This is a genomic window from Cupriavidus sp. UME77 (genome assembly GCF_014170355.1).
Taxonomy (GTDB): Bacteria; Pseudomonadota; Gammaproteobacteria; order Burkholderiales; family Burkholderiaceae; genus Cupriavidus; species Cupriavidus basilensis.
This window is the reverse complement of the sequence record NZ_LZZU01000047.1, coordinates 54635-167433: the sequence shown is the minus strand read 5'-3', so window position 1 is coordinate 167433 and position 112799 is coordinate 54635. Positions and strand designations below refer to the sequence as shown.

The 112799-nt window shown below is 63.9% G+C and carries 118 protein-coding genes and 1 tRNA gene (2 of these 119 running past the window's edge); 99 read left to right on the top strand and 20 right to left on the bottom strand.

The window, feature by feature from the left end:
* From rpoC to rpsJ, 7 genes are all read left to right on the top strand, one after another.
* Positions 1–4071 carry the 3' portion of a DNA-directed RNA polymerase subunit beta' gene (gene rpoC / locus A9975_RS19605; RefSeq protein ID WP_150985751.1) on the top strand. Its footprint begins 174 nt before the window's first position, so 4071 of the gene's 4245 nt are visible here — the last part of the coding sequence; the start codon falls outside the window, past its left edge; its stop codon occupies positions 4069–4071.
* A 283-nt stretch (positions 4072–4354) separates the two neighbouring features.
* Positions 4355–6220 carry a DNA helicase RecQ gene (gene recQ, locus A9975_RS19600; protein ID WP_183034211.1) on the top strand — a complete coding sequence of 622 codons (1866 nt, stop codon included), beginning with the start codon at positions 4355–4357 and terminating at the stop codon, positions 6218–6220.
* A 355-nt stretch (positions 6221–6575) separates the two neighbouring features.
* Positions 6576–6953, top strand: a complete 378-nt coding sequence (gene rpsL / locus A9975_RS19595; protein ID WP_006162330.1) for a 30S ribosomal protein S12 — start codon at positions 6576–6578, stop codon at positions 6951–6953.
* Positions 6954–7179: 226 nt separating this feature from the next.
* On the top strand, positions 7180–7650 hold the full coding sequence (gene rpsG, locus A9975_RS19590; protein WP_035876146.1) for a 30S ribosomal protein S7: 471 nt from the start codon (positions 7180–7182) through the stop codon (positions 7648–7650).
* Positions 7651–7769: 119 nt separating this feature from the next.
* Positions 7770–9872 (top strand): elongation factor G, encoded by a 2103-nt coding sequence (gene fusA, locus A9975_RS19585; RefSeq protein ID WP_150985749.1) that lies wholly within the window; start codon positions 7770–7772, stop codon positions 9870–9872.
* 77 nt (positions 9873–9949) lie between these two features.
* A complete protein-coding gene (gene tuf, locus A9975_RS19580) occupies positions 9950–11140 on the top strand; it encodes an elongation factor Tu (RefSeq protein WP_006164373.1) in 1191 nt (396 codons plus the stop codon).
* Positions 11141–11234: 94 nt separating this feature from the next.
* Positions 11235–11543 (top strand): 30S ribosomal protein S10, encoded by a 309-nt coding sequence (gene rpsJ, locus A9975_RS19575; RefSeq protein ID WP_006160488.1) that lies wholly within the window; start codon positions 11235–11237, stop codon positions 11541–11543.
* Positions 11544–11645: 102 nt separating this feature from the next.
* On the opposite strand, the gene A9975_RS19570 is transcribed toward rpsJ, so the two are convergent.
* Positions 11646–12659 (bottom strand): AraC family transcriptional regulator, encoded by a 1014-nt coding sequence (locus A9975_RS19570; protein ID WP_183034210.1) that lies wholly within the window; start codon positions 12657–12659, stop codon positions 11646–11648.
* A 239-nt stretch (positions 12660–12898) separates the two neighbouring features.
* Between A9975_RS19570 and A9975_RS19565 the strand changes: the two genes are divergently transcribed.
* The 34 genes from A9975_RS19565 to dsbD all read left to right on the top strand — a co-directional run bounded on the left by A9975_RS19565 (position 12899) and on the right by dsbD (position 34040).
* Positions 12899–14128 (top strand): dienelactone hydrolase family protein, encoded by a 1230-nt coding sequence (locus A9975_RS19565; RefSeq protein ID WP_183034209.1) that lies wholly within the window; start codon positions 12899–12901, stop codon positions 14126–14128.
* A 117-nt stretch (positions 14129–14245) separates the two neighbouring features.
* A complete protein-coding gene (locus tag A9975_RS19560; protein WP_183034208.1) occupies positions 14246–15034 on the top strand; it encodes an SDR family oxidoreductase in 789 nt (262 codons plus the stop codon).
* 68 nt (positions 15035–15102) lie between these two features.
* Complete coding sequence (locus A9975_RS19555; protein ID WP_183034207.1) at positions 15103–16344, top strand: styrene monooxygenase/indole monooxygenase family protein; 1242 nt, start codon at positions 15103–15105, stop codon at positions 16342–16344.
* Position 16345: 1 nt separating this feature from the next.
* Positions 16346–16837 (top strand): flavin reductase family protein, encoded by a 492-nt coding sequence (locus A9975_RS19550; RefSeq protein ID WP_183034206.1) that lies wholly within the window; start codon positions 16346–16348, stop codon positions 16835–16837.
* A gap of 236 nt (positions 16838–17073) precedes the next feature.
* The gene (gene rplC / locus A9975_RS19545; RefSeq protein ID WP_035870770.1) at positions 17074–17724 is read left to right on the top strand and encodes a 50S ribosomal protein L3; all 651 of its coding nucleotides are present in this window, start codon (positions 17074–17076) and stop codon (positions 17722–17724) included.
* An 11-nt stretch (positions 17725–17735) separates the two neighbouring features.
* Positions 17736–18356 (top strand): 50S ribosomal protein L4, encoded by a 621-nt coding sequence (gene rplD / locus A9975_RS19540; RefSeq protein ID WP_006160474.1) that lies wholly within the window; start codon positions 17736–17738, stop codon positions 18354–18356.
* On the top strand, positions 18353–18667 hold the full coding sequence (rplW, locus tag A9975_RS19535; RefSeq protein ID WP_006160473.1) for a 50S ribosomal protein L23: 315 nt from the start codon (positions 18353–18355) through the stop codon (positions 18665–18667). The genes rplD and rplW overlap by 4 nt, the downstream gene beginning before the upstream one ends.
* 2 nt (positions 18668–18669) lie before the next feature.
* Positions 18670–19500: a 50S ribosomal protein L2 gene (gene rplB, locus A9975_RS19530; RefSeq protein WP_043350353.1), complete on the top strand. Its 831-nt coding sequence runs from the start codon at positions 18670–18672 to the stop codon at positions 19498–19500.
* 21 nt (positions 19501–19521) lie between these two features.
* A complete protein-coding gene (rpsS, locus tag A9975_RS19525; RefSeq protein ID WP_006160471.1) occupies positions 19522–19797 on the top strand; it encodes a 30S ribosomal protein S19 in 276 nt (91 codons plus the stop codon).
* 9 nt (positions 19798–19806) lie between these two features.
* Positions 19807–20136 carry a 50S ribosomal protein L22 gene (rplV, locus tag A9975_RS19520; protein WP_006160469.1) on the top strand — a complete coding sequence of 110 codons (330 nt, stop codon included), beginning with the start codon at positions 19807–19809 and terminating at the stop codon, positions 20134–20136.
* 9 nt (positions 20137–20145) lie between these two features.
* Complete coding sequence (gene rpsC, locus A9975_RS19515) at positions 20146–20955, top strand: 30S ribosomal protein S3 (RefSeq protein WP_150985744.1); 810 nt, start codon at positions 20146–20148, stop codon at positions 20953–20955.
* A gap of 2 nt (positions 20956–20957) precedes the next feature.
* Entirely contained in the window at positions 20958–21374 is a 417-nt protein-coding gene (gene rplP / locus A9975_RS19510; RefSeq protein ID WP_006160465.1) for a 50S ribosomal protein L16, read from the top strand.
* An 11-nt stretch (positions 21375–21385) separates the two neighbouring features.
* Positions 21386–21580: a 50S ribosomal protein L29 gene (gene rpmC / locus A9975_RS19505; protein WP_006160464.1), complete on the top strand. Its 195-nt coding sequence runs from the start codon at positions 21386–21388 to the stop codon at positions 21578–21580.
* Positions 21577–21855: a 30S ribosomal protein S17 gene (gene rpsQ, locus A9975_RS19500; RefSeq protein WP_006160462.1), complete on the top strand. Its 279-nt coding sequence runs from the start codon at positions 21577–21579 to the stop codon at positions 21853–21855. The genes rpmC and rpsQ overlap by 4 nt, the downstream gene beginning before the upstream one ends.
* A 276-nt stretch (positions 21856–22131) precedes the next feature.
* On the top strand, positions 22132–22500 hold the full coding sequence (gene rplN, locus A9975_RS19495; RefSeq protein WP_017225233.1) for a 50S ribosomal protein L14: 369 nt from the start codon (positions 22132–22134) through the stop codon (positions 22498–22500).
* 9 nt (positions 22501–22509) lie between these two features.
* Positions 22510–22818, top strand: coding sequence for a 50S ribosomal protein L24 (gene rplX, locus A9975_RS19490; RefSeq protein WP_043350346.1), 309 nt, complete (start codon positions 22510–22512; stop codon positions 22816–22818).
* Between the two features lie 25 nt (positions 22819–22843).
* Entirely contained in the window at positions 22844–23386 is a 543-nt protein-coding gene (gene rplE / locus A9975_RS19485; protein ID WP_006160458.1) for a 50S ribosomal protein L5, read from the top strand.
* 9 nt (positions 23387–23395) lie between these two features.
* Entirely contained in the window at positions 23396–23701 is a 306-nt protein-coding gene (rpsN, locus tag A9975_RS19480) for a 30S ribosomal protein S14 (protein ID WP_006160456.1), read from the top strand.
* A gap of 27 nt (positions 23702–23728) precedes the next feature.
* A complete protein-coding gene (rpsH, locus tag A9975_RS19475) occupies positions 23729–24124 on the top strand; it encodes a 30S ribosomal protein S8 (RefSeq protein ID WP_006160454.1) in 396 nt (131 codons plus the stop codon).
* Positions 24125–24134: 10 nt separating this feature from the next.
* Positions 24135–24668 carry a 50S ribosomal protein L6 gene (rplF, locus tag A9975_RS19470; protein ID WP_035870753.1) on the top strand — a complete coding sequence of 178 codons (534 nt, stop codon included), beginning with the start codon at positions 24135–24137 and terminating at the stop codon, positions 24666–24668.
* 11 nt (positions 24669–24679) lie between these two features.
* Positions 24680–25036, top strand: coding sequence for a 50S ribosomal protein L18 (rplR, locus tag A9975_RS19465; RefSeq protein ID WP_043350338.1), 357 nt, complete (start codon positions 24680–24682; stop codon positions 25034–25036).
* 21 nt (positions 25037–25057) lie between these two features.
* Positions 25058–25576: a 30S ribosomal protein S5 gene (gene rpsE, locus A9975_RS19460; protein ID WP_006160449.1), complete on the top strand. Its 519-nt coding sequence runs from the start codon at positions 25058–25060 to the stop codon at positions 25574–25576.
* A gap of 13 nt (positions 25577–25589) precedes the next feature.
* Positions 25590–25772, top strand: a complete 183-nt coding sequence (gene rpmD / locus A9975_RS19455; protein WP_006160440.1) for a 50S ribosomal protein L30 — start codon at positions 25590–25592, stop codon at positions 25770–25772.
* Positions 25773–25794: 22 nt separating this feature from the next.
* Positions 25795–26229, top strand: coding sequence for a 50S ribosomal protein L15 (gene rplO / locus A9975_RS19450; RefSeq protein ID WP_006160439.1), 435 nt, complete (start codon positions 25795–25797; stop codon positions 26227–26229).
* Positions 26230–26277: 48 nt separating this feature from the next.
* A complete protein-coding gene (secY, locus tag A9975_RS19445; RefSeq protein WP_150985743.1) occupies positions 26278–27621 on the top strand; it encodes a preprotein translocase subunit SecY in 1344 nt (447 codons plus the stop codon).
* Between the two features lie 23 nt (positions 27622–27644).
* Positions 27645–27863 carry a translation initiation factor IF-1 gene (gene infA / locus A9975_RS19440; protein WP_006160436.1) on the top strand — a complete coding sequence of 73 codons (219 nt, stop codon included), beginning with the start codon at positions 27645–27647 and terminating at the stop codon, positions 27861–27863.
* 31 nt (positions 27864–27894) lie between these two features.
* Positions 27895–28011: a 50S ribosomal protein L36 gene (gene rpmJ, locus A9975_RS19435; protein WP_006160433.1), complete on the top strand. Its 117-nt coding sequence runs from the start codon at positions 27895–27897 to the stop codon at positions 28009–28011.
* A 19-nt stretch (positions 28012–28030) separates the two neighbouring features.
* Complete coding sequence (rpsM, locus tag A9975_RS19430) at positions 28031–28396, top strand: 30S ribosomal protein S13 (protein ID WP_006160431.1); 366 nt, start codon at positions 28031–28033, stop codon at positions 28394–28396.
* A 24-nt stretch (positions 28397–28420) separates the two neighbouring features.
* A complete protein-coding gene (gene rpsK / locus A9975_RS19425; RefSeq protein ID WP_006160430.1) occupies positions 28421–28822 on the top strand; it encodes a 30S ribosomal protein S11 in 402 nt (133 codons plus the stop codon).
* Positions 28823–29130: 308 nt separating this feature from the next.
* Positions 29131–29754 (top strand): 30S ribosomal protein S4, encoded by a 624-nt coding sequence (rpsD, locus tag A9975_RS19420; RefSeq protein WP_006160429.1) that lies wholly within the window; start codon positions 29131–29133, stop codon positions 29752–29754.
* A gap of 182 nt (positions 29755–29936) precedes the next feature.
* Positions 29937–30917, top strand: coding sequence for a DNA-directed RNA polymerase subunit alpha (gene rpoA, locus A9975_RS19415; protein WP_006160428.1), 981 nt, complete (start codon positions 29937–29939; stop codon positions 30915–30917).
* 161 nt (positions 30918–31078) lie between these two features.
* The gene (gene rplQ, locus A9975_RS19410; protein WP_006160427.1) at positions 31079–31474 is read left to right on the top strand and encodes a 50S ribosomal protein L17; all 396 of its coding nucleotides are present in this window, start codon (positions 31079–31081) and stop codon (positions 31472–31474) included.
* A gap of 160 nt (positions 31475–31634) precedes the next feature.
* Positions 31635–31979 carry a divalent-cation tolerance protein CutA gene (cutA, locus tag A9975_RS19405; RefSeq protein WP_183034205.1) on the top strand — a complete coding sequence of 115 codons (345 nt, stop codon included), beginning with the start codon at positions 31635–31637 and terminating at the stop codon, positions 31977–31979.
* Between the two features lie 117 nt (positions 31980–32096).
* Positions 32097–34040, top strand: coding sequence for a protein-disulfide reductase DsbD (gene dsbD / locus A9975_RS19400; RefSeq protein ID WP_183034221.1), 1944 nt, complete (start codon positions 32097–32099; stop codon positions 34038–34040).
* 63 nt (positions 34041–34103) lie between these two features.
* Here dsbD and A9975_RS19395 read toward each other — a convergent pair whose 3' ends face one another.
* The 3 genes from A9975_RS19395 to yihA form a co-directional block, all read right to left on the bottom strand.
* Positions 34104–35453: a magnesium transporter CorA family protein gene (locus tag A9975_RS19395; RefSeq protein ID WP_183034204.1), complete on the bottom strand. Its 1350-nt coding sequence runs from the start codon at positions 35451–35453 to the stop codon at positions 34104–34106.
* 10 nt (positions 35454–35463) lie between these two features.
* Complete coding sequence (gene hemB, locus A9975_RS19390; RefSeq protein WP_150985740.1) at positions 35464–36456, bottom strand: porphobilinogen synthase; 993 nt, start codon at positions 36454–36456, stop codon at positions 35464–35466.
* 330 nt (positions 36457–36786) lie between these two features.
* Complete coding sequence (yihA, locus tag A9975_RS19385; RefSeq protein WP_183034203.1) at positions 36787–37533, bottom strand: ribosome biogenesis GTP-binding protein YihA/YsxC; 747 nt, start codon at positions 37531–37533, stop codon at positions 36787–36789.
* A 570-nt stretch (positions 37534–38103) separates the two neighbouring features.
* Here yihA and A9975_RS19380 point away from each other — a divergent pair.
* The 8 genes from A9975_RS19380 (at position 38104) to msrQ (ending at position 46232) form a co-directional block, all read left to right on the top strand.
* Entirely contained in the window at positions 38104–38763 is a 660-nt protein-coding gene (locus A9975_RS19380; RefSeq protein ID WP_043350320.1) for a cytochrome c, read from the top strand.
* 158 nt (positions 38764–38921) lie between these two features.
* Positions 38922–41099 (top strand): cytochrome c biogenesis protein ResB, encoded by a 2178-nt coding sequence (locus A9975_RS19375; RefSeq protein ID WP_183034202.1) that lies wholly within the window; start codon positions 38922–38924, stop codon positions 41097–41099.
* Between the two features lie 45 nt (positions 41100–41144).
* A complete protein-coding gene (ccsB, locus tag A9975_RS19370; RefSeq protein WP_183034220.1) occupies positions 41145–42317 on the top strand; it encodes a c-type cytochrome biogenesis protein CcsB in 1173 nt (390 codons plus the stop codon).
* Between the two features lie 149 nt (positions 42318–42466).
* Positions 42467–42907, top strand: coding sequence for a hypothetical protein (locus A9975_RS19365; protein ID WP_183034201.1), 441 nt, complete (start codon positions 42467–42469; stop codon positions 42905–42907).
* A 24-nt stretch (positions 42908–42931) separates the two neighbouring features.
* Positions 42932–43489, top strand: a complete 558-nt coding sequence (locus A9975_RS19360; protein ID WP_183034200.1) for an RNA polymerase sigma factor — start codon at positions 42932–42934, stop codon at positions 43487–43489.
* Positions 43486–44310, top strand: coding sequence for an anti-sigma factor (locus A9975_RS19355; protein ID WP_183034199.1), 825 nt, complete (start codon positions 43486–43488; stop codon positions 44308–44310). The genes A9975_RS19360 and A9975_RS19355 overlap by 4 nt, the downstream gene beginning before the upstream one ends.
* Before the next feature lie 222 nt (positions 44311–44532).
* The gene (gene msrP, locus A9975_RS19350) at positions 44533–45534 is read left to right on the top strand and encodes a protein-methionine-sulfoxide reductase catalytic subunit MsrP (RefSeq protein WP_183034198.1); all 1002 of its coding nucleotides are present in this window, start codon (positions 44533–44535) and stop codon (positions 45532–45534) included.
* Between the two features lie 14 nt (positions 45535–45548).
* Positions 45549–46232 (top strand): protein-methionine-sulfoxide reductase heme-binding subunit MsrQ, encoded by a 684-nt coding sequence (msrQ, locus tag A9975_RS19345; RefSeq protein WP_370564997.1) that lies wholly within the window; start codon positions 45549–45551, stop codon positions 46230–46232.
* Positions 46233–46235: 3 nt separating this feature from the next.
* On the opposite strand, the gene A9975_RS19340 is transcribed toward msrQ, so the two are convergent.
* Genes A9975_RS19340 through A9975_RS19330 form a run of 3 tightly spaced genes read right to left on the bottom strand, consistent with a single transcriptional unit; the run spans position 46236 to position 47967 of the window.
* Entirely contained in the window at positions 46236–46397 is a 162-nt protein-coding gene (locus tag A9975_RS19340) for a hypothetical protein (RefSeq protein ID WP_183034196.1), read from the bottom strand.
* A 47-nt stretch (positions 46398–46444) separates the two neighbouring features.
* Complete coding sequence (gene lysA / locus A9975_RS19335; protein WP_183034195.1) at positions 46445–47713, bottom strand: diaminopimelate decarboxylase; 1269 nt, start codon at positions 47711–47713, stop codon at positions 46445–46447.
* A gap of 2 nt (positions 47714–47715) precedes the next feature.
* Complete coding sequence (locus A9975_RS19330; RefSeq protein WP_183034194.1) at positions 47716–47967, bottom strand: hypothetical protein; 252 nt, start codon at positions 47965–47967, stop codon at positions 47716–47718.
* A gap of 165 nt (positions 47968–48132) precedes the next feature.
* Between A9975_RS19330 and cyaY the strand changes: the two genes are divergently transcribed.
* Entirely contained in the window at positions 48133–48468 is a 336-nt protein-coding gene (cyaY, locus tag A9975_RS19325; protein WP_043350301.1) for an iron donor protein CyaY, read from the top strand.
* A gap of 78 nt (positions 48469–48546) precedes the next feature.
* Here cyaY and A9975_RS19320 read toward each other — a convergent pair whose 3' ends face one another.
* On the bottom strand, positions 48547–50919 hold the full coding sequence (locus tag A9975_RS19320; RefSeq protein WP_150985728.1) for a penicillin-binding protein 1A: 2373 nt from the start codon (positions 50917–50919) through the stop codon (positions 48547–48549).
* 371 nt (positions 50920–51290) lie between these two features.
* Here A9975_RS19320 and pilM point away from each other — a divergent pair, with 371 nt between their 5' ends.
* The 11 genes from pilM (at position 51291) to A9975_RS19265 (ending at position 67177) form a co-directional block, all read left to right on the top strand.
* A complete protein-coding gene (gene pilM, locus A9975_RS19315) occupies positions 51291–52361 on the top strand; it encodes a type IV pilus assembly protein PilM (RefSeq protein ID WP_183034193.1) in 1071 nt (356 codons plus the stop codon).
* A gap of 18 nt (positions 52362–52379) precedes the next feature.
* Complete coding sequence (locus A9975_RS19310) at positions 52380–53024, top strand: PilN domain-containing protein (RefSeq protein ID WP_183034192.1); 645 nt, start codon at positions 52380–52382, stop codon at positions 53022–53024.
* 2 nt (positions 53025–53026) lie between these two features.
* Positions 53027–53707 (top strand): type 4a pilus biogenesis protein PilO, encoded by a 681-nt coding sequence (locus tag A9975_RS19305; RefSeq protein ID WP_183034191.1) that lies wholly within the window; start codon positions 53027–53029, stop codon positions 53705–53707.
* The gene (locus A9975_RS19300; RefSeq protein ID WP_236702062.1) at positions 53707–54237 is read left to right on the top strand and encodes a pilus assembly protein PilP; all 531 of its coding nucleotides are present in this window, start codon (positions 53707–53709) and stop codon (positions 54235–54237) included. Before A9975_RS19305 ends, A9975_RS19300 begins: the two co-directional genes overlap by 1 nt.
* Positions 54234–56408, top strand: a complete 2175-nt coding sequence (pilQ, locus tag A9975_RS19295; protein ID WP_183034190.1) for a type IV pilus secretin PilQ — start codon at positions 54234–54236, stop codon at positions 56406–56408. The genes A9975_RS19300 and pilQ overlap by 4 nt, the downstream gene beginning before the upstream one ends.
* 247 nt (positions 56409–56655) lie before the next feature.
* On the top strand, positions 56656–57270 hold the full coding sequence (locus A9975_RS19290) for a shikimate kinase (protein WP_043350282.1): 615 nt from the start codon (positions 56656–56658) through the stop codon (positions 57268–57270).
* Positions 57257–58363 (top strand): 3-dehydroquinate synthase, encoded by a 1107-nt coding sequence (gene aroB / locus A9975_RS19285; RefSeq protein WP_150985724.1) that lies wholly within the window; start codon positions 57257–57259, stop codon positions 58361–58363. Before A9975_RS19290 ends, aroB begins: the two co-directional genes overlap by 14 nt.
* A gap of 75 nt (positions 58364–58438) precedes the next feature.
* Positions 58439–59575: a deoxyguanosinetriphosphate triphosphohydrolase gene (locus A9975_RS19280; RefSeq protein WP_150985723.1), complete on the top strand. Its 1137-nt coding sequence runs from the start codon at positions 58439–58441 to the stop codon at positions 59573–59575.
* Between the two features lie 121 nt (positions 59576–59696).
* Positions 59697–60419: a transposase gene (locus A9975_RS19275; protein WP_183034189.1), complete on the top strand. Its 723-nt coding sequence runs from the start codon at positions 59697–59699 to the stop codon at positions 60417–60419.
* Between the two features lie 379 nt (positions 60420–60798).
* Complete coding sequence (locus A9975_RS19270; protein ID WP_183034188.1) at positions 60799–65580, top strand: glutamate synthase-related protein; 4782 nt, start codon at positions 60799–60801, stop codon at positions 65578–65580.
* A gap of 133 nt (positions 65581–65713) precedes the next feature.
* A complete protein-coding gene (locus tag A9975_RS19265; RefSeq protein ID WP_183034187.1) occupies positions 65714–67177 on the top strand; it encodes a glutamate synthase subunit beta in 1464 nt (487 codons plus the stop codon).
* A 93-nt stretch (positions 67178–67270) separates the two neighbouring features.
* Here A9975_RS19265 and A9975_RS19260 read toward each other — a convergent pair whose 3' ends face one another.
* Entirely contained in the window at positions 67271–67807 is a 537-nt protein-coding gene (locus A9975_RS19260; RefSeq protein ID WP_183034186.1) for a GNAT family N-acetyltransferase, read from the bottom strand.
* A 229-nt stretch (positions 67808–68036) separates the two neighbouring features.
* Between A9975_RS19260 and A9975_RS19255 the strand changes: the two genes are divergently transcribed.
* From A9975_RS19255 to A9975_RS19125, 27 genes are all read left to right on the top strand, one after another.
* Positions 68037–69140: a tripartite tricarboxylate transporter substrate binding protein gene (locus tag A9975_RS19255; protein WP_183034185.1), complete on the top strand. Its 1104-nt coding sequence runs from the start codon at positions 68037–68039 to the stop codon at positions 69138–69140.
* Between the two features lie 151 nt (positions 69141–69291).
* Positions 69292–70113, top strand: a complete 822-nt coding sequence (locus tag A9975_RS19250; protein ID WP_183034184.1) for an ABC transporter ATP-binding protein — start codon at positions 69292–69294, stop codon at positions 70111–70113.
* The gene (gene mlaE / locus A9975_RS19245; RefSeq protein WP_043350253.1) at positions 70110–70886 is read left to right on the top strand and encodes a lipid asymmetry maintenance ABC transporter permease subunit MlaE; all 777 of its coding nucleotides are present in this window, start codon (positions 70110–70112) and stop codon (positions 70884–70886) included. Before A9975_RS19250 ends, mlaE begins: the two co-directional genes overlap by 4 nt.
* Before the next feature lie 49 nt (positions 70887–70935).
* Positions 70936–71463, top strand: coding sequence for an outer membrane lipid asymmetry maintenance protein MlaD (gene mlaD, locus A9975_RS19240; protein ID WP_043352390.1), 528 nt, complete (start codon positions 70936–70938; stop codon positions 71461–71463).
* Complete coding sequence (locus A9975_RS19235) at positions 71460–72290, top strand: VacJ family lipoprotein (RefSeq protein ID WP_255503310.1); 831 nt, start codon at positions 71460–71462, stop codon at positions 72288–72290. Before mlaD ends, A9975_RS19235 begins: the two co-directional genes overlap by 4 nt.
* A gap of 203 nt (positions 72291–72493) precedes the next feature.
* A complete protein-coding gene (locus tag A9975_RS19230; RefSeq protein ID WP_150985713.1) occupies positions 72494–73117 on the top strand; it encodes a phospholipid-binding protein MlaC in 624 nt (207 codons plus the stop codon).
* A 124-nt stretch (positions 73118–73241) separates the two neighbouring features.
* Complete coding sequence (locus tag A9975_RS19225) at positions 73242–73550, top strand: lipid asymmetry maintenance protein MlaB (RefSeq protein ID WP_150985712.1); 309 nt, start codon at positions 73242–73244, stop codon at positions 73548–73550.
* 247 nt (positions 73551–73797) lie between these two features.
* Positions 73798–74751: an ABC transporter ATP-binding protein gene (locus tag A9975_RS19220; RefSeq protein WP_183034183.1), complete on the top strand. Its 954-nt coding sequence runs from the start codon at positions 73798–73800 to the stop codon at positions 74749–74751.
* A 56-nt stretch (positions 74752–74807) separates the two neighbouring features.
* Positions 74808–75578, top strand: coding sequence for an ABC transporter permease (locus A9975_RS19215; RefSeq protein WP_150985763.1), 771 nt, complete (start codon positions 74808–74810; stop codon positions 75576–75578).
* An 81-nt stretch (positions 75579–75659) separates the two neighbouring features.
* Positions 75660–75917: a BolA family protein gene (locus A9975_RS19210; RefSeq protein WP_183034182.1), complete on the top strand. Its 258-nt coding sequence runs from the start codon at positions 75660–75662 to the stop codon at positions 75915–75917.
* A gap of 210 nt (positions 75918–76127) precedes the next feature.
* Positions 76128–77378 carry a UDP-N-acetylglucosamine 1-carboxyvinyltransferase gene (gene murA, locus A9975_RS19205; RefSeq protein WP_183034181.1) on the top strand — a complete coding sequence of 417 codons (1251 nt, stop codon included), beginning with the start codon at positions 76128–76130 and terminating at the stop codon, positions 77376–77378.
* Between the two features lie 26 nt (positions 77379–77404).
* Positions 77405–78067, top strand: coding sequence for an ATP phosphoribosyltransferase (hisG, locus tag A9975_RS19200; protein WP_150985708.1), 663 nt, complete (start codon positions 77405–77407; stop codon positions 78065–78067).
* Positions 78068–78098: 31 nt separating this feature from the next.
* Entirely contained in the window at positions 78099–79436 is a 1338-nt protein-coding gene (gene hisD / locus A9975_RS19195; RefSeq protein WP_183034180.1) for a histidinol dehydrogenase, read from the top strand.
* Between the two features lie 87 nt (positions 79437–79523).
* Positions 79524–80624 (top strand): histidinol-phosphate transaminase, encoded by a 1101-nt coding sequence (gene hisC, locus A9975_RS19190; RefSeq protein ID WP_183034179.1) that lies wholly within the window; start codon positions 79524–79526, stop codon positions 80622–80624.
* A gap of 4 nt (positions 80625–80628) precedes the next feature.
* Positions 80629–81222, top strand: coding sequence for an imidazoleglycerol-phosphate dehydratase HisB (gene hisB / locus A9975_RS19185; protein ID WP_006159655.1), 594 nt, complete (start codon positions 80629–80631; stop codon positions 81220–81222).
* A 122-nt stretch (positions 81223–81344) separates the two neighbouring features.
* Positions 81345–81968 (top strand): YchE family NAAT transporter, encoded by a 624-nt coding sequence (locus tag A9975_RS19180; protein WP_183034178.1) that lies wholly within the window; start codon positions 81345–81347, stop codon positions 81966–81968.
* Positions 81965–82618, top strand: coding sequence for an imidazole glycerol phosphate synthase subunit HisH (hisH, locus tag A9975_RS19175; RefSeq protein ID WP_174424914.1), 654 nt, complete (start codon positions 81965–81967; stop codon positions 82616–82618). The genes A9975_RS19180 and hisH overlap by 4 nt, the downstream gene beginning before the upstream one ends.
* 89 nt (positions 82619–82707) lie before the next feature.
* Positions 82708–83454 (top strand): 1-(5-phosphoribosyl)-5-[(5-phosphoribosylamino)methylideneamino]imidazole-4-carboxamide isomerase, encoded by a 747-nt coding sequence (gene hisA / locus A9975_RS19170; RefSeq protein WP_035870672.1) that lies wholly within the window; start codon positions 82708–82710, stop codon positions 83452–83454.
* 78 nt (positions 83455–83532) lie between these two features.
* Complete coding sequence (gene hisF, locus A9975_RS19165) at positions 83533–84303, top strand: imidazole glycerol phosphate synthase subunit HisF (RefSeq protein WP_174424913.1); 771 nt, start codon at positions 83533–83535, stop codon at positions 84301–84303.
* Positions 84304–84318: 15 nt separating this feature from the next.
* Positions 84319–84726 (top strand): phosphoribosyl-AMP cyclohydrolase, encoded by a 408-nt coding sequence (hisI, locus tag A9975_RS19160; protein WP_043350207.1) that lies wholly within the window; start codon positions 84319–84321, stop codon positions 84724–84726.
* Complete coding sequence (locus tag A9975_RS19155) at positions 84723–85103, top strand: phosphoribosyl-ATP diphosphatase (RefSeq protein ID WP_150985703.1); 381 nt, start codon at positions 84723–84725, stop codon at positions 85101–85103. The genes hisI and A9975_RS19155 overlap by 4 nt, the downstream gene beginning before the upstream one ends.
* Before the next feature lie 60 nt (positions 85104–85163).
* The gene (locus A9975_RS19150) at positions 85164–85538 is read left to right on the top strand and encodes a hypothetical protein (RefSeq protein WP_174424912.1); all 375 of its coding nucleotides are present in this window, start codon (positions 85164–85166) and stop codon (positions 85536–85538) included.
* A gap of 71 nt (positions 85539–85609) precedes the next feature.
* Positions 85610–85966, top strand: coding sequence for a histidine triad nucleotide-binding protein (locus A9975_RS19145; protein WP_174424911.1), 357 nt, complete (start codon positions 85610–85612; stop codon positions 85964–85966).
* Positions 85967–86130: 164 nt separating this feature from the next.
* Entirely contained in the window at positions 86131–86367 is a 237-nt protein-coding gene (gene tatA, locus A9975_RS19140) for a Sec-independent protein translocase subunit TatA (RefSeq protein ID WP_043350196.1), read from the top strand.
* 151 nt (positions 86368–86518) lie between these two features.
* Positions 86519–87028, top strand: coding sequence for a Sec-independent protein translocase protein TatB (tatB, locus tag A9975_RS19135; RefSeq protein ID WP_183034177.1), 510 nt, complete (start codon positions 86519–86521; stop codon positions 87026–87028).
* Between the two features lie 130 nt (positions 87029–87158).
* Positions 87159–87956 (top strand): twin-arginine translocase subunit TatC, encoded by a 798-nt coding sequence (gene tatC, locus A9975_RS19130; protein WP_183034176.1) that lies wholly within the window; start codon positions 87159–87161, stop codon positions 87954–87956.
* Between the two features lie 246 nt (positions 87957–88202).
* A complete protein-coding gene (locus A9975_RS19125; protein ID WP_183034175.1) occupies positions 88203–89279 on the top strand; it encodes a porin in 1077 nt (358 codons plus the stop codon).
* A 504-nt stretch (positions 89280–89783) separates the two neighbouring features.
* On the opposite strand, the gene A9975_RS19120 is transcribed toward A9975_RS19125, so the two are convergent.
* Positions 89784–90977 (bottom strand): Do family serine endopeptidase, encoded by a 1194-nt coding sequence (locus A9975_RS19120; protein ID WP_183034174.1) that lies wholly within the window; start codon positions 90975–90977, stop codon positions 89784–89786.
* Positions 90978–90996: 19 nt separating this feature from the next.
* Between A9975_RS19120 and A9975_RS19115 the strand changes: the two genes are divergently transcribed.
* Positions 90997–91743, top strand: a complete 747-nt coding sequence (locus tag A9975_RS19115) for a Nif3-like dinuclear metal center hexameric protein (RefSeq protein ID WP_043352388.1) — start codon at positions 90997–90999, stop codon at positions 91741–91743.
* A gap of 54 nt (positions 91744–91797) precedes the next feature.
* Here the strand turns inward: A9975_RS19115 and mscL are convergent, their stop codons facing one another.
* Positions 91798–92229, bottom strand: coding sequence for a large conductance mechanosensitive channel protein MscL (gene mscL, locus A9975_RS19110; RefSeq protein ID WP_183034173.1), 432 nt, complete (start codon positions 92227–92229; stop codon positions 91798–91800).
* Between the two features lie 211 nt (positions 92230–92440).
* Between mscL and petA the strand changes: the two genes are divergently transcribed.
* The 8 genes from petA to A9975_RS19070 all read left to right on the top strand — a co-directional run bounded on the left by petA (position 92441) and on the right by A9975_RS19070 (position 99523).
* Positions 92441–93058 carry a ubiquinol-cytochrome c reductase iron-sulfur subunit gene (gene petA / locus A9975_RS19105; RefSeq protein ID WP_150985695.1) on the top strand — a complete coding sequence of 206 codons (618 nt, stop codon included), beginning with the start codon at positions 92441–92443 and terminating at the stop codon, positions 93056–93058.
* A gap of 2 nt (positions 93059–93060) precedes the next feature.
* Positions 93061–94464, top strand: a complete 1404-nt coding sequence (locus A9975_RS19100; RefSeq protein WP_150985694.1) for a cytochrome bc complex cytochrome b subunit — start codon at positions 93061–93063, stop codon at positions 94462–94464.
* A 37-nt stretch (positions 94465–94501) separates the two neighbouring features.
* Positions 94502–95245: a cytochrome c1 gene (locus A9975_RS19095; protein ID WP_043350170.1), complete on the top strand. Its 744-nt coding sequence runs from the start codon at positions 94502–94504 to the stop codon at positions 95243–95245.
* 257 nt (positions 95246–95502) lie between these two features.
* Positions 95503–96114, top strand: coding sequence for a glutathione S-transferase N-terminal domain-containing protein (locus tag A9975_RS19090; protein WP_035870642.1), 612 nt, complete (start codon positions 95503–95505; stop codon positions 96112–96114).
* Between the two features lie 63 nt (positions 96115–96177).
* Positions 96178–96675 (top strand): ClpXP protease specificity-enhancing factor, encoded by a 498-nt coding sequence (locus A9975_RS19085; protein WP_150985693.1) that lies wholly within the window; start codon positions 96178–96180, stop codon positions 96673–96675.
* A 61-nt stretch (positions 96676–96736) separates the two neighbouring features.
* Positions 96737–96812, top strand: a tRNA-Thr gene (locus tag A9975_RS19080).
* 260 nt (positions 96813–97072) lie between these two features.
* Positions 97073–97939 (top strand): endo alpha-1,4 polygalactosaminidase, encoded by an 867-nt coding sequence (locus tag A9975_RS19075; RefSeq protein WP_220810820.1) that lies wholly within the window; start codon positions 97073–97075, stop codon positions 97937–97939.
* 252 nt (positions 97940–98191) lie between these two features.
* Positions 98192–99523, top strand: a complete 1332-nt coding sequence (locus A9975_RS19070; protein WP_183034172.1) for a sorbosone dehydrogenase family protein — start codon at positions 98192–98194, stop codon at positions 99521–99523.
* On the opposite strand, the gene A9975_RS19065 is transcribed toward A9975_RS19070, so the two are convergent.
* The 8 genes from A9975_RS19065 to A9975_RS19030 all read right to left on the bottom strand — a co-directional run bounded on the left by A9975_RS19065 (position 99516) and on the right by A9975_RS19030 (position 108725).
* On the bottom strand, positions 99516–101348 hold the full coding sequence (locus tag A9975_RS19065) for a DEAD/DEAH box helicase (RefSeq protein ID WP_183034171.1): 1833 nt from the start codon (positions 101346–101348) through the stop codon (positions 99516–99518). The genes A9975_RS19070 and A9975_RS19065 overlap by 8 nt on opposite strands.
* A gap of 302 nt (positions 101349–101650) precedes the next feature.
* Positions 101651–102145 (bottom strand): M48 family metallopeptidase, encoded by a 495-nt coding sequence (locus tag A9975_RS19060; RefSeq protein WP_183034217.1) that lies wholly within the window; start codon positions 102143–102145, stop codon positions 101651–101653.
* A gap of 59 nt (positions 102146–102204) precedes the next feature.
* Complete coding sequence (locus tag A9975_RS19055) at positions 102205–102429, bottom strand: hypothetical protein (protein WP_043350086.1); 225 nt, start codon at positions 102427–102429, stop codon at positions 102205–102207.
* A 121-nt stretch (positions 102430–102550) separates the two neighbouring features.
* Positions 102551–103438, bottom strand: coding sequence for a carbohydrate ABC transporter permease (locus A9975_RS19050; RefSeq protein ID WP_183034170.1), 888 nt, complete (start codon positions 103436–103438; stop codon positions 102551–102553).
* On the bottom strand, positions 103435–104334 hold the full coding sequence (locus tag A9975_RS19045; RefSeq protein ID WP_183034169.1) for a carbohydrate ABC transporter permease: 900 nt from the start codon (positions 104332–104334) through the stop codon (positions 103435–103437). The genes A9975_RS19050 and A9975_RS19045 overlap by 4 nt, the downstream gene beginning before the upstream one ends.
* Positions 104335–104411: 77 nt before the next feature.
* Positions 104412–105734: an ABC transporter substrate-binding protein gene (locus tag A9975_RS19040; protein ID WP_183034168.1), complete on the bottom strand. Its 1323-nt coding sequence runs from the start codon at positions 105732–105734 to the stop codon at positions 104412–104414.
* On the bottom strand, positions 105731–106900 hold the full coding sequence (locus A9975_RS19035) for an ABC transporter ATP-binding protein (protein ID WP_183034167.1): 1170 nt from the start codon (positions 106898–106900) through the stop codon (positions 105731–105733). Before A9975_RS19035 ends, A9975_RS19040 begins: the two co-directional genes overlap by 4 nt.
* Positions 106901–107018: 118 nt before the next feature.
* Positions 107019–108725, bottom strand: a complete 1707-nt coding sequence (locus A9975_RS19030) for an IlvD/Edd family dehydratase (RefSeq protein ID WP_183034216.1) — start codon at positions 108723–108725, stop codon at positions 107019–107021.
* 351 nt (positions 108726–109076) lie between these two features.
* On the opposite strand from A9975_RS19030, the gene A9975_RS19025 reads away from it, so the two are divergent.
* Together A9975_RS19025 and ettA are read left to right on the top strand one after the other, a co-directional pair.
* Complete coding sequence (locus tag A9975_RS19025) at positions 109077–109832, top strand: FadR/GntR family transcriptional regulator (protein WP_183034166.1); 756 nt, start codon at positions 109077–109079, stop codon at positions 109830–109832.
* A 65-nt stretch (positions 109833–109897) separates the two neighbouring features.
* Entirely contained in the window at positions 109898–111565 is a 1668-nt protein-coding gene (ettA, locus tag A9975_RS19020) for an energy-dependent translational throttle protein EttA (RefSeq protein ID WP_043350072.1), read from the top strand.
* Positions 111566–112217: 652 nt separating this feature from the next.
* Here ettA and A9975_RS19015 read toward each other — a convergent pair.
* Positions 112218–112799, bottom strand: the 3' portion of a protein-coding gene (locus A9975_RS19015; protein ID WP_183034165.1) for a metallophosphoesterase. 552 nt of this gene lie beyond the right edge of the window; the window shows 582 of its 1134 coding nt (coding positions 553–1134); the start codon falls outside the window, past its right edge; it ends in the stop codon at positions 112218–112220.

Here is a 112799-nt window from a genome sequence, read left to right as displayed (position 1 = left end):
GCCAAGATCTTTGGCCCGATCAAGGACTACGAGTGCCTCTGCGGCAAGTACAAGCGCCTGAAGCATCGTGGCGTGATCTGCGAGAAGTGCGGCGTTGAAGTGACGCTGGCCAAGGTGCGCCGCGAGCGCATGGGCCACATCGAACTGGCTGCGCCGACCGCGCACATCTGGTTCCTGAAGTCGCTGCCGTCGCGTCTGGGCATGGTGCTCGACATGACGCTGCGCGATATCGAACGCGTCCTGTACTTCGAAGCATTCGTGGTGCTCGAACCCGGCATGACCCCGCTCAAGAAGAGCCAGATCATGTCCGAGGACGACTACATCGCCAAGTGCGAAGAGTATGGCGAAGGCGAGTTCGTGGCCATGATGGGTGCCGAAGGCATCCGTGAACTGCTGCGCGGCATCGACATCGAAAAGCAGATCGAAACGATCCGCGCCGAGCTGCAGACCACCGGCTCCGAAGCCAAGATCAAGAAGTTCGCCAAGCGCCTGAAGGTGCTCGAGGCGTTCCAGCGTTCGGGCATCAAGCCGGAATGGATGATCCTGGAAGTGCTGCCGGTGCTGCCGCCTGAACTGCGTCCGCTGGTTCCGCTGGATGGTGGCCGTTTCGCCACCTCGGACCTGAACGACCTGTATCGCCGCGTCATCAACCGTAACAACCGCCTGAAGCGCCTGCTCGAACTGAAGGCGCCTGAAATCATCGTGCGCAACGAAAAGCGCATGCTGCAGGAAGCGGTTGACTCGCTGCTGGACAACGGTCGTCGCGGCAAGGCCATGACGGGCGCCAACAAGCGTCCGCTGAAGTCGCTGGCCGAAATGATCAAGGGCAAGGGCGGCCGTTTCCGTCAGAACTTGCTGGGCAAGCGCGTCGACTACTCCGGCCGTTCGGTCATCGTGGTGGGCCCGACCCTGAAGCTGCATCAGTGCGGTCTGCCCAAGCTGATGGCGCTCGAGCTGTTCAAGCCTTTCATTTTCCACAAGCTGGAAACGATGGGCATCGCCACCACCATCAAGGCGGCGAAGAAGGAAGTGGAAAGCCAGACCGCGGTGGTGTGGGACATCCTCGAAGAGGTGATCCGCGAGCATCCGGTCATGCTGAACCGCGCGCCGACGCTGCACCGCCTGGGCATCCAGGCATTCGAGCCGGTGCTGATCGAAGGCAAGGCCATCCAGCTGCACCCGCTGGTTTGCGCGGCGTTCAACGCCGACTTCGACGGTGACCAGATGGCTGTTCACGTCCCGCTGTCGCTGGAAGCGCAGATGGAAGCCCGCACGCTGATGCTGGCCTCCAACAACGTGCTGTTCCCGGCCAACGGCGATCCGTCGATCGTCCCGTCGCAAGACGTGGTGCTGGGTCTGTACTACACGACCCGCGACAAGATCAACGGCAAGGGCGAAGGCCTGACGTTCGCCGACATCAGCGAAGTGATCCGCGCCTACGAGAACAAGGAAGTCGAACTGGCTTCGCGCGTGAACGTGCGTATCACCGAGTATGAACTGGTCGACAAGGACGCAGTGGGCGACGCCCGCTTTGCGCCCAAGATCACGCTGCAAGCCACCACGGTCGGCCGCGCGATCATGTCCGAGATCCTGCCGAAGGGCCTGCCTTTCTCGGTGCTGAACAAGCCGCTGAAGAAGAAGGAAATCTCGCGCCTGATCAACACCGCGTTCCGTAAGTGCGGCCTGCGCGAGACCGTGATCTTCGCTGACAAGCTGCTGCAGTCGGGCTTCCGCCTGGCAACGCGCGCTGGTATTTCGATCGCCATCGACGACATGCTGGTGCCGCCGCAAAAGGAAAAGATCATTTCCGACGCGGCTGCCAAGGTGAAGGAATACGACAAGCAGTACATGTCGGGTCTGGTGACCGACCAGGAACGCTACAACAACGTCGTGGACATCTGGGGCGCCGCCGGCGACCAGGTGGGCAAGGCGATGATGGAGCAGCTCCAGCACGAAGACGTGGTCGACCGTCACGGCAACACCGTGAAGCAAGACTCCTTCAACTCGATTTACATGATGGCCGACTCGGGCGCGCGCGGTTCCGCTGCGCAGATCCGTCAGCTGGCCGGCATGCGTGGCCTGATGGCCAAGCCGGATGGCTCGATCATTGAAACGCCGATTACGGCGAACTTCCGTGAAGGCCTGAACGTTCTGCAGTACTTCATCTCCACCCACGGCGCACGTAAGGGCCTGGCGGATACGGCACTGAAGACCGCGAACTCGGGTTACCTGACCCGTCGTCTGGTCGACGTGACGCAGGATCTGGTGGTGGTGGAAGACGATTGCGGCACGACCAACGGCGTGGCCATGAAGGCCCTGGTCGAAGGCGGTGAAGTGATCGAAGCCCTGCGCGACCGGATTCTCGGCCGTGTGACGGTGTCCGACGTGGTGAACCCTGAAACCCAGGAAACCGCGATCGAGGCCGGCACCCTGCTGGACGAAGACCTGGTCGACATGATCGACGCCATCGGCGTGGACGAAGTGAAGGTGCGCACGCCGCTGTCGTGCGACACGCGCTACGGCCTGTGCGGCATGTGCTATGGCCGCGACCTCGGCCGCGGCGTGCTGGTGAACTCCGGCGAAGCGGTTGGCGTGATCGCCGCTCAGTCGATTGGCGAGCCGGGCACCCAGCTGACCATGCGTACGTTCCACATCGGCGGCGCGGCATCGCGTTCGGCCGTGGCATCGAGCGTGGAAGCGAAGGCAACCGGTACCGTGCGTTTCACGGCGACCATGCGTTACGTCACCAATGCGAAGGGCGAGCTGATCGTCATCTCGCGTTCGGGTGAAGCGCTGATCACCGACGACCACGGCCGCGAGCGCGAGCGCCACAAGATCCCGTACGGCGCCACGCTGCTGGTGCAGGACGGCCAGGCCATCAAGGCTGGCACGCAGCTGGCCACGTGGGATGCGCTGACGCGCCCGATCGTGTCGGAGTACACCGGCACGACCAAGTTCGAGAACGTCGAAGAAGGCGTGACCGTCGCCAAGCAGATGGACGAGGTCACCGGCCTGTCGACCCTCGTGGTGATTGATGCAAAGCGCCGTACGGCTGCCACCAAGGGCTTGCGCCCGCAGGTGAAGCTGCTCGACGCCAACGGCCAGGAAGTGAAGATCCCGGGCACGGACCACTCCGTGACCATCGGCTTCCAGGTCGGCGCGCTGATCACCGTGAAGGACGGCCAGCAGGTGCACGTGGGCGAAGTGCTTGCACGTATTCCGACCGAATCGCAAAAGACCCGCGACATTACCGGGGGTCTGCCGCGCGTGGCCGAGCTGTTCGAAGCGCGTTCGCCGAAGGATGCCGCCGTGCTGGCGGAAGTCACCGGCACCACGTCGTTCGGCAAGGACACCAAGGGCAAGCAACGCCTGGTGATTACGGACCTGGACGGCAACGCCCATGAGTTCCTGATCACCAAGGAAAAGCAAGTCCTGGTGCACGATGGCCAGGTGGTGAACAAGGGCGAAATGATCGTGGAAGGCCCGGCGGACCCGCACGACATCCTGCGCCTGAAGGGCATCGAGGAGCTGGCGCACTACATCGTCGACGAAGTGCAGGACGTGTACCGTCTGCAGGGCGTGAAGATCAACGACAAGCACATCGAAGTGATCGTGCGCCAGATGCTGCGCCGCGTGCAGATCGCGGATGTGGGCGACACCAAGTTCATCCCGGGTGAACAGGTGGAGCGTTCGGAACTGCTCGACGAGAACGATCGCGTGATCGCCGAAGGCAAGCGTCCGGCCACGTACGAGAACCTGCTGCTCGGTATCACCAAGGCGTCGCTGTCCACCGACAGCTTCATCTCGGCGGCATCGTTCCAGGAAACCACCCGCGTGCTGACGGAAGCCGCGATCATGGGCAAGACCGACGACCTGCGTGGTCTGAAGGAAAACGTGATCGTTGGTCGACTGATCCCCGCTGGTACGGGTCTGGCCTACCATCGTGCCCGCAAGGCGCGCGAGGCGGCCGAGCGCGAACGTGCCCAGGCGATCTCCGACGAAGAGCAGTCGCTCTTCATCGAGCCGCCTGTGGTGCAGGCGACGACCGAAGGCGAGGGCGACGCGGTCTAAGACTGCCAGCCTGAGCCTGCAAGCAAGCAGCATGAGGAAGCCCGGCCCTGGTGGCCGGGTTTTTTTTGCCTGTAGTTATATCGTCGGTTTTATTTCTTTCGGTGTTTATCGGTCGTTTTTATTCGTTGTGTTTATGTGCTGCCGCAGGGGTACGGACCCGTGCTCCATGCGCGGCCAGACGAAAGAAATCCGGGAACATTCGTTACAGGCCGAAGTAGTTAGCCGCGCCCTTGGTGGTATGGTTACGCCTTTCGCGGTCCCACCCCTTTTTTAAGCTGTTGCTATGTCGCGCGCCCTGGCGATTCTCAAGGATGTTTTTGGCTACCACGCCTTCCGCGGCCGGCAGGGGGAGATCATCGACCATGTGGCCGATGGCGGTGATTGCCTGGTCCTGATGCCGACTGGCGGCGGCAAGTCGTTGTGCTACCAGATTCCCGCGCTGCTGCGGCAGCGGGCCGGGCAAGGCACCGGCATCGTGGTGTCGCCCCTGATCGCGCTGATGCAGGACCAGGTCGCGGCGCTGTCCGAGGCGGGCGTGCGCGCGGCAGTGCTGAACTCGACGCTCAGCGGCGCCGAGGCCTCCGCGGTGGAGCGCGATCTGCTCGCCGGCCGGCTGGAAATCCTCTATGTGGCGCCCGAGCGGCTGATGACGCCGCGCTTCCAGGACCTGCTCCAGCGTACCCGTATCGGCGTGTTCGCCATCGACGAGGCGCATTGTGTCTCGCAGTGGGGCCATGACTTCCGACCCGAGTACATCCAGCTTTCGGTGCTGCACGAGCGCTTCCCGGAAGTGCCGCGCATTGCCCTGACGGCCACCGCGGATTCCGTCACGCGCGAGGAAATCGTGGAGCGCCTCGCGCTGCACGACGCTCGCGTCTTCGTCTCCAGCTTCGATCGCCCCAATATCCGCTATCGCATCGTCGAGAAGGACAATGCGCGCCAGCAGTTGCTGGCCTTTATCAAGGCCGAGCACCTGGCCGCGGACGGCACGCACGACAGCGGCATCGTCTATTGCTTGTCGCGCAAGAAGGTTGAGGACACCGCCAGCTACCTCAGCGCCCAGGGCCTCAACGCGCTGGCGTACCACGCCGGTATGGATGCGGGCGTGCGCCAGCACCACCAGGCGCGTTTCCGCGAGGAAGAGGGCGTGATCATGGTGGCCACCATCGCTTTTGGCATGGGCATCGACAAGCCGGATGTGCGCTTTGTGGCGCACCTGGACTTGCCCAAGAGCATGGAGGGCTACTATCAGGAAACCGGCCGTGCCGGCCGCGACGGGCTGCCGGCCAACGCCTGGATGGCCTACGGCCTCGGCGACGTGGTTCAGCAAAAGCGCATGATCGACGAGTCCGAGGCGGACGATGCGCACAAGCGAGTCTCGTCCGCCAAGCTCGATGCACTGCTCGGGCTGTGCGAGACGGCCGGCTGCCGCCGCGTGCGCATCCTTGGCTATTTCGACGAAGCCAGCGAACCCTGCGGCAACTGCGACACCTGCCTGGAGCCGCCCGCTACCTGGGATGGCACGCGTGAAGCGCAGATGGCGCTGTCATGCGTCTACCGTACGGCGCAGGCCAGCCGCGTTCATTTCGGCGCGACCCATATGGTCGACGTGCTGCGCGGCAACGCGTCGGAAAAAATCCGTCAATGGGGCCACGACAAGGTCTCCACGTTTGGCATCGGCGCGGACCGTTCGGTCTCCGAGTGGCACGCGATCTTCCGCCAGTTGATCGCCCACGGCCTGCTGGTGATCGACCATGGCGGCCACGGCGCCTTGCTGCTGGGCGACGCTGCCCGCGCGGTGCTCAAGGGCGAGATGCCGATCACCCTGCGCCGCCAGGCCAGCAAGCCAGCCAAGAGCGGCGAGCGTGGCGCGCGCGGCTCCGCCGGCACACGCACCGACCATACCGCCGGCATGGACGCCGAGGCACTGGCCAACTGGGAAGCGCTGCGCAAGTGGCGCACCGAGACGGCACGAGAGCACGGTGTGCCGGCCTATGTGATCTTCCATGACGCCACGCTGGCCGAACTGGCACGCAGCGCGCCGGATTCGTTGACGGCAATGGCTGAAGTCCCCGGCATCGGCGCCGCCAAGCTGGAGCGCTACGGCGATGCCATCCTGGAAGCGCTGGGCGCCGTGGAGGACTTTTGAGGCACTGCCTGGACCTAAGTCGAGCAACACGCTTCTGTCAGAAGCTGCTTGACGGTTTACGTAGTCGCTGCTAGCATGACAGATTCGAGTTTTTGGCTTTGGATTTCGCTCGCCTGTCGTAATTGTGGCCCTCGGTTCGCAATCGGCAAGCCTGCCAGGGGATCGTGTGATGCTCTGGTGGTGTGGTCGCAGCGGGATCCCAGGCGAGCTCGCGCTCTTTGGCCAGTCTGTTCCTCCACAGGTCCGTCTCAAGAGCGCTCGCTCACTTTTCCCGCCCAAAACCCGTCGTTGCCTCTTCGGCCCATTGCTTGTGGCCCCAGGGGTGTTTTTCCGTAAAACCAAGCTGGATTGAACAATGCCAACTATCAACCAACTGGTTCGCAAGCCGCGTGTCTCTGAAGTCGTCAAGAGCAAGAGCCCGGCGCTTGAGAACTGCCCCCAGCGTCGCGGCGTGTGCACCCGTGTGTACACCACGACGCCGAAGAAGCCGAACTCGGCACTGCGTAAGGTCGCCAAGGTGCGCCTGACCAACGGTTTCGAGGTCATCTCGTACATCGGCGGTGAAGGCCACAACCTGCAAGAACACTCGGTCGTGCTGATCCGCGGCGGCCGTGTGAAGGACTTGCCGGGTGTGCGTTACCACATCGTCCGTGGCTCGCTGGACTTGCAAGGCGTGAAGGATCGTCGCCAGGCACGTTCGAAGTACGGCGCGAAGCGTCCGAAGGCTGCTTAAGGCTAACGCCAGGCAAGCTGGGCACAAAGCCCGAAGCAACAAACGATGGCCTGTGGCGGTTGCGTCATGGTGCTGTCACCAGGCGGCGGTACAACGGAGCGTTTATGCGCCGTGCCGTCGAGTAAGTGGTCACCCGGCGAATTTGCCTCGATGGAAGGCAAGCTAGTTGGTGGCCGGAGAGCGGGAAATCATTGCCGCGCTCTCAACTGAATCTAAAGGAAAGAAGATGCCACGTCGTCGTGAAGTCCCCAAGCGGGATATCCTGCCCGATCCGAAGTTCGGTAACGTTGAAGTTGCCAAGTTCATGAACGTCCTAATGCTGGACGGCAAGAAGTCGGTTGCCGAACGTATCGTTTATGGCGCGTTCGACCAGATCGAAAAGAAGGCAGGCAAGGCCCCCGTTGAAGTGTTTTCCGTTGCGATCAACAACGTGAAGCCGGTGGTCGAAGTGAAGAGCCGTCGCGTGGGCGGCGCCAACTATCAGGTTCCGGTCGAAGTCCGTCCGTCGCGTCGTTTGGCATTGGCGATGCGTTGGTTGCGCGAGGCCGCGAAAAAACGCAGCGAGAAGTCGATGGCGCTGCGCCTGGCAGGTGAGTTGCTGGAAGCTGCGGAAGGCCGCGGCGGCGCGATGAAGAAGCGCGACGAAGTGCACCGCATGGCCGAAGCCAACAAGGCGTTCTCGCACTTCCGCTTCTAAAGCGCGCGAGTTATACGCGGTTGGTTGCCGGGCGGGCTGTGTTTTCACACGCTCGCCCGTTTGTGTTACGGGCGTTGGCAATGAGATGCCGGCGTCTCACGGACGAATAGAGGATTAAAGTGGCTCGTAAGACTCCCATTGAGCGCTACCGCAATATCGGTATCTCGGCTCACATTGACGCGGGTAAAACCACCACGACCGAGCGCATCCTGTTCTACACCGGTGTGAACCACAAGATCGGTGAAGTGCATGATGGCGCTGCCACGATGGACTGGATGGAGCAGGAACAGGAGCGTGGCATCACGATCACCTCCGCTGCGACCACCGCCTTCTGGAAGGGCATGGCCGGCAATTACCCGGAACACCGCATCAACATCATCGACACCCCGGGCCACGTGGACTTCACCATCGAGGTGGAGCGCTCCATGCGCGTGCTGGACGGCGCATGCATGGTCTACTGCGCAGTGGGTGGCGTGCAGCCCCAGTCGGAAACCGTCTGGCGCCAGGCTAACAAGTACGGCGTGCCGCGCTTGGCCTTCGTCAACAAGATGGACCGTACCGGTGCGAATTTCTTCAAGGTCTACGACCAGCTGAAGACCCGCCTGAAGGCTAGCCCGGTTCCCGTCGTTGTGCCCATCGGCGCCGAAGACACCTTCAAGGGTGTGGTCGACCTCATCAAGATGAAAGCGATCATCTGGGACGAGGCCAGCCAAGGCACCAAGTTCGACTACGTGGACATCCCGGCTGAACTGGCCGACTCGTGCAACGAATGGCGCGAGAAGATGGTCGAGGCAGCTGCCGAGTCGAACGAAGAGCTGATGAACAAGTATCTGGAAGAGGGCGAACTGTCCGAAGCCGAGATCATCAAGGGCCTGCGCGACCGTACCATCGCCTGCGAAATCCAGCCGATGCTGTGCGGCACCGCGTTCAAGAACAAGGGCGTGCAGCGTATGCTGGACGCCGTGATCGACTTCCTGCCGTCGCCGGTCGACATCCCGCCGGTCACCGGCGTGGACGATGACGACAAGGAAGTGTCGCGCCGTGCCGCGGACGACGAAAAGTTCTCCGCTCTGGCGTTCAAGATCATGACCGACCCGTTCGTCGGCCAGCTGATCTTCTTCCGCGTCTATTCGGGCAAGGTCAATTCGGGCGACACCATCTACAACCCGGTCAAGAGCAAGAAGGAACGCCTGGGCCGGATTCTGCAGATGCACGCCAACCAGCGCGAAGAAATCAAGGAAGTGCTGGCAGGCGACATCGCCGCCGCGGTTGGCCTGAAAGAAGCCACCACGGGCGACACGCTGTGCGATCCGGACCACATCATCATCCTGGAACGCATGGTGTTCCCGGAGCCGGTGATTTCGCAGGCTGTCGAGCCGAAGACCAAGGCTGACCAGGAAAAGATGGGCATCGCCCTGAACCGCCTGGCACAGGAAGATCCGTCGTTCCGCGTGAAGACCGACGAAGAATCCGGCCAGACCATCATTTCGGGCATGGGCGAGCTCCACCTCGAAATTCTGGTTGACCGCATGAAGCGCGAATTCGGCGTGGAAGCCACCGTGGGCAAGCCCCAGGTTGCGTACCGCGAAACCATCCGCAAGACCTGCGACGAAGTGGAAGGCAAGTTCGTCAAGCAGTCGGGCGGTCGTGGCCAGTACGGTCACGTGGTACTGAAGCTCGAGCCGCAAGAACCGGGCAAGGGCTACGAATTCGTCGACGCCATCAAGGGCGGCGTGGTTCCGCGCGAGTACATCCCCGCGGTGGACAAGGGCATTCAGGACACCCTGAACGCCGGCGTTCTGGCAGGCTTCCCCGTGGTCGACGTCAAGGTCACGCTGTTCTTCGGTTCGTACCACGATGTGGACTCGAACGAAAACGCGTTCAAGATGGCCGGCTCCATGGGCTTCAAGGAAGGCATGCGCCGCGCAAGCCCCGTGCTGCTCGAGCCGATGATGGCCGTGGAAGTGGAAACGCCCGAAGACTTCATGGGTAACGTGATGGGCGATCTGTCGTCGCGTCGCGGCATTATCCAGGGCATGGACGACATGGTCGGCGGTGGCAAGATCCTGCGCGCGGAAGTTCCGCTGGCAGAGATGTTCGGCTACTCGACCTCGCTGCGTTCGGCCACGCAAGGCCGTGCTACGTACACGATGGAGTTCAAGCACTACGCTGAAGCTCCGAAGAACGTAGCCGACGCCGTGATCACGGCACGTGGCAAGTAAGTAAAAAATCCGCCGCCGCGCGTTGTGCGCGGCGGCACTATGAACACGACATACTGGTTTCGATTAGGAGCTGAAAAATGGCAAAGGAAAAGTTCTCGCGGACTAAGCCGCACGTGAACGTTGGCACGATCGGTCACGTTGACCATGGCAAGACCACCCTGACGGCAGCAATTGCCACGGTGCTGGCAGCCAAGTTTGGCGGTTCGGCCAAGAAGTACGACGAAATCGACGCAGCGCCGGAAGAAAAGGCACGCGGTATTACCATCAACACCGCACACGTCGAGTACGAAACGGCTAATCGCCACTACGCACACGTTGACTGCCCGGGCCACGCTGACTATGTGAAGAACATGATCACGGGCGCCGCACAGATGGACGGCGCGATCCTGGTGTGCTCGGCCGCTGACGGCCCCATGCCCCAGACCCGCGAACACATCCTGCTGGCCCGCCAGGTTGGCGTGCCTTACATCATCGTGTTCCTGAACAAGTGCGACATGGTCGACGACGCCGAGCTGCTCGAGCTGGTCGAAATGGAAGTGCGCGAGCTCCTGTCCAAGTACGAATTCCCCGGCGACGACACCCCGATCATCAAGGGTTCGGCCAAGCTGGCACTGGAAGGCGACAAGGGCGAACTGGGCGAGCAAGCCATTCTGGCCCTGGCCGAACAGCTGGACAGCTACATCCCGACGCCGGAACGTGCCATCGACGGTACCTTCCTGATGCCGGTGGAAGACGTGTTCTCGATCTCGGGCCGTGGCACGGTTGTGACCGGTCGTATCGAGCGCGGCATCATCAAGGTCGGTGAAGAAATCGAAATCGTTGGTATCAAGCCGACGGTCAAGACCATCTGCACCGGCGTGGAAATGTTCCGCAAGCTGCTGGACCAAGGTCAAGCAGGCGACAACGTGGGTCTGCTGCTGCGCGGCACGAAGCGCGAAGACGTCGAGCGCGGCCAAGTGCTGTGCAAGCCGGGTTCGATCAAGCCGCACACGCACTTCACCGGCGAGGTCTACATCTTGTCGAAGGACGAAGGCGGCCGCCACACCCCGTTCTTCAACAACTACCGCCCGCAGTTCTACTTCCGTACGACCGACGTGACTGGCTCGATCGAGCTGCCGAAGGACAAGGAAATGGTAATGCCGGGTGACAACGTGTCGATCACGGTCAAGCTGATTGCCCCGATCGCCATGGAAGAAGGCCTGCGTTTCGCTATCCGTGAAGGCGGTCGTACCGTCGGCGCCGGCGTCGTGGCAAAGATCCTCGACTAAGCAAACTTCCTGGAGCAGGCTGGCGGTACAATACCGTCGGCTTGTTCCCATGTTCCAGGGCGCACGCCGCCCATCGCTCTTTTAAGGAAATATCATGCAGAACCAGAAGATCCGTATCCGCCTGAAGGCTTTCGACTATCGCCTGATCGACCAGTCGGCAGCTGAAATCGTGGATACCGCCAAGCGTACTGGCGCGATCGTCAAGGGCCCGGTGCCCCTGCCGACCCGTATCCAGCGCTTCGACATCCTGCGTTCGCCGCACGTCAACAAGACGAGCCGTGATCAGTTCGAGATCCGTACTCACCAGCGCCTGATGGACATCGTCGATCCTACCGACAAGACCGTTGACGCACTGATGAAGCTCGACCTGCCGGCCGGCGTCGACGTCGAAATCAAGGTGTAAGGTATTCCGCACAAGACCGCTTCGAGCGGTTTTGCGCAAACAAGAACGGCGAACTTCGGTTCGCCGTTCTTGTTTTTGCGCTCCCACCCCGGCGAATGCGGCCTAGGCGGGCCCGCGCCGGCGCAGCGTCTGCCCCGGCGGTTCGCCGAAACTCTTGCGGTATTCCACGCTAAAGCGCCCTAGATGGCTGAAGCCCCAGCGCAGGGCCGCAGCCGTGACCGAGTCGATCGCCGGGTCGTTCAGCAGGTCATGGCGAACACGCTCCAGCCGCACCGCGCGCAGGTAGGCCATCGGGCTGATGCCGCGGTGCTCTCGAAAGCCCGCATAGAGCCCGCGCAGGCTCACACCAGCGATTTCCGCCAGCAGGGCGGGGGTCAGTGGCGCCTGCGCGTGGGCATGGATGTACTCCTCGACCTGCTTCACGTGGCGCGGCGCCAGCGGTTTGCCCCGCGCCCGCATCGCCTCCGCCAGGCTGTGGGGCTGCACTGTCAACAACGTGCCGATCACCAGCTGCTCCAGCTGGCAGGCAGTCAACGGATGCCGCGCCGCGTCCGGCGCCAGCGCCAGCAGGTCCGCCAGGTAGTGCATCAACTGATACCAGGCTGCCAGGCGGCGCCAACCCATCCCAAGCTCAAAGCGCAGCGGCGCCTGTGACCGATGGCCGAGGTGCGCCGCGCATACCCTCTCCAGCGCACCGCGCTCCACGCGCACGATCAACTGGTCGCTGTCGTGGCTCCAGCGCATCCGCACGGGGTCGCTCGGCGTGAGCACCGAGGCCATGTCGCGGTCGGAGAGGATCTGCTGCTGGCCACAATGGATCTGGGCATGGCCTGCCAGTGGCATCTGTACAAGCAGGAAATCATCGAGCGGCCCCGGCTCGATCTGGACCTCGGCGCCATAGGCTAGCCGGTTGAACGACACCGCGCCAAGCGGCGCATGATGCATGCGGGCGGCGAGCGTCGTGCCGCCGATGGTCAGCTTGTGCGGCTTGAAAACCGTACCCACCGCTGCGCGCGTCTGGGCCTGGTCGGTCGAGGCGAAGACCAGCCGGGTGGGGTCGGATAGCAGGGCGCGTGCCAGCGGCTCGGTGGCCGTGGCCGCGGGGGGCTGAGGCATTGTCTCGCTCCTCGGCGTCATTGGCGCGCCGCTTGGTACATTGGGCCCGGCCAGCCTGCGGGCGGATTCCTTCACACCACTATAGTGGATCGCTTCCCGGCGCCCCTTGTCCGCGCCGGCATTTTCCTGCACTAATCGGATAGCCGCTGCAGCCCGCGGCTAGTTTGCTGCGGTGCGGATCGCCCATGATGGAATCCAGCACGGCAGCCACAACCCCCAAAAACAGAGGAGCGCAGCCCATGGGCCAGACTATCCAGATCCACGCCGCCGACGGCGCATTCAACGCCTACCTTGCCACACCCGCATCGGGCAAGGGACCCGGCATCGTGTTGTGCCAGGAAATCTTCGGCGTCAATGCCACCATGCGCGCCGTGGCGGACTACTACGCCGAGGAGGGCTACACGGTGCTGGTGCCGGACCTGTTCTGGCGCATCGCCCCCGGCATCGAACTGGGCGATCGCGGCGAGGACTTTCAGCGCGCCTTGGGCTTGTATCAGCGCTTCGATGAGGCCCTCGGCGTCAAGGATGTCGGTGCGGCGCTGGACGCGCTGCGGGCCCGTCCTGAATGCGTGGGCCAGACCGGGGTGCTCGGTTTTTGCCTGGGCGGGAAGCTCGCCTATCTGGCTGCCTGCCGCCTGGGTGGCGTGGCCTGTGCCGTGGCCTACTACGGCGTCGGCATCGAGCGTGCGCTGGACGAGGCGGCCAATATCCAGGGGCGGCTGGTGCTGCATGTGGCCGAGCGTGACGGCTTCTGCCCACCTGAGGCGCAGGCGAAGATCCGCGCAGCCTTGGGCGGCAAGGACGGCATCGAGTTGTACGTTTATCCAGGCGTGGACCACGCGTTCGCGCGCACCGGCGGCGAGCATTACGACCACCCGTCGGCGCTGATGGCGCATCAGCGCTCGATAGCCGCGCTGCGCGCAGAGATGGGGCCGCACTACGATTTCTCGGCCCTCTGGGACAAGCACTGCGAATACGAGTTCGCCACCCGCGATGTCGACGCCACGATGGCGACGATGGTGTCGGAACCCTACGTGAACCATATCCCGACCATGACTGGCGGCGTCGGCCACCGGCAGCTCAAGCGCTTCTACCAGAACCATTTCGTCAACAGCAATCCGCCCGATACCAGCCTGATCCCGCTTTCGCGCACCGTGGGCGCCAGCCAGATCGTCGACGAGATGCTGTTCTGCTTCACGCATACCTGCGAGGTCGACTGGATGCTGCCTGGCGTGGCGCCCACTGGCAAGCGCGTGGAAATCCCCCTCATCGCCATCGTCAAGTTCCGCGGCGACAAGCTTTACCACGAGCACATCTACTGGGACCAGGCGAGCGTGCTGGTGCAGATCGGCAAGCTCGATCCGGCCGGCCTGCCAGTGGCTGGCGTGGAGACCGCGCGCAAGCTGCTCGACGAAACGTTGCCCTCCAACACGCTGATGGCGCGCTGGCAGGAGAGCGAAGGCAAGTAAGGGCCCCTAGGGCAAGTGCAAGTAGCACGCTTCACGGAAGAGCAAAAGGCCGCACCCGGCAAGTGCTGTCGCAAGGCGGCAGGCGGGCAGCGGCCAAGACAACCAGGAGACAGCGTCATGAAAGGACTGCGGGACAAAGTGGCCATCATCAGCGGTGGCGCTACGCTGATCGGCGCGGGCGTGGCCACCGCCTTCGTCGAGGCCGGCACGCGAGTGGCCATTCTCGACATCGATGCCAGCGGCGGCGAGCGCGCGGCTGCCGCGTTGGGCGAGCGGGCGCTGTTCGTTCACACGGACATCACCGACGATGCCCAGGTGGCCGCCGCGGTAGCCCGGGTGAGCCAGCACTTCGGTGGCGTCGACTACCTGGTCAATCTGGCGTGCACCTATCTGGACGACGGCTTCAATTCAGGACGGCGCGACTGGCTTGCGGCGCTGGACGTCAATGTGGTGTCCGGGGTGATGCTGGCGCGGGCCGTGCACCCGGCCATGCGGGCTCGCGGCGGTGGCGCCATCGTCAACTTCACCAGTATTTCCGCCAATGTGGGGCAGACGGGCCGCTGGCTCTATCCGGCCTCCAAGGCCGCCATCCGGCAACTTACCCGCAGCATGGCGATGGATCTCGCGCCCGATGGCATCCGGGTCAACGCTGTTTCTCCCGGCTGGACCTGGTGCCGGCTGATGGACGAGGTCAGCGGTGGCAACCGCGAGCGCACCGATCGCGTGGCGGCGGACTTCCACCTCCTTGGCCGCGTTGGCGAGCCCGACGAAGTGGCCCAGGTCGTGTTGTTTCTCTGTTCCGACCACGCCAGCTTTGTCACTGGCGCGGACTATGCGGTGGACGGCGGCTACTCGGCGATGGGGCCGGAGCAGAACGTGCCCGCCATTCCCAGGCTGGCCGATTGACGCTGGCATCGAGCATCCCCCAAGCCGGGGCTTCGATTTTCATCCTGAGTATCCAGTAGGAGATTGCCATGAGCCAACGCATTGCCATCGTCGGGGCGGGCCAGTCTGGCCTGCAGATGGCCCTCGGGCTGCAAGCCAAGGGCTATCAGGTCACACTGCTGACCAATCGAACGCCGGACCAGGTCAGGGCGGGCAAGGTCATGTCCAGCCAATGCATGTTCGATCGCGCGTTGCAGGCCGAGCGCGAGCTTGGGCTGAACTGGTGGGACGATAGCTGCCCCCCCGTAGAAGGCATTGGCCTGGCGATTCCGCATCCGGAGCAGGCTGGTGCCAGGCTGATCGACTGGGCCGCCCGGCTCGAACGCCCTGCGCAGGCCGTGGACCAACGCGTCAAGATGCCAGCCTGGATGGAGGCCTTCGCCGAGCGTGGCGGCGACCTGCGCATTGCCGATGCCGGCATCGATGAGCTCGAAGCGCTGACGCTTGAGCACGATCTGGTCCTGCTCGCCGCCGGCAAGGGCGAAATCGTCAGCCGCTTCGAGCGTGACGCCACGCGCAGTCCCTTTAGCGCACCGCAACGTGCCCTGGCTTTGACCTATGTGAACGGCATGACGCCGCGCACGCCGTATTCGCGGGTTTGCTTCAACCTGATTCCCGGCATCGGCGAGTACTTTGTGTTCCCCGCGCTGACCTTGAGCGGACCTTGCGAGATCATGGTGTTCGAGGGCATACCGGGCGGACCCATGGACCAATGGGCCGAGGCGCGTACGCCCGAGCAGCACCTGGCCGAAAGCCTGCGCATCCTTCGCACCTGGCTGCCATGGGAAGCGCAACGCTGTGAAAATGTCACGCTGACCGATGAGCAGGGCATCCTCGCCGGCCGGTTCACGCCAACCGTGCGCCATCCGGTCATGACGCTGCCGTCCGGCCGGCTGGTGTTCGGCATGGCGGACGCAGTGGTAGTGAACGACCCCATTACCGGACAAGGCTCGAACAACGCCGCCAAGTGCTGCAAGGTGTATCTGGAGGCGATCGTCGCGCGCGGCGATCGTGCCTTCGACGCCGCCTGGATGACGCAGACCTTCGCCAGCTACTGGCAATACGCCGGCGACGTCGTGAACTGGACCAACTCGCTGCTCACGCCGCCGCCGCCGCACATCCTGGCATTGCTGGGCGCGGCCGGGCAGGTGCCGGCGCTGGCCGCACGCATTGCCAACGGCTTCGACAACCCGCCGGACTTCTTCCCCTGGTGGGCCGATCCCGCCGCCTGCCAGCAACTGATCGACCGGCATCTGCCGCAGGCAGCCTGAGATGGACGCCACTTGTGCCGTGCTCGACCCCAAGGCACTGCGCCACGCTTGCGGCCGTTACGCCACCGGCGTGGCGGTCATCGGGGCCTGTGGTGCTGATGACCGCCCGATCGGCCTGACCATCAACTCCTTTGCCTCGCTGTCGCTGGCGCCGCCACTGATCCTGTGGAGTCTCGCCTTGCGTTCGCCAAACGCGGCGCGTTTCACGCCGGGGAACCCCTTCGGCGTCAGCATCCTGCGGGCGGGGCATGGCGAGCTCGCCCGGCGCTTTGCCAAGCCCGCAGACGACAAGTTTGCCGGAGTCGCCCATCGGCGATGCCAGCGCGGCGTGCCCTATCTCGATGATGCCCTGGCCACCCTGGCGTGCCGGGTCGAGCGCGCCGATGCTGTCGGGGATCACTTGCTGATCGTGGGCCAGGTGGAGGGGTTTGAAGTAGGGGAGGGGGAACCGCTGGTGTTCTTTGGCGGGGAATTTGTGCAGCTGGGACGATAGGATCACGCGAAAACATCACAAAACAACACCGCCCCGTACGCCCCCGCATACTTGTCAATCCACGCTTGCTCTTTCCAAATCTACGCGATATAGTGTAAGGCTACCCGTTTGTCTATGGGTAGTGGGCTGGCCAGCTTGGCCGCGCGCAGTCTTCTTCAGCGCAAGCCCCGCACTGCAAACACTGTTTTCGTGTATCAATCAGCCCCGGCCAATCGCAGCTGGGAATGGAGCAAACCATGAGCCTTGGCCTTGTAGGTCGCAAGGTTGGCATGACCCGTATTTTCACGGACGACGGCGATTCAATTCCCGTTACCGTGGTCGAGGTCGGCGACAACCGCGTGACACAAATCAAGACGGACGAGACCGACGGTTATACCTCGGTTCAAGTCACTTTCGGCGCACGCCGCGCTAGCCGCGTCACCAAGCCCCTGGCAGGTCACCTTGCCAAAGCTGGTGTTGAAGCTGGTGAAATCATCCGTGAATTCCGCATCGATGCCGCTAAGGCTGGCGAACTGCAACCCGGCGGCACGCTGTCGGTTGACCTGTTCGAAGTCGGTCAAAAGATCGACGTCCAGGGCGTGACCATCGGTAAGGGCTACGCCGGTACCATCAAGCGCCACCATTTCGCATCGGGTCGTGCCACCCACGGTAACTCGCGTTCGCACAACGTGCCGGGTTCCATCGGTATGGCGCAGGATCCGGGCCGTGTGTTCCCCGGCAAGCGCATGACTGGCCATCTGGGTGACGTCACCCGCACCGTCCAGAACCTGGAAATCGCCAAGATCGACGCAGAGCGCAAGCTGCTGCTGGTCAAGGGCGCCATTCCCGGCTCCAAGGGCGGCAAGGTTATCGTTACCCCGGCCGTCAAGGCCAAAGCCAAAGCTTAAGGAGCGAATCAATGGAACTCAAGCTCCTCCAGGACAATGGCCAGATCGGTGCAGGCGTTGACGCCTCGCCCGAAGTCTTCGGCCGTGACTACAACGAAGCCCTCGTTCACCAGGTCGTCGTCGCTTACCAGGCTAACGCTCGCAGCGGTAACCGTAAGCAGAAGGACCGTGAAGAGGTCAAGCACACGACCAAGAAGCCTTGGCGCCAGAAGGGTACGGGTCGCGCCCGTGCCGGTATGTCTTCCTCGCCGCTGTGGCGCGGGGGCGGCCGTATCTTCCCGAATTCGCCGGAAGAGAACTTCACGCAGAAGGTCAACAAGAAGATGTTCCGTGCCGGCATGCGCTCGATTTACTCGCAGCTCGCACGTGAAGGTCGTATCAACGTGGTGGACGGTTTCACCGTCGATGCGCCCAAGACCAAGCTCTTGGCCGACAAGTTCAAGGCCATGGGCCTGGACTCGGTGCTGATCATCACCGACAGCCTCGACGAAAACCTCTACCTGGCTTCGCGCAATCTGCCGCACGTGGCGGTTGTCGAGCCGCGCCAGGCTGACCCGCTGTCGCTCGTGCACTACAAGAAGGTGCTGGTGACCAAGGCAGCCGTCGCGCAGATCGAGGAGTTGCTGAAATGACGCAAGTAGCCAAGAACGATCATCGTTTGATGCAGGTGCTGCTCGCGCCGGTGGTTTCCGAAAAGGCAACCCTGGTCGCCGACAAGAACGAACAAGTCGTGTTCGAAGTTGCTCGCGATGCCAACAAGGCAGACGTGAAGGCGGCGGTCGAACTGCTGTTCAAGGTCGAGGTGCAGTCCGTTCAGATCCTGAACCAAAAGGGCAAGCAAAAGCGTTTTGGCCGTTTCATGGGGCGTCGCAACCACGTGAAGAAGGCTTACGTTTCGCTCAAGCCGGGTCAGGAAATCAATTTTGAAGCGGAGGCCAAGTAATCATGGCACTCGTCAAGACCAAGCCGACGTCCCCGGGCCGTCGCTCCATGGTAAAGGTTGTTAACCACAACCTGCACAAGGGCGCGCCCCACGCTCCGCTGCTGGAAAAGCAATTCCAGAAGTCGGGTCGTAACAATAACGGTCACATCACCACCCGCCACAAGGGCGGTGGTCATAAGCACCATTACCGCGTGGTCGACTTCAAGCGCAACGACAAGGACGGCATCGCCGCCAAGGTCGAGCGCCTGGAATACGATCCGAACCGCAGCGCCAATATCGCGCTGGTGCTGTTCGCCGACGGCGAGCGCCGCTACATCATTGCCACCAAGGGCATGGTAGTTGGCCAAGCGTTGATGAACGGCTCGGAAGCTGCGATCAAGTCGGGTAACAACCTGCCGATCCGCAACATTCCGGTTGGTACCACCATCCACTGCGTGGAAATGCTGCCGGGCAAGGGCGCTCAGATCGCTCGCGCCGCTGGCGGTTCCGCTGTGCTGCTGGCTCGTGAAGGCATCTACGCTCAGGTTCGCCTGCGCTCCGGTGAAGTGCGTCGCGTTCACATCGAATGCCGCGCCACCATCGGTGAAGTCGGTAACGAAGAGCATAGCCTGCGCGTCATCGGCAAGGCCGGTGCAAATCGTTGGCGCGGTATCCGCCCGACGGTTCGCGGCGTTGTGATGAACCCGGTGGACCACCCGCACGGTGGTGGTGAAGGCAAGACCGCTGCTGGTCGTGACCCCGTTTCGCCGTGGGGTACCCCGGCTAAGGGTTACCGTACCCGCAGCAACAAGCGCACTGCCAGCATGATCGTGCAGCGCCGCCACAAGCGTTAATCGGTAGGTAGGAGCCTAGACATGACACGTTCCGCAAAAAAGGGTCCGTTCTGTGACGCCCACCTGCTGAAAAAGGTGGAAGCGGCCTCAGCCGGCAAGGACAAGAAGCCCATCAAGACTTGGTCGCGTCGCTCGACCATTCTGCCGGACTTCATCGGCCTGACGATCGCCGTACATAACGGCCGTCAACACGTGCCGGTGTATGTTTCGGAAAACATGGTTGGCCACAAGCTCGGTGAATTTGCGCTCACGCGTACGTTCAAGGGCCACGCGGCTGACAAGAAAGCGAAGAGGTAAGGTGCCATCATGGAAGTGAAAGCGATTCATCGCGGTGCCCGCATCTCCGCCCAGAAAACGCGCCTGGTCGCTGACCAGATCCGCGGTCTGCCGATCGAACGCGCGCTCAACGTCCTGACGTTCAGCCCGAAAAAGGCGGCCGTCATCGTGAAGAAGGTGGTCGAATCGGCCATCGCCAACGCCGAGCACAACGAAGGCGCCGACATCGACGAACTGAAGGTCAAGACCATCTTCGTCGACAAGGCAACCTCGCTCAAGCGTTTCACGGCACGAGCAAAGGGCCGCGGCAACCGCATCGAGAAACAAACTTGTCACATCACTGTGACGCTCGGCAACTAAGGAGTCACGATGGGACAGAAGATTCATCCGACTGGCTTCCGTCTGGCCGTCAGCCGTAACTGGGCTTCGCGTTGGTACGCCAACAACACGAAGTTCGCCGGCATGCTGAAGGAAGACATCGAAGTTCGCGAGTTTCTGAAGAAGAAGCTCAAGAACGCTTCGGTTGGCCGCGTCGTGATCGAGCGCCCCGCCCGCAATGCACGTCTCACCATTTATAGCTCGCGTCCGGGCGTGGTGATCGGCAAGAAGGGTGAGGACATCGAACTGCTCAAGGCCGAGCTGCAACGCCGCATGGGTGTGCCCGTGCACGTGAACATCGAGGAAATCCGCAAGCCGGAAACCGATGCGCAGCTGATCGCCGACTCGATCACCCAGCAGCTCGAGCGCCGTATCATGTTCCGCCGCGCAATGAAGCGCGCGATGCAGAACGCGATGCGCCTCGGTGCCCAGGGCATCAAGATCATGAGCGCCGGTCGTCTGAACGGCATCGAAATCGCTCGTACCGAGTGGTATCGCGAAGGTCGTGTGCCCCTGCACACCCTGCGCGCCGACATCGACTACGGCTTCTCCGAAGCAGAAACCACCTACGGCATCATTGGTGTCAAGGTGTGGGTCTACAAGGGTGATCACCTCGGCCGCAACGATGCGCCGGTGGTGGAAGAGCCGCAAGACGATCGTCGTCGTCGTCCGGGTGGTGGTCGTCCTGATGGTCGTCGCCGTGAAGGCGAAGGCGGCCGTCCGGGTGGCAACCGCCGCGGTGGCGCGGGCGCCGGTGCAGGTCGCCGCGCTCCTGGCGCAGATGCGAAGAGTGGAGAATAACGATGCTGCAACCTAAGCGCAGAAAATACCGCAAGGAGCAGAAAGGCCGCAACACGGGTAAGGCTACCCGTGGCAACGCCGTGTCTTTCGGCGAATTCGGCCTGAAGGCGATGGGCCGTGGTCGTCTGACGGCTCGTCAGATCGAGTCGGCACGTCGTGCGATGACCCGCCACATCAAGCGTGGCGGCCGCATCTGGATCCGGATTTTCCCGGACAAGCCGATCTCGAAGAAGCCCGCCGAAGTCCGTATGGGTAACGGTAAGGGTAATCCGGAATACTACGTGGCAGAAATCCAGCCGGGCAAGATGCTGTACGAAATGGATGGCGTGACGGAAGAGCTGGCTCGTGAGGCGTTCCGCCTTGCCGCCGCCAAGCTGCCGATCGCTACCAATTTCGTGGTGCGCCAGGTCGGGACGTAAGGAGAGCAGGGATGAAAGCATCCGAACTTCGCGGCAAAGATGCCGCAGGGCTGAACCAGGAGCTCTCCGAGCTGCTGAAGGCCCAATTTAGCCTGCGCATGCAAAAGGCCACCCAACAGCTGCAGAACACCAGCCAGCTGAAGAAGGTGCGCAAGGACATCGCGCGGGTGCAAACCGTGCTGAACGAAAAGGCGACCTCGAAATGACTGAAACTGCACAAACGGAATCGTCGCTTCGCCGCACGCTGGTCGGTCGGGTAGTTAGCGACAAGATGGACAAGACCGTCACGGTCTTGATCGAAAACCGCGTCAAGCATCCTCTGTACGGCAAGTACGTGCTGCGTTCCAAGAAGTACCACGCACACGACGAAGCCAACCAGTACAAGGAAGGCGACAAGGTCGAGATCCAGGAAACGCGTCCGCTGTCGCGGACCAAGTCCTGGGTGGTTTCCCGTCTGGTCGAAGCTGCGCGCGTCATCTAAAAAACCACACGGTTTTCGGTTGACTTGCGAGTCCAGGGTTATGTGCTATAATCCTGGACTTCCGCTTTGTTGCATTCGCCTTAGTTGTATCACCCCGGCGAATCGGTGAAGCGAACCTAGCCGAGCGGCTCCTGATTAACCATGTTCAGGCCGCCTGGTAACTACCGACTTCAAAGTTGATCAACCCAAACGGTTGCTGGCGCAAAGCCAGGGGCTGACGGGACCAAGACTGACCGGCGGGCGTTGCCCGGTGGATTAAGTTGGGAAGATAACACCATGATTCAGACAGAAAGCCGGCTCGAAGTAGCCGATAACACTGGTGCGCGCGAAGTTCTGTGCATCAAAGTGCTGGGTGGGTCCAAGCGCCGCTATGCGAGCGTGGGCGACATCATCAAGGTGACCGTTAAGGACGCAGCGCCGCGCGGTCGCGTGAAGAAGGGCGATATTTACAACGCCGTCGTCGTGCGCACCGCCAAGGGCGTGCGTCGCGCTGATGGTTCGCTCGTCAAGTTCGACAGCAATGCCGCTGTCTTGCTGAACACCAAGCTCGAGCCGATCGGCACCCGTATTTTCGGGCCGGTGACTCGTGAACTCCGTACCGAGCGCTTCATGAAGATTGTGTCGCTCGCGCCGGAAGTGCTGTAAGGAGCCGCCATGAACAAGATTCGTAAAGGCGACGAAGTCATCGTCCTGACCGGAAAAGACAAGGGCAAGCGCGGCACCGTGCAAGCCATGCTCGGCGAGAAGGTTGTGGTGGAAGGCGTCAACGTTGCCAAGAAGCACGCACGTCCGAACCCCATGCTGGGCACCACCGGTGGTGTGGTCGACAAGGTCATGCCGCTGCATATTTCTAACGTTGCGCTCGTGGATGCCAATGGCAAGCCGTCGCGCGTCGGCATCAAGGTGGAAGACGGCAAGCGTGTACGCGTGCTGAAGACCACCGGTGCCGTCGTGGCAGCTTGATTCTGGGCACAGATAGGAGTTGAGCATGACTGCACGTCTGCAAGAGTTTTACAAAGAACAAGTAGTACCGAAGCTGATCGAACAATTCGGCTTCAAGTCGGTCATGGAAGTGCCGCGTATCACCAAGATCACCCTGAACATGGGCCTTGGCGAAGCCATCAATGACAAGAAGGTCATTGAGCTGGCCGTGGGCGACCTGACCAAGATCGCCGGCCAAAAGCCGGTGGTGACCAAGGCCAAGAAGGCAATCGCCGGCTTCAAGATCCGCCAGGGTTATCCCATCGGCGCGATGGTGACGCTGCGCGGCGAACGCATGTTCGAATTCCTGGATCGTCTCGTGACCGTGGCCCTGCCGCGCGTGCGTGACTTCCGTGGTGTTTCGGGCCGCTCGTTCGATGGTCGTGGCAACTACAACATCGGTGTGAAAGAGCAGATCATTTTCCCCGAAATTGAGTACGACAAGATCGACGCACTGCGTGGTCTGAACATCAGCATCACGACGACGGCGAAGAATGACGAGGAAGCCAAGGCACTCCTCGCAGCATTCAAGTTCCCGTTCCGTAATTAAGGGGTAACCGTGGCTAAATTGGCTCTGATTGAACGTGAGAAGAAGCGCGCTAGGCTCGTGGCAAAGTATGCCGACAAGCGTGCGACCCTCAAGGCCATTATCGACGACCAAGAGAAGTCGGAAGAAGAGCGTTATAGCGCGCGTCTCGAGCTGCAGCAGCTCCCGCGCAACGCGAATCCGACCCGCCAGCGTAACCGCTGCGCGATCACCGGTCGTCCCCGCGGTACCTTCCGCAAGTTTGGCCTGGCGCGTAATAAGATCCGTGAAATCGCCTTCCGTGGCGAAATCCCGGGTCTGACGAAAGCCAGCTGGTAATTACGCACAGGCTACAGGAGAAACAGTATGAGCATGAGCGATCCTATCGCCGATATGCTGACGCGCATCCGCAACGCCCAAGGCGTGCAGAAAGTGTCGGTTGTCATGCCGTCGTCGAAGCTGAAAGTGGCAATCGCCAAGGTCCTCAAGGACGAAGGCTACATCGACGACTACGCCGTGAAAGAAGAAGGCGGCAAGGCACAACTGAGCATCGGTCTGAAGTACTACGCTGGCCGTCCGGTCATCGAGCGCATTGAACGCGTCTCGAAGCCTGGTCTGCGCGTGTACAAGGGCCGCAGCGACATCCCCCAAGTGATGAACGGCCTCGGCGTCGCAATCATCTCGACCCCCCAGGGTCTGATGACCGATCGCAAGGCACGTGCCACTGGCGTGGGCGGCGAAGTTCTTTGCTACGTCGCGTAAGGAGTAGACCATGTCCCGTGTAGGTAAGGCTCCCATCGCGCTGCCCAAAGGCGCAGAAGTCAATGTGGCGGCTGGCGTGCTCTCCGTTAAGGGCCCGCTCGGCACGCTGACGCAGCCGATTCACAGCCTGGTCAAGGTCAATGTCGAAAACGACACGCTGACCTTTGCCCCGGTCGACGAATCGCGCGAAGCAAACGCACTGCAGGGCACCATGCGCGCCCTGGTGGCCAATATGGTCAAGGGTGTAACCGCCGGTTTCGAGCGCAAGCTTAACCTGGTCGGCGTGGGCTATCGTGCCCAGCTGCAAGGTACTGCGCTGAAGCTCCAGCTTGGTTTCTCGCACGACGTGATCCATGCGATGCCGGAAGGCGTGACGGCGACAACGCCCACGCAGACCGAGATCATCATCAAGGGTGCGGACAAGCAGAAAGTCGGTCAGGTGGCTGCGGAAGTCCGCGCGTACCGTCCGCCTGAGCCCTATAAGGGCAAGGGCGTTCGCTACTCGGACGAGCGCGTCATCCTGAAGGAAACCAAGAAGAAGTAAGGGGTGCAATCATGAACAAGAAAGACGCTCGTTTGCGCCGTGCACGTCAGACCCGCGCCAAAATCGCGGAGTTGAAGATCAACCGTCTGACCGTGTTCCGTACGAATTCGCATATTTACGCCCAGGTCTACTCGCCGTGCGGCACGCAAGTGCTGGCATCGGCTTCGACCGCCGAGGCAGAAGTGCGCAAGGAACTGACCGGCAGCGGTGCTACCGCAGCCGCCGCGACCCTGATTGGCAAGCGCATCGCCGAAAAGGCGAAGGCAGCTGGCGTGGAAACCGTTGCGTTCGATCGCGGCGGCTTCCGCTTCCATGGTCGCGTGAAGGCACTGGCTGACGCAGCACGCGAAGCCGGCCTTAAGTTCTAAGCGCACATAGAGAGATACGTCATGGCAAAAATGCAAGCAAAAGTCCAGCAGGACGAACGCGACGACGGCCTCCGCGAGAAGATGATCTCGGTCAACCGCGTCACCAAGGTGGTGAAGGGTGGCCGGATTCTCGGTTTCGCTGCGCTGACCGTGGTTGGTGACGGCGATGGCCGCATCGGCATGGGCAAGGGCAAGGCTAAGGAAGTGCCGGTTGCGGTTCAGAAGGCAATGGACGAAGCCCGTCGCAAGATGGTCAAGGTCTCGCTGAAGAACGGCACGCTGCAACACGAAGTCGTTGGCAAGCACGGCGCCGCCAAGGTGCTGATGATGCCCGCCAAGGAAGGTACCGGCGTGATCGCTGGTGGCCCGATGCGCGCGATTTTCGAAGTGATGGGCGTGACCAACGTCGTGACCAAGTCGCACGGCTCCACCAATCCGTACAACATGGTTCGCGCCACGCTGGACGGTCTTCAAAAGATGAGCACGCCGGGCGAGATCGCCGCAAAGCGTGGCAAGTCTGTTGAAGACATCCTCGGTTAAGGAGTCGGACGAAATGTCGCAACAAACCGTAAAAGTGCAACTCGTGCGCAGCCTGATCGGCACGCGCGAGGATCATCGCGCCACCGTCCGTGGCCTGGGCCTGCGCCGTATCAATTCGGTGTCGGAGCTGCAGGACACGCCCGCCGTGCGCGGCATGATCAACAAGGTCTCGTACCTGGTCAAGGTTCTGGCCTGAGTCCCGGGACACGGAGAGCAAGATGCAACTCAACAACCTGAAACCGGCTGACGGTTCGAAGCACGCCAAGCGTCGCGTCGGCCGCGGTATCGGCTCCGGCCTGGGCAAGACTGCCGGCCGTGGTCACAAGGGTCAGAAGTCGCGTTCGGGCGGCTTCCACAAGGTCGGCTTCGAAGGCGGTCAGATGCCGCTGTATCGTCGCCTGCCGAAGCGTGGCTTCACGTCGCTGACGAAGGCCTTCAACGCCGAAGTCACCCTGCGTGATATCGAGCGCCTGGAAGCCACCGAGGTGGACCTGCTGGTTCTGAAGCAAGCTGGCCTGGTGGCTGAGCTGGCAAAGAGCGCCAAGGTCATCAAGGCTGGTGAGCTGACCCGCAAGGTTACGATCAAGGGTCTGGGCGCCACCGCTGGTGCCAAGGCTGCGATCGAAGCCGCCGGCGGTCAGATCGCGGCGTAATTTAGCAGCAGATTTCGCAGCATAGGCGAGTCACAGTCGGAGCATCGTTTGGCCACGGCGAAACCCAATGCAAGCACGCAAGCCAAGAACACGGCGAAGTACGGCGACCTGAAGCGCCGGCTGATGTTCCTGGTGCTGGCCCTGATCGTGTACCGCATCGGAGCGCATATTCCGGTGCCGGGAATTGATCCGGAACAGCTTGCGAAGCTTTTCCAGAGTCAGTCAGGTGGCATCCTCGGGATGTTCAACCTGTTCTCGGGCGGTGCGCTGTCGCGCTTTACCGTCTTCGCGCTCGGCATCATGCCGTACATCTCGGCGTCGATCATCATGCAATTGCTGACGATCGTGCTGCCGCAGCTGGAGTCGTTGAAGAAGGAAGGGCAGGCGGGTCAACGCAAGATCACGCAGTACACGCGCTACGGCACGGTGGTTCTGGCCACCTTCCAGGCGCTGTCGATTGCAGTCGCGCTGGAATCTCAGCCTGGTCTGGTGATCGATCCGGGCCTGTTGTTCCGGGCTACGGCAGTGATCACGCTGGTGACCGGTACGATGTTCCTGATGTGGCTGGGTGAGCAGATCACCGAGCGGGGTCTGGGCAACGGTATCTCGATCATCATCTTCGGCGGTATCGCAGCGGGCTTGCCCAACGCGATCGGCGGGCTCTTCGAACTGGTTCGCACTGGTTCCATGAGCATCATTGCTTCGATCCTGATCGTGGCAATCATCGCCGGTGTTACCTTCGCCGTGGTGTTTGTCGAGCGTGGCCAGCGCAAGATCCTGGTGAACTATGCCAAGCGTCAGGTCGGCAACAAGGTGTATGGCGGTCAATCGTCGCACCTGCCGCTGAAGCTGAACATGGCAGGGGTGATTCCGCCGATCTTCGCATCGTCGATCATCCTGTTCCCGGCGACCATCGCGGGCTGGTTCACGTCTGACTCGACGAGCGCTGCCGGCCGGTTCATCAAGGACCTGGCTGCGACGCTTTCGCCGGGACAGCCGGTCTACATCCTGCTGTACGCTGCTGCAATTATATTTTTCTGCTTCTTCTATACGGCTCTTGTGTACAACAGCCGGGAAGTCGCGGATAACCTGAAGAAAAGCGGTGCCTTCATTCCGGGCATTCGTCCGGGCGAGCAGACGACGCGCTACATCGACAAGATTCTTGTCCGTCTGACGCTGGCTGGTGCGATCTACATCACACTGGTCTGCCTGTTGCCGGAATTCCTGGTACTGCGCTGGAACGTTCCGTTCTATTTTGGCGGAACCTCGTTGCTGATCATCGTGGTCGTCACGATGGACTTCATGGCCCAGGTCCAGTCCTATGTCATGTCGCAGCAATATGAGTCCCTGCTGAAGAAAGCGAATTTCAAGGGTAATCTGACCTTGCGCTGAAGCCGGGTCGGTACAGGCTAGGTATGGCAAAAGACGACGTCATCCAGATGCAGGGGGAGGTCCTGGAAAACCTCCCCAACGCGACGTTCCGCGTCAAACTGGAAAACGGCCATGTAGTGCTGGGCCATATCTCCGGCAAGATGCGAATGAACTACATCCGGATTCTTCCGGGTGATCGGGTGACGGTTGAACTGACCCCATATGATCTGTCACGCGCGCGCATCGTCTTTCGGACGAAGTGAAGCGAACAGGAATTGAAGGAAGAGGAAAATCATGAAAGTGCTGGCTTCTGTTAAGCGCATTTGCCGCAACTGCAAAGTTATCAAGCGCAACGGTGTCGTGCGCGTGATCTGCTCGTCGGATCCCCGCCACAAGCAACGCCAAGGCTAATCGGAAAGAGGATTGACGAATGGCACGTATCGCAGGGGTTAACATCCCGAACCATAAGCATACCGAGATCGGCCTGACGGCTATTTACGGTATCGGCCGCTCGCGCGCCCGCAAGATTTGCGTGGCCACCGGCGTTCCCTTTGACAAGAAGGTCAAGGACCTGACCGACGGCGACCTGGAAAAGCTTCGTGACGAAGTAGCCAAGGCCACGGTTGAGGGTGACCTGCGTCGTGAAACCACGATGAACATCAAGCGTCTCATGGACCTTGGTTGCTATCGTGGCGTCCGTCACCGCAGGGGTCTCCCGATGCGCGGTCAGCGCACCCGCACCAACGCCCGTACCCGCAAGGGTCCGCGTAAGGCCGGCGTGGCTCTGAAGAAGTAAAGCCGAAGGCAGAGGAAGAAACTAATGGCAAAAGGTCCGAATAACGCCGCCCAGCGCGCGCGTAAGAAGGTCAAGAAGAACGTTGCCGACGGCATTGCGCACGTCCACGCTTCGTTCAACAACACCATCATCACGATCACCGACCGTCAGGGCAATGCCCTGGCATGGGCAACCTCGGGTGGCCAGGGCTTCAAGGGTTCGCGTAAGTCGACGCCCTTCGCAGCTCAGGTTGCTGCAGAGAACGCCGGCCGCGTGGCGCAAGACCAGGGTATCAAGAACCTGGACGTGCGCATCAAGGGCCCCGGCCCTGGCCGTGAATCGGCTGTGCGCGCGTTGAACGCGCTCGGCATCAAGATCTCGATTATCGAAGACGTGACGCCAGTGCCGCACAACGGCTGCCGTCCGCCCAAGCGTCGTCGGATCTAAGCGCCGGTGTGATACCCGGGCCGCGGGTGAGGTCTTCCTCGCCCTCTGCCCGGTGTGGTAACATCGCACGTTGACCTGCTGCATATGCTTTGCGGCAGGTTTTCGTTTTGCGTTTTTGTGTCTGGTGATTGGCTTGATGGCCCGTCGCCCGATGCTAGTAGTCAGTCATATGCTTTTGCGCATGCCCTTTTGGGGAATGCGCTGGATAAGCCCACCGTCTGCCACTCACGCGTCCCTCGAACGGACGGAGAAGGCGGACTCGCGGCGCGTCAAACAAGGCGCCGCGATCGATCAGGAAGGAAGATAAAGTGGCACGTTATATCGGCCCGAAGGCCAAACTCTCCCGTCGTGAAGGTACCGACCTGTTCCTGAAGAGCGCACGCCGCTCGCTTGCAGACAAGTGCAAGCTGGACAGCAAGCCGGGCCAGCACGGCCGCACCTCGGGTGCTCGCACCTCCGACTACGGCAACCAACTGCGCGAAAAGCAGAAGGTCAAGCGTATCTATGGCGTGCTCGAGCGTCAGTTCCGCCGCTACTTCGCTGAAGCCGATCGCCGCAAGGGCAACACCGGCGAGAAGCTGCTGCAACTGCTGGAATCGCGCCTGGACAACGTCGTGTACCGCATGGGCTTTGGCTCGACCCGCGCTGAAGCGCGCCAGCTGGTGTCGCACAAGGCGATCCTGCTGAACGGTCAAGCCCTGAACGTGCCGTCGGCGCAAGTCAAGGCTGGTGACGTCATCACCATCCGCGAGCAGTCGAAGAAGCAAGTCCGTATCGCCGAAGCGCTGTCGCTGGCTGAGCAATCGGGTTTCCCGGCATGGGTTGCCGTGGACGCGAAGAAGTTCGAAGGCACCTTCAAGCAAGTGCCGGATCGCGCCGATATCTCGGGTGACATCAACGAAAGCCTGATCGTCGAGTTGTATTCGCGTTAATCACTCGAATTCTGACCGACACCATCGAACGGCCAGAGGCTTGCGTTTCCCGCCAAGCTTCACATTCAGCCCGACGCGCTGCCGCGCGTCGGGCTTATTGCCCATCGTGCGATGGGATTTTCAGGTTCCAAACGTCAGCCTTATCGGTGTAACGAGCCGAGGGTATTGAAAAGGACAACCTAATGCAAACAGCACTACTCAAGCCTAAAATTATTGCCGTGGAGCCGCTCGGCGACCATCACGCGAAGGTCGTGATGGAGCCGTTCGAGCGTGGCTATGGCCATACGCTCGGTAACGCCCTGCGTCGCGTGCTGCTGTCGTCGATGGTCGGTTATGCGCCGACCGAAGTCACGATCGCTGGGGTGGTCCATGAGTACTCCACCATCGATGGCGTGCAGGAAGACGTAGTCAACCTGCTGCTGAATCTGAAGGGTGTGGTCTTCAAGCTGCACAACCGCGACGAAGTCACGGTCTCGCTGCGCAAGGAAGGCGAAGGCGTTGTGACGGCTGCCGATATCGAGCTGCCCCACGATGTCGAGATCATCAACCCCGGCCACGTGATCGCTCACCTGTCGGCCGGCGGCAAGCTCGATATGCAGATCAAGGTCGAACAAGGCCGTGGTTATGTGCCGGGCAACGTGCGCAAGTTCGGCGACGAAGCGGGCAAGGTCATTGGCCGCATCGTGCTGGACGCTTCGTTCTCGCCGGTGCGCCGCGTTTCGTACGCAGTCGAATCGGCTCGTGTGGAACAGCGTACCGACCTCGACAAGCTGGTGATGAACATCGAAACCGACGGCGTGATTTCGCCCGAAGAAGCGATTCGTCAATCGGCGCGCATCCTGGTCGACCAGTTGTCGGTGTTCGCCGCGCTGGAAGGCACCGAGTCGTCGGCGGAAGCCGCTTCGAGCCGTACGCCGCAGATCGATCCGATCCTGCTGCGCCCGGTCGACGACCTGGAGCTGACCGTGCGTTCGGCCAACTGCCTGAAGGCCGAAAACATCTACTACATCGGCGACCTGATCCAGCGTACCGAGAATGAGCTGCTCAAGACCCCGAATCTGGGTCGCAAGTCGCTCAACGAAATCAAGGAAGTGCTGGCTTCGCGCGGCCTGACCCTCGGCATGAAGCTCGAGAACTGGCCGCCCGCAGGGCTGGAGAAGTAATAGCCAGGCGCGGTGGCGGGCTTGTCCAGCCGCCGCGCCAGGTCATCGCGGCGACCGGCATGTGCCGGCTGCCTTAATAGACTACCGGCCCGCGCCGAACCGGAGATTGCTCCGGCCAAGCGATAGAAGAGCTGGTCAAACATTGCAATAAAGGAATCATCATGCGTCACCGTCATGGTTTGCGGAAACTGAACCGCACCTCGTCGCACCGCCTCGCGATGCTGCGCAACATGTCCAACTCGCTGTTCCAGCACGAGCTGATCAAGACCACCCTGCCCAAGGCCAAGGAACTGCGCAAGGTTGTCGAGCCCCTGATCACGCTGGCCAAGAAGGACACCGTTGCCAACCGCCGCCTGGCTTTCGCCCGTCTGCGCGACCGCGACATGGTCACCAAGCTGTTCAACGAACTCGGCCCGCGTTACAACGCGCGTCCGGGTGGCTACACCCGTATCCTGAAGTTCGGTTTCCGCCAGGGCGACAATGCGCCGATGGCGCTGGTCGAACTGGTTGACCGCCCGGAAATCACCGAAGCGCCGGCTGAAGAAGCAGGCGAATAAGGAAGATTCCGTCCCGGCACGCTTGCGACCGTTGGTCGCGGCGAGCCGCGCGGACACCGCTTACAATCGAGCCAGGCTACATGCCTGGCTCTTTTGTTTTCCGGGGCCGGTGCGCCGGAGTCTGGCCGCGGGGCAGCCTGTGGCCTGGGAGGACGATCTGATGAGCGAAGCAATCTTGGTGATGACATCGCTGCCGGACGCGGAGTCCGCGGGGCGTGTGGCAAGGGCCGTGCTGGAGTCGAGGCTGGCGGCATGTGTGAACCGGCTGGCGCCGTGCGAGTCCGAGTACTGGTGGCAAGGTGAGATCGAAAGCGCACGCGAGTGGCCACTGCTGATCAAAACCACCCAGGAGCGTTATGCCGCGCTGGAGGCAGCGATTCGGCTAGCGCACCCCTACGAGGTGCCTGAGATCGTGGCGATGCCGCTGGTCGCGGGATTCGCGCCGTATCTGGCCTGGGTGGCGCACGAAACCCGAACGACCACGGACGAAGGCGACAGTGCGTAAGGATAGTGGTTGCTGCGCCGACTCAAACTGATGCTGGCAATAGGCACCGCGGCCGGGGACCGGCACGATGATGCGAGCGCAATGCGGATACAACGAATGACATTTCAAAGGCAGGGCATGAGTTTCGGTGTGAGCGCGAACGCCTCGGATGGCTGGGGGGACGGGCAAGCCGTGCGGCATAGTGCCGCAGTGCAGCTACTGATCATGCTGCTGGCCTCGCTCTGGCTGTGCCTCGCTGGCGTGGCGCATGCCGCCGATGACGACTTCCTACCACCGGAACAGGCCTTCCGGTTTGCTGCCCATCAGGCCGATGCGAAGACGATCGAAGTTCGCTTCGACGTGGCGGATGGCTATTACCTCTACCGCGATCGTTTTGCCTTTGCGGCGCAGCCTGCGTCCGTCAAGCTGGGTGCGCCGGTGTTCCCGCCCGGCAAGGTCAAGTTCGACGAGACGTTCGGCAAGGAGATGGAAACCTATCACGGCGGGCTGACCATCCGCGTGCCGGTGGAGTCTGCACCGGCCGACGGTAAATGGTCGCTGGTGGTGACTTCCCAGGGCTGTGCCGACAAAGGCCTGTGCTATCCGCCGCAGGAAAGTGTGTTCAAGGTCGGCGGTGGTGTGCTTGACGGACTGTTCGGCAAGCGGGCACCGGCGGACTCCAGCAGCATCGGCAATAGCCCGCCCGCCGCAAGCGGCGACGCGGCCGGCCCCTCCTCCGCCCTGCTGGCCGCCACGGCCGACGAGAACGACCGCATCGCTGGCGCCCTGGCCAGCCGCAACCTCGGCGTGATCGCCGCGCTGTTCTTCGGCCTGGGCCTGCTGCTGACCTTCACGCCATGCGTGTTGCCGATGGTGCCCATCCTGTCGTCGATCGTGGTGGGCGAGCACGTCACGCGCAAGCGCGCCTTGCTGGTCTCGCTGTCCTATGTGCTCGGCATGGCAGTGGTCTACACGGGGATCGGCGTGGCGGCGGGCCTGCTCGGTGAGGGCCTCTCGGCGGCGCTGCAGGCGCCCTGGGTGCTGGTTGCCTTTGCGCTGCTGATGGTGGCGCTGTCGCTGTCCATGTTCGGTCTCTATGAGTTGCAGCTGCCGCAGCACTGGCAGACCCGGCTGACGGCATCGTCCAACCGCCGCCAGGGCGGGCAGCTTGCTGGTGCCGCAGCCATGGGCGCGATCTCCGCGCTGATCGTCGGGCCGTGCGTGACGGCGCCACTGGCCGGCGCGCTGGCCTATATCGCGCGCACTGGTGATGCCGTGGTCGGCGGCGGTGCGTTGTTTGCCATGGCGCTCGGCATGGGCGTGCCGCTGGTGCTGGTGGGCGTGGGGGCGGGCAACCTGCTGCCGCGCGCCGGGCGCTGGATGGAGACGACCAAGCGCTTCTTTGGCTTCCTGCTGCTGGGCGTGGCGCTCTGGATGGTGAGCCCGGTGCTGCCCGCGTGGGCACTGATGGCGGGCTGGGCTGCGCTGCTGCTGGTTGGTGCTGTCTTCCTGAGCGCCTTCGATTCACTCGGCCCAGATGCGCATGGCTTGGCCAGGGTAAGCAAGGGCCTGGGCCTGCTGGCGGCGCTGGCAGGCGCCATCCTCCTGGTCGGGCTGGCATCCGGCGGCCGGGACCCCCTGCAGCCGCTGGCGCACCTGAGCGCCGCGCGCTCGGCGCCGGAAGCGGCGACCGGCGGCGCGTCCGAGCTACGGTTCGAGCGGGTCCGCTCGGTTGCGGAGCTCGACGCGCGCGTGGCGCAGGCCGCCGCCGCCGGCAAGCCGGTGCTGCTCGATTTTTATGCGGACTGGTGCGTGAGCTGCAAGGAGATGGAGCGCTTCACTTTTACCGATGAGCGCGTACGGGCGCGGCTGTCCGAGGTCGTGATGCTGCAGGCGGATGTCACCCGGAACAACGCCGATGACCGCGCGCTGCTAAAGCGCTTCGGCCTGTTCGGCCCCCCGGGCATCATCCTGTACGGCGCCGACGGGCGCGAGCGGCCGGTCCGCGCGATCGGCTATCAGCCGGCCACGCGGTTTCTCGACACGCTGTCGCGCGCACTCGATACCAAAGCGAATACCTGAGACACGCCTGAGACATACCTGAAATACCCGATGCTCCGAAGCGGTAGCTTCGGCTGGCGCCGGCTAGCCTTTCTCCAGCCGGCGCCCCAGCGCCCATACCGCGGCCAGCACCACCACCACAGCTCCCATCAGCCCCAGCGACCACCAGAAGCCCTGGGGCTCGCGCAGCCATGGCATGCGGTCGAAGTTCATGCCGAAGATGCCGGTGATCAGCGTGAGCGGCATGAACAGCGCGGTGATCAGTGTCAGCGTGCGCATGGTGCGATTGGTGCGGTGCGCTACCGAAGAGAAGTGAATCTGCACCGCGGACTCGATCGAGTCCTCCAGCCGGCGCGCATGCGCGAGCACGCGCGAGATGTGCTCCATCACGTCGTTGATCCGCACCAGCAGCGCATCGTCGCGGCCCGCCGTGCTTGGCGCACCTGGCGTGCCTGCGGCGGGTCCTTCACTCGCGATGCTATAGCTGTTGTCGAGCAGGCTGTCGCGGAACTCTTGCAGCGCGTCGTGCTGCTCCTCGCACAGGTGCTCCAGCCGCCGCAACTCGATGCGGGCATCGAGCAAGCCCTCCCAGCTGGAAAAGCTGCGCCGCGCGTTAAGCAGCGCGCGCTGCCACCGGTCGAGCTGGCGCGTCAGCGGCGCTCGCAGGTCCAGATAGCGGTCGACCATGGCGTTGAGCAGCCGCAGCATCAGGTCTTCCGGGCGCGTTGGCGGGCGGATGCCATGCACCAGCGCGGCGTGGCCGTTGGCTCGTGTCTTTGACGCCGCTTGCGGCCGCGGCGCCTGGCACAGCTCAAGCAGGCGCTGGCGCACCTGGTCCAGCGTGCGCGATTGCGCGGGCCGTACCGTCAGCAGGACGTTGTCAAAGACAAAGAACGTGACCGGCTGGGTATCTATCTTGGCCAGCGCGGGCAGGAAGCCCGGCGGGTAGCGGCGCGGCTTGGCTGGCGTACTGGGTTTTGCCGCGGACTGCGGGCCGGCTGTCGCGCATGCCGTGGCCGAAGCCACGGGCTGGCCCGGCATCGTCGGCATGTCCACCGCGGCGGTGGCCGAGGCTGCCGCCGTTGCAGTCGCGCTCGTCCCGGATGCCGCGGCCCCCTCTGCGCCAGCCTCGGCGATCAGCCGGCTGGTCTCGAAGGTGAGCTTGCGGAAGATCACCATGTCGTAGACATGGGTCGTATCGAAATACGACGGATGCGACGGGTTGGTGGCATCGATGAGATGCAGGTCCAGCACCGGGGCGCCCGTCAGCGCCTGGACGCTGTCGCGCCAGGCCGTCGGCGCGGCGCTGATTTCCTCGATCGGCGTGTCGACCCAGACGAAACGGGCCGCTGCATTGCCGGCGAGGAAGTCGCGCGCCGCGTCGAGCGAGGCGAGCGGATGGACCTGGCTGGCGGAAAAGCCTAGCAGCTGCATCCGGGCCGGTTCAGCGCGTGAGCAGGCGAGCGGCGTCGCGTGCGAAATAGGTCAGGATGCCATCGGCGCCGGCGCGGCGGAAGGCCAGCAGCGATTCCATCATGACCTTGTCGTGATCCAGCCAGCCATTCTGGGCTGCGGCCTTGAGCATCGCGTACTCGCCGCTGACCTGGTAGACGTAGGTGGGGAAACGGAACTCGTCCTTCACGCGCCGCAGGATGTCGAGGTAAGGCATGCCGGGCTTGACCATCACCATGTCAGCGCCTTCCATGATGTCCTGCGCCACTTCGCGCAAGGCTTCGTCGGAGTTGGCCGGGTCCATCTGGTAGGTCATCTTGTTGCCCTTGCCCAGGTTGGCCGCCGAGCCCACTGCATCGCGGAACGGGCCGTAGAAGGCCGAGGCGAACTTGGCCGAATAAGCCATGATCCGGGTATGGATATAGCCGCCGTCTTCCAGCGCCGCGCGCACGGCGCCGATGCGCCCGTCCATCATGTCCGAGGGCGCCACGATATCCACGCCGGCCGCAGCCTGCGTCAGCGCTTGCTTGACCAGGATCTCCACCGTGACGTCGTTGATCACATAGCCGTCGTCGTCCAGCACGCCGTCCTGGCCGTGGCTGGTGTACGGATCCAGCGCCACGTCGGTCAGCACGCCCAGTTCCGGGAAGCGGTCCTTGAGCGCGCGCACGGCACGCGGGATCAGGCCTTCGGCGTTGGTCGCCTCGATGCCGTCGGGCGTTTTCAAGGCCGGATCGATCACCGGGAACAGCGCGATGACCGGGATGCCGAGTTTCACGCAGTCTTCCGCCACCGGCAGCAGCAGGTCAATCGACAGACGCTCCACGCCGGGCATGGACGCCACGCTCTCACGCTGGTTATGGCCGTCGACGATGAATACCGGATAGATCAGGTTATCTGGCGACAAGCGGTTCTCGCGCATCAGCCTGCGTGAGAAATCATCACGGCGCATGCGGCGCGGACGGTACTCGGGAAATGTGGACATGGCTTGAGAGAGGAGTCGAAAAAGAAGTGCGGGAGTCTGCCGGGCGGCTGGCGCGATGTGGCTGGCGAGTGCCTGGCCAGGCCGCTTGCGAAAGAAAAACTAAACTTTTGATCTCGCCCGCTATCATACTCGCGGACACTCTGCGTTGCGCTTGCGTGATGCAGCGTCCCCCGCTACTCCTCCCTGAGCGGGTACCCGCCCTTAACCGGTGGGAAAGTTCGCCCCCGTTGCTTGCAACGGGGTTTTTTTTGCCGGCTCATTTACCGATTGACTTGTCGATTCGGCAGCAGGGCGGGCGCAGGGGTGGGTACGCTTTTTGGCGCCAGCAGATCAGTTCGCGGGCGTGTCGGGAGGCGCATCGTCCGCAGCGGTATCTGGTTCCGCTTCCGGTTCAGCTTGCCGCGCAACTGCGGCCTTGCTCTCCTGGGCTGCGGGCGGCAGCGCCTCGGGCAGGGACAGCCAGCCCGCCACCACGCGCTGGGCTTCCTCGATGCCGCGGCGCTTCAGGCTGGAGAACAGCTGCGCGGTCAGGGGCACGGGCGTGTCCAGCTGCTCTGCGTAGCCGGCCAGCACCTTGCGGGTTTCGCGCAGGGCCAGGGCGTTCTCGCTGTTGGTCAGCTTGTCGGCCTTGGTCAGCAGCACGTGAATGGGCCGGCCTGTGGGCAGGAACCACTCGACCATCTGGCAATCCAGGTCGGTAAAGGGGCGGCGCGCGTCCATCATCAGTACCAGTCCGGACAGTTGCGAGCGGGTCTGCACGTAGTCGCTCAGCAATGCTTGCCAATGGAACTTGGCCGACCCCGAGACCTGCGCATAGCCGTAGCCGGGCAAGTCGACGAGGAAGGCGAGCGGGTCCGGCGCCTTGACCGGGGCCACGCCGAAAAAGTTGATGTGCTGGGTGCGGCCCGGCGTGCGCGACGAGAAAGCCAGCCGCTTCTGGTTGCAGAGGATGTTGATGGCGGTGGATTTGCCGGCGTTGGAGCGGCCGGCGAACGCCACTTCCGGCACGGCCGTGGCAGGCAGGTCGCGCAGATGATTGACGGTAACGAAAAAGCGGGCCTGATGTAGGAGGGACATGCGCTTGGGCGATGGGGCGGGTGGGGGCGGGCTGCCGCCTGGATTCAGGCGGGTTCGCCGGCGTCACCGCGCCGATGTGAGTGATGTGGGCGGCACATGTGGCCGCCTGGATGGCCGGGGCTGGCGTCTGGCCGCGTCGCGGCGCGCACATCCTCTATCCGGCACACGATTTATTGTACAATAACGCGGTTAACGGCCTCCCGATTAGGTGACGCGCGGCATCCTTGGTCGCGCATTTATCTGGCAGGGAAGTCTTGCGTGTCCGTTCCATCGTGGTAGCAAGCCTGTTGGTCTAGTCCCTGTTACGGCGCCGAAACCCGGCGCCGGCGCAAGAGGGCCAACCGGGGGTCTGGGCCTGCTACCGGGATATTCGCACGGTCTGCCGCTCTCGTTCGCACGGGGGCGGTGCCATCCGGCTTTCGTCTGGGCGTTTTCTGGCTTCAGGCGAGCCGGCGGTCCGTCGTGATGAATTTCCGATGTCAAAGTGCCTGTCCATCGCGTCCTCACCGCGGGCAGTGTCCTGAACGGCGTGCCCCATGGATTTCAAAACAATTCAGACAAGGTGTGCGAATGAACCGCATTGCGAAACTTCTGGCTGTTGTGGCGCTGGCTCTGCCGGCAACTGCCATGACCGGTCTGGCATCTGCCGCAGAGCAGGCCGCCGCAAAGGCTGATCCGGCCAAGGGCGAAACCCTCTACACGCAAGGTGCCCCTGATCGCAATGTCCCGGCTTGCCTGAGCTGCCATGGCGCCAACGGTAACAGCGGCGGCGCCGCCAACCCGAAGCTGGCCGCCCAGCACCCGGAATACGTGCACAAGCAGCTCGACGACTTCAAAGCCAAGGCTCGCAACAACGCCATCATGTCGCCGTACGCGGCCGCCTTGTCCGAGCAGGAAATGAAGGACGTCGGCGCCTACCTGGCCAAGCAGACCCTCAAGCCTGCCACCGCCAAGAACAAGGACACCATCGAGGCCGGCCAGAAGATCTACCGCGGCGGCATCGCGGCCAAGGGCGTGCCGGCCTGCGCGGCTTGCCACGGCCCGACCGGCGCCGGCATTCCCGCCCAGTACCCGCGCATCGGCGGCCAATGGTCCGAGTACACTGAAGCGCAACTGGTTGCGTTCCGCCAGGGCACTCGCAAGAACAATCCCGTGATGACCACCATCGCCGCCAAGATGTCGGACGCCGAGATCAAGGCTGTGGCCGATTACGTCGCAGGGATTCGCTAAGTCGTTCCGCGCCGGGTAGCCGGAGCACCGCAGCGGGCCTCGCCACTCGCGAGGCGCCACGCCCAGGTGCAACCAAGCAGCCCGGCAACAATCGAAGAGGGTGGCCTGCGCGAGCAAGTCCACCCTTTTTCATTTCAAGGCCGAGGGCCCCACTGCACATGTCCACCGCTTCCACGTCAGGACTGCACCTGAAGACTTCTCACCGCCTGCTACGCGACGCGGTTGAGCTGCTGTCCTCGATGCGTTTCGCCATCGCGCTGCTGACGGTGATTGCGATTGCCAGCGTGGTCGGCACCGTCCTCAAGCAGAACGAGCCCTATCCCAACTATGTGAACCAGTTCGGTCCTTTCTGGGCTGACCTGTTCCACGCGCTGTCGTTGCAGAAGGTTTACAGCTCCTGGTGGTTCCTGCTGATCCTGACCTTCCTGGTGATCTCCACCTCGCTGTGCCTGACCCGCAACGCGCCCAAGATGATCAAGGACATGCGCTCGTGGAAGGACCATGTGCGTGAGCGCAGCCTGCGGTCCTTCCACCATCACGCCGAGTTCGATTCGGGCCGTCCTCGCGCCGATGCGGTGACGCGTCTCACCGCGCTGCTGGCCAATCGCGGCTACCGTATCAAGAGCGTTGCGCATGAGGGCGCCACCTTGCTGGCCGCCAAGGCGGGCGCGGCCAACAAGCTGGGCTACATCCTCGCGCATACCGCCATCGTGGTGATCTGCGTCGGCGGCCTGCTCGATGGCGACATGCTGATCCGCGCGCAGATGTGGTTCGGCGGCAAGAGCCCGATCAGCGGCAACGCCGTGATCAACGACATCCCGCCCGAGCACCGTTTGTCGGTCAACAATCCGGGCTTTCGCGGCAACGCCTTCGTGCCGGAAGGCTCGACGGTGTCCACCGCTATCCTGAATATCTCGGACGGCGCGCTGGTGCAGGACCTGCCGTTCAATATCACGCTGAAGAAGTTCACCGTCGAGCATTACTCGACCGGCATGCCCAAGCTGTTCGCCTCCGACGTGGTCATCACCGACCGCGCCACCGGCCGCAAGACCGAGGCCACCATCAAGGTCAACGAGCCGCTGGTGGTGGATGGCGTGGCCATCTACCAGTCCAGCTTCGAGGATGGTGGCTCCAAGCTGAAGTTCGTTGGCTACCCGATGCAGGGTACTAGCGACAAGACCTTTGCCTTTGCCGGCACCGTGGGCGCCAACGCGCCACTGAGCGGCACGGGCAACGCGGCCGACGCCGAGGGCTTGACGGTCGAGTTCAGCGATTTCCGCCTGATGAATATCGAGAACGTCACCGATGCATCGGGCAAGCCGGACGCGCGTGGCGTTGCGCGCAAGTCGCTCAACGAGAAGCTCGAGTCGCACCTGGGCTCGGCAGTCAATCCTGACCGTGCAAAGGAGTTGCGCAACGTTGGCCCTTCGGTGCAGTACAAGTTGCGCGACCGCAACGGCCAGGCCCGCGAATTCAACAACTATATGGTGCCGGTGCAACTCGACGGCCAGTCGGTCTTCCTTGCCGGCATGCGGGATACGCCTAGCGAGCCGTTCCGCTACCTGCGCATCCCGGCCGACGAGCAAAACAGCGTGGCGGACTGGATGCGCTTGCGAGCCGCGCTGCAGGACCGCGCGATGCGCAGCGAAGCCGCGCGCCGCTTCGCACTTGCCTCGATGCCGGGCGAGGATCGCGAAGTATTGCGCGGCCAGTTGGCCGAGAGCGCTCTGCGCGCGCTCGACCTGTTTGCCGGCGCCTCGCGCAGCAACCCGCAAGCCCCGCCGGGCGGCTTCACCGCGATTGCCGCCTTTCTGGAAAAGTCCGTGCCGCCGGCCGAACAACAGAAAGCCGCGGATGTGCTGCTGAAGATCCTCAATGGCTCGATGTGGGAGCTCTGGCAGTTGGCGCGCGCGCAAGACAAGTTGCCGGTAGTGCCAAATAGTGCCCAGAGCGGCGCTTTCATGCAGCAGGCCATCAATGCACTGTCCGACAGTTTCTTCTACACCGCGCCGGTTTTCCTGCAGCTCGACGACTTCACGGAAGTGAAGGCCAGCGTGTTCCAGATGACCCGTGCGCCAGGGAAGAACATCGTGTATCTTGGCTGTCTGCTGTTGGTGCTGGGCGTGTTCTCGATGTTCTACATCCGCGAGCGCCGCGTCTGGCTCTGGGTGAAGGATCCCGCAGATTCCGCCGGGGGACAGGGCGCCGCCAGCCATGTGCTGATGGCCATGTCCACGCAGCGCCGTACACTGGATTTCGAGAAAGAGTTTGTCGCGCTGCGCGACGATGTAGGCCGCGCGGCCGGCAGTATCGACACGACCAGCGCCCGCAATTAAGCAGGAACCACTATGTCTTCGAATGTGAATCAGGCCAGGCCGGGCATGCACGAGAGTCCGGCAGGCGTTGCCGCGAGTGGCGCCGAGCAGGCCTACCTGGAGCCGTCGTTCCTGCGCCGGCTGGGCTGGGTCGACTGGCTCTTTGCCTTGATGCTGGCAGTTGGCGCGGGCTTCGCGCTAGCGCGCTACGGCGAGTGGATGAATGTCTACGACAAGGGCGTGCTGATCGCCGCGGTGCCTACCTTCGCGCTGCTGGGATGGCACTGGAAGCCGGTGCGGCTGCTGATGGTGACGCTGACCGTGTTGTCGCTGTTCGCGATCCAGCTCTACCAGGGCCAGTTGCCGCGCGCCGAGCAGGCCTTCTTCCTCAAGTACTTCCTGTCGAGCCAGTCCGCCATCTTGTGGATGAGCGCCCTGGTGTTCCTGTCCACCCTGTTCTACTGGGGCGGCTTGCTGGCGCGCTCGGAGACCGGGCTGCAGATCGGCAGCAAGATGGTGTGGGCAGCGGTGGTGCTGGGCTTTACCGGCATGCTGGTGCGCTGGTACGAGTCCTACCTGATCGGCGCGGACATCGGCCACATCCCCATCTCCAACCTGTACGAAGTGTTCGTGCTGTTCACGCTGATCACCTCGTTGTTCCACCTGTATTACGAAGGCCGTTACAAGACCCGTGCGCTGGGGCCGTTCGTGATGCTGGTGGTATCGGCGGCGGTCGGTTTCCTGCTGTGGTACACGGTCAGCCGCGATGCGAGCGAGATCCAGCCGCTGGTGCCCGCGCTGCAGAGCTGGTGGATGAAGATCCACGTGCCGGCCAATTTCATCGGCTACGGCACCTTCGCCCTGGCCGCCATGGTGTCGGTGGCCTACCTGCTCAAGCAGCATGGCATCCTAGCCGAGCGCCTGCCCTCGCTCGAAGTGCTCGACGATGTGATGTACAAGGCAATCGCAGTGGGCTTTGCCTTCTTCACCATCGCCACCATCCTGGGTGCGCTGTGGGCGGCGGAGGCCTGGGGCGGCTACTGGAGCTGGGACCCCAAGGAAACCTGGGCCCTGATCGTCTGGTTGAACTACGCGGCCTGGCTGCACATGCGGCTGATGAAGGGCCTGCGCGGCACCATGGCGGCCTGGTGGGCGCTAGTGGGTTTGCTGGTCACGACCTTCGCCTTCCTGGGCGTCAACATGTTCCTTTCCGGCCTGCATAGCTACGGCGAGCTCTGACCCGGGTGTTGCGCCGCAACGAGAAAACCTGCCCATCGCGCCGATGCGGCAGGTTTTTTTTCGCCCGAATGGAATAAAGCCGTCACATCCGGTGTTTACTGAAGGGACGGCGCCGGCTGGCGGTGCCGCATCGCATGGAGATCGACATCATGGCCCTTTCCCGTCCCAACGCAGTCGCTTCCCTCGCATCGTTGTCCCGTCCCGCCGTGCTCGCGCTCGCTTCTGCAGCGGTCCTGCTGTCCGCCTGTTCGGGCATGGGCAGCATGGGTGGCAGCGCCGGCGATATGCCGCCCACGGTGAAGGTTGCCGGTGGCACATTGACCGATCCCCAGGGCCTGACGCTCTACACGTTCGACCGTGACACGGCCGGCAAGAGCGCTTGCAACGGCGGCTGCGCCACCAACTGGCCGCCCCTGATGGCCGCGCCCGGCACCAGCGCCACGGGCGACTACAGCGTGATCACGCGCGACGATGGCGGCAAGCAATGGGCCTATCGCGGCAAGCCGCTCTACCGTTTCTCCAAGGATGCCAAGCCGGGCGACCGCACGGGCGACAACTTCAACAACGTCTGGCACGCGGCAACGCCCTGATACGGGCCGGGGCAGCCTGACGGCATGGACGGCTTCGACCGCCAACTGGTGGCGCTGGCGCCGCGCTTGCGGCGCCACGCCCGGGGCCTGACCGGCGACACGGCATCCGCCGACGACCTGGTGCAGGACACGCTGGAGCGCGCGCTGCGCTACCGCTGGCGCTTTCGCCTGCGCGCGGGCGCCTGGTGGGGCGATGGCGCGGATGGCCTGCTGTCTTGGCTGCTGACCATGATGCACCGGCTGCGCGTGAACGCATACCGTCGCGCCGACCTTGTGACCTATACCGACACGCTGCCCGACGTACCCAGTGCTGCGCCTGAGCCCGGCCTGCGGCTGGATTTGGCGCGGGCGCTGGCCCGCTTGCCCGAGGCGCAGCGCGCGGTGATGCTGCTGGTCGGCCTGGAGCAGCTCAGCTATGCCGAGGCAGCGCAGGTGCTGGCGGTGCCGGTGGGCACCGTGATGTCCCGGCTGTCGCGGGCTCGGGAGCAGATGCGCATGCTGATGGACGGCGCGCCAGCCAAGGCGGCCGAGGCGAACCCGCAGGCCGCCGGCCATGCGGCCGGACTGCAGCGAGTCAAATGATGTCCCCAGTCAACGAAGCCGATCTCCACGCCTATGCCGATGGCCAGCTCGACCCCGCCCGACGCGCCGAGGTGGAGGCGTACCTGGCCGCCCATCCCGAGGCCGGGGAGCGCGTGGCAGGCTGGCGGCGGCAGACAGACGAATTGCACGCGGCCTTCGACGGCGTGCTCAACGAACCGGTGCCGCTAACGGCACTTGCGCCAAGGCTGCGGGGCAGTAGCCGCGATGCGGCGCGGCGACCCGCCGGCTGGGGCATGGCGTTGGCCGCCAGCATTGCCTCGCTGGCGGCAGGCGGGGCAATCGGGTGGATTGCGCACGATCGCGCGGACACGCTGGCGGCCGGGGCGCCGTCGGTGGAGCGCTTCGCGCGCGAGGCGCTGGCCAGCCACGTCGTCTATGCGCCGGAGGTGCGCCATCCGGTCGAGGTGGCGGCCACCGATGAAGCCCATCTTGTTGCCTGGCTGTCCAAGCGCCTGGGGGCACCGCTGCGGGTGCCGGACCTGCGCGCTCAGGGATTCCACCTGATCGGGGGCCGTCTTGGCGTGGCCGAGGGCGGCCCATCGGCCATCCTGATGTACGAGGCCGACGACGGCACCCGGCTGTCGCTGCAACTGCGGCACATGGCGCGCGACACGCCCGATACGGGCTTCCGGCTGGAGCGCATGGGCCCGGGGCCAAGTGAGCGTTCCGCCGCCGCGGCGCGTACCATGGCCTTCTACTGGGTAGACCGGGATCTTGGCTTCGCGCTGGCCGGGCCGCTGGAACGCGCACCCTTGCTGGCACTGGCTGAGGCCGTTTACCGGCAGTATCAGGGCGGTTGAGCCTCGGTCATGCGTTGCGCGGAGCGCCCCGCATCCGATTGCCGGCTGCAATGCGTACGTAGGTCAGGCGACGCGACGGCGACGTCGGGCCCTGAAAAAGTTGTCAGGATTCCCTCGCACCAACCGACTCAAGCCCAAGTCCAATCGTGCAGGCCGGCCCCACCCGGGACAGGCACGAACGGTGAACCGCATTTTGCATTTGGCACGCAACGAGGAACAACGATGCTGATCCCCTCTCCGAAATGGCTGCGCGGCGACGATATTGCCGCCAGCGAGATCACGCCCCGCGGTGTTTTCGACGCACGGCGCCGCCTGCTGGCGCTGGCTGCAGCGGGCGCAGCGGGGAGCACGCTGGCGCCATGGTTCGCCCGCGATGCGCATGCCCAGGCGCCGCGCGGGCAGAAACTGCCGGCCACGCCCAACAATGCCTTCGTAGTGCCCGAGAAGCGCACGCCTTACGAGGACGTCACCACGTACAACAACTACTACGAATTCGGCACCGACAAGGCGGACCCGGCGCGCAATGCCGGCACGCTGCGGACCCGGCCGTGGCAGGTCGCGGTCGAAGGCCTGGTGAAGAAGCCCAAGGTCTACGACATCGACGAACTCGTGCGCCTGATGCCGATGGAAGAGCGGGTCTACCGGCTGCGCTGCGTGGAGGGCTGGTCGATGGTGATTCCGTGGAGCGGCTACGCGCTGGCCGAGTTGGTCCGCCGCGTCGAGCCGCAGCCGGGCGCGAAGTACGTGGAGTTCGTCACCCTCAACGACAAGAAGCAGATGCCCGGTGTCAGCGCCCGCGTGCTGGACTGGCCTTACACCGAAGGGCTGCGCATGGACGAAGCGATGCACCCGCTGACCTTGCTGGCCTTTGGACTTTACGGAGAGGTGCTGCCCAACCAGAACGGCGCGCCCGTGCGCGTGGTGGTGCCCTGGAAGTACGGCTTCAAGAGCGCCAAGTCCATCGTCAGGATCCGCTTCGTCGACAAGCAGCCCGCCACCAGTTGGAACCTCGCCGCGGCGCAGGAGTATGGCTTTTACTCCAACGTGAACCCGGACGTGGATCACCCGCGCTGGAGCCAGGCTACCGAGCGCCGCATCGGCGAGGACAAAGGCGGCGGCTTTGGCGCGCTGTTCGCGCCCAAGCGCAAGACGCTGCCGTTCAACGGCTACGGGCAGCAAGTGGCGTCGCTGTACCAGGGCATGGACCTGCGGAAGTTCTTCTGATGGCGCCCCCGGATATGTCCCCGTCGCGCGAGGCGGTGCGTCCGTCGCGAGCGGCCGGGCAGCCCGGGCTCGCGACGCTTGCGCCGGAACGCGTGCGCACGGCGAAGATGGCGGTGTGGCTGCTTGCCATGCTGCCTTTCCTGCGGCTGCTCTATCTCGGCTTTACCGATCAGTTCGGCGCCAATCCGCTGGAGTTCGTCACACGCTCGACCGGCACCTGGACGCTGGTCATGCTGTGCGTCACGCTGGCGGTGACGCCGCTGCGCCGGCTCACGGGCTGGAACTGGCTGATCCGGCTGCGCCGCATGCTTGGGCTCTTTGCCTTCTTCTACGCGCTGCAGCACTTCCTGTTGTGGCTTGCCGTGGACCGGGGCTTCGATGTGGCCTACATGATCAAGGACATTGCCAAGCGCCCCTTCATCACGGTGGGGTTTGCCGCCTTCGTGCTGATGGTGCCGCTGGCGGCCACCTCGGCCAATGCCATGGTCAAGTGGCTGGGTGGCAAGCGCTGGCAAGGGTTGCACCGGGCGGTGTATGCCATCGCCGTGCTGGCGATCCTGCACTACTGGTGGCATAAGGCAGGCAAGCACGACTTTGGCACGGTATCGATCTATGCCGCCGTAGTGTTCGGCTTGCTGGCGATGCGGGTCTGGTGGTGGTGGCGCAAGCCTGCAACTGGCCTCAAGGCACAACGGTAGAACTCAAAGGCAGAGCGTAATTTCGCGCTCGGCAGGGCGGGGCGGCTGCCCCGCCTGGGGGAGCCATAGGGCTTCAAGATGTCCCCCGGCCAGCACCGCCGGCACGGCGTCGTCCGGGCTGAACAAGTGCAGGCCGCGCAGCTTGTCGAAGTTGTCGACGGCCACGGTGAGTGTTGCCGGCAGCTTGGCGCGGTGGCGGGGAGGGCGGGTGCTTAGCCTTGCAGCAGGCGTTCGTCGCGGAACAGGTCAGCCACGTGCTCGCGGCCGCGCACCAGGTGCACGTCGTCGCCGTCGACCATGACTTCGGCCGCGCGCGGACGGGTGTTGTAGTTGGAGCTCATGACGAAGCCATAGGCGCCAGCTGACATCACGGCCAGCAGGTCGCCCGGCTGCACCGCCAGCGCGCGGTCGCGGCCGAGCCAGTCGCCGGATTCGCACACCGGGCCGACCACGTCGTAGGTCAGGGCGGTGGCCTGCGCGGCCTCGCGCAGTTGCACGGGCTCGATGCGGTGGTAGGCCTCGTACATGGCAGGGCGGGCCAAGTCGTTCATGGCCGCGTCGACGATGCAGAAGTTCTTGGCGGCGCCCGGCTTGAGGAACTCGACCTGGGTCAGCAGCACGCCGGCGTTGCCCACCAGCGAGCGGCCCGGCTCGAACAGCACCTCGCGATGGCCATGGCCACGCTCTGCCACGCGGTCCAGCAGCGTGCGGGCAAAGCCGGTGATGTCCGGCGGGGTCTCGTCGTCGTAAGTGATGCCTAGTCCACCACCTACGTCGATATGCTCAAGGTTGATGCCTTCGCGTTCCAGCGCTTCCACCACGTCCAGCACCTTGTCCAGCGCTTCCAGGTAAGGGGCGACCTCAGTGATCTGGGAGCCGATATGGCAGTCGATGCCCGCGACTTCCAGGTGGGGCAGCGCGGCGGCGGCGCGGTAGGTCGGCAACACGTCCTCGAAAGCGATGCCGAACTTGTTGCCCTTCAGACCGGTGGAGATATACGGGTGGGTCTTGGCGTCCACATCCGGGTTGATGCGCAGCGACACGCGCGCGCGCTTGCCCAGGCGGCCGGCCACGGCATTGAGGCGGTCCAGCTCGGGGATCGACTCCACGTTGAACGACAGCACATCGTGCTGGAGCGCCAGTTCCATCTCGGCGGCGGTCTTGCCCACGCCCGAGAACACGACCTTGCGCGGATCGCCGCCCACTGCCAGCACGCGCTGCAACTCGCCGCCAGACACGATGTCGAAACCCGCGCCGAGCCTGGCAAAGACTTGCAGGATCGCCAGGTTCGAATTGGCCTTCATGGCGTACTGCACGCGCGCGCGGCGCCCCTGGCACGCAGCGGCGTAGGCCTGGTAGGCGGCGGTCAGCGCGGCGCGCGAGTAGACGTAGGTAGGGGTGCCGTATTCGGCGGCAATGCGCGCGAGCGGCACGTGCTCGACGCTCAGGGCGCCGTCGTGACGATGGAAGAAGGCGGTCATGGTTATTTGGCGGTGGGGGTGGCGGCCGGCACTGCGTCCGGGGCCGTGGCGGGTGCCGCAGTGGAGGCGGGACCCCGGGGAGCGGCCGGATTCGGCACGGCCGGGTTGCCCAGGCCGGGATCCGGTACACCCGGCTGCGCCGGTGCGGGAGGCTGCTTGGGCATCACCAGCGGGCCGCGGATGCCGCATCCCGACAGCAGGGGCATCGCAAGGCTGGCGGCAAACGCCGATACAATCGCAACACGACGCAACATCGGGTCGTCCTTAAAATGTCGTCCAGGGTCGTCCCCGATCGTCCCGGAGTGTCCCTCAAGCGGAGCGCGGCGGGGCCACCGGAAATACGAAGTACTTTTCAATACGCTGCCGGCTACGGCACTACATCGCTATAGCGGCGCTGGCCGGCGGTCTTGGAGTTTAGCATGCCCCCCATGAGTGAAAGTGAGTTCCTGGCGCTGGCCCAGCAAGAGCTGGACCGGCTGGAAAGCGCGGTGGAAACCGCCGCCGACGCGGCCGACGCCGACATCGAAATCAACCGTGCCGGCAATCTCATGGAGCTCGAATTCGAAGACGGCTCCAAGATCATCGTCAACAGCCAGGCGCCCATGCAGGAACTGTGGGTGGCCGCGCGCTCGGGCGGTTTCCATTTTCGCCATGATGGCCAGCGCTGGGTCGATACGCGCGGCGGCGGCGAGCTGTATGCGGCGCTATCGGGCTATGTGAGCCAGCAGGCGGGGGTGACGTTGAAACTGGCCTGAGCGCTCTCGCCCAGGCACGAAAAAAGCCGGCGCGAAGCCGGCTTTTTCATTGGCGGGAAGCTGTCCCGGCGGCGCCCCTCAGCCGCCGCCGAACATTTCCAGGATGCGCTTCTTCTCTGCCTCGACGTCGGCGGGCGATTGTGTGCTTTCGTCCGGCTTGCCAGGCCATGGATCGCCAAGGCCAACCGAAGCCACGCCGGCGCCGCCCGCGTTTTCCTCGAAGGTCCAGTCGCCGCCCACCATGACCACGCCTTCCGGGGCCTGGCGTTCGGGCAGCTCTGGCACGCCCTTTAGCATCTTGCCCATGTAGCCCACCCAGATCGGCAGGGCCAGGCCGCCGCCGGTCTCGCGCACGCCCAGGCTCTTGGGCTGGTCGTAGCCCATCCACGCAATCGCCACCAGCTTGGGCGTGTAGCCGGCGAACCAGGCGTCGACGGCGTCGTTGGTGGTGCCGGTCTTGCCGGCCAGGTCGTTGCGGCCCAGGCGCTGCTTGGCGCTGTTGGCCGTGCCGGTGCGCACCACGTCGCGCAGCATGGAGTCTGCAATGAAGGCGGTGCGGGCATCGAGCACGCGTACCGCGTCCTGCCCGGCGCGCTGCGGCTTGGTTTCGGAGATGACGTTGCCGCGCGAATCGACCACCTTCTGGATCAGGTAGGGGTTGACGCGGTAGCCGCCGTTGGCAAACACCGAGTAAGCGCCCGCCATCTGCAGCGGCGTGACACTGCCCGCGCCCAGCGCCATCGGCAGGTAAGCCGGGTGCTTGTCGGCGTCGAAGCCGAAGCGCGTGATGTAGTCCTGGGCGTACTGGGTGCCGATGGCGCGCAGGATGCGCACCGACACCAGATTCTTGGACTTGGCCAGCGCGCGGCGCATGGTCATCGGGCCTTCGAACTTGCCGTCGTAGTTCTTCGGCTCCCAGACCTGGCCACCGTTATCGCTGATCGAGAGCGGCGCGTCGTTGATCACCGTGGCGGGGGAGAAGCCCTTTTCCAGCGCCGCGGAGTAGATGAACGGCTTGAAGCTGGAGCCGGGCTGGCGCCAGGCCTGCGTCACGTGGTTGAACTTGTTGCGGTTGAAATCGAAACCGCCAACCATCGAGCGGATCTCGCCGTCCTCCGGGTTGAGCGAGATAAAGGCGGCGGATACTTCCGGCAGCTGCGTGACCGTCCATGCGCCTTTTTCGTCCTGCGTCACGCGGATGATCGCGCCCGGCCGGATCTTGGCCTTGGGCTGCGCATTGGCCGCCAGCGACGGCGCGATGAAGCGCAGCGCCTGGCCTTCGATGGTGGCGACTTCGCCGGATAGCAGCGTGGCGGTGACCTGCTTGGCTGTCACGCTGGTGACCACGGCCGAGCGCAGGTCGTCGCTGCCCGGGTGCTCCAGCAGCGCGTCGTCGATGGCCTGCTCGCGCTCGTCCGCGCCGGCGGGCAGGTCGATAAAGGCCTCGGGGCCACGGTAGCCGTGGCGGCGCTCGTAATTCATGATGCCCGAGCGCACCGCCTCATAGGCCGCGTCCTGGTCGGGCTTGTTCAGCGTGGTGTACACGGTCAGGCCGCGGGTGTAGGTTTCCTCGCGGTATTGCGCGTACATCAACTGACGCACGATCTCGGCCACGTACTCGGCGTGGGTGGAGAACTCATTGCCCTCGCCGCGCACCTTCAGTTCCTCGTGGATGGCTTGGTCGTATTGCTCGGGCGTGAGGTAGCGCAGGTCGCGCATGCGCTGCAGGATGTACTCCTGGCGCACCTTGGCGCGCTTGGGGTTGACCACCGGGTTGTAGGCCGACGGCGCTTTGGGCAGGCCGGCCAGCATGGCGGCCTCGGCCGGCGTCACGTCCTTGATCGACTTGCCGAAATAGACCCGGGCCGCGCTGGCAAAGCCATAGGCGCGCTGCCCCAGGTAGATCTGGTTCATGTACAGCTCGAGGATCTGGTCCTTGGACAGGTTGGCCTCGATCTTGTAGGCCAGCAGCATTTCATACAGCTTGCGGGTGTACGTCTTCTCGCTGGAGAGGAAGAAGTTGCGCGCCACCTGCATGGTGATGGTGGAGGCGCCCTGCGACAGGCCGCCACGCAGGTTGGCCAGCCCGGCGCGCAGCACGCCGACGAAGTCGACGCCGCCGTGTTCGTAGAAGCGATCGTCCTCGATGGCCAGCACGGCCTTCTTCATCACGTCCGGTATTTCCGCAATTGGCACGAAATTGCGCCGTTCCTCGCCGAACTCACCGATGAGCACGTTGTCGGCCGTGTAGATCCGCAATGGGATCTTCGGGCGGTAATCCGTGATGGTGTCGAGCGATGGCAGGTTGGGCGCGGCCACCAGCAGCGCGTATCCCACCAGCAGTGCCACCGCCACGATCCCGGCTACCAGCAGGCCCAGGGCCCAAAAGGTCAGCCGCATCCAGATCGGACGTCGGGCAGGTAGGGACGGCTTCTGTTGTGCTGTGGCCATAAGGGAAATACCTAGTTAGAGGTGCCGGGATTATATCTCCCGGGATACTCCGCACCCGGCACGCTGTGGCGCGCACGCCGCTATCGCGCTGTTACAAGATGTAATGGGATTGAGATCTGCATGAAACGAAAAGATGGGCGAAGCGGGTAGGGCGAGGGGCACCGTGGGATTTTGGCAACGCTTTGTGAGGGGTGTTGATGAAAAGCAATCGTGGTCAAACCGGCACATTGCCAGCGCCCCGTTTTTTGGTGAGAATCCACCAACTAAAAGAGCAAAACGTTTCATCCAAGAAACAATACAGACTCGCCAAATTAGAGCAACCAAGCCAAGGCGAGTTCAACGGTCAGGGGGTCACCTTGCGGCGAGGTATCTTGTCGGGGTTGTTGCGCCGTACGACGGTCGGCGTTGACATCGGGTCGTCCAGCGTTAAGGTAGTCGAGCTGTCCGTGGGCAGTGGCAAGAACGACTATCGGCTGGAAAAATGTGCCAGCGAACTGCTGGACCGTAATGCCGTTGCCGATGGCAACGTGGTCAATATCGAAGCCGTTGGCATCGCTCTCAAGCGCGCCCTCGGCAAAGCCGGCATCCGCACCAAGGAGGTGGTGCTCGGCGTGCCTTCGATGCTGACCGAATCGCAGACCGTCAGCCTGCCGGACAACCTGTCCGAGGACGAGCTTTACGTCCAGGTGGAATCCGAGGCGCATCGCCTCTATCCGCCATCGCAGGCCGTCAATTTCGATTTTGCGGTGATCGGCCCCAGCGAAACCGAGGGGGGCATCGGCGTGCGCGTTACCGCTGCCAACAGCGACCGTGTGCAGGAGCGCGTGACCGCTGCCGAGATGGCCGGACTCAAGCCGCACGTGATGGACGTCGAGGAATACGCGGTGCAGCGCTCCGTGGTGCAGATGCTTGGCGTGTCCGCCGACATCAGCGCCACCGATGCCAAGGAGCTGCCCGTGGTGGCCGTGATCCACCTTGGCGGCAGCCGCTCCAAGGCGATCTTCTACCAAGGCTGGAAAGAGCTCTACGAGCAGCCGCTCAACAGCTACGGCGACCAGCTCACCCAGAGCGCGGCGCGCATGTTTACGCTGGACGCGCTCAAGGCCGAGATCAAGAAGCGCAAGAATACGCTGCCCGAAGCCTGGCGCACCCAGTTGCTCAAGCCCTCCCTGGAGGCGCTGGCGGTGGAGGTGCAAGGCGCCGTGCGCAACTTCCTGTCAGCTTCGAGCATCGGCCGGGTCGACGAGATCCTGCTCTCCGGTGGCCATGCGTCGCTGGTCGGCGTGCAAGCCGCGATCGAGCAGCAAACCGAGATCACCACCACGCTGGCCAACCCCTTTGCCAACATGATGACAGCCGTCAAGGTCAACGAGCGCTATCTGCAGCGCGACCTGCCGGCATACATCGTGAGCGCCGGGCTTGCGCTGCGCGGCCTGCAGTAAGCCAGCGAGGGAAGCCGCATGTCTATCAATTCGATCCCGACAGTCAATCTGCTGCCTTACCACGAAGCCCGCAGGGCTTCGCGGCGCAAGAAGGTCTACGCCCTGCTGGGCGGCGCGGCCGGCGCCGGCGCGCTGGTGGTGTTGATGGGCGGCATGTACATCGATCACCGCGTCGATGCCGTGTCCAGCCTGAACCAGGTGCTCCTCGCAGAGAACAACCGCATGGATGGGCAGATCCGCGAGGTCAATACGCTGCGCAAGGATATTGAAGGGCTGCTGCAGCGGCAGAAGGCCATCGAGGGCCTGCAGAACGAGCGCAACCGTCCCGTGCAGTTGCTGGAGGAACTGGTGCGCCAGGTGCCCGAGGGCGTATACCTGACCACCCTCAAGCAGACCGGCGACGCCTTTACCGTGACCGGCATCGCGCAGTCGAACGAGCGCGTGTCGGAGTTGCTGCGCAACCTTAGCCAGGTGCAGTGGCTGGACAAGGCCGAGCTGGGCGAATCCAAGGCCGTGATGATGACCAACAACCTGCGCGAGCAGCGGCGCCTGTTCGATTTCTCCATGCGCTTTGCCTACCGTGCGCCGGAAGCGCCGGAGGACGGCAAGAAGGGCAAGGCCGGCCTCGCCGGCGCGAGTGCGCCAGCAGGCGGAAAGGGCTGACCATGGCACTCAATAGCGAAATCTCGCTCGCCACGCTGAACGATCTCACCGCGCAGTTCCGTGGCCTGAACCTCAATGAGCCGGAAACCTGGCCGGCCGCCCCGCGCGTGCTGTTCGCGGTGCTGGCTGCGGTGCTGGTGCTGCTGCTGGGCTGGCAGTTCTACTGGAGCGGCAAGCTCGAGGATCTCGATCGCCGGCATGCCGAGCAGGACACCCTGAAGCAGTCCTACCTGAGCAAGGTGGCGCAGGTGGCCAACCTGGATGCGCTTCGCAAGCAAAAGGCGGAGGTGGAGCAGCGCGTGGCACTGGTCGAGCGCCAGTTGCCCAACAAGACCGAGATGGACGCGCTGCTGGCCGACGTCAATCACGCTGGCGTGGCGCGCGGCCTGCAGTTCGAGTTGTTCAAGCCGCAAGCCGCCGTGATCAAGCCCTACTTTGCCGAGATCCCGGTCAACCTGAAGGTTACCGGCCGCTACCACGACGTGGCCCAGTTCAACGCCGATGTTGCTGCGCTCTCGCGCATCGTCTCGATGCAGGGACTGCAGTTCACCACCGGCAAGGATGGCGGGCTGACGATGGAAGCCACGGCCATGGCCTACCGCGCGCTGGACCCTGACGAACAGGCGGCGCAGCGCAAGGCGGAAGCCGCGGCGGCCAAGACGGCCGCGGGAGCAAAGAAATGATGCCAGCGATCCAGGCTTCGCGCCTGCGTGCCTGCGCTTGCGCGCTGATCGGCGCCGCGCTGTTGGCAGCCTGCGGGGGCAGCGAGGAAGACGGCCTGCGCCAATGGATGGCGCAAGCCCAGGCTGCCAAGGCGCCGCCGCCGGCGCCGCTGCCCGAGCCCAAGCCCTACGTGCCGCGCGACTACGCGGGCCGCAGTGCGCCCGAGCCCTTTGCCCAGAACAAGATCGGCGACCTGAACCGGGTCCTGTCCGAGTCGCCGGAATCCGGCCGCCGGCGCGAGCCGCTGGAGGATTTCCCGCTGGAGAACTTCAAGATGCTGGGCGCCATGAAGAAGAGCGGCGAGACCTACGGCGTCGTGCAGGTAGATAACAAGATCCACCACGTCAAGGTGGGGCAGTATCTCGGCCAGAATTACGGCCGGGTGGTCCGCATCAACGATCAGGAGATCGTGTTGCGCGAATTGGTCCGGGAAGGGGTAGCCGAGTGGAAAGAGAAAATGACCAGCCTGAAGCTGGAGGGGTCGGCATGATCATGGGTCGCTGGTACCGGGCGCTTGCGGGCGCCGCAATGATGACGCTGGTATTGGCCGCGCCGGCTGCACTGGCGCAACCGACGCCGGGCAACGCCATCAAGCGCGTCGATGCCACCACGGTGGGCGAGCAGACCGTGTTCACGGTCGAGATGCAGGGGGCGCCGGCGCAAAAACCGGCCGACTTCACCACGCAGAATCCGCCCAAGCTCGCCATCGACTTTCTCGATACCGGCTTCGCGGCCGGGCGGGCGCAATATGACTTCGGCGGCAAGTTGCTCAAGAGTGCCAATGTGGTCCAGATCGGCGATCGCACCCGTGTGATCCTCGACCTGACCCGGGTGGCCAGCTACCGTACCGAGGTACGCGGCAACCTGTTCGTGGTGCTGCTCGATAATGTCGCCCCGACTGCCCGCGCGGCGGTGCCGACGTTCGCCCCCAGCTCGGCGCAGGCGCCGGCAGTGCCGGCGATGCGGCCGACCGTGCGCAATATCGATTTTCGCCGTGGCCAGGATGGCGCTGGCCGCATCGTGGTGGATCTTTCCTCGCGCGACTCCGGCATCAATATCGCGCAGCAGGGCCAGAACGTGGTGGTCGATTTCCTCAATACCTCGCTGCCAGACGGCATGCGCAGGCGCTTTGACGTGACGGATTTCGGCACGCCGGTGCAGGGCATGCGCGCGAGCGACAACAACGGCAGCACCCGCCTCACCATCGAGCCGCGCGGCAACTGGGAGTACAGCTCCTACCAGACCGATACGCAGTTCGTGGTGGAGGTGCGCCCGGTCAAGGAAGATCCGGCCAAGCTGATCAGCGGGGCAGGCTTTCGCGGCGAGCGGCTCTCGCTGAACTTCCAGAACATCGATATCCGCTCGCTGCTGCAGGTGTTTGCCGATTTCACCAACCTCAACATCATCACCAGCGAAAGCGTGCAGGGCAACCTGACGCTGCGCCTGAAGGATGTGCCCTGGGACCAGGCGCTGCAGATTGTGCTCGATGCCAAGGGACTGGCCTCGCGCCGCAACGGCAATGTGCTGTGGGTGGCGCCCAAGGCCGAGCTGGCCACCAAGGAAAAGCTCGAGCTCGAATCGCAGCAGCAGATCAATGACCTCGAGCCGATCCGCAGCCAGGTGTTCCAGCTCAACTACCAGCGTGCCGAAGACGTGCGGCGCATGCTGCTCGGGCTGGCCGCGGCGGGTGCCGGGGGCGTCGGCGGCGCGGGCGCGTTGGGCAGCGTGGGCGCAGTCGGGGCGGTCGGCATAGGCGGTGCGGCTGCCAGTAACACCCGCATGCTGTCCAAGCGCGGCTCGCTGACGGCCGATCCCCGTACCAACCAGCTCTTCGTGTCCGATATCGCGACCAAGCTCGAAGAGGTGCAGAGTTTCCTCGGCAAGATCGACATCCCGGTGCGCCAGGTCATCATCGAGGCGCGCATCGTCGAGGCCAACGATACCTTCAGCCGCAACCTGGGCGTCAGGCTGGGTTTTGCCTCCAAGACGGCGGGTGCCGGCTATGGCAACACCTACACCAATGTGGTCAGCCCGGTGACGCAGAACGCAACCTGGGACAACGGCCCGGCGCTGAGCCTGCCGGCGGCGGCGATCAACGGCGTCAATCCGGGCTCGGTCGCGGTCAGCCTGTTCAGCAACACCGCGGGCCGTTTCCTGGCGCTCGAGCTGTCCGCGCTGGAAGCGGACGGGCGGGGCAAGATCATCTCCAGCCCGCGCGTGGTCACCGCCAACAATATCAAGGCGCTGATCGAGCAAGGCACGGAGTTGCCCTACCAGGCCGCCACCTCCAGTGGCGCCACCTCGGTGCAGTTCCGCAAGGCTAACCTGAAGCTGGAAGTCACGCCGCAGATCACGCCGGAAGGCAATGTGCTGCTGGACGTCGACGTCAACAAGGACAGCGTGGGCATCCAGACCACCTCGGGCTTCGCCATCGACACCAAGCACGTGCAGACGCAGGTGCTGGTGGAGAACGGTGGCACGGTGGTGATTGGCGGCATCTATAGCCAGACCGAGTCCACCAATGTGAACAAGGTGCCATTGCTGGGGGACATCCCGATCCTCGGCAACCTGTTCAAGGACAACGCCAAGGTCAACAACCGGACCGAGCTGCTGGTGTTCCTGACGCCGCGCGTGCTCAACGACAGCGTGTCGCTGAAATAGCGCCCGCGCGCGCCGGATGCAGTAGACTGACAGGCCGCATCGTTCCGATGCGGCTTTTTTTATTGTCCAGGCGGGCTAGAGAGATTGGGCGAGGGTGCATGTGGCGGGCGCGCAAGGCGTGTCGCGAGGCGGGTTGCCTTGTGCCGATTGCGCCTCGCCACTTGCCCGGAGCGTCCCAACATAAGAAGATGATGCAGTTTTCCACCGCGAGGGCCGGCCAGAGACCCGGCTCCCGCCCGACACGCCAGTGACAGTCACCCGCCCGAACCTTTTCTTTGTCGGCCTGATGGGTGCCGGCAAGACCACCGTCGGCCGTACCGTGGCCCGGCGCCTGAATTACCCGTTCTTCGATTCGGATCACGAACTCGAGGCGCGTTGCGGCGTGCGTATCCCGATCATCTTCGAGCATGAGGGTGAAGCGGGCTTTCGCGACCGCGAGGCGCAGGCGATCGACGAGCTCACCCAGCGCCGCGGCATCGTGCTGGCCACCGGCGGCGGCGCCGTGCTGCGCCCGGAGAATCGTGCTCACCTGAAGGCGCGCGGCACCGTGGTCTACCTGCGCGCCAGCCCGCACGACCTGTGGCTGCGCACCCGTCACGACCGCAATCGCCCGCTGCTGCAGACCGAAGACCCCAAGGGACGGCTGGAGACGCTCTATGGCGAGCGCGACCCGCTCTACCGCGAGGTGGCGGATTTCATCATCGAAACCGGCAAGCCTTCGGTGGCGCAGCTTGCTAATATGGTGTTGATGCAACTTGAAATGGCCGGTTTCACCGTTGCCGCCGAAGAACCCGAAGGGGCAGACGGCGAGTGCGCGGACAACCTCCCGGCGCAGGACCAGAATCACAATGATCACCCTTGAAGTCAGCCTCGGGGAGCGCAGCTACCCCATCCATATCGGCACCGGCCTGCTCGACCAGACTGAGTTGTTCCGCCCCCATGTGCGTGGCCAGCATGCCGTCATCGTCACCAATGAGACCGTAGGGCCGCTGTACGCCGCCCGCGTCCAGGCCAGCCTGGCGGCGCTTGGCAAGACCGTGCGCACCGTGACCTTGCCCGACGGCGAAGCCTTCAAGCAGTGGGAAACGCTCAACCTGATCTTCGACGCGCTGCTCAGCGCGGGCGCCGACCGCAAGACCACGCTGATCGCCCTGGGCGGCGGCGTGGTGGGCGACATGACCGGGTTTGCCGCTGCCTGCTACATGCGCGGCGTGCCATTCGTGCAGGTGCCCACGACCTTGCTCTCGCAGGTGGATTCGTCGGTGGGCGGCAAGACCGGCATCAATCACCCGCTCGGCAAGAACATGATCGGCGCCTTCCACCAGCCCAATGCGGTGATCGCCGACATCGACACCCTGCGCACGCTGCCGGAGCGCGAGCTCGCGGCCGGCCTGGCCGAGGTGATCAAGCACGGCGCCATGGCCGATGCCGGGTATTTCGGCTGGATCGAGCGCAATATCCGCGCGCTCAACGCCTGCGACCCGGACATCATGGCGCTGGCGGTCAAGCGCTCCTGCGAGATCAAGGCCGCCGTGGTGGCCCAGGACGAGCGCGAGGGCGGCCTGCGCGCCATGCTTAATTTTGGCCACACCTTCGGCCACGCGATCGAGGCTGGCATGGGCTACGGCGAGTGGCTGCACGGCGAGGCCGTGGGTTGCGGCATGGTGATGGCGGCGGACCTGTCGCACCGGCTCGGCTTCATCGACACCGAAACGCGCGCGCGCGTGGTGCACCTTATCCGCGCCGCCATGCTGCCGGTGGTCGCGCCGGAACTGGGCACCGACCGCTACATCGAGCTGATGAAAGTGGACAAGAAGGCAGAAGCCGGCAGCATCAAGTTCATTCTGCTCAGGAAGCTGGGCGAAGCCTTCATCACTACCGTGCCAGACCCTGACCTGCGCGCTACCTTGCAGCACGCGGTGCTCAGGCCGCCCACCGAGGCGCCGGTCGCCTGACGCGATCGGTTGTGCCTTGCAACGCCGGCCGGGCGGCGCACCGCCACCCGGCCGCACGCCTGACCGGATTGCCGCATGACCGACCTCGAAAGCCATCTCGCTCCCTATGCCGCCCGCTCCGCGCAGACACTTGGGCGGGTGCATGCCGAACCGGCCTCGTCCTCGCGCACGGAATTCCAGCGCGACCGCGACCGCGTCATCCACAGCACGGCCTTTCGGCGGCTCGAGTACAAGACCCAGGTCTTTGTCAATCATGAAGGTGACCTGTTCCGCACCCGGCTCACCCATAGCCTGGAAGTGGCGCAGATCGCCCGCTCCATCGCCCGCAACCTGCGCCTGAACGAGGACCTGGTCGAAGCCATCTCGCTGGCGCACGACCTCGGCCACACGCCCTTCGGCCATGCCGGCCAGGATGCGTTGAACAATTGCATGAAGAACCACGGGGGCTTCGAGCACAACCTGCAGAGCCTGCTGGTGGTGGATGAGCTGGAGGAGCGTTATGGCGGCTTCAACGGGCTCAACCTGACGTTCGAGACGCGTGAGGGCGTGCTCAAGCATTGCTCGCGCGTTAATGCCTCTGCGCTTGGCGAACTGGGCCGGCGCTTCCTGGAGGGAACGCAGCCCTCGCTGGAGGCCCAGCTGGCCAACCTGGCCGACGAGATCGCCTACAACAACCACGATATCGACGACGGCCTGCGCTCCGGGCTGCTCACGCTTGAGCAGATGGACGAAGTGCCAATGTGGGGGCGCCACCGCGCCGAGGCGATGGCGGCGTTTCCCGGTATCAACGGGCGGCGCGTGATCAACGAAACCGTGCGCCGCATGATCAACACGCTGATCGTCGACCTGATCGAAACCACCAGCCAGAACATTGCCGCCGCCAACCCGCGCAACATCGAGGCCGTGCGGGCAGCAGGCCCGCTGGTGGCCTTCAGCGCGCCGGTGCGCGAGGAAGCGGCGGCGCTCAAGCGTTTCCTGTTCCGCCATCTCTATCGCCATTACCTGGTGATGCGCATGTCCTCCAAGGCCCAGCGCATCATCACCGACCTGTTCGATGTCTTCATGGCGGATCCACGCCTGCTGCCGCCGCAATACCAGGCGGGGCAAGGCCGTGACCCGTCCCGGCTGATCTCGCACTACATCGCCGGCATGACCGACCGCTATGCGATCCGGGAGCACCGCCGCATTTTTGCTGTCGACGAAGGCAGTTAGGCCTGCGCGGCCAGTGGGGAAATTGGGGACGGATCAGGCTGCGGCTGCGTTATCATCGGGCATCGCTTCCGTTTGAGCCATCCGACCGGCAAGCACCTATCGCCGATTCCCTTCGCCCATCATGGCCCGACTTCCTCGCTTCTCCCCGGCTGCGCTGCCGGCACTGGTGTTGCAACGCGGCAACAATCGTCAGCCCGTCTTTCTTGGCGCCGACGACTACCTCCACTACCTGGACTGCCTGCGCATGGCCGCGCGCGAGCACGACCTGGCGATCCACGCCTACGCCTTGCGGCCGAATCATGTCCACCTTGTGGCGACCCCCCGGCATGCCGATTCGCTCAGCCTCACCATGCAAGCGGTAGGGCGCCGCTATGCGCGCTATTTCAACCGGGTCGCGGACCGTACGGGCACGCTGTGGGATGGCCGCTTTCGCTCGGCGGTGTTCGATCCCGCGGCCTGGATGCTGCCGGCCATGCAGTACGTGGAGGGCAACGCCGTGCGTGCCGGCGAGGTGATCTCGGCCGAAGGGGATCGCTGGAGCAGCTATCGCCACCATGCCGGCATCGAGGCTAGCCCCTTTGTGAGCGATCACTCTGCGTACTGGGCGCTGGGCAATACGCCATTCGAGCGCCAATCCAATTACCGTGCCGTCACCGCCGAAGGGCTGTCGTCGATGACGCTGGCCACACTTCGCAGCCACGCGCATAGCGGCTGGCCTCTGGGTGACGCGGCCTTCCTTGCGCAACTGGAGCGCCAGGGCGGGCGGCGCGTGAAGCCGTTGCCCAAGGGCCGCCCGGCGGGCCGATCCGCAATGGACAGGGAGTCCGAGCCGGACGCGGTCTAGCCTCGGGCCGGGCGTGTGAGGTACAGCACGCTCGACCGCGGCGAGATCAGCAACGCACGTCCCGCGATGCACCATTCTTTATCTGTCCCCAAATAAAGACCATCACCGTTGTGGTGCGAGGCTTAATTTGATCTGACCCCATTTAAAAATTTTGCGGGACGCGTACGATTCTTTTATAGTTCCTCCACCCACATTCATTGTGCGGCGCGTCACGCCTGTGTACGCCGCTGCGGCCCCGCTGTCTCTCTGGTTCCCCGTCCCCGGTTTTCAACCGGCCCCGGTGGAAGAGTGCGGTCCCCGTTCCGGTCTGCCTTGCTGGCTCGCAGCCCTCACCGGAATCAAGCCCGTGGACCAATCGCAATCCCAATCAAAGCAAACGATGGCCCAAGCGCAGGCCGCAGAGTCTGCCGCCGCTGCGCACGCGCCTGTCTCGCGTCCGCAAGCCCAGGGCATGTACGACCCCGCCAATGAAAAAGACGCCTGCGGCGTCGGCATGGTTGCTCATATCAAGGGCAAGAAGAGCCATGAGATCGTCCTGCAAGGCCTGAAGATCCTGGAAAACCTGGATCACCGCGGCGCGGTCGGCGCCGATGCGCTGATGGGCGACGGTGCCGGTATCCTGATCCAGATCCCGGACCAGTTCTACCGCGAAGACATGGCCAAGCAGGGCGTGACCCTGCCGCCGTCCGGCGAGTACGGCGTGGGCATGATCTTCCTGCCGAAGGAGCACGCCTCCCGCCTGGCCTGCGAGCAGGAGCTCGAGCGCACCGTGCGCCTGGAAGGCCAGGTCGTGCTGGGCTGGCGCGACGTGCCGGTGGACGCCGCCATGCCGATGTCGCCGACGGTGCGCACCACCGAGCCGGTGATCCGCCAGATCTTCATCGGTCGCGGCCGCGACATCATGACCACGGACGCGCTGGAACGTAAGCTCTACGTGATCCGCAAGACCGCCAGCCACGCCATCCAGGCGCTCAAGCTCAAGCACGGCAAGGAATACTTCGTGCCGTCGATGTCGGCGCGCACGGTCGTGTACAAGGGCCTGCTGCTGGCAACGCAAGTTGGCGAGTACTACCTGGACCTGCAGGACCCGCGCGCCGTCTCGGCCCTGGCCCTGGTGCACCAGCGCTTCTCGACCAACACCTTCCCGGCCTGGGAACTGGCCCACCCGTACCGCATGGTCGCCCACAACGGCGAAATCAACACGGTCAAGGGCAACGTGAACTGGGTCAACGCACGGACCGGCGCGATCTCGTCGCCGGTGCTGGGCGACGACCTGCCCAAGCTGTGGCCGCTGATCTATCCTGGCCAGTCGGACACTGCATCGTTCGACAACTGCCTCGAGCTGCTGACGATGGCCGGCTACCCGCTCGTCCACGCCATGATGATGATGATCCCGGAAGCCTGGGAACAGCACACCATGATGGACGACAACCGCCGCGCCTTCTACGAGTACCACGCTGCCATGATGGAGCCCTGGGACGGCCCCGCCGCGATCTGCTTCACCGATGGCCGCCAGATCGGCGCCACGCTGGACCGTAACGGCCTGCGCCCGGCACGTTTCTACGTGACCGAGGACGACATCGTGGTGCTGGCTTCGGAAGCCGGCGTGCTGCCGTTCCCCGAGTCGCGCATCGTGCAGAAATGGCGCCTCCAGCCGGGCAAGATGTTCCTGATCGACATGGAGCAAGGCCGCATCATCGACGACAAGGAGCTCAAGGACAACCTGGCCAACGCCAAGCCCTACAAGAGCTGGATCGACGCCGTGCGCATCAAGCTCGACGAGCTGGATGCCAAGCCCGAGGACGTGGCTGCCGAGAAGAAGCCCGACGCGCGCCTGCTGGATCGCCAGCAAGCCTTCGGCTACACGCAGGAAGACGTCAAGTTCCTGATGGCGCCGATGGCGCTGGCCGGCGAGGAAGCCACCGGCTCGATGGGCAATGACAGCCCGCTGGCCGTGCTGTCGTCCAAGAACAAGACGCTGTACCACTACTTCAAGCAGCTGTTCGCCCAGGTCACCAACCCGCCGATCGACCCGATCCGCGAGAACATGGTGATGTCGCTGGTGTCCTTCATCGGACCCAAGCCCAACCTGCTTGAGCTGAACAACATCAACCCGCCGATGCGCCTCGAAGTGTCCCAGCCCGTGCTGGACTTCAAGGACATCGCCAAGATCCGCAATATCGAGCACTACACCGGCGGCAAGTTCCGTTCGTATGAACTGAACATCTGCTACCCGCAGGCATGGGGCAAGGAAGGCATCGAAGCCCGCCTGGCCTCGCTGTGTGCGGAAGCCGTGGATGCCGTGCGCTCGGGCTACAACATCCTGATCGTGTCGGACCGCCGCGTCGACGCGGAGCACGTGGCCATCCCCGCGCTGCTGGCAACGTCCGCCATCCACCACCACCTGGTGGACAAGGGCCTGCGTACCTCGGCCGGCCTGGTGGTGGAAACCGGCACGGCGCGCGAGGTGCATCACTTCGCGCTGCTGGCCGGCTACGGCGCCGAAGCCGTGCACCCGTACCTGGCGATGGAAACGCTGGCCGACATGGCACAAGGCCTGTCGGGCGACCTGTCGCCCGAGAAGGCGGTCAAGAACTTCGTCAAGGCGATCGGCAAGGGCCTGCAGAAGGTGATGTCCAAGATGGGCATCTCCACCTACATGTCGTACACCGGCGCGCAGATCTTCGAAGCCATCGGCTTGTCGCGCGAGCTGGTGCAGAAGTACTTCCATGGCACCGCAACGAATGTCGAAGGCATCGGCATCTTCGAGGTGGCCGAGGAAGCGCTGCGCCTGCACCAGGACGCCTTTGGCGACAACCCGGTGCTGGACACCATGCTGGAGACCGGCGGCGAGTACGCCTACCGCGTTCGCGGCGAAGCGCATATGTGGACCCCCGACTCGGTGGCCAAGCTGCAGCACGCCGTGCGCGCCGACGACGGCAAGGGCGCGTACCAGACGTACAAGGAATACGCCAACATCATCAACGACCAGAGCCGCCGTCACATGACGCTGCGCGGCCTGTTCGAGTTCAAGGTCGATCCGAACCGTGCCATTGCGCTGGAAGAAGTGGAGCCGGCCAAGGAGATCGTCAAGCGCTTTGCTACCGGCGCCATGTCGCTGGGCTCGATCTCCACCGAAGCCCACGCCACGCTGGCCGTCGCGATGAACCGCATCGGCGGCAAGTCCAACACCGGTGAAGGCGGCGAGGACGCGAACCGCTACCGCAACGAGCTGCGCGGCATCCCCATCAAGCAAGGCGACACGCTGCAGGGCCTGCTGGGCACCGAAGCCGTGGTGCGCGACCAGGAACTGCAGGCTGGCGACTCGCTGCGCTCGAAGATCAAGCAGGTGGCCTCGGGCCGTTTCGGCGTGACCGCCGAATACCTGGCGTCCGCCGACCAGATCCAGATCAAGATGGCACAGGGCGCCAAGCCCGGCGAAGGCGGCCAGCTGCCCGGCCACAAGGTCTCGGACTACATCGGCAAGCTGCGTTACTCGGTGCCGGGCGTGGGCCTGATCTCGCCGCCCCCGCACCATGACATCTACTCGATCGAAGATCTGGCGCAGCTGATCCACGACCTGAAGAACGTCAATCCGGCCTCCGATATCTCGGTCAAGCTCGTGTCCGAAGTGGGCGTGGGCACCGTGGCCGCGGGCGTGGCCAAGGCCAAGGCCGATCACGTGGTGATCGCTGGCCATGACGGCGGCACCGGCGCTTCGCCGCTGTCGTCGATCAAGCACGCCGGCACGCCGTGGGAGCTGGGCCTGGCCGAGACGCAGCAGACGCTGATGCTCAACGGCTTGCGCAACCGTATCCGCGTGCAGGCCGACGGCCAGATGAAGACCGGCCGCGACGTCGTCATCGGCGCGCTGCTGGGCGCCGACGAGTTCGGCTTCGCTACCGCACCGCTGGTGGCCGAAGGCTGCATCATGATGCGCAAGTGCCACCTGAACACCTGCCCGGTGGGCGTGGCTACGCAGGATCCGGCGCTGCGCGCGAAATTCCAGGGCAAGCCAGAGCACGTGGTGAACTTCTTCTTCTTCATTGCCGAAGAAGCCCGCGAGATCATGGCGCAACTGGGCATCCGCACGTTCGACGAGCTGATCGGCCGCGCCGACCTGCTCGATACCAAGCCCGGCATCGAGCACTGGAAGGCGCGCGGCCTTGATTTCACCCGCGTGTTCTACCAGGCACCGTTCCCCGCCGAGCTGCCACGCTTCCATACCGACGTGCAGGACCATGGCCTGTCGCTGGAAGCCGGCAAGGCGCTGGACCACGTGCTGATCGCCAAGGCTCGCCTGGCCATCGACAAGGGTGAGCGCGTGTCGTTCATCCAGCCGGTGAAGAACGTCAACCGTACCGTCGGCGCGATGCTCTCGGGCGTGGTGGCCAAGCAGTACGGCCATGAAGGCTTGCCTGACGACACCATCCACATCCAGTTGCAAGGCACCGCCGGCCAGTCCTTCGGCGCGTTCCTGGCACACGGCGTCACGCTGGACCTGGTGGGCGACGGCAACGACTACGTGGGCAAGGGCCTGTCCGGCGGCCGCGTGATCGTGCGCGCTCCGCATGAGTTCCGCGGCGACCCGACCCGCAACATCATCGTGGGCAACACCGTGCTGTATGGCGCGATTGCCGGCGAGGCCTTCTTCAATGGCGTGGCGGGCGAGCGCTTCGCGGTGCGCAATTCCGGCGCGGCCGCGGTGGTGGAAGGCACGGGCGACCATGGCTGCGAGTACATGACCGGCGGCACCGTGGTGGTGCTCGGCGGCACCGGGCGCAATTTCGCGGCCGGCATGTCGGGCGGCATGGCCTATGTCTATGACGAGGACGGCCTGTTCGACAAGCGCTGCAACACCTCGATGGTGGCACTGGAAACGGTGCTGGCCGCAGCAGACCAGGAGAAGGGCCAGTCGCCCGCTTCCTGGCACAAGGTGGGTGGCCAGCGCCAGCTTGACGAAGTCATCCTCAAGGGCTTGATCGAGCAGCATTTCCGCTTCACGGGCTCAGAGCGCGCCAAGGCATTGCTGGCCGACTGGACCACGGCACGCCGCAAGTTCGTCAAGGTCTTCCCGACCGAGTACAAGCGCGCACTGGGCGAGATGTACGCCAAGGAGCAGGAAGCGAAAGACAGCGACCGGGAAGCCATCGCCGCCTGAGCCCCAAGGGCAGGGCAGCGAGCCCGACCAAGCATGAGCGCTGTCGCGGATTCGCGCCGGCCTCACAAGATACTGACCTCACAGCGGGGCCGGCGCATGCGCCGGTGCCGCTCAGCATGACCAAGGACGCAACATGGGTAAGGCGACTGGCTTTCTCGAATTTCCGCGCCAGAACGAAGGTTACGAGCCCGTAACCAAGCGCGTGAAGCACTACAAGGAATTCGTATTCGCGCTGTCCGACAGCGAAGCGAAGATCCAGGGCGCGCGCTGCATGGACTGCGGCATCCCGTTCTGCAACAACGGCTGCCCGGTCAACAACATCATCCCCGACTTCAACGACCTGGTGTATCGCCAGGACTGGAAGTCGGCGATCGAGGTGCTGCACCAGACCAACAACTTCCCCGAGTTCACGGGCCGCATCTGCCCGGCACCGTGCGAAGCTGCCTGTACCCTCGGCATCAATGAAGCACCGGTCGGCATCAAGTCGATCGAGCACGCCATCATCGACAAGGCCTGGGAAGAGGGCTGGGTTGCCCCGCAGCCGCCCAAGCACAAGACTGGCAAGACCGTTGCCGTGGTCGGCTCCGGCCCCGCCGGCATGGCCGTCGCCCAGCAGCTGGCGCGCGCCGGGCACGACGTGACCGTGTTCGAGAAGAACGACCGCATCGGTGGCCTGCTGCGCTATGGCATCCCCGACTTCAAGCTTGAGAAGTGGCTGATCGACCGCCGCATGGAACAGATGCAGGCCGAAGGCGTGACCTTCCGTGCCGGCGTGATGGTGACCGACGGCGAACTGCCTGCCGGCATCAAGAACTATGCGCGTGAGACCATCTCGGCCCAGGCCCTGCAAGACCAGTTCGACGCCGTGGTGCTGGCGGGTGGCTCGGAAGTGCCGCGCGACCTGCCGGTCCCCGGGCGCGACCTCGACGGTATTCATTACGCGCTGGAATTCCTGATCCCGCAGAACAAGGAAGTGGCCGGCGACGAGCCCAACGCGCTGCGCGCCGATGGCAAGCACGTGATCGTGATCGGTGGCGGCGATACCGGCTCCGACTGCGTGGGTACGTCGAACCGCCACGGCGCGGAATCGATCATCCAGTTCGAGCTGCTGCCGCAGCCGCCGGAGGAAGAGAACAAGGCGCTGGTATGGCCGTACTGGCCGATCAAGCTGCGCACCTCGTCCTCGCACGACGAAGGCTGCAGTCGCGACTGGTCGGTCGCCACCAAGGAGTTCATTGGCGAGAACGGCAAGATCACCGCGCTCAAGGCCTGCCGCGTCGAGTGGAAGGACGGCAAGATGCAGGAAGTGCCGGACAGCGAGTTCATCCTTAAGGCGGATCTCGTGCTGCTGGCCATGGGCTTCACCAACCCGGTGGGCTCGCTGCTCTCCGCTTTCGGCGTGGATACCGATGCGCGCAAGAACGCCCGTGCCAGCACCGAAGGCGATCGTGCGTATCACACCAACGTGCCCAAGGTGTTCGCCGCTGGCGACGTGCGCCGCGGCCAGTCGCTGGTGGTGTGGGCGATCCGCGAAGGCCGCCAGGCGGCACGTTCGGTCGATGCCTTCCTGATGGGGCATTCCGAGCTGCCGCGCTGATCTGCGCAATGGCTTTGCTGATGCGGTGAAGCGTTACTCGCGCCGCAAGACCCGCCCTGCGCAAGCTGGGCGGGTTTTTTTATAGCGGCGCGCTCAGCCTGGCTGCAGCGTACGGCCCATCAGCACGGCATCGTCGCCGTAAGCCGACAGTTTGGCGGACACGGCAGCGCTGGGAGGCGTCAAATTCTCGTACCCGAGTCTGCGCCACCATGCCGCTGCCGCTTGCACGGCGACCAGCCTCGACGAGCGTAATCCGGCAGCGAGTGCGGCCGCACGGGCCGCGGCGTAGAGCGTTGGCGCCAAGCCGCGGCCCTGGCCCGCGGGTGCCACCGCCATATCGTGTACGAACCAGGTCAGCATGCTGGCCGTCTCACCTGCGCGTTCCCAATGCCACTCCAGCACCCCGTCGAGTGCTGGCAGGCTGTCCTGCGGCCACATGTGGGTAAACAGATAGGCTGCCAGCTCGCCGTCCCGGCCGGCGGCAACCCAGCAAGTGGCGGGCGACAGCGCCAGGCGGCTGCCGAGGGCCGCGGCGGACTCAAGCAGCATGCCGCGATAGCACTGGGCCTGGATTTCCAGCACGGCGGGCAGGTCGGTGGCCAGCATGGGCCGAGGAGTGTATTCACGCATGACGGGCGATTATAGGCGGCGTCGAAGCACAGGCGCCGTGAACGCCCGGAGATCCGCGTCCTGCCGTGCTCACAGGGTTGTCCCGGCTATGGTTAACGTGGTCTGTGCGGTTTTGGGCATTCTTCGTAGAATGACCTGACAATTAAAACAAAGAAAACAAAGACTGCCTCGCTAATCCCTTTTCAGCCGATCAAGACGCCACGGCGATGCCGGTGGCCCGGAGGAATTGATGTCCGAAGTGCGCATTGTTTCGCGACTTTGGCGAGGTAAGGCGAAGTTGCTTCACCCCGCTGCCATGCCGGCTTGTCCGCAGTTGTTTTCGCACCTCTGGCATCCGCTGTTCCTCGCTGCCCTGCTGCTTGCCGCGAGCGGGTCCGGTCTGGCCCGACCGGTCACCGTGCCGGCTACCCCGGTGGCGGCGTCTGCGCGCCCGATATCGTTTCCCGTCCGTCCCATTCGCCTGATTGTGCCTTTTCCGGCAGGTGGCGTGCCGGATGCCGTGGCGCGCCTGCTGGCCGAGCGCCTGGCGGTACGCCTCGGCGTGCCGGTCGACGTCGACAACCGGCCCGGTGCGGGCGGCACCACGGCGGGAGATGTGGTGGCCAAGGCCAGTTCCGACGGGCATACCCTGCTGTTTCACCAGGCCACCATGCTGATCCAGCCTGGCCTGGAGCCTGTGCCTTATGACGTAGTGCGCGACTTCACGCCGGTGGCGCGGGTCGCGACCATGCCGCTGTTCCTGGTGATCGATGCGCGCCTGCCCATGCGCACGCCGCAGCAATGGCTCGCCGCGGTCAATGCCAGTCCGGGCTCCTACAGCTACGGTTCCGGCCAGGCCGGCAGCCCCTCGCACCTCTATGCCCAATACGCTGTGCATGGTGTGCCGAACGGGGTGCCGCTGGTTACGGCCAAGGGCGAGGCGGCGGTGGTGCAGGAGATGTTGGCAGGGCGTGTCAGCGCTTGCTTCTGCGCGTTTGCTTCCGTCCAGGCTCAGGTCAAGAGCGGCAATCTGCGCCTGCTCGGCGTAACCGGTGTGGCGCGTTCGCAACTGGCGCCCACCGTGCCCACGCTGCAGGAGTCGGGGGTGGACGGCTACGGCGCGGCGGCCTGGTACGGCGTCATTGCCCCGGCCAAGACACCGCATGCTATCGTGGCGCGGATCGCCAGCGAGCTGGACGGCGTGATGGGTGAGCGCGAGGTGCGGGATCGCCTGCTGGCTGCCGGCCTGACGCCGTTGCGCGATTCGCCGGAAGCCTTTGCGACGGCGATCCGGTCGGAGTCGATCCAGTGGCAGGTGATCTTGCGGCAAACTGGCGGGCCTACTGAACCTTGACTTCGCTTTTTCAGTAGAGATCTCCGAAGCCTGCAACTCAAATGTGATGAAACAATGATTTGCATTGTGTGGATGTGGATTGCGCCACACTGCCTCGGGCATCCCTAGGTAGTAGCCCTTATAATGGCGGACTGCCTAACACGGTGCCAACGTGACCGATTCCGCCTCAAACCTCGTCGAGCTCCAATCTGTCGATTTCTCCTATACGGCGGGCGGCAAGCCAATCCTGTCGGGCCTTAGCATGCGCTTCCCGCGCGGCAAGGTGGTGGCTGTCATGGGCGGCTCCGGCTGCGGCAAGACAACCGTGATGCGCCTGATCGGCGGCCAGGTCAGGCCGCAGAGCGGCCAGGTGCTCTTCAACGGCGCTAATATTCCCACCCTCGACCGTAATGACCTGTATGCCGTGCGGCGGCAGATGGGCATGCTGTTCCAGTTTGGTGCGTTGTTCACCGATCTCTCCGTGTTCGACAACGTTGCCTTCCCGTTGCGCGAACATACCGACTTGCCCGAGTCAATGATCCGCGACCTGGTGCTGATGAAGCTCAACGCCGTCGGCCTGCGCGGCGCGCGCGAGCTGATGCCGTCGGAGATATCCGGTGGCATGGCGCGCCGGGTGGCGCTGGCCCGCGCGATCGCGCTCGATCCAGCCCTGCTGATGTACGACGAGCCCTTTGCGGGCCTCGACCCGATCTCGCTGGGCCTGACCGCGCGCCTGATCCGCAGCCTGAACGATGCGCTGGGGGCCACTACCATCATCGTGTCGCATGACGTCAACGAGACTTTTCTCATCGCCGACTACGTCTATTTCATTGCCAATGGCCGCATTGCCGCCGAAGGCGAGCCCGAGGCCCTGCGCGCCTCGACCGATCCCTTCGTGCATCAGTTCGTCCATGCCGAGCCCGACGGCCCGGTCCCGTTCCACTATCCGGGGCCGTCGCTGGCCGAGGACTTCGTGAGCGGGGCCGGACGATGATGGGATTTTTCACGAGCATCGGCTCCGCGGTGCGGCAGTCGGTCAGCGGCCTGGGTCATGCCACGCGCATGTTCTTCACGGTACTGGCGATGTCTCCGGCGCTGCTGCGCCGCTTCCGGCTGGTGAGCGACCAGATTTTCTTTGTCGGCAACCTGTCGCTGGTGATCATTGCGGTTTCTGGCCTGTTTGTCGGCTTCGTGCTGGGTTTGCAGGGCTATTACACGCTAAATCGCTATGGCTCCGAGCAGGCGCTGGGGCTGCTGGTGGCACTGTCGCTGGTGCGCGAGCTGGGCCCGGTGGTGACGGCGCTGCTGTTCGCCGGCCGCGCGGGCACGTCACTCACCGCCGAGATCGGCCTGATGAAAGCAGGTGAGCAACTCACCGCCATGGAAATGATGGCGGTCAATCCGCTGCAGCGTGTGATCGCGCCGCGTTTCTGGGCTGGCGTGGTTGCCATGCCGGTGCTGGCGGCGATTTTCAGCGCCGTTGGCATCCTGGGTGGCTATGTGGTCGGGGTGCAGATGATCGGCGTGGACGCGGGCGCGTTCTGGTCGCAGATGCAAAACGGCGTGGATGTTCGCAATGACGTGCTCAATGGCGTCATAAAGAGCTTCATTTTTGGCGTCGCGGTGACGTTTATAGCGTTGTACCAGGGCTATCAGGCCAAGCCGACGCCGGAAGGCGTGTCGCGCGCCACCACGCGTACTGTTGTGATTGCCTCGCTGGCGGTGCTGGCGCTGGATTTCCTGCTGACTGCGCTGATGTTCAGCTGACATGGCCGGTGCGGTCGCCGGAGCCGGAGTACTTGAAGAAGAGACGCAGATGAAAAGAAATACACTCGATTTCTGGGTTGGGTTGTTTGTTGTGGCGGGTTTCGTGGCGCTGCTGTTCCTGGCGCTCAAGGCCGGCAACATGAGCGCCCTGTCGTTCCAGGACACCTACTCGGTGCAGGCGCGCTTCGATAATATCGGCGGCCTGAAGCCGCGCGCCCCGGTGAAGAGCGCCGGCGTGGTGGTGGGCCGCGTGGCGGATATCCGCTTTGACGACAAGACCTACCAGGCGACCGTGACGCTCAACCTGGAAAAGCGCTACCAGTTTCCCAAGGACACCTCGGCCAAGATCCTGACCTCGGGCTTGCTCGGGGAGCAGTACCTGGGCCTTGAGGCGGGCGGCGACACCGCCATGCTGGCGGAAGGCTCGCGCATCACCATGACGCAGTCGGCCGTGGTGCTGGAAAACCTGATCGGGCAGTTCCTGTATAACAAGGCCGCCGATGCGGGGGCGGGTGGCAACAATGCAGGCGGTGCTGCCGCTGGAGCCGCCAGCGGCGCAGCCGGGGTGGTGAAATGACCGGCTGGCGTGCTGCCACGCGCTGGCGCGTGGGACGAAACTGCTTGCTGGCAGCCTTGGTTGCATGGCTGGCGGCTGGTTGCGCCACTGGCCCGAGCGCCAACCCGAAGGATCCTATCGAGCCCTTCAACCGGGAGGTCTTCAAGGTCAACGACGCCGTCGACAGGACCGTGCTGCGCCCGGTTGCCCAGGTGTACGCCGATTACGTTCCGTCGCCGATCCGCACCGCGATCGACAACGCCTTCTCCAACGTCAGCGATGTCTACTCGGCCGTCAACAACCTGCTGCAGGGCAAGCCCACCCGCGCCGCGGAAGACACCATGCGCGTGGCCATCAACAGCGTGCTGGGCATCGGCGGGCTGATCGACATCGCCACGCCGGCGGGCTTGCCGAAGTACAAGGAAGACTTCGGCCAGACCTTGGGCGTATGGGGTGTGCCGGCCGGCCCATACCTGGTGCTGCCGCTGTTCGGGCCGAGCACGGTGCGCGATACCGCCGGCATGCTGGTCGACCGCCAGATCGATCCGTCGGCGTATATCGATCCCGTGTGGGTGCGCAACTCGCTGTTCGGGGTGCGTGTCGTCAACACCCGGGCTTCGCTGCTTGGCGCCACGGGCCTGATCGAGATGGCGGCTCTCGACAAGTACGCCTTCCTGCGCGATGCGTACCTGCAGCGCCGCGAGTACCAGATCTATGACGGCAACCCGCCGGAGAGCGACGATACCGTGCCGGCCAGCCCGCCGCCGGATGCCACGCAGGAAAACCAGGCGCTGCCCACGCCGCCAGTGCAGATGCCGGGCAATATCGGTAATTTCCGCCTGCGCTGAGTGGGATTTGCCCCGGCTCGTGTCGCCGCTGTGAGTGGTGCAACAAAGTATGAAAATGTGGTGTCGGAGGCTCCGGCGCCGCGAACTCGCAGGCCTTGCCCGAACTCCAACTCGGCGCATGACCATTGCCGGCCTTGGCGCCGGAACGCGCAAGGATGCCGTACTCCGGTGTCCCTGCGTTATCGAATTGATAAGGACGAAATATGCTGAAGCGACTGTTGCTGCCTTTTCTCACCGTGGTTGCCTTTTCCGGCGCCGCCCACGCCCAATCGCAGGATGCCAGCACACCCGACGGGCTGGTCAAGGCCGTGGTCAGCGACGTGATGACTTCGGTCAAGGCGGACAAGGACATGCAGGCCGGGAACATTGGCAAGATCTCGGCGCTGGTTGAGCAGAAGATCCTGCCCAACGCGAATTTCCAGAAGACCACGCAGATCGCCATGGGCCGCAACTGGTCCAAGGCCACGCCCGAGCAGCAAAAGCAGATCACCGACGAGTTCAAGACCTTGCTGATCCGCACCTATTCGGGCGCCATCGCGCAGATTCGCGACCAGAGCGTGCAGTTCCGCCCGTACCGCGGCAGCCCGGACGATACCGATGCCACCATTCGCACCCAGGTCATCAACAAGGGCGAGCCGATCCAGCTCGACTACCGTCTCGAGAAGACTCCGCAAGGCTGGAAGGTCTATGACATCAACGTGCTGGGCGCCTGGCTGACCGAGGCCTACAAGGGCAGCTTCAACACCATCGTGGGCCAGCAGGGCGTGGACGGCGTGATCAAGACGCTGCAGGACCGCAACCGCCAGCTCGCCAACGCCAAGAACTGAGCCTGCGAGCCTGCCTGAGCGGCAGGCTGCGGCGCAGCATGGCTGGCCGAAGTGTTCTACAATGAGCGCTCCCGCACCCGCGGGAGTGCTTTTTCCCAGACCCGCATCCCCGGACCGCTGCCAGATGCTTTCGCTCGACACCTCGCTGACCAACCGCAACGCCGCCGCCGTGCTGCGTGACGGGCTGGCACGCCTGGCCCAGGGCGAAGCCCAGGTGGACTGCAGCAAACTGGCCCAGGTCGACTCCGCCGCCGTCGCCGTGCTGCTGGCCTGGCAGCGCGATGCCGCCAGCCGCGGCCAGTCGCTCGTGTTCGTCGGCGTACCGGCCCAGCTGGCTGAGCTGGCCACGCTGTACGGCGTCGATTCCCTGCTGCAACTCGGCGCCCAGGCGGGCGCGCGGGGCGCGCAAGTCACCGTTTCCCACCGACATTGAACCGGCATCCGTGGCAAGCTGCTGATCTGCGCTTGCTACCGCGATGCCCGGGCGGCGGCTCACGCCACGCCTCGTGCTCAAAGCGGGACTGCTCCCGCATCCCCTATAATTCCGGGTTGTTCGACCGTTCCGGCATATAAGGTTCGGGCAAGACACGGTCGAAGCACCCAGGCGGTCCCCGCCATTTCAAGGAGGCCGGCGCGCGAGCCCACAAAAGCCCGACGCGCCTGCCAAACAGTATCCGGCCATGAAAGCCATCGAACTCAAAGACGTTCGCAAGCGCTACCGCAACCTGCAAGCGCTCAAGGGCGTCAGCTTCACCGTCGAGCGGGGCGAATTCTTCGGCCTGCTCGGCCCCAACGGTGCAGGCAAGACCACGCTGATCTCCATTCTGGCGGGCCTGAACCGTGCCGATTCCGGCAGCGTCAGCGTGCTCGGCCACGACGTGGTGTCCGATTACCGGCTGGCGCGGCGCATGCTGGGCGTGGTGCCGCAGGAGCTGGTCTTCGATCCCTTCTTCACGGTGCGCGAGACGCTGCGCCTGCAGTCTGGCTATTTCGGCCTGACCCGCAACGACGACTGGATCGACGAGATCATGGCCAACCTCGATCTCACCAACAAGGCCGACGCCAACATGCGCCAGCTCTCCGGCGGCATGAAGCGCCGCGTGCTGGTGGCCCAGGCGCTGGTGCACCGGCCGCCGGTCATCGTGCTCGACGAGCCCACCGCCGGGGTCGACGTGGAGTTGCGCCAAACGCTGTGGAAGTTCATTTCGCGCCTGAATCGCGAAGGTCACACCATCATCCTGACCACGCACTACCTGGAAGAGGCCGAGGCGCTGTGTGACCGCATCGCCATGCTCAAGTTCGGCGAGGTGGTGGCGCTGGACCGCACCAGCAACCTGCTGAGCCAGTTCGCCGGGCTGCAGCTGGCGCTGACATTTTCCCGTGGTACCTTGCCGGCCACGCTTGAGCCGCTGCGCATGCCTTCGTCCAATCCGGGCGAACGCGCGGTGCGGCTGCGGCTGTCGGGCTACCCGGCGGTGGAGCCGATCCTGGCCGCCTGCCGCGAGGCCGGCTGCGAGATCGAAGACATGGAAATCAACAAGGCAGACCTGGAGGACGTGTTCGTGCAGATCATGCGGCGCGAAGGCCATATGCCGGGCGCGCTGCCGGATGCGGCGGTGGAGGCTGCAGCATGAAGATGCCAACCGAATTCGACGGCACGCAGGACGCCATCAACACCCACCTTGCGCCGATGGCGGTTGGGGGGCTGGTGGGCTTTCGCACGCTGCTCTACAAGGAAGTGCTGCGTTTCTGGAAGGTCAGCTTCCAGACCGTGGCGGCGCCGGTGCTGACCGCGATCCTGTACCTGCTGATCTTCGGCCATGTGCTGGAGAACCGGGTGAAGGTCTACGACCAGATCAGCTACACGGCCTTCCTCGTGCCCGGGCTGGTGATGATGAGCGTGCTGCAGAACGCCTTCGCCAATAGTTCGTCGTCGCTGATCCAGTCCAAGATCACCGGCAACCTGGTGTTCATCATGCTGCCGCCGCTGTCGCACTGGGAAATGTTCGGCGCCTATGTGGTGGCTTCCGTGGTGCGCGGCCTGGCCGTGGGCCTGGGCGTGCTGCTGGTGACGGCCTGGTTCGCCAATCTGCATTTCGCCAATATCGCGTGGATCCTGGTGTTTGCCGTGCTGGGCGCGGCGATCCTTGGCACGCTGGGGCTGATCGCCGGGATCTGGGCCGAGAAATTCGACCAGCTTGCGGCCTTCCAGAACTTCCTGATCATGCCGGCCACATTCTTGTCCGGCGTGTTCTACTCGATCCACTCGCTGCCTCCCTTCTGGCAAGCGGTGTCGCACGCCAATCCGTTCTTCTACATGATCGACGGCTTCCGCTATGGCTTCTTCGGCGTCTCCGATGTGGCGCCGGCCTTCAGCCTCGCAGTCGTAGGTACGGCTTTCGTGGTGCTTGCCACGGTCGCGCTGCAGCTGCTCAAGAGCGGCTACAAGCTGCGCCACTGAACGCCACGCACAAGAGCAGAACGCCAAGAGCCCGGCTATCCAGATCCGGAACCGCAAGCGAATCAACGCAAAAAGACCATCATGCTGCCTACACCCCAACAAGTCAGTGACTACATCGCCCAAGGGCTGTCCTGCGAACACCTGGAAGTGGAGGGCGACGGCCAGCACTTCTTTGCCACCATCGTCAGCGCCCAGTTTGACGGCAAGCGCCTGATCCAGCGCCACCAGCAGGTTTATGCCGCGCTGGGCGACCGCATGCGCGCCGAGATCCACGCACTGTCGATGAAGACGCTGACGCCGGCCGAATGGCAGGCGCAGGCGGGCGAGGCAAAGCAGTAAGCTAGGCGCCGGAACGAGGCGGACTCGCACAAAAGAATACGGACCAACAAGCTGGCCGCCCGACAGGCCGGACATGACAATCAGGGTCCGCGCCACTCGCGCCGCGGCCCACGGGTATCAGATGCTGGGGCGGCGCGCCTTGACGCACCACCACGGACCGCAATGAAACATGCCGGACGCCAGCGGGCGGCCGGCCGGAATTGAAAGATCATGGACAAACTCGAGATCCAGGGCAATGGCCCGCTGCGAGGCGAGATCCGCGTATCCGGCGCCAAGAACGCCGCACTGCCGATCCTGTGCGCGGGGCTGCTTAGCGCCGACACCATCTCGCTCGACAACGTTCCCAGGCTGCAGGACGTGGCTACCACGCTCAAGCTGCTGCGCCAGATGGGCATGAAGGCCGAGCAGGACGGCACGCGCGTGACGCTCAACGGCGCCGACATCAACTCGCCCGAGGCGCCCTACGAGCTGGTCAAGACCATGCGCGCTTCGATCCTGGTGCTGGGCCCGCTGGTAGCGCGTTTTGGCGAAGCGCGCGTGTCGTTGCCCGGCGGCTGCGCCATTGGCGCGCGCCCGGTCGACCAGCACATCAAGGGCCTGCAGGCCATGGGGGCCGAGATCAGCATCGAGCATGGCTTTATCCATGCCCGCGCCAAGCGCCTGAAGGGCGCGCGCGTGGTGACCGACATGATCACCGTGACCGGCACCGAAAACCTGCTGATGGCCGCCACGCTGGCCGACGGCGAGACCGTGCTCGAGAACGCCGCGCGCGAGCCCGAGGTGACCGACCTGGCCAACCTGCTGGTCAAGATGGGCGCCCGCATAGATGGCATCGGCACCGACCGCCTGGTGATCCAGGGCGTGGATCGCCTGCATGGCGCCAGCCACGCCGTGATCGCTGACCGCATCGAGGCCGGCACCTTCCTGTGCGCGGCCGCCGCGACGCTGGGCGATGTGGTGCTGCGCGGCGTGTCGCCGCACATCCTGGACACGGTGCTCGACAAGCTGCGCGAAGCCGGCGCCGCCATCGAGGCCGGCGAGGACTGGATTCGCCTGGCGATGGCCCAGCGTCCGCAGTCGGTGAGCTTCCGTACCTCCGAATACCCGGCCTTCCCGACCGACATGCAGGCGCAGTTCATGGCGCTGAACAGCGTGGCTGGCGGCGTGGCCCGCATTACCGAAACCATCTTCGAGAACCGCTTCATGCACGTGCAGGAGCTGAGCCGGCTGGGCGCCGACATCGCGGTCGAAGGCAATACCGCGGTGGTCACCGGCGTGCCCCGGTTGTCGGGCGCCAAGGTCATGGCGACCGACCTGCGCGCCTCCGCCAGCCTGGTGATCGCCGGCCTGGTGGCCGAGGGCGAGACCGTGATCGACCGCATCTATCACCTTGACCGTGGCTATGACCGCATGGAAGACAAGCTGTCGGCCGTGGGCGCCAAGATCCGCCGCATCGCCTGAGCGCACGAAAAGATAAAAGGACGCAGATGAGCCCCTCCCCGACCCAGTTGACGCTGGCCCTCTCCAAGGGCCGGATCTTCACCGAAACCATGCCGCTGCTCGAGGCGGCCGGCATCCATGTCACCGAGGATCCGGAAACCTCGCGCAAGCTGATCCTGCCCACCTCCGATCCGGACGTGCGCGTCATCATCGTGCGCGCCTCCGATGTGCCGACCTACGTGCAATACGGTGCGGCCGACTTCGGCGTGGCCGGCAAGGACGTGCTGATGGAGCACGGCATGGCCGGACTCTACGCACCGATCGACCTGAATATTGCCAAGTGCCGCATGTCGGTTGCGACCTCGGCTGGCTTCGACTACGCCAGCGCGGTGCGCCAGGGCGCGCGGCTGGCGGTGGCCACCAAATATGTGCAGACCGCGCGCGAGCACTTCGCCAAGAAGGGCGTGCACGTGGACCTGATCAAGCTGTATGGCTCGATGGAACTCGGGCCGCTGGTGGGCCTGGCCGACGCCATTGTCGACCTGGTCAGCACCGGCGGGACCTTGCGCGCCAACAACCTGGTCGAAGTGGAAGAGATCGTGCAGATATCGTCGCGCCTGGTGGTCAACCAGGCTGCCCTCAAACTCAAGCGTGAGCGGCTTGCCCCGATTCTCGACGCGTTTGAACGGGCCTCCGCCGCGCTGGCCTGACGCCGCGCGAGAGAGCCTGGGGAATGGAGTCATGAACGAAAATTCTATGGAAAACCTCGCAATCCGCCGGCTGGATTCAACCGAGCAGGGCTTTGCCGCCGAGTTGCGCAAGGTGCTGGCGTTCGAAGCCGGTGAAGACGACGCCATCGATCGCGCCGTGGCGCAGATCCTTGCTGATGTGAAGGCACGCGGCGACGCCGCAGTACTTGAGTACACGCAGCGCTTCGATCGCGTGGAAGCCTGCTCCATGGCCGCGCTGGAGATCTCGCCGGCCAAGCTCGAAGCCGCGCTCGACGAGCTCGAGCCCAAGCGCCGCGCCGCGCTGGAAACCGCGGCGGCGCGCGTGCGCGCCTACCACGAGAAGCAGAAGATCGAGTGCGGCAGCCACAGCTGGGAATACACCGAGTCCGACGGCACCGTGCTGGGACAGAAGGTGACGCCGCTGGACCGCGTCGGTATCTATGTACCGGGCGGCAAGGCGGCGTATCCGTCGTCCGTGCTGATGAACGCGATTCCCGCGCGCGTGGCCGGCGTCAAGGAAGTCATCATGGTCGTGCCCACGCCGGGCGGCGTGCGCAACGAGCTGGTGCTGGCCGCGGCGCAGATCGCCGGCGTGGACCGCGTGTTCACCATCGGCGGCGCGCAGGCGGTTGGCGCGCTGGCTTATGGCACGGGCTCGCTGCCCCAGGTCGACAAGATCGTTGGCCCGGGCAACGCCTACGTGGCGGCGGCCAAGCGCCGCGTGTTCGGCACCGTCGGCATCGACATGATCGCCGGCCCGTCCGAGATCCTGGTGATCTGCGACGGCACCACCGATCCGGACTGGGTGGCGATGGACCTGTTCTCGCAGGCCGAGCACGATGAGCTCGCGCAGTCCATCCTGCTGTGCCCGGACTCGAACTACCTGGCCCAGGTGGAAGAAAGCATCCACCGCCAGCTTGACTCCATGCCGCGCCGCGACGTCATCCGTGCCTCGCTGTCGGGGCGCGGCGCGCTGATCCGGGTACGCGACATGGACGAGGCCTGCGAGATCGCCAACGCGATCGCGCCGGAGCACCTGGAGATTTCCGCCGAGAACCCACGCCACTGGGCCGAGAAGATCCGCCACGCCGGCGCCATCTTCCTGGGCCGCTATACCAGCGAGTCGCTGGGCGACTATTGCGCCGGGCCCAACCACGTGCTGCCGACCTCGCGCACCGCGCGTTTCTCGTCGCCGCTGGGCGTGTACGACTTCCAGAAGCGCTCCAGCCTGATCGAGGTGAGCGAGCAGGGCGCCCAGATGCTGGGCCAGATCGCCGCCGAGCTGGCCTACGGCGAGGGCTTGCAGGCCCACGCCCGCAGCGCCGAGTATCGCCTCAGGCGTAACTGAGGCACAGCGGCCGGGTTCCGGTTTTTTCGGCACCCGGCCGGATTGCAGCAATCAGCACCGACAACCACCGACCAAAGAGGTAATCCAATGTCCGTAGTGCAGCCTTCCCTGATCGAACGCATCATCCGTGACGACGTACGCGCCATGGGCGCCTACCATGTGCCGGATTCGCACGGTCTGGTGAAGCTGGACGCGATGGAGAATCCCTACCAGCTGCCCGACGCGCTGCGCGCAAAGCTGGCCGCGCGGCTGGCCGAGGTGGCGCTCAACCGCTATCCGGTGCCCAGCAGCGAAGTGCTGCGCGCGCGCCTGAAGACGGTCATGGACGTGCCCGCGGGCATGGACGTGCTGCTGGGCAACGGCTCGGACGAGATCATCAGCATGTTGTCGCTGGCAGCCGCCAAGCCGGGCGCCAAGGTGCTGGCACCGGTACCGGGCTTCGTCATGTACGCCATGTCCGCCCAGTTTGCCGGGCTGGAATTCGTCGGCGTGCCGCTCAAGGCGGATTTCACGCTCGACCGGGCCGCCATGCTCGCGGCCATGGCCGAGCACCAGCCGGCCATCATTTACCTGGCCTACCCCAACAATCCCACCGGCAACCTGTTCGATGCGGATGACATGGAAGCCATCGTGCGCGCCGCCCAGGGCGGGACCTGCCAGAGCCTGGTGGTGGTCGACGAGGCCTACCAGCCGTTCGCCCAGGACACCTGGATGCCGCGCCTGGCAGAGTTCGGCAACCTGCTGGTGATGCGCACCGTGTCCAAGCTGGGCCTGGCCGGCATCCGCCTGGGTTACCTGGCCGGTGCGCCGGCCTGGCTCTCGCAGATCGACAAGGTGCGCCCGCCGTACAACGTCAATGTGCTGACCGAGGCCACCGCGCTGTTCGTGCTGGAGCATGTCGACGTGCTGGACCAGCAGGCTGCGCAACTGCGCGCCGAGCGCGCCACCGTGGCCGGCGCACTGGCCGCCTTGCCCGGCGTGACGGTCTACCCGAGCGCCGCCAATTTCCTGCTGGTGCGCGTCGACGATTCCGCCCGTGTGTTCGACGGGGTGCTCGCGCGCAAGGTTTTGATCAAGAACGTGGGTAAAATGCACCCATTGCTGGCCAACTGTCTGCGCGTCACGGTCAGCACTCCCGAAGAGAACGCGCAATTTCTCGCTGCCTTCCAGGCGGCGTTGCAGGATTAACACCATGCGTGTTGCAGAGGTCACCCGCAATACTTCGGAAACGCAAATTCGCGTTTCGCTGAATCTCGATGGCACCGGCCGCCAGAAACTGGCGTCCGGCGTGCCGTTCCTCGACCACATGCTGGACCAGATCGCCCGCCATGGCATGTTCGACCTCGAGGTCGAAGCCAGCGGCGACACCCATATCGATGACCACCACACGGTGGAAGACGTCGGTATCGCGCTCGGCCAGGCCGTTGCCAAGGCCATCGGCGACAAGAAGGGCATCACCCGCTACGGCCACAGCTATGTGCCGCTGGACGAATGCCTGTCGCGCGTCGTGATCGACTTCTCCGGCCGCCCGGGCCTGGAGTTCCACGTGCCGTTTACCCGCGCGCGGGTGGGCAGCTTCGACGTGGACCTGACCATCGAGTTCTTCCGCGGGTTCGTCAACCATGCCGCGGTGACGCTGCATATCGACAACCTGCGCGGCATCAATGCCCATCATCAATGCGAAACCGTGTTCAAGGCCTTCGGCCGCGCGCTGCGCATGGCGGTGGAAATGGATCCGCGCGCCGGCAACACGATTCCGTCGACCAAGGGCACCCTCGTCGGCTGAGCCTTAACGGCGTCCACCAGCCTCGCATGGCGGCGCATTCTGCGCCGCCGGCGGCAAATTTCCGATCAATGTGGTGCCGATGCGGCACCAACGCGGCATTAGCGCGACATTAGCCCAACCCGATGGATACGCTTAAGTCGTTCATCTCGCTGCTGGCGCTGATCAACCCGATCGGGGCCATCCCGTTCTTCATCAGCCTGACTACCCAGCAGACCGAGGAAGAAAAGCGGCATACCATCAAGATAGCGTCGATCTCGGTGGCGACGGTAGTGGGCATTTCCGCGTTGCTGGGCCAGCAGATCATTGAGTTCTTCAATATCTCGGTGGCCTCGCTCCAGGTGGGCGGTGGCCTCATCATGATCATGATGGCGATGAACATGCTGAACGCCCAGACCAGCCGCACCAAGGCGACGCCCGAGGAAGAGGACGAGGCGGAAGCCAAGGCCAGCATCGCGGTGGTGCCGCTGGCGCTGCCCTTGCTGACCGGGCCTGGCTCGATCAGCACGGTAATCGTCTATGCCGGCAAGACCCAGCACTGGTACCAGCTGCTGATTCTGGTCGGAATTGGGATCGCGCTTGGCGCAATGGTATATATAGTATTTCGCGCGGCGGACCCGATCGCGCGCGTGATCGGCCGCACTGGCATCAATATCGGCACGCGCCTGATGGGACTGATCCTATCGGCGCTGGCCGTGGAATTCATTGTGGACGGGCTTAAGACATTGTTGCCTGTTTTGAAATCATGACTACCATAGCAATTGTGGATTACGGCATGGGCAACCTGCGCTCGGTGGCGCAGGCCCTGCGTGCGGCGGCGCCCGAGGCGGACGTGCAGGTGGTGGACCAGCCCGAGGCGATCCGCGCGGCGGACCGCGTGGTGCTGCCCGGCCAGGGGGCGATGCCCGACTGCATGGGCGCGCTGGGCGCGTCCGGCTTGCAGCAGGCGGTGATCGAGGCCGCTGCCAGCAAGCCGATGCTGGGCGTGTGCGTTGGCGAACAGATGCTGTTCGACTTCAGCAAGGAAAGTAGGACGCAGGACGGCAGCACGCCTTGCCTGGGGCTGTTGCCCGGCGAGGTGGTCCGCTTCGAGCTGGAAGGCATGACCCAGCCGGACGGCTCACGCTACAAGGTGCCGCAGATGGGCTGGAACCGGGTGCGGCAAGCGCGCTCCCATCCGCTGTGGGCTGGCATCCCCGATGAAAGCTGGTTCTATTTCGTGCATAGTTACTACGTGCATGCGCAGGATCCGGCGCATATCGCCGGCGAAACCGACTACGGTGTCTTATTTACGAGCGCGGTAGCGCGCGATAATATTTTTGCCACGCAGTTCCACCCGGAAAAGAGCGCCGCCATGGGCTTGCAGCTGTACCGGAACTTCGTGCATTGGAATCCCTGAACCTCGATAGCGGCTTTTTCGGGACCGAGTTGGCCGGCCACGGTGGCTAGCTCAATTTTCTCTTTCACTCAATCACGCTCGTCACACTTATGTTGCTCATTCCGGCCATCGACCTGAAGGACGGTCAATGTGTACGCCTTAAACAAGGCGACATGGACCAGGCCACCGTCTTTTCCGAAGATCCCGCCGCCATGGCACGTCACTGGGTGGAGCAGGGCGCACGCCGCCTGCACCTGGTCGACCTCAATGGTGCGTTCGTGGGCAAGCCCCGCAATGAAGCTGCCATCAAGGCCATCATCGCCGAGGTGGGCGATGAGATCCCGATCCAGCTCGGCGGCGGCATCCGCGACCTGAACACCATCGAGCGCTGGCTCGACGGCGGCCTGTCGTACGTGATCATCGGCACGGCCGCGGTCAAGAATCCCGGGTTCCTCAAGGATGCCTGCACGGCGTTCGGCGGCCATATCATCGTCGGCCTGGATGCTCGCGAAGGCAAGGTTGCCACCGACGGCTGGAGCAAGCTGACCGGCCACGAAGTCGCCGACCTCGCGCGCAAGTACGAGGACTACGGTGTGGAAGCCATCATCTACACCGACATCGGCCGCGACGGCATGCTGCAGGGCATCAATATCGATGCCACCGTCAAGCTGGCGCAGTCGGCGACGATTCCGGTGATCGCCAGCGGCGGGCTGCACAACCTCACCGATATCGAACGCCTGTGCAGTGTGCAGAAGGATGGTGTCGAGGGCGTCATCTGCGGCCGCGCGATCTATTCGGGCGACCTCAATTTCGCCGAAGCCCAGGCGCTTGCCGACAAGCTCGGCGCCGAGCAGTAAGACAACGCGCCTCGCGCGCGACAATTGCAGCCACCGGCGCCGTGCATGCGCGCAGCGCCGTGGCGGGCAAGGAATCTCATGCTAGCCAAACGTATCATCCCCTGCCTCGACGTGACCAACGGGCGGGTGGTCAAGGGTGTCAACTTCGTCGAATTGCGCGACGCGGGCGACCCGGTCGAGATCGCCCGCCGTTACGACGAGCAGGGTGCCGATGAAATCACTTTTCTTGACATCACCGCGACCAGCGACGGCCGCGACCTGATCCTGCACATCATCGAGGCGGTAGCCTCCCAGGTCTTCATCCCGCTGACGGTAGGTGGCGGCGTGCGCGCCGTGGAAGACGTGCGGCGCCTGCTCAATGCCGGCGCGGACAAGATCAGCGTCAACTCCTCGGCCATCGCCAACCCGCAACTGGTGTCGGACGCCACTGCGCGCTACGGGTCGCAGTGCATCGTGGTCGCGATCGACGCCAAGCGCAGCTCCGCGCCCGGCGAGCCGGCGCGCTGGGAAGTCTTCACCCACGGCGGGCGCAAGGCCACCGGCCTGGACGCCGTGGCATGGGCGCGCGAGATGGCCGCGCGCGGCGCCGGCGAGCTGCTGCTCACCAGCATGGACCGCGACGGCACCAAGAGCGGGTTCGACCTTGAGCTCACGCGGGCTGTCAGCGACGCGGTGTCCGTGCCGGTGATCGCCTCGGGTGGCGTGGGCGGCCTGAAGGACCTGGCCGACGGCATCAAGCTGGGGCACGCCGACGCGGTGCTGGCCGCCAGCATCTTCCACTACGGCGAGCACACCGTTGGCGAAGCAAAGGCATTCATGGCCCGCGAGGGCATTCCGGTGCGAATCTGAACACGGCGAACCGACATGGCAAAGAAGTGGCTCAACAAGGTTAAGTGGGACGACAACGGCCTGGTGCCGGTGATCGTCCAGGAAGTCGGCTCGAACGACGTGCTGATGTTCGCGTTCATGAACCGCGAAGCGCTGCAGCGCACCGCGGAGATCGGCGAGGCCGTGTTCTGGTCGCGCTCGCGCAAGCGCCTGTGGCATAAGGGCGAGGAATCCGGCCACGTGCAGAAGGTGCACGAGATGCGCCTGGATTGCGACGAAGACGTGGTCCTGCTCAAGGTGACCCAGAATGACGGCATCGCCTGCCACACCGGGCGCCACTCCTGCTTCTTCCAGAAGTTCGAGGGCGACGCCGAGAGCGGTGACTGGCAGACCGTCGAGCCCGTGCTCAAGGATCCGTCCACCATCTACGCGGCCAAGCCATGAGCGAACAACACTTGAGCAGCGCGGACGTGCTGGCCCGCCTGGCCGCCGTGCTGGAGTCGCGCAAGCCGGAGAACGGCGGCGACCCCGACAAATCTTACGTGGCACGCCTGTTCCACAAGGGTGACGACGCCATCCTGAAGAAGATCGGCGAGGAAGCCACCGAGACCGTGATGGCCGCCAAGGATGCTCGCGCTGCCGGCCTGGGTCCGGAGGCGGTCGGCAAGGTGGTGTACGAGGTGGCCGATCTCTGGTTCCACAGCATGGTGCTGCTCGCCCGTTTCGGCCTGAAGCCGGCCGACGTGGTCAACGAGCTGGCTCGCCGCGAAGGCCTGTCAGGTCTTGAGGAAAAAGCCCAGCGCAAGGCCGATGGCGGTTGAATGACCGCGCCGGCCCCGCCGGCAACCCGCAACTACGAGCCGCTTCGAGGAGCAACGACGATGGGGGATGTGATCACCGCTGACAACGACCGGCTCGCCAGCCTGCGCAAGCTGACGCACATCCTTTATGCCCTGTACGCCATTTTCTGGCTGACCGGCGGCATCACCGCGCTGATCGCCATCGTGGTCGGGTACGTCAAGCGCGACGACACCCGAGGCACTCTCTACGCCTCCCACTTTGCCTGGCAGATCCGCTCCTTCTGGTGGTCGGTGGCGTGGGCCATTCTGGGCGGCGTGCTGTTTGCCACGGTGTTCCTGATACCGCTGGCCTTTGCGGCATGGGGCGTGCTGTCCCTGTGGATGTTGTATCGTATCGTCAAGGGCTGGCTCTACCTGAACGACAGCAAGCCGATGTACCCGGATCAGCGTTTCTGATGCTTCTGACTGGATCCCGACGGGGTCCTGGCGAAATCGCAGCCTGATTTGCTGCGCGCAATGAAATTTTCATGAATTCACCGCACAATTGCCTCTTCTGCCGGATCGTGGCCGGCCAGCTACCGTCGCGCAAGGTGTATGAAGATGACGAAATGCTGGCTTTCCATGATATCCACCCGAAAGCCCCGGTACACTTCCTGCTCATTCCCAAGGTGCACGTTGATTCGCTGGCCGATTGCGGACCCGGCGAAGGCGCGGTGCTTGCTAAAATGATGTTGAAAGTGCCGGAGTTGGCGCGCGCGGCAGGCTGTGGCAATGGTTTCCGGACGGTGATCAATACCGGCCCGGATGGCGGACAGGAGGTGTACCACCTCCATCTGCACGTGCTTGGCGGCCCGCGCAACCAGTGGAAGGTGCCGCTGCCTTAAAACTGGCCTCAAGCCAGCGTGGCAGCCAGCCCATGCAGGACCGCGGGCCGCGTGGCCTTCGGTCAGATGCCGTGCCGGCAACCGTCGCCCGGCATGGCCTTCAGTGACGGAACAACAAGCCGGGGTGGCAAGGCGCCGCCCCAAGGCTTCATCAGGAGCAGAAAATGGGTTCGTTTAGCATTTGGCACTGGCTCATCGTGCTGGTGATCGTCATGCTGGTCTTTGGCACCAAGAAGCTGCGCAATATCGGCCAGGATCTCGGTGGCGCCGTGAAGGGCTTCAAGGACGGCATGAAGGATGCCAACGGGAACCCCGCTGACGCGCCGGACGCGCCCGCCAAGGAACTGCGCGACACCACCACCATCGACGTCGAAGCCAAGGAAAAGTCGCGCCAGCAGTAAGCGCGATCCTATCCTTGTCAGCACGCCCGATGTCCTTCCTCCTGGCAGCAATGCCTTGCCGGCCACGTTCGCCTCGTCACGCTTGCCTGCGTGACGACCTGCGCGCTGGCCGGGGCGGCCGTTGTTACGGCCTCATCCTCTCGAACCTCGCATGATCGATCTCGGCATTTCCAAGCTTGCACTGATCGGCGCGGTGGCGCTGGTGGTGATCGGTCCCGAGCGGCTGCCGAAGGTGGCGCGCACGGTCGGCGCACTGGTCGGCCGCGCGCAGCGCTATATCAATGATGTGAAGGCAGAAGTCAGCCGCGAGGTCGAGCTCGACGAACTGCGCAAGATGCGCACGGAGTTCGAGGACGCCGCGCGCGATGTCGAGCGCACCATCCACAAGGAAGTGCACGAGCACGGCCAGGCCCTGAACGATGCACTGACCGGCACCGATTCCGGCACGCAGGCAGGGGCAAGCCCGGCCAGCGGCTACGTGCCTTCCTGGGACACGGCGCACAAGCCCCACAACGGCCGCAAGAGCTGGCGCGTCAAGCAAGGCGCGCAGCCCCTGTGGTACAAGCGCCAGCACAATGTACGCGTGTGGGCGCAATCCGGCGCCGCGCGCGTCAAGCGCCACCGTCCCGCCACCGGTCCCGCTCGCTCTTTCTTCGAGTGAGCATGAAGGGGCTTGTCCACACGCCGGTATCCGGCCGGCCACCGCTGTCGTGCGTTTCGACTTGCGCGCCGTGCCGTTGTATCGCCACTGATTCCTCGATGCCAGCCATTCCGGCTGAGCGGTCCACGCCATGAGCGACTCTCGTTCCCAAGATCCCCAAGACCCGCAAGACGATGGTCCGCAGGAAACCTTCATCTCTCACCTGGTGGAGTTGCGCTCGCGTATCGTCAAGGCTGCGTCGGGCGTGATCCTGGTGTTCGTCAGCCTGGTCTACTGGGCGCCGAACATCTACAACCTGTTTGCCAGGCCGCTGATGGAGTCGCTGCCCAAGGGCGGCAGGATGATCGTCACCGACGTCACCGGCTCCTTTTTCGTGCCGATGAAGGTGACGCTGCTGGTAGCCTTCCTGATAGCGCTGCCCTGGGTGCTCTACCAGATATGGCAGTTCGTCGCGCCCGGCTTGTACCAGCATGAGAAGCGATTGGTCGTGCCGCTGGTGAGTAGCAGCTACATCCTGTTTATCTGCGGCGTGGCGTTTGCCTATTTCCTCGTGTTTCCCACGGTGTTCCATTTCATGGCGCACTACAACGCCCCGCTGGGGGCCGAGATGTCGACCGACATCGACAAATACCTCAGCTTCGCCATGACCATGTTCCTGGCCTTCGGCATTACCTTCGAGGTGCCGGTGGTCGTGATCGTGCTGGTGCGCTTCGGCGTGGTCGAACTGGAGAAGCTCAAGCAGATTCGCCCCTATGTGATCGTCGGCGCCTTCGTGATTGCCGCCGTGGTGACGCCCCCCGATGTGCTGTCCCAGCTGTTGCTGGCGGTGCCTTTGATTGCGCTTTATGAGCTGGGGCTGATCATGGCGCGATTCACCACAAAGCCCGTTGCTGCGGACGCCGCAGCCAGCGAAGCCCAGCCGGATTGACGATCAGGCCGAATGGCGAGAACAAGGCTTGGCACCGTAACTTTTGCACCAAAATGGTGAAAAACGTCGTCTATGCTGTTGCGACATCACAACAAAATGTGTCCGTAACCATGGTTAACGATGAAAAAGCCTTCTGGCGTCCGGGGGGGCTGACCCATAATACGCAACAGACGTGAAGGTAAATGCGTCGCCCAAGCACTTGGGCAAGCCAAGATTTCCCAATCAGTTGACAAGGAAAGTGTCGATATGAAGATGAAACTGTTTGCAGCCGCTGTAGCTGCCCTGGCCGCTGGTGGTGCGTATGCCCAATCGAGCGTGACCCTGTACGGCGTGGTTGATGCTGGTCTCTCGTACAACAACAAGGCTAACGCAGCCGGTGACAACCTGTACCGCATGACGTCGGGCAACCAATCGGGTTCGCGTTGGGGCCTGCGTGGCGTGGAAGATCTGGGCGGCGGCCTGAAGGGCATTTTCGTCCTGGAAAGCGGCATCAACGTTGACACCGGCGGTCAAGCTGACACCAGCCGTCTGTTCAATCGTAACGCATACGTTGGTCTGCAAAGCCAATGGGGCACGGTCACCCTGGGTCGTCAACAGACCCTGTTCTATGACTTCGGCCTGATCTATGATCCGATGGCGATTTCGACTCGCTACTCGATCACCTCGACCGCAGCTGAATTCGCTTCGCGTGCTGACAACTCTGTCAAGTATGTTGGCACGTTCGGCGGCCTGACCGCGTCGGCTCTGTACTCGTTCACCAACAACGGCCAAGAAACCGCTGGCAAGTTCTCGAACGGCCGCGAATATAGCGCAGCCCTGAGCTACGCTGCAGGCCCGTTCTCGGTTGGTGCTGTGTATGACCAAACGAACAACGTTGACAACGCTGCTGGCGTTGGCGGCTCGCAGCTGACCCGCCGCGCAGCTGTTGCTGGTACCTACGCCTTCGGCCCCGCCAAGGTGTACGCTGGCTATCGCTACGCTCACGGCTTCAACGGCGCGACCATCACCGGCGCACCGACGGCTAACTCGGCAGCCAACCTGTACTGGGCTGGCCTGGGCTACCAGCTGACCCCGGCGTTCTCGCTGACGGGTTCGGTGTACTACCACGACTTCCGCAACACCAGCGCAGATCCGTGGCAGTTCGTTGCTACGGCTGACTACGCTCTGTCGAAGCGCACCGACCTGTACACCTCGCTGTCGTACGTGAAGAACAAGAACGGTTCGTCGCTGGGCGTTGATGGTTTCAACACCTCGACGACCACCAACGTGCAAGCTGGTGCAAACCAGTTCGGCGCTACCGTTGGCGTTCGCCACAAGTTCTAATTTAGCGCGGGCGCAAGCTCGCTTTAGGTTGGCTTGAATGCAAAATGCCGGCATCCGCAAGGATGCCGGCATTTTGTTTTGTGCGCGCAGTATCGAGAGCGGCGCGCAAAGGAGGATCTCGGGTCGCGCCCGGCGCTGGTTAGTCACGGTGCACTGCCTCGATGTCACCTAAGTGGTGTGCATCGAATCTCCCGTAAATGCCCCCACGTCCCCACGTCCCCACGCACGGCGAGGCCCGGGGTGTCCAGCTTCGCCATTGCAGCCGCCTTCCCGGCTCGTGGCGGCTACGCCTTCTCCAGGTGTTCTCCTTTGCCCGGCAACTTCGCAGTCGCATAGGCAGCATGTCCCTTCCAGGCGCTCAGCGCAGCACCGGGTACGTTCACCCGGCTCGATACGCGTCGCCGCCCAGCCCAAAAACAAAAACCCCGCCACAAAGGGCGGGGTTGGGTGGAGTAGCTGACGGCGATGCCAGGGTAGGATCTGAAAGCTTGACCCGCTGCCGGCTTACTCTTCCTCATCCAGCGGCAGGGCCCGGCGCGGCGGCGGCGGGCGCTTGCCGATCATCACCGTCAGTTCGGTTGGCTTGCCACGGCGCACAACCTTCATCTTGGCCTCCGCGCCCGGCTTGAGCTGGGCGATGGCGTTGAGCAGGGCGGTGGTGTCGGTAATGTTCTGTCCATCCACCGAGACCAGCACGTCGCCCGGCTTTACGCCGGCCTTGTCCGCCGGGCCGCCCTGAACCACGGCCGCGATCAGTGCGCCTTCCTTGGCCTCGAGGCCGAACGACTCGGCGATCTCGGGGGTCATGTCCTGGGGCTCCACGCCAATCCAGCCGCGGGTCACGGAGCCGGTCGAGATGATGGATTCCATCACTTGCTTGGCCGTGGACACCGGAATGGCGAAGCCAATGCCCAGCGAGCCGCCGGAGCGCGAATAAATGGCCGTGTTGACGCCAAGCAGATTGCCCTGCGCGTCGACCAGCGCGCCGCCCGAGTTGCCCGGGTTGATCGCCGCGTCGGTCTGGATGAAGTTCTCGAAGGTGTTGATGCCCAGGTGGCTGCGGCCCAGCGCCGAGACAATGCCCATGGTGACGGTCTGGCCGACGCCGAAGGGGTTGCCGATGGCCAGCACCACGTCGCCTACCTTGACGTTCTCGATACGCCCCAGCGTGATCGCTGGCAGGTCCTTGAGCGTGATCTTGAGCACGGCCAGGTCGGTTTCCGGGTCCGAACCCACGACCTTGGCGTTGGCCTTGCGGCCATCGGTCAGGGCGACCTCGATTTCGTCGGCGCCGTCCACCACGTGGTGGTTGGTTAGAATGTAGCCTTCCGCGCTGACGATGACGCCAGAGCCAAGGCTGGAGACCGGCTCCTGCCGCTCCGGCAGGCGATCGCCAAAGAAGAAGCGGAACCAGGGGTCTTCTGCCTGCGGATTAGGCGTTTGCTTATTGCCGTTCTTGCTGGTGAAGATGTTGACCACCGCCGGCATCGCCTGCTGGGCCGCCTCGCTGTAGGAGCCCGGCGCGGAGGAGCCGGCCACATTGGGGACGACTTCCTTCAGCGCAACGATGGGCGAACCGGATTGCACGGCCACCCGGCCGCGCTGCAGCCATTCGGGTTTGAGCGTGGCCACGACGAACCACACTGCCAGCACAACGGTGACAGCCTGAGCAAAGAACAGCCAAAAGCGGCGCAACATATTGGATTTTGGGCAGGATATGAAAACAAAAGATCTTGAATTGTACTTGAACGACCTGCTTCAAGTACCTCGATACAAAGACTATTGCCCGAACGGATGGCAAGTGCAAGGCCGCCCCGAGGTAGAGCACATTGCCACCGGCGTGACCGCGAGCCTGGCCCTGGTCGAAGCCGCGATCGAAGCCGGCGCCGATGCCATCCTGGTCCATCACGGCTATTTCTGGAAAAACGAGGATGCCCGCGTGATCGGGCAAAAGCACGCGCGTTTGAAGCGGTTGCTGGGCGCGGACGTGAACCTGCTAGCCTATCATCTGCCGCTCGACGACCATCCCGAGTTCGGCAACAACGCCCAGCTGGGTTTGCAACTCGGCTTCACCCCCACCGGGCGCTTCGGCGACGGCCAGCTTGGCTGGACCGGCACCTTGCCGCAATCCATGCCGCTAGCCGCGCTGGCCGCCCATGTGGGTGGCGTGCTCAACCGCGAGCCGCTTGCCATCGGCGACCCTGAGCAGATGATCCGCACCGTAGGCTGGTGCACCGGCGGCGCCCAGGGCTACTTCGACGCGGCGGTGGCCGCCGGCGTGGATGCCTACCTGAGCGGCGAGGTCTCGGAGCAGACCACCCATCTGGCGCGCGAGAGTGGCGTGGCCTATCTGGCAGCGGGGCATCATGCCACCGAGCGCTATGGCATCCAGTCGCTCGGCGAACACCTGGCGCAGCAATTCGGCCTGCGCCATACCTTCATCGATATTCCCAACCCGGTTTGATCCCGGGCTGATGGCGCGAGTCCGGCATGGTGGCCGGCCGCGCCTGGCATTGCCTCAGGGCTGGCGTGCCTTCAGGCTGTCGCGGATCTCGCGCAGCAGCACTACGTCCTCGGGCGTGGCTGCCGGTGCCGGCGGCGGTTCGGCGGCGCGCATTTTCATGATGGCGCGCACCATCATGAAGATGATGAAAGCCAGAATGATGAAATTGACCAGAATAGTCAGGAAATTCCCATAGGCAAATACGGGAACGCCGGCTTTCTTAAGGGCGTCGAGCGTGTGCGGCACGCCCGCCGGCGGCTCGGATAGCACCACGAAAAGGTTAGAGAAGTCGAGTTTGCCAATAATGCGGCCCACCACCGGCATGATCAGGTCATTCACCACGGAATCGACAATCTTGCCAAACGCGGCGCCGATAATCACACCGACTGCCAGGTCGACCACATTGCCCCGCATTGCGAAGGCCTTGAACTCCGACATCATCCCCATGTTTTCTCCCAGTGTTGCTTTCGTTGAACGGTCGTCAGGATAAAAGCCTGCCCCATCACCGCCTGTAACGCAAGCGTACAGGCCACATCGCCCTTTTTTTGGCCGATTATCGTACGTCGCGCGATCACCGTGCGCCTTTCAATGCCACATGTGCCTAAGGTACAATTTACGGTTGACGCAAAATCTAATTTGACATCCCCTGGGGTTTGGAATGAGTGACCAGCAAAACGTGAAGAACGTGGATAAGGGTCGCCGCAATTGGTTGATTGCGACGTCAGTCGCTGGCGGCATCGGAGGCGTGGCGGTAGCGGTTCCGTTCGTCAGTACGTTTGCGCCGTCAGAGAAGGCAAAGGCCGCCGGAGCCCCGGTAGAAGCCGACATCAGCGCTCTGAAATCAGGCGAGATGATGACCGTTGAATGGCGTGGCAAACCAGTCTGGATCCTGAAGCGCACCGAGGAAATGCTCGCGTCGCTGAAGAAAACCGATGCCGAAGTCGCCGACCCCAACTCGGACGTTCCCTTCACCATGAAGACGCCCGAGTACTGCAAGAACGAAACTCGTTCCCGCGCAGAACACAAAGATCTGCTGGTCGTGGTGGGCATCTGCTCCCACCTGGGCTGCTCGCCCTCCGGCCCCTTTGGCCCTGGCTCCAATCCCCAGCTCGGCTCCGATCCCGGTTTCCTCTGCCCCTGCCACGGCTCGACGTTCGACCTCGCTGGCCGCGTGTTCAAGAACAAGCCGGCTCCGCAAAACCTCGACGTACCCCCGTACCAGTTCCTGTCCGACACCAAGATCGTGATCGGCAAGGATGAAAAAGGAGACGCTTGACCATGGCGGCCGAAAAACAAGTAAAGACGACCGGCCTGCTTGGCTGGATCGACGCACGCTTCCCCGCAACCCAACTCTGGGAAGATCATCTTTCCAAGTACTACGCACCGAAGAACTTCAACTTCTGGTACTTCTTCGGCTCGCTCGCCCTGCTGGTCCTGGTCATCCAGATCGTCACCGGCATCTTCCTGGTGATGAACTACAAGCCGGACGGCACGCTCAACGCCGCCGGCATTCCCGTGGCTTACGCCAGCGTGGAGTACATCATGCGCGAGGTACCCTGGGGCTGGCTGGTGCGCTACATGCACTCCACCGGCGCCTCGGCCTTCTTCGTGGTGGTGTACCTGCATATGTTCCGTGGCCTGCTGTACGGTTCGTACCGCAAGCCGCGTGAGCTGGTCTGGGTCTTCGGCTGCCTGATCTTCCTGTGCCTGATGGCAGAGGCCTTCATGGGCTACCTGCTGCCCTGGGGCCAGATGTCGTACTGGGGCGCCCAGGTGATCGTGAACCTGTTCTCGGCCATCCCCGTGATCGGCGGCGACCTGTCGCTGTTCATCCGCGGCGACTACGTCGTGAGCGACGCGACCCTGAACCGCTTCTTCTCCTTCCACGTCATCGCGGTGCCGCTGGTGCTGCTGGGCCTGGTGGTCGCGCACATCATCGCGCTGCACGAAGTGGGCTCGAACAACCCGGACGGCGTCGAGATCAAGGCCAAGAAGGACGAGAACGGCGTACCGCTGGACGGCATCCCCTTCCACCCGTACTACTCGGTGCACGACCTGATGGGCGTGGGCGGCTTCCTGATGATCTTCTCCGCGGTGATCTTCTTCTTCCCGGAGATGGGTGGTTACTTCCTGGAGTCGAACAACTTCGTCCCGGCCGATCCGCTCAAGACCCCGCCGCACATCGCGCCGGTCTGGTACTTCACGCCGTTCTACTCGATGCTGCGTGCCACCACCTCGAACTTCCTGCCGATCCTGTGGGTGTTCTTCGCGGTGCTGCTTGGCCTGGTGTTCCTGCGTAGCAAGGACGCCCGCATCAAGGTTGGCGCGCTTGCCATCGCCGTGATCCTGGCCGTGGGCTTCTACTTCATCGACGCCAAGTTCTGGGGCGTGCTGGTGATGGGCGGCTCGGTCGTGATCCTGTTCTTCCTGCCGTGGCTGGACCACTCGCCGGTGAAGTCGATCCGCTATCGCCCGTCCTTCCACAAGAGCATTCTCGTCGTGTTCGTGGTGGTGTTCGTCGTGCTGGGCTACCTTGGCGTACAGCCTCCGTCGCCGGTGGGTGAAAAAGTGTCGCAGCTGGGAACCCTGCTGTACTTCGCCTTCTTCCTGACCATGCCGCTGTGGAGCCGAGTCGGCCAGTTCAAGCAAGTGCCGGAACGTGTCACGTTCCACCCGCACTGAGCCCGGACGTATCCCGACAAGAGCACAAGGACAAAAGATGAAAAAGCTGCTTTCGATTCTCGCGCTGGCCGGCGCCTGCTTTGCCGCCGCGCCCGCCATGGCCAACGAAGGGGGCTACCCCCTTGAGCCGGCGCCCGTGCAAACGAGCGATCTTTCCTCGCTGCAGCGCGGCGCCAAGCTGTTCGTCAACTACTGCCTGAACTGCCACGGCGCGTCCATGATGCGGTACAACCGCCTCAAGGACATCGGCCTGACCGACGACCAGATCCGCGAGAACCTGCTGTTCTCTGGCGAGAAGGTGGGTGACATGATGACCATCGCCATGCCGCCGAAGGATGCCAAGGCCTTCTTTGGCGCCACGCCGCCGGACCTGTCGGTGATCGCCCGCGCCCGCGGCGACGACTGGCTGTACACCTACCTGCGTACCTTCTACCGTGATGACAACCGCGCCACGGGCTGGAACAACCTGGTGTTCCCGAGCGTCGGCATGCCGCACGTGCTGTGGGAGCTGCAAGGCCAGCGCGCCGCCAAGTTCGTCGAGGTGGAGGAGCACGGCGAGAAGGTGCACAAATTCGCTGGCTTCGAGCAGATCACCCCGGGCAAGATGAGCACGCTCGAGTACGACCAGGCCACGAGCGACCTGGTTGGCTTCCTGGACTGGATGGCGGAACCCGCGCAGAACCAGCGCAAGCGCCTGGGCGTCTGGGTGCTGATGTTTCTCGGCGTGTTCACCGTCTTCGCCTGGCGCCTGAACGCTTCGTACTGGAAAGACATCAAGTAAAGCGAGGTAAGCCCCGGAAGACCTGCGGGTCTGATGGGGAGAGGGGCTGGGGCGGGTGTTGTGCAGAGCAACCCCGCCTCAGCCCTTTTGCTTTATAGGCTGCAGGCGCAGTGACGTATAAATGTGCGCCAAAGCAGTCTTTGATGTGTATCGAACGCACTTAAATGTGCGTCAAGAATCTCTAATTTGCTTTCTCTATATCGGTTCTGCCAGAATACCGATCCAGTCAATCGACCCCGCATCAAAGGAATCCAACCATGATGGTGTTGTATTCGGGCACCACCTGCCCGTTCTCCCAACGTTGCCGCCTCGTCCTGTTCGAAAAGGGCATGGATTTCGAGATCCGTGACGTCGACCTGTTCAACAAGCCGGAAGACATTTCGGTGATGAACCCCTACGGCCAGGTGCCCATCCTGGTCGAGCGCGACCTGATCCTGTACGAGTCGAACATCATCAACGAGTACATCGACGAGCGCTTCCCGCACCCGCAGCTGATGCCGGCCGATCCGGTGCAGCGCGCCCGCGCCCGCCTGTTCCTGTTCAACTTCGAAAAGGAACTCTTCACGCACGTCTACGCCCTCGAAAATGAAAAGGGCAAGGCCGCCGAGAAGAACCACGAGCGCGCCCGCGCCGCCATCCGCGACCGCCTGACCCAGCTCGCGCCGATTTTCGTCAAGAACAAGTACATGCTTGGCGAAGAATTCTCGATGCTCGACGTTGCCATCGCCCCGCTGCTGTGGCGCCTGGACCACTACGGTATCGAACTGTCGAAGAACGCCGCGCCGCTGCTCAAGTACGCCGAACGCATCTTTAGCCGCCCGGCCTACATCGAAGCGCTCACCCCGTCTGAAAAGGTGATGCGCCGCTAAACCGGCCTTGGTCCGACGCGACAAGCTCGTGTCGGGCCGCCGGACTGCGCCACTGGAAGCACAATGCCTGAAACCTCCACCAAGCCCTACCTGATCCGCGCCATCTATGAGTGGTGCACGGATAACGGCTTCACGCCGTACATTGCCGTCTTCGTCGACGCCAACACCAGCGTGCCGCGCGAGTTCGTCAAGAACAACGAAATCGTGCTTAACGTCAGCTTCGACGCCACCAGCGGCCTGGACATGGGCAACGAGTGGATCGGCTTCAGCGCCCGCTTTGGCGGCATCTCGCGCAAGATCGACGTGCCCATCGAGAACGTGCTCGCCATCTACGCGCGCGAAAACGGCCAAGGCATGGCCTTTCCCGTGGAACGCAGCGTGCCCGAGACCCAGGCAGCAACCGAGCGCGAGAACAACCCGCCACCCAAGCTATCCTCGGTCGAAAGCGAGCCGCTGGTCACCGCGGAAGCCAACGAAGACCACAACGGCGACGACGAACCCACGCCGCCGCCCGTGTCCCGCATTGGCGCCAAGAAACCTTCGCTGAAGGTAGTGAAGTAAGCACAGGAAGGCATCGTCAATTTGCGCCGCATGCAGTAGAATCGCGGTCTGCACCAAACATGCCGGCTTAGCTCATCAGGTAGAGCAGTTGATTTGTAATCATCAGGTGGCGGGTTCGAGTCCTGCAGCCGGCACCAGAATTTAAGAACGGGCTACGCGAATTGCGTAGCCCGTTCTGTTTTTTGGGCCGGACACCTTTCGCGCTGCCGCGAATACAACGGTTCCTGCGCCCGCCTTGCGCCCGTCATCCAACCCGAATACCTTACCCCTGTCGCGAAACCCTTCAAGGTCTACCTACACCAGCCGACAACCCTACAGAGCCCTGGCTCTCCCTGTTTCATCACCCCAAGCGCAGCAAACCAAAAGGAACGCATCCGTGAATCGGAAACTTGCACGTATGGCATGGGTGGCCTCGTTTGCCTGTCTGTCGGCCTGCGGAGGGGATGGCTCGTCGGCGGAGTCGGATGCTTCCGTCAAGTCCGTGTCGGCGGTGAATGCGTCGGCCGCGACCCTGGCGCCGTCGGCGCAAACGCTGGCGGTCTCGCGCTGGATGCCGGCGGCAGCCGATACATGGCAGTTGCAGCTGACGGGTACGGTCAACACGAGCTACCCGGCGCAGGTCTTCGACATCGACCTGGTGGATACGCCGCAGGCGACCATTAACGCTCTGAAGGCGCAGGGCAAGCGTGTGGTCTGCTATTTCTCGGCGGGTAGCTCGGAGAACTGGCGGCCGGATTTCAAGCAGTTTGCCGCGGCGGATATGGGCAAGGCGCTGTCGGGTTGGGCGGGCGAGCGTTGGCTCGATACGCGCTCGCCCAACGTGCGCAAGATCATGCAGGCGCGCATGGATCTGGCGAAGTCCAAGGGTTGCGATGGCGTGGACCCGGACAACGTGGATGGCTATACCAATAAGCCGGGTTTTCCGCTGACGGCGGCCACGCAGCTGGACTACAACCGCTTTCTCGCAGCCGAGGCGCATGTGCGCGGGCTGGCTGTGGGCCTGAAGAATGATGTGGACCAGGTCTCGCAACTGGCGACTGATTTTGATTTCGCGGTGAACGAGCAGTGCTTCCAATACAACGAGTGCGCGAGCTACAAGCCGTTCACGGCGCAGGGCAAGGCAGTGTTCAACGTGGAGTACGCGTCGAAGTACAAGACAGCCTCGACGCGCGCCGCGTTGTGCGCTTCGGCCCAGGCCGCGCACCTTCGTACATTGGTGCTCCCGCTGAACCTGGATGACGCGTTCCACTACGCTTGCGATTGAGCGGCCACGACGAATAGACGGCGCTGGCTACAAGCCGGCGCCGGTCCCTCGCGGGCGGGGTTCCCCGCCTGAAGCCTTTCCTTCCCTTTTCCTTCCCTTTCCTGGCTTGTCCCTGCTGCGCATCGCCGCTGTCCTACAGCGCGATTCCAGTAGGCTGACAGCGGCTGCCGGGCGCGCGTCCTATAGTGGACGCAGTGGGGCGCGGCGACGCCTTTATCAAGCGATCAAGCGCGTTACTGCGGAGAGCCGATCATGCTGGTGCAGCGTCTAACTGTCCTTCTAACGGTCCTGTCACTTTGCCTGCTGATGGCGGCCGGCCTCACGGCATGCGGCGACACCGCAACCCTGCCAGTGTCCGCCGGTACGGGCTTCAACCCGGCCTTGCCGGCACCAATCAAGACCTTGCTGCCGACGGTGCGCATTGCGCCTGCCATTGGCTGGGCCGACGGCGCCAAGCCAACGGCAGCGGATGGCCTCGTCGCCGTGGCTTTCGCGGACAAGCTGGACCATCCACGCTGGCTCTATGTACTGCCCAATGGCGACGTGCTGGTCGCCGAGACCAATGCGCCGCCCAAGCCGGAAGATGGCATGGGCATCAGGGGCTGGGTGATGAAGCGGGTAATGACGCGCGCGGGTGCCAGCGTGCCCAGCGCCAATCGCATCACGCTGCTGCGCGATACCAATGGGGATGGCGTTGCGGATGCGCGCTCCGTATTTCTCAGGGACTTGCATTCGCCCTTCGGCATGGTGCTGGTGGGCAATGATCTCTACGTGGCGGATACGGATGCCGTGCTGCGTTTCCCATATCAACCGGGGCAGGCCGAGATCACCGCGCCCGGCGTAAAAGTCGTGGACCTGCCGGCAGGCGCCATCAATCACCACTGGACCAAGAACATCATCGCCAGCAAGGACGGCAGCAAGCTCTACGTCACCGTCGGCTCCAACAGCAACGTCGGCGAGAACGGCCTCGACAATGAACAAGGGCGGGCCGCCATCTGGGAGGTCGATCCCAAGACCGGCGCGCACCGCGTGTTTGCCAGCGGCCTGCGCAATCCCAACGGCATGGCCTGGGATCCCGACAGTGGCGCGCTATGGACCGCGGTGAACGAGCGCGACGAGATCGGCAGTGATCTCGTGCCGGACTACATCACCTCGGTCAAGGACGGCGCCTTCTACGGCTGGCCCTTCAGCTACTACGGGCAGCATGTAGACGCGCGTGTGAAGCCACAGCAGCCGGAGATGGTGGCCAAGGCCATCGCGCCCGATTATGCCGTCGGCCCGCATACCGCGTCGCTCGGGCTGGCGTCGGCGCAAGGCAACGCGCAGCCTTCCCGCTTCCGGAACGGCATGTTCGTCGGCCAGCACGGCTCGTGGAACCGCAATCCGCGCAGCGGCTACAAGGTGATCTTCGTGCCGTTCGCCAACGGCAAGCCGGACGGCGAGCCGCTCGACGTGCTGACCGGCTTCCTGACGCAGGACGGCGACGCGCAAGGCCGGCCGGTGGGCGTTGCCATCGACAAGCGCGGCGCGTTGCTGGTGGCGGACGATGTTGGCAATGTGGTCTGGCGGGTGGTGGCTAAGTAGCCAGTTTGTCCAGTGCCGCCCGCAGCCGCGCGGAGAAATGCGACGTCTCGCCATGCGTCATCACCAGCTGGCGTGTGGCGCGCGTCATGGCGACGTAAAGCAGGCGGGCCTCGTCCTCGATGGCTTCCTCTTTCTTGTGCGGCGCGCCAACTCCCGGAATGCAGACCAGGGGAAACTCCAGTCCCTTGCTGCTGTGCATGGTCACCACCTTGACGCTGTCCCCACCCGGCGTAAAGCGCTTGGTGATCTGCGGGCATTCAAATGGAATGCCCTTGCGCGCAAGTACGCTGGTGACCTGGCCTGCCGTTTCCCAATGCCGATAGATGATCGCCATCTCCGCCCATGCCGTCCCCGTGCGATTTTCTTCGAGCAGGACCTGCGCGATCCGCTCCGCTTCGGCTTCAATGGTAGGTAGCGCGATCAGTAGCGGCTTCTGTCCGCGCCGGCCCGCCCCGATCGGCTGCACGGTTGGCGCTTCGTCCTCGCCGTTGTCATTCGGCCGTAGCAGGTCGTCGGCGAAGGCGCGCGCCACCGCCAGGATCTCTTGCGTATTGCGATAGTTGATCTTCAGGATGGTGGTGCGGCCTTTTGCCTGCACGCCGACGCTGGCGAAGCTGAATTTGCGTTTCTTCGTGCCGCCATAGATGGATTGCGCATCGTCATACAGAACCAGCAGCGAGTTGCTATCCGGGTTGAACATCTGCACGATGAGCTTGAACCATTCCGGGCGGAAGTCGTGACCTTCGTCGATAAGCACCGCGTCGTACTGCCCACCGGGAATGGCCTTGCGCTCGACGCCTTCAATGACCCGCGACACAAAGGACTCGAAGAGTGCGTCGTCAGCCCTGCCCTTGGGCAGATCGATGTTGAATGCCTGCAGCTGGCGCGAACACCAGGCGTGGAAGTTGTGCACATGTACTTTGTCTTCAATGCCCTTCTCCACCATCGTCGCGGATAGCTTGGCCGCCAGCGTCTTGTTGAAGCAGAGCACCAGGATGGGCCGCGTTGCCGCCTTGGCGAGGTATTCGGCGCGGTAGCCGAGTATCAGCGTCTTGCCGGACCCGGCTACGCCGTGAATGACGCGATGGCCTTCGCCCAGGCTTCGGGCGAGTTGTTCCTGCTGGAGGTCCATCACCCGGAGGATGTCGGGAATGTCCTGCGGATCCTGTGTGTCTTCCGGGAACAGTGCACGCTGTTCCGGCATGCGTATCTGCGGGAAAAGATGCCAGCGGATACGGTCGATCTGCGGCAGCGACAGCTTGAATGTGAACTTGACCGGGAACATTTCCCAGAGCCGTTTCTGGAACGCCTCCGGGTCCGCCTCTGGCGCCATTTCATCCTTGCAGATCACCAGGTGCGCGGGCAGCACTTGGCCAAGGTTGGTCTGCTCGAACTGCGCACGCGTGATGTTGGCGAGGACGACGCCCGCACCATACGGAAAGAATGGCTTGCCCTTGAGCGAGCCGGTGGGCCAGACAAGCTGCGGATCCCGCTGCAGCAGGTCCAGCACATAGAACATGAACTGCCGGGCTTGCTCCAGCGGATTCATTTCATGCACCACGCCGCGCTCGGTGATCAAGGTGGCGGTGCGCTGGTCCATGCTCTGGATCGTGCTGAGCTTCCAGTCCTTGACCTCAAGCACCAGCAGGCCCCGGCTAGGGTGGAAGACGATGAAGTCAGGGTGGCGGGTCTTCTCGCCGATGGCGACGTCGTACCAGCACAGATAGTCGTCTTCCAGCTTGGCTTCGAGCCGCTCCGCGAAGCGTCTCTCCCCACCTGTCATGCGCGACGTGACCGAGCCAAGCGCGGGAATCAGCGTTGCCATAGCCTTCTTGTTTTTGTTTGTGGAAAGCTGCGCGCCTTGCTACGTACCGCCGCGGACCCAGTGCGGCCACAAGATGCTGCAGGCATTGATCTGGGCCGATTGTAAATACAACAGAATCGAAAATGTAGACTTTTTGTGTGTCTTGCCGTTTTCGGCATTTTGGCAAGGGCGGAAGCGCCGAATTGACGTGCGCGGAATGGGAAGGCCGCCAGGCCGTTCGGATCGAATTCGTCCGGGCCTTCGCCGGCTGGCATCGCCTGGCGGCGCAGGCGAAGCCAGCAGGCCGCGCAAGTGAGCCTGGCCTAGCCCTGCGCAGCCTCCAGTTCGCGCCACGCCAGGAACAGGCGCGTATCGAACTCCAGCTGGTGGTACGCCGGCTCCATGTATTCACACAGGCGATAGAACGCCTTGTTGTGATCGCTCTCCTTCAGGTGTGCCAGCTCGTGCACCACGATCATGCGCAGGAACTCGGGCGGTGCTTCCTTGAACAGCGACGCCACGCGGATTTCCTTCTTGGCCTTGAGCTTGCCGCCTTGCACGCGCGAGATGGCGGTGTGCAGCCCGAGCGCACGATGGACCACGTCGATCTTGGCGTCGAACGCGACCTTATGGATTGGCGGCGCGGTGCGCAGGAATTCCTGCTTCAGCTCGGCGGTGAAGTCGTACAGCGCGCGGTCGGTCTGCACGGTGTGCCGCGTGGGATATTTCTTCGCCAGGTGTTCGCCCAGGCGATTGGCGGCCACCATCTGGCGCACCTGGTCGAGCACGCCGTCGGGATACGCGGCGAGGAAGCGCAGCGGATCCTTGACGCCGGGGCGCCAGGTCTCGCTGGTGGGAGCGGGGGTGCTACGGGTGCTCAATGGTGGTGGTGGTGATGGTGGGCCCAGCTGCCGTCGACCGAGCTGACGAAGGACTCCACGGCGTCCTTGTCGCCGGTGGCGTGGCGCACCATTTCACCGCACTTGCAAAAGCCTTGGTACGGCGTGATGTGCGAGCAGGCGGACACCTTCTGCAGGAATAGCGTGACGGGCTTGGTGCACTTCTTGCACTTGAAGGTGAGGGTGCGGGCGGGTTTGCTCATGGGATCGGGCTTGGAGGCGGAGTGAATCGAATGCGACATTGCCGGGCGCGCAGGCTCACGGCAGGATAACCCCGCATTTTAGCCTGCCATGGCCCCACGCGTCCTGGCTGCCGCCATGCGCTTATTCCTTCACCGCGCCCGTCATGCCCGACACGTAGTACTCCACAAAGAACGAGTACACCAGTGCCACGGGCAGCGAGCCCAGCAAGGCGCCCGCCATCAGCGCGCCCCAGTGGTAGACGTCGCCTTCGATCAGTTCGGTGACGATCCCCACTGGCACCGTCTTCACCTCCGACGAGGAGATGAAGGTCAGCGCGTAGATGAATTCGTTCCACGACAGCGTGAAGGCGAAGATGCCGGCAGAGATCAGCCCCGGCACGGCCAGCGGCAGGATGATCTTGACCAGGATCTCCCAGCGCGTCGCGCCGTCGATCAGCGCGCACTCTTCCAGCTCGTAGGGGATGGAGCGGAAGTAGCCCATCAGCAACCAGGTGCAGAACGGGATCAGGAAGGTGGGGTAGGTGAGGATCAGCGCCCAGCGCGTATCGAACAGGCCGAGCTGGAACACGATCGATGCTAGCGGGATGAACAGGATCGAAGGCGGGATCAGGTAGGCCAGGAAGATGGCCAGGCCCACCTGCTTCGCGCCCTGGAAGCGCAGCCTCTCGATGGCGTACGCGGCCAGCACGCTGGCGGCCAGCGAGGCAAAGGTGGCGATCGTGGAGACGATCACGGTATTGAGCAGCCACTCCGGGTAGGGGGTGTCGAACAGCAGCTTCTTGAAGTGGGCGAGCGTGGGCGCCATCACCCAGAACGGGTTGGCGCTGCGCATCAGGAGTTCGCCGTCCGGCTTGAAGGCAGTGATCGCCATCCAGTAGAAGGGGAACAGCAGCACGAAGACGAAGATGCCTAGCGGGATGTAGATGGTCACCCAGCGCCGCGGCATCGATTGCAGGTAATCCATCCCCTGCGCGGTGTCCTGCTGCTCCGCTGCGGCCGTCGCTTTCATTTGTCGCCTCCCTGTTGCCAGCCGCGCCGCTGCAGGCCGAAGTATGAAAACAGGATGGCGGCCAGCAGGAAGGGCACCATCATGGTTGCGATCGCCGCGCCTTCGCCCAGTGAGCCGCCGGGAATCGCGCGCTGGAACGACAGCGTGGCCATCAGGTGCGTGGCATTGAGCGGGCCGCCGCGCGTGAGCACATAGATCAGCTGGAAGTCGGTGAACGTGAACAGCACCGAGAAGGTCATCACTACTGCGATGATCGGCGTCAGCAGCGGCAGCGTGACGTAGCGGAACTGCTGCCATGGCGTGACGCCGTCGATGGATGCGGCCTCGTACAACGTGGGCGAGATCGTCTGCAAGCCGGCCAGCAGCGAGATGGCGACAAAGGGAATGCCGCGCCAGACATTGGCCGCGATGGTAGAGAAGCGCGCCAGCCATGGGTCGCCCAGGAAGTCGATATAGCGATCGATCAGCCCTAGCTTGACCAGCGTCCAGCTGATGATGGAGAACTGCGCGTCGTAGATCCACCAGAATGCCAGTGCCGACAGCGCGGTCGGCACGATCCATGGCAGCAGCACGATGGCGCGGAAGAAGGACTTGAACGGCAGGTTCTTGTTGAGCAGCAGCGCCAGCCACAGGCCCAGCGCGAATTTCACCACGCTGGCCACCACTGTGTAGAAGATCGTATTGAACAGCGCCAGCTGCGTCAGCGAGTCGCCTGCGAGGTAGCTGTAGTTGGACAGCCCGACCCACTCGCCGGTGCCGCCGATCTTGGTGTTGGTGAAGCCGAGCCATACACCGAGGCCGAGCGGGTACGTCAGGAAAACCAGCAGCAACAGCGCGGTGGGCAGCATGAACAGCAGCCCCAGCGCATGGCGGTTGTTCAACAAGCGGGAAATCATGGTTCACCTCGCATGGCTCACCTCGCAGGGTTCGGCTTGGCGGGCGCGGCGGTGCTGCCGCGCCCTTGTCTTTCTAGCTACGCTTTGTAGTACCGCTGCGCCCGCTCCGCCGCGCGCGCCGCCGCTTCCTTGGGTGTCTTGGAGCCGCTGGCCGCTTCCGCCACCATGTCGACCACGATGTAGTCGGCCATGGCCGCGGCCGAGGCCGTGCCCAGCGGCCCGGCGTGGCCGTTGTCGAGCATCAGCGCGGCGGAGTCGCGATACACGGTGTGCTTGGGGTCGGCCGTCCAGATCGGGTTGGCCTCATAGGCCTTGAGCGGCTGGCTGACGTAACCGATAGCGGCTTCCATCCACGGGTTGTACTGCTCGGGCTCCATCATGAACTGCAGGTACGCCTTGGCCGCGTTCGGGAACTTGGAATACCTGAACAGCATCATCTGCGTGATCTGCATCAGCTCGGTGGGCCTGCCGGGCGTGCCGATGGGGAAGTGCGCGTGCTGGATGTCGCGCGCCATTTCCTGCAGCTTGGGCTCCTTCGAATTCTTGGCCGCGTAGTAGACCGAGATGCCGTTGGCGGTCAGGCTGATCTGGCCGTCGAGGAAAGCCTTGTTGTTGGACGGGTCTTGCCATGACAGCGTGCCGGGCACGAAGGTGGCGTAGAGCTGCTTGGCATATTCCAGCGCGGCCCACGTCTCGGGCGAGTTGACCACCACCTTGCCCTTGGTGTCGACCAGCATGCCGCCGTGCGACCACAGCAGCCAGTGTGCCCAGTTGTTGCCGTCGCCCACGGCCTTGCCGAGCGCGAATCCGCAGGGCGTGTTCTTGGCCTTGAGGCCCTGGCACAGCTTGAGGAAGCCGGCAAGGTCCTTGGGGATGGTGTCGAAGCCGGCGGCTTTGACGTGGCTTTCGCGATAGACCAGCGCATTGCCGACCACGCCCAGCGGCAGGCCGATCCACTTGCCGTTGTGCGTGCCGTACTTGCGGCACACGTCGTACCAGCCGCCGTATTTGCCGCCCAGGTAGGTGGCCAGGTCGGTCAGGTCGACCAGCTTGTCAGGGTACTGCTGCGGGTCATCGAACCAGCCCACGATGACGTCCGGCCCGCTGCCGACGCTGGCCGCGACGGCGGCCTTGGGCCGCACGTCTTCCCAGCCTTCGTTGTCGACGCGTACCTCGACGCCGGTCAGCTCGGTGAACTTCTTCGTGTTGGCATTCCACAGGTCTTCGTCGCCCTGCACGAAACGCTTCCAGCGCAGCACGCGCAGCTTGGCGCCGGCCTCCGGCTTGTATTGCAGTGCAGCCGGCGCGGCGAAGGCATGGCCGCCGATCGCCGTGGTGGCGGCAACGGCCGCCGTGGACACCAGGAAATCGCGTCTCGTGAAGTTGCTCGGTGTGCTCATCGCTTTGTCTCCTCCGTGGTCAGGGGCTCCGCCCCGTGCTGGTCATGCCTGCTTCCTGGATCGTCCGCCGCCGCCGGGCCACGCTGCAATAGCGTCTGGCCCGAGTCGGCATCGAACAGATGCGTGTGCTGGTGGTCGGGCACCAGGTTCAGGATGTCGCCCGCGGCGAAGTCGTGGCGCTCGCGGAAGATCGAGATGAACTCCGCCTCGCAGAAGCGGGAATAGATCTCGGTGTTGGCGCCGGTGGGCTCGACCACCGACACGCGCGTTTGCAGGCCCTGGCCCGGCATGCCCAGGATCAGGTGCTCGGGCCGCACGCCGTAGATCACGCGCTGGCCGTCGGTGCCGGCGCCGGCATCGAAGCGCGCGGGCGCCGGCAGGCGCGTGCCATCGGGAAACTCGACCGCGGCATCGCCGCCACTGCGGCGCAGTACGCCAGGCACGAAGTTCATCGCCGGGGAGCCGATAAAGCCAGCCACGAAGAGGTTGTCGGGATGATCGTAGAGCGCCAGGGGCTTGCCGCGCTGCTCCACGCGGCCGTCACGCATCACCACGATCTGGTCGGCCATGGTCATGGCTTCGATCTGGTCGTGCGTGACGTAGACGGAGGTGGTGCGCAGGCGCTGGTGCAGCTCCTTGATCTCCGCGCGCATCTGCACGCGCAGCTTGGCGTCCAGGTTGGAGAGCGGCTCGTCGAACAGGAACACCTGCGGATCGCGCACGATGGCGCGGCCCATGGCCACGCGCTGGCGCTGGCCGCCCGAGAGCTGGCGCGGGTAGCGCTCCAGCAAACTATCCAGGCCGAGGATGGCGGATGCCTTGGCCACTTTCTGCCGGATCTCGTCCTTGTCGCCCTTGGCGAGCTTGAGCGAGAAGGCCATGTTGTCGTAGACCGTCATATGCGGGTAGAGCGCATAGTTCTGGAACACCATGGCGATATCGCGCTCCTTTGGCGGCAGGCGGTTGACCACGCGGTTGCCGATGGCGATTTCGCCGGTGGTGATCTCCTCCAGTCCGGCGATCATGCGCAGCAGCGTGGACTTGCCGCAGCCCGATGGCCCCACCAGCACGGTGAACTGGCCGTCGGCAATATCGATGTCCACGCCGCGGATGACCTGCGTGCTGCCGAAGTACTTCTGGATGCCGCGAATGTGGACCGATGCCATGCGTGGTGTCTCCGTGAGCCGCCTGTGCCCGTTTGTGCCCGTTCGTGCCCGTTCGTGCCGGGGGCGGCAGTTCGTCGCGATTGGATTGCCGTGGTGATTCGTGGCGCGACAGCGTGCCTCAGTGGTTGTCCTTGGGCACCGCGGCGCCGCTCTTGCCCACCAGGAAATCCAAGTCGGCACCCAGGTTGGCCTGCTGCACATGCTCGACATACAGGCGCGTCCAGCCTCGCTCCATCGGCAGCGCGGGCGCCTGCCACGCGGCGCGGCGGCGCTGCAGCTCCGCTTCATCGACATGCAGGTGCAGCCTGCGCGCGGCCACGTCGAGCTCCACCATGTCGCCGTCCTTCACCAGCGCCAGCGGGCCGCCGGCCGCGGCCTCGGGCGCCACGTGCAGCACCACCGTGCCGTAGGCCGTGCCGCTCATGCGTGCATCCGATACGCGGACCATGTCGGTGATGCCCTTGCGCAGCACCTTGGGTGGCAGCGGCATGTTGCCGGCTTCGGCCATGCCGGGGTAGCCGCGCGGGCCGCAGTTCTTCAGCACCAGCACGCAGGTCTCGTCGACGTCGAGCGATTCATCGTCGAGCCGCTGGTGCATGTGCTCGCTGTTCTCGAACACCACCGCGCGACCGGTGTGCTTGAGCAGCGCCGGCGTGGCGGCCGACGGCTTGATCACCGCGCCATCGGGGCACAGGTTGCCGCGCAGCACGGCGATGCCGGCGCTGGCCTTGAAGGGCGCGCCGAAGGCGTGGATGACTTCGCGGTTCCAGTTGGGCGCGTCCTTGCAGTTGTCCCACAACGTCTTGCCGTTGACGGTGAGCGCGTCGCGCGCAAGCACCGATTCCAGTTCGCGGATCACCGCGGGCAGGCCGCCCGCGTAGTAGAAGTCTTCCATCAGGTGGCGCCCGGATGGTTGCAGGTCGAGCAGGCACGGCAGCTCGTGGCCCAGCGCATCCCAGTCTTCCAGCTTCAGATCGACGCCGATGCGCCCGGCAATGGCTAGCAGGTGGATCACGGCGTTGGTCGAGCCGCCGATGGCCGCGTTGACGCGGATGGCGTTCTCGAACGCATCGCGGGTCAGGATCTTCGACATCACCAGGTTGTCCTTCACCATCTCCACGATGCGGCGCCCCGACGCGCGCGCCAGCACATTGCGGCGGCCATCCACGGCGGGAATCGCCGCGTTGCCGGGCAGGCTCATGCCCAGCGCTTCCACCATGCTGGCCATGGTCGACGCGGTGCCCATCGTCATGCAGTGGCCGTGCGAGCGGTGCATGCAGCTCTCGGCCTCGAAGAAGTCCTCCTGCGACATCTGGCCGGCCCGCACTTCCTCCGACATCTTCCACACATCGGTGCCGGAGCCCAGTTCGCCGCCGCGGAACTTGCCGCTCAGCATGGGGCCGCCGGAGACGCCGATGGTGGGCAGATCGCACGAGGCCGCGCCCATCATCAGCGCGGGCGTGGTCTTGTCGCACCCCATGAGCAGCACCACGCCATCGATCGGATTGCCGCGAATCGATTCCTCCACGTCCATGCTGGCCAGGTTGCGGAACAGCATGGCGGTGGGGCGCAGCATGGTCTCGCCCAGCGACATCACCGGGAATTCAAGCGGAAAGCCGCCGGCTTCCCACACGCCGATCTTGACCTGTTCGGCCAGTGTGCGGAAATGCGAATTGCAGGGCGTGAGTTCGGAGTAGGTGTTGCAGATGCCGATGACCGGACGGCCATCGAACTGGTCGTGAGGAATGCCGCGGTTCTTGAGCCAAGAGCGATAGATGAAGCCATCGCGGTCGAGGCGGCCAAACCAGGCCTGGCTGCGGCGCATGGGGGGCGTCGGCTTGTCGTCGTTCACTCGGGTCTCCTGCGTTCTTGCGGGGCCGCGTAGCGACGGCTGGCGCGTAGGCGCCACGTGTGCTGATGCCCGCTTTCTTGTGCGCTGCAGATACGGATGCCCACGACCGATTGCACTGCCTTGCCGCATGCATGCCGAGTGAGCGGAGTCTAGTTCACGAGTCTGGACAGGTAAACTGGTATTACCAATTAGTGGTCTTTACCGATGCCGCTGCGCATGCTGCGGCGCGCGATGAATCCGCCTGGACATTCGCCGGCGCGCTGCCTAGACTCCAGCCGGCTGGACAAATGGTCAAACCAATTTCGCCAGACGCTCGGGCTGCACATGCCTATCCATTCGATCGAACCGCAACGCCTGTACCGCCAGATCAGCGCACAGTTGCGCACGCTGATCCAGGCCGGCGAATTTCCGGTGGGCTCGCGCCTGCCGGCGGAGCGGGATTTGTCGGTGCAGCTCGGCGTGAGCCGCCCATCGCTGCGCGAGGCGTTGATCGCGCTCGAGGTTGAGGGCTATATCGAGGTGCGCATGGGCTCCGGCATCTATGTGTGCGAGCCGCCGTCATCCGTCGACGCGGGCTTCGACCTGTCCGGCGAGGAAGGCCCGCTCGAGCTGATCCGCGCGCGTGCGCTGGTGGAGGGCGAGGTCGCCGCGCTGGCGGCCAGGAGCGGGCGCAAGGCCCAGTTCGATGCGATCGAGGAGGCCATCGCGCAGATGGCCGCTGAAGCCGCTGCCGGCATCAAGCCGCTCGATGCGGATCGCTTGTTCCATGTGCGGGTGGCACAAGCCACCGGCAACAGCGTGCTGGTGGGCGTGGTGCGCCGGCTCTTCGACTTGCGCCTCGGGCCGCTGTTCGATCAGTTGAACAGCCACTTCGAGACGCCCGAGGTCTGGGCCCAGGCCATTGCCGAGCATCGCGAAGTGCTGGCGGCGCTGCGCCGCAAGGATCCGGAGCTGGCGCGCGCGGTCATGCAGCGGCATATGGACATCGCCTACCGCCGCCTGACCTCCAGCCTGACCCGTGCGCGCAAGCGTGCTGCCGGCACGCCGGGCGCCGCGCCACGCGCCAGGAAGGTGTCCTGACGGGCCTTGTGCGGACCGGCTTTGCTACACTTGGCCGATTCCCCCCCAATTTCACCCGGATCCGCATGGCACAGTACGTTTTCACCATGAACCGCGTGGGCAAGATCGTCCCGCCCAAGCGTCACATTCTCAAGGACATTTCCCTGTCCTTCTTCCCGGGCGCCAAGATCGGCGTGTTGGGCCTGAACGGCTCGGGCAAGTCGACCGTCCTGAAGATCATGGCTGGCCTCGACAAGGAAATCGAGGGCGAAGCCACGCCCATGCCCAACCTGAACATTGGCTACCTGCCGCAGGAGCCGCAGCTCGATCCCGAGCAAACCGTGCGCGAGTCGGTGGAAGCCGCGCTGGGCGGCGTGTTCGAAGCTCGCAAGAAGCTCGACGAGATCTATGCGGCCTATGCCGAGCCGGACGCGGATTTCGACGCGCTGGCAGCGGACCAGGCCAAGTACGAAGCCATCCTGGCGGCCAGCGACGGCAACAACGCCGAGCTGCAGCTGGAGATCGCGGCTGATGCGCTGCGCCTGCCGGCCTGGGACGCCAAGGTGGGCAACCTGTCGGGTGGCGAGAAGCGCCGCGTGGCGCTGTGCCGCCTGCTGCTGTCGCGCCCCGACATGCTGCTGCTCGACGAACCTACCAACCACCTGGATGCGGAATCGGTGGAATGGCTGGAGCAGTTCCTCACGCGCTTCCCCGGCACCGTGGTGGCGGTGACCCACGATCGCTACTTCCTCGACAACGCTGCCGAGTGGATCCTGGAACTGGACCGTGGCCACGGCATTCCCTGGAAGGGCAACTACAGCTCCTGGCTGGATCAGAAGGAAGCCCGTCTGAAGCAGGAAGAGTCGACCGAGTCGGCGCGCCAGAAAGCGCTGAACAAGGAGCTGGAATGGGTGCGGCAGAACCCCAAGGGACGCCAGGCCAAGTCCAAGGCACGTCTTGCGCGCTTTGACGAACTGAACAGCCAGGAATACCAGAAGCGCAACGAAACCCAGGAAATCTTCATCCCCGCGGGTGAGCGCCTGGGCAACGAGGTGATCGAGTTCAACGGCGTGAGCAAGGCCTACGGCGACCGCCTGCTGATCGACGACCTCAGCTTCAAGGTGCCGCCTGGCGCCATCGTTGGCATCATCGGCCCCAACGGCGCGGGCAAGTCGACCTTCTTCCGCATGCTCACCGGCAAGGAACAGCCGGACAGCGGCGAGATCAAGGTCGGCCCGACCGTGAAGATGGCCTACGTGGACCAGAGCCGCGATGCGCTCGACGGCAGCAAGACCGTGTTCGAAGAGATCTCCGGCGGCGCAGACGTGCTGACGGTCGGCCGCTATGAAACGCCGTCGCGTGCTTACATCGGCCGCTTCAACTTCAAGGGCTCGGACCAGCAGAAGCACGTGGGCACGCTCTCGGGCGGCGAGCGCGGACGCCTGCACCTGGCCAAGACGCTGATCTCCGGCGGCAATGTGCTGCTGCTCGATGAACCGTCGAACGACCTCGACGTGGAGACGCTGCGCGCGCTGGAAGACGCGCTGCTGGAGTTCGCCGGTTGCGTGATGGTGATCTCCCACGATCGCTGGTTCCTGGACCGGATCGCCACCCACATCCTGGCCTTCGAGGGTGAGTCGCATGTGGAGTTCTTCCCGGGCAACTACCAGGAGTATGAGGCGGACAAGAAGCGACGTCTGGGTGAGGAGGGGGCTAAGCCTAAGCGGATTCGGTATAAGCCTATTGTTCGGTAAAAGGGGGGTGGCTCTGAACTGCAACTGCAACGGCTTAAGGTCAAGGGCAACTGCAGTTTCACCTCCCCTGCGGGGAGGCGACCTACTTTCTTGTCTCGCCAAGAAAGTAGGCAAAGAAGCGACCCGGATGGGGCGAAAGCCTCCTCGTCGACAGGCAAAAAGAGCGGCCGGGGGCCAAACTCACATCGCCTTAAGGCGATGCTCAGACATGGCCCCCTCGTTTCCGCTCCTTTTGCCTGCCGACGAGGCGCCCCATGACGGGAGATGAAAACCCAGACGGCTCGCTGCGCATCGCGGGCGGGTGATTGCCGCCTGGGGGCGGCAATCACGGCTACACCGAATCGAAATTTGATCCCGTTGGGGTAAGCCGTGTTTCCCGCCTGGGGGCGGGAAACACCCATGGCGATGCGAAGCGAGCCGTGGAGGTGTACCAAGGCCGTATGGGGCGCCTCGGGATTTCATGAAAAGAGCGGAAAAGAGGGACCCATGTCTGAGTATCGCCTTAAGGCGATGCGAGTTTGGGTCCCGGCCGCTCTTTTCATGAAATCCCGAGGGCGCGCCGCAGGCGTGGTGAAACTGCAGTTGAAGTTGCAGTTATCCCTTGATTCTGAAGTTAATCAGTTGCAGTTGCAGTTGCCCCTCCCAAAAAAACTCACTTCCTCACCAACCTCAACTTAGTAATCTCCGACGGCGCCCCAAACCGCTTAGGCGGCCCCCAATACCCGGTCCCCCTGCTCACATACACCCACATCGCCTCATGCCGGTTCAACCCGGCGGTATAAGGCTGCTGCATCGGCACGAACAGGTTCCAGGGCCAGAACTGGCCGCCATGCGTATGTCCGGAAAGCTGAAGGTCAAAGCCCGCGTTGGATGCAGCCGGCGCCGTGCGCGGCTGGTGCGCCAGCAGCACGCGTGCGGCTACCACCGCCGGGGCGCCATGCAGCGCGCGCGCCGGGTCGCTGCGGTGGCTCTCGTCGAAACGGTGGGCGGAAAAATCAGTCACGCCTGCCAGCACCAGCGCTTCCTCCTCCTCCCCGATCACCACATGCTCGTTCATCAGCACGCGCAGGCCCAGTCTGTTCAGCTCCGCGATCCACGGCTCGGCGCCGGCGTAATACTCATGGTTGCCGGTGACAAAGTAGGTGCCATGGCGCGCCTTCAGGTTGCCTAGCGGGGCAGTGTGCCGGGACAGCTCGCGCACGGTGCCGTCGACCAGGTCGCCGGTGATGGCGAT

Bases quoted from the DNA above. Each gene is read 5' to 3' on its own strand.
- recQ (WP_183034211.1), top strand. From the start codon at position 4,355: ATGTCGCGCGCCCTGGCGATTCTCAAGGATGTTTTTGGCTACCACGCC.
- rpsL (WP_006162330.1), top strand. From the start codon at position 6,576: ATGCCAACTATCAACCAACTGGTTCGCAAGCCGCGTGTCTCTGAAGTC.
- rpsG (WP_035876146.1), top strand. From the start codon at position 7,180: ATGCCACGTCGTCGTGAAGTCCCCAAGCGGGATATCCTGCCCGATCCG.
- tuf (WP_006164373.1), top strand. From the start codon at position 9,950: ATGGCAAAGGAAAAGTTCTCGCGGACTAAGCCGCACGTGAACGTTGGC.
- rpsJ (WP_006160488.1), top strand. From the start codon at position 11,235: ATGCAGAACCAGAAGATCCGTATCCGCCTGAAGGCTTTCGACTATCGC.
- A9975_RS19570 (WP_183034210.1), bottom strand. From the start codon at position 12,659: ATGCCTCAGCCCCCCGCGGCCACGGCCACCGAGCCGCTGGCACGCGCC.
- A9975_RS19565 (WP_183034209.1), top strand. From the start codon at position 12,899: ATGGGCCAGACTATCCAGATCCACGCCGCCGACGGCGCATTCAACGCC.
- A9975_RS19560 (WP_183034208.1), top strand. From the start codon at position 14,246: ATGAAAGGACTGCGGGACAAAGTGGCCATCATCAGCGGTGGCGCTACG.
- A9975_RS19555 (WP_183034207.1), top strand. From the start codon at position 15,103: ATGAGCCAACGCATTGCCATCGTCGGGGCGGGCCAGTCTGGCCTGCAG.
- A9975_RS19550 (WP_183034206.1), top strand. From the start codon at position 16,346: ATGGACGCCACTTGTGCCGTGCTCGACCCCAAGGCACTGCGCCACGCT.
- rplC (WP_035870770.1), top strand. From the start codon at position 17,074: ATGAGCCTTGGCCTTGTAGGTCGCAAGGTTGGCATGACCCGTATTTTC.
- rplD (WP_006160474.1), top strand. From the start codon at position 17,736: ATGGAACTCAAGCTCCTCCAGGACAATGGCCAGATCGGTGCAGGCGTT.
- rplW (WP_006160473.1), top strand. From the start codon at position 18,353: ATGACGCAAGTAGCCAAGAACGATCATCGTTTGATGCAGGTGCTGCTC.
- rplB (WP_043350353.1), top strand. From the start codon at position 18,670: ATGGCACTCGTCAAGACCAAGCCGACGTCCCCGGGCCGTCGCTCCATG.
- rpsS (WP_006160471.1), top strand. From the start codon at position 19,522: ATGACACGTTCCGCAAAAAAGGGTCCGTTCTGTGACGCCCACCTGCTG.
- rplV (WP_006160469.1), top strand. From the start codon at position 19,807: ATGGAAGTGAAAGCGATTCATCGCGGTGCCCGCATCTCCGCCCAGAAA.
- rpsC (WP_150985744.1), top strand. From the start codon at position 20,146: ATGGGACAGAAGATTCATCCGACTGGCTTCCGTCTGGCCGTCAGCCGT.
- rplP (WP_006160465.1), top strand. From the start codon at position 20,958: ATGCTGCAACCTAAGCGCAGAAAATACCGCAAGGAGCAGAAAGGCCGC.
- rpmC (WP_006160464.1), top strand. From the start codon at position 21,386: ATGAAAGCATCCGAACTTCGCGGCAAAGATGCCGCAGGGCTGAACCAG.
- rpsQ (WP_006160462.1), top strand. From the start codon at position 21,577: ATGACTGAAACTGCACAAACGGAATCGTCGCTTCGCCGCACGCTGGTC.
- rplN (WP_017225233.1), top strand. From the start codon at position 22,132: ATGATTCAGACAGAAAGCCGGCTCGAAGTAGCCGATAACACTGGTGCG.
- rplX (WP_043350346.1), top strand. From the start codon at position 22,510: ATGAACAAGATTCGTAAAGGCGACGAAGTCATCGTCCTGACCGGAAAA.
- rplE (WP_006160458.1), top strand. From the start codon at position 22,844: ATGACTGCACGTCTGCAAGAGTTTTACAAAGAACAAGTAGTACCGAAG.
- rpsH (WP_006160454.1), top strand. From the start codon at position 23,729: ATGAGCATGAGCGATCCTATCGCCGATATGCTGACGCGCATCCGCAAC.
- rplF (WP_035870753.1), top strand. From the start codon at position 24,135: ATGTCCCGTGTAGGTAAGGCTCCCATCGCGCTGCCCAAAGGCGCAGAA.
- rplR (WP_043350338.1), top strand. From the start codon at position 24,680: ATGAACAAGAAAGACGCTCGTTTGCGCCGTGCACGTCAGACCCGCGCC.
- rpsE (WP_006160449.1), top strand. From the start codon at position 25,058: ATGGCAAAAATGCAAGCAAAAGTCCAGCAGGACGAACGCGACGACGGC.
- rpmD (WP_006160440.1), top strand. From the start codon at position 25,590: ATGTCGCAACAAACCGTAAAAGTGCAACTCGTGCGCAGCCTGATCGGC.
- rplO (WP_006160439.1), top strand. From the start codon at position 25,795: ATGCAACTCAACAACCTGAAACCGGCTGACGGTTCGAAGCACGCCAAG.
- infA (WP_006160436.1), top strand. From the start codon at position 27,645: ATGGCAAAAGACGACGTCATCCAGATGCAGGGGGAGGTCCTGGAAAAC.
- rpmJ (WP_006160433.1), top strand. From the start codon at position 27,895: ATGAAAGTGCTGGCTTCTGTTAAGCGCATTTGCCGCAACTGCAAAGTT.
- rpsM (WP_006160431.1), top strand. From the start codon at position 28,031: ATGGCACGTATCGCAGGGGTTAACATCCCGAACCATAAGCATACCGAG.
- rpsK (WP_006160430.1), top strand. From the start codon at position 28,421: ATGGCAAAAGGTCCGAATAACGCCGCCCAGCGCGCGCGTAAGAAGGTC.
- rpoA (WP_006160428.1), top strand. From the start codon at position 29,937: ATGCAAACAGCACTACTCAAGCCTAAAATTATTGCCGTGGAGCCGCTC.
- rplQ (WP_006160427.1), top strand. From the start codon at position 31,079: ATGCGTCACCGTCATGGTTTGCGGAAACTGAACCGCACCTCGTCGCAC.
- cutA (WP_183034205.1), top strand. From the start codon at position 31,635: ATGAGCGAAGCAATCTTGGTGATGACATCGCTGCCGGACGCGGAGTCC.
- dsbD (WP_183034221.1), top strand. From the start codon at position 32,097: ATGAGTTTCGGTGTGAGCGCGAACGCCTCGGATGGCTGGGGGGACGGG.
- A9975_RS19395 (WP_183034204.1), bottom strand. From the start codon at position 35,453: ATGCAGCTGCTAGGCTTTTCCGCCAGCCAGGTCCATCCGCTCGCCTCG.
- hemB (WP_150985740.1), bottom strand. From the start codon at position 36,456: ATGTCCACATTTCCCGAGTACCGTCCGCGCCGCATGCGCCGTGATGAT.
- yihA (WP_183034203.1), bottom strand. From the start codon at position 37,533: ATGTCCCTCCTACATCAGGCCCGCTTTTTCGTTACCGTCAATCATCTG.
- A9975_RS19380 (WP_043350320.1), top strand. From the start codon at position 38,104: ATGAACCGCATTGCGAAACTTCTGGCTGTTGTGGCGCTGGCTCTGCCG.
- A9975_RS19375 (WP_183034202.1), top strand. From the start codon at position 38,922: ATGTCCACCGCTTCCACGTCAGGACTGCACCTGAAGACTTCTCACCGC.
- ccsB (WP_183034220.1), top strand. From the start codon at position 41,145: ATGCACGAGAGTCCGGCAGGCGTTGCCGCGAGTGGCGCCGAGCAGGCC.
- A9975_RS19365 (WP_183034201.1), top strand. From the start codon at position 42,467: ATGGCCCTTTCCCGTCCCAACGCAGTCGCTTCCCTCGCATCGTTGTCC.
- A9975_RS19360 (WP_183034200.1), top strand. From the start codon at position 42,932: ATGGACGGCTTCGACCGCCAACTGGTGGCGCTGGCGCCGCGCTTGCGG.
- A9975_RS19355 (WP_183034199.1), top strand. From the start codon at position 43,486: ATGATGTCCCCAGTCAACGAAGCCGATCTCCACGCCTATGCCGATGGC.
- msrP (WP_183034198.1), top strand. From the start codon at position 44,533: ATGCTGATCCCCTCTCCGAAATGGCTGCGCGGCGACGATATTGCCGCC.
- msrQ (WP_370564997.1), top strand. From the start codon at position 45,549: ATGTCCCCGTCGCGCGAGGCGGTGCGTCCGTCGCGAGCGGCCGGGCAG.
- lysA (WP_183034195.1), bottom strand. From the start codon at position 47,713: ATGACCGCCTTCTTCCATCGTCACGACGGCGCCCTGAGCGTCGAGCAC.
- A9975_RS19330 (WP_183034194.1), bottom strand. From the start codon at position 47,967: ATGTTGCGTCGTGTTGCGATTGTATCGGCGTTTGCCGCCAGCCTTGCG.
- cyaY (WP_043350301.1), top strand. From the start codon at position 48,133: ATGCCCCCCATGAGTGAAAGTGAGTTCCTGGCGCTGGCCCAGCAAGAG.
- A9975_RS19320 (WP_150985728.1), bottom strand. From the start codon at position 50,919: ATGGCCACAGCACAACAGAAGCCGTCCCTACCTGCCCGACGTCCGATC.
- A9975_RS19310 (WP_183034192.1), top strand. From the start codon at position 52,380: ATGTCTATCAATTCGATCCCGACAGTCAATCTGCTGCCTTACCACGAA.
- A9975_RS19305 (WP_183034191.1), top strand. From the start codon at position 53,027: ATGGCACTCAATAGCGAAATCTCGCTCGCCACGCTGAACGATCTCACC.
- A9975_RS19300 (WP_236702062.1), top strand. From the start codon at position 53,707: ATGCCAGCGATCCAGGCTTCGCGCCTGCGTGCCTGCGCTTGCGCGCTG.
- pilQ (WP_183034190.1), top strand. From the start codon at position 54,234: ATGATCATGGGTCGCTGGTACCGGGCGCTTGCGGGCGCCGCAATGATG.
- aroB (WP_150985724.1), top strand. From the start codon at position 57,257: ATGATCACCCTTGAAGTCAGCCTCGGGGAGCGCAGCTACCCCATCCAT.
- A9975_RS19280 (WP_150985723.1), top strand. From the start codon at position 58,439: ATGACCGACCTCGAAAGCCATCTCGCTCCCTATGCCGCCCGCTCCGCG.
- A9975_RS19275 (WP_183034189.1), top strand. From the start codon at position 59,697: ATGGCCCGACTTCCTCGCTTCTCCCCGGCTGCGCTGCCGGCACTGGTG.
- A9975_RS19270 (WP_183034188.1), top strand. From the start codon at position 60,799: ATGGCCCAAGCGCAGGCCGCAGAGTCTGCCGCCGCTGCGCACGCGCCT.
- A9975_RS19265 (WP_183034187.1), top strand. From the start codon at position 65,714: ATGGGTAAGGCGACTGGCTTTCTCGAATTTCCGCGCCAGAACGAAGGT.
- A9975_RS19260 (WP_183034186.1), bottom strand. From the start codon at position 67,807: ATGCGTGAATACACTCCTCGGCCCATGCTGGCCACCGACCTGCCCGCC.
- A9975_RS19255 (WP_183034185.1), top strand. From the start codon at position 68,037: ATGTCCGAAGTGCGCATTGTTTCGCGACTTTGGCGAGGTAAGGCGAAG.
- mlaE (WP_043350253.1), top strand. From the start codon at position 70,110: ATGATGGGATTTTTCACGAGCATCGGCTCCGCGGTGCGGCAGTCGGTC.
- mlaD (WP_043352390.1), top strand. From the start codon at position 70,936: ATGAAAAGAAATACACTCGATTTCTGGGTTGGGTTGTTTGTTGTGGCG.
- A9975_RS19235 (WP_255503310.1), top strand. From the start codon at position 71,460: ATGACCGGCTGGCGTGCTGCCACGCGCTGGCGCGTGGGACGAAACTGC.
- A9975_RS19230 (WP_150985713.1), top strand. From the start codon at position 72,494: ATGCTGAAGCGACTGTTGCTGCCTTTTCTCACCGTGGTTGCCTTTTCC.
- A9975_RS19225 (WP_150985712.1), top strand. From the start codon at position 73,242: ATGCTTTCGCTCGACACCTCGCTGACCAACCGCAACGCCGCCGCCGTG.
- A9975_RS19220 (WP_183034183.1), top strand. From the start codon at position 73,798: ATGAAAGCCATCGAACTCAAAGACGTTCGCAAGCGCTACCGCAACCTG.
- A9975_RS19215 (WP_150985763.1), top strand. From the start codon at position 74,808: ATGGCGGTTGGGGGGCTGGTGGGCTTTCGCACGCTGCTCTACAAGGAA.
- A9975_RS19210 (WP_183034182.1), top strand. From the start codon at position 75,660: ATGCTGCCTACACCCCAACAAGTCAGTGACTACATCGCCCAAGGGCTG.
- murA (WP_183034181.1), top strand. From the start codon at position 76,128: ATGGACAAACTCGAGATCCAGGGCAATGGCCCGCTGCGAGGCGAGATC.
- hisG (WP_150985708.1), top strand. From the start codon at position 77,405: ATGAGCCCCTCCCCGACCCAGTTGACGCTGGCCCTCTCCAAGGGCCGG.
- hisD (WP_183034180.1), top strand. From the start codon at position 78,099: ATGAACGAAAATTCTATGGAAAACCTCGCAATCCGCCGGCTGGATTCA.
- hisC (WP_183034179.1), top strand. From the start codon at position 79,524: ATGTCCGTAGTGCAGCCTTCCCTGATCGAACGCATCATCCGTGACGAC.
- hisB (WP_006159655.1), top strand. From the start codon at position 80,629: ATGCGTGTTGCAGAGGTCACCCGCAATACTTCGGAAACGCAAATTCGC.
- A9975_RS19180 (WP_183034178.1), top strand. From the start codon at position 81,345: ATGGATACGCTTAAGTCGTTCATCTCGCTGCTGGCGCTGATCAACCCG.
- hisH (WP_174424914.1), top strand. From the start codon at position 81,965: ATGACTACCATAGCAATTGTGGATTACGGCATGGGCAACCTGCGCTCG.
- hisA (WP_035870672.1), top strand. From the start codon at position 82,708: ATGTTGCTCATTCCGGCCATCGACCTGAAGGACGGTCAATGTGTACGC.
- hisF (WP_174424913.1), top strand. From the start codon at position 83,533: ATGCTAGCCAAACGTATCATCCCCTGCCTCGACGTGACCAACGGGCGG.
- hisI (WP_043350207.1), top strand. From the start codon at position 84,319: ATGGCAAAGAAGTGGCTCAACAAGGTTAAGTGGGACGACAACGGCCTG.
- A9975_RS19155 (WP_150985703.1), top strand. From the start codon at position 84,723: ATGAGCGAACAACACTTGAGCAGCGCGGACGTGCTGGCCCGCCTGGCC.
- A9975_RS19150 (WP_174424912.1), top strand. From the start codon at position 85,164: ATGGGGGATGTGATCACCGCTGACAACGACCGGCTCGCCAGCCTGCGC.
- A9975_RS19145 (WP_174424911.1), top strand. From the start codon at position 85,610: ATGAATTCACCGCACAATTGCCTCTTCTGCCGGATCGTGGCCGGCCAG.
- tatA (WP_043350196.1), top strand. From the start codon at position 86,131: ATGGGTTCGTTTAGCATTTGGCACTGGCTCATCGTGCTGGTGATCGTC.
- tatB (WP_183034177.1), top strand. From the start codon at position 86,519: ATGATCGATCTCGGCATTTCCAAGCTTGCACTGATCGGCGCGGTGGCG.
- tatC (WP_183034176.1), top strand. From the start codon at position 87,159: ATGAGCGACTCTCGTTCCCAAGATCCCCAAGACCCGCAAGACGATGGT.
- A9975_RS19125 (WP_183034175.1), top strand. From the start codon at position 88,203: ATGAAGATGAAACTGTTTGCAGCCGCTGTAGCTGCCCTGGCCGCTGGT.
- A9975_RS19120 (WP_183034174.1), bottom strand. From the start codon at position 90,977: ATGTTGCGCCGCTTTTGGCTGTTCTTTGCTCAGGCTGTCACCGTTGTG.
- A9975_RS19115 (WP_043352388.1), top strand. From the start codon at position 90,997: ATGAAAACAAAAGATCTTGAATTGTACTTGAACGACCTGCTTCAAGTA.
- mscL (WP_183034173.1), bottom strand. From the start codon at position 92,229: ATGGGGATGATGTCGGAGTTCAAGGCCTTCGCAATGCGGGGCAATGTG.
- petA (WP_150985695.1), top strand. From the start codon at position 92,441: ATGAGTGACCAGCAAAACGTGAAGAACGTGGATAAGGGTCGCCGCAAT.
- A9975_RS19100 (WP_150985694.1), top strand. From the start codon at position 93,061: ATGGCGGCCGAAAAACAAGTAAAGACGACCGGCCTGCTTGGCTGGATC.
- A9975_RS19095 (WP_043350170.1), top strand. From the start codon at position 94,502: ATGAAAAAGCTGCTTTCGATTCTCGCGCTGGCCGGCGCCTGCTTTGCC.
- A9975_RS19090 (WP_035870642.1), top strand. From the start codon at position 95,503: ATGATGGTGTTGTATTCGGGCACCACCTGCCCGTTCTCCCAACGTTGC.
- A9975_RS19085 (WP_150985693.1), top strand. From the start codon at position 96,178: ATGCCTGAAACCTCCACCAAGCCCTACCTGATCCGCGCCATCTATGAG.
- A9975_RS19075 (WP_220810820.1), top strand. From the start codon at position 97,073: ATGGCATGGGTGGCCTCGTTTGCCTGTCTGTCGGCCTGCGGAGGGGAT.
- A9975_RS19070 (WP_183034172.1), top strand. From the start codon at position 98,192: ATGCTGGTGCAGCGTCTAACTGTCCTTCTAACGGTCCTGTCACTTTGC.
- A9975_RS19065 (WP_183034171.1), bottom strand. From the start codon at position 101,348: ATGGCAACGCTGATTCCCGCGCTTGGCTCGGTCACGTCGCGCATGACA.
- A9975_RS19055 (WP_043350086.1), bottom strand. From the start codon at position 102,429: ATGAGCAAACCCGCCCGCACCCTCACCTTCAAGTGCAAGAAGTGCACC.
- A9975_RS19050 (WP_183034170.1), bottom strand. From the start codon at position 103,438: ATGAAAGCGACGGCCGCAGCGGAGCAGCAGGACACCGCGCAGGGGATG.
- A9975_RS19045 (WP_183034169.1), bottom strand. From the start codon at position 104,334: ATGATTTCCCGCTTGTTGAACAACCGCCATGCGCTGGGGCTGCTGTTC.
- A9975_RS19040 (WP_183034168.1), bottom strand. From the start codon at position 105,734: ATGAGCACACCGAGCAACTTCACGAGACGCGATTTCCTGGTGTCCACG.
- A9975_RS19035 (WP_183034167.1), bottom strand. From the start codon at position 106,900: ATGGCATCGGTCCACATTCGCGGCATCCAGAAGTACTTCGGCAGCACG.
- A9975_RS19030 (WP_183034216.1), bottom strand. From the start codon at position 108,725: ATGCGCCGCAGCCAGGCCTGGTTTGGCCGCCTCGACCGCGATGGCTTC.
- A9975_RS19025 (WP_183034166.1), top strand. From the start codon at position 109,077: ATGCCTATCCATTCGATCGAACCGCAACGCCTGTACCGCCAGATCAGC.
- ettA (WP_043350072.1), top strand. From the start codon at position 109,898: ATGGCACAGTACGTTTTCACCATGAACCGCGTGGGCAAGATCGTCCCG.